This is a genomic window from Nonomuraea sp. CA-141351, assembly GCF_050944675.1.
In the GTDB taxonomy this organism is placed as follows: Bacteria; Actinomycetota; Actinomycetes; order Streptosporangiales; family Streptosporangiaceae; genus Nonomuraea.
Genome location: NZ_CP191982.1, coordinates 4,854,070 through 4,966,135, shown reverse-complemented (window position 1 = coordinate 4,966,135; position 112,066 = coordinate 4,854,070). Strand labels below are relative to the sequence as shown.

Genomic DNA, 112,066 nt, shown 5'->3' with positions numbered 1-112,066 from the left:
TCCTTGAACCGCCGCACAGTTCCGCTGACCATCAGCAGGCGTGTCGTCTCCGACACCGAGCCCTTGCTCGCGTTCAGCGCCTCCTGCAGGTCAACCATCGTCATGGGCGCCTCGCTGAGCATCAGGACGCCCGCGGCGCGCCCGGCCATGGGCGGCCAACCCATCGCGGCGCCGATGTGCAGACCGAAGTCGTCGATCAGCGCGTCCGCATGGTCATCGACGGGGCTGGACACCACCGGGCTCCATTCGTTCAGAAAAAAATGAACTTTCACTATTGACTGAACTTTCTGCTGAGGGCAGTCTACCGGCTAACAGCGGTCCGGGTATTCCGGGAGCCGCGCTCCCTGAGCCATATGCAGGAGGTTCGCCGTGAAAGGCATGGGCTGGGACATCATCGTCGTGGGAGCGGGTTCCGCCGGCGCGCCGCTCGCGGTCCGCTCCGCCGAGCGGGGCAAGCGCGTCCTGCTTCTGGAGGCCGGGCCCGACTACCGCTCGGCGCAGATGCACGAGGCGTGGCGGTCACCGAACCCCGTCCGCGCGCTGCTGGATCCCAGTGCCACCGAGGGCCTGGTCTGGATGGGTGTCAACTCCTCCCGGACCGACAAGCAGGCTCAGGCTCCCTACTGGCGGGGCAGGGGCGTCGGCGGCAGTTCGTCGATCAACGGGCAGATCGCGATCCGCCCGCCGATGGAAGACTTCGACGACTGGGCCGCGGCGGGGTGCGCCGGTTGGTCGTGGCAGGACGTGCTGCCCTACTTCGCGAAGCTGGAGGACGACGAGGAGTTCGGGGACGAGCCGTACCACGGGCGTGGCGGGCCGACCCCGATCTTCCGCATGCCGCGGGACCGATGGGGCGGCGCGGACTCCGCCCTGTGCGCCGCGGCGCTCGCCGCCGGACACCCCTGGGCTCCCGACGTGAACGCGCCGCACGCGAGCGGGGTCTCGCCGTACCCGATCAACTCCCGCGCCGGGCGCAGGGTCACCGTCGAGGAGGGCCTGGAGAGGGCGGCCGGAACGCGTTTCGGCCTTGCGGCCACCGTGTACACCAACGACCCGGCGCACATGGCCGCGGCTCATGGCCTCCCCGCCGGTGTCGTGTGGGTCAATCAGTGGCAGGGCGGCGGCCCCGAGCGGCTGTACGAGCCGGCCGGCGACAGCGGCATGGGGGCGACCGGGTCCCGGGCGGCCTACGACGCGGCCACCCGCCCCGTCTCGATCCACGCCGTCCCGGCCGCCCCGGGCGGGTGACGCCTCCCCGTAAGGGTGTCCCTGAGGTGTCGCGGTCTGTTCGTCATCGTGTTCGTCTGCCGCGCGTGTCACGCTCGCGGCGGACGGTCGGCCGCCTTCCCTTGATCGTGGTTCGCCGGAGCGCGGCGATCACCTCGTCGGCCGCGGCTTGCGGCACCTCCACCAGCGAGAACCGGTCGGCGATCTCGATCGCGCCGATGTCGCGCCCGCTCAGGCTCGACTCTCCGGCTATCGCGCCGACCAGATCCTGCGGCCTGATCCCCGCACTGCGGCCCACGTTGAAGAAGAGGCGTGCCATTCCACCCGCCGGGGCGCGACCGTAGCGCTCGCCGGCCGGGGCGGGCTCCCGCCGCCCACGCCGCTTGTCCTCGGTCCGCAGCGCCACCTCGGGGATCTCCTGCTCGTCCAGCGCGGCCCCACTGGACTCGTGCGCCAGCTTGACGGCGGCGAGCGCCACTTCCATCAGGTCGAACTCATCGGCGAGCGACTCGACCACGACGTGGAAGGGCTCAAGGTCGTCCTGAAGAAGGCTTTCCTCCAGCGCGGCACGGGTCAGCTCCATCCGGCGCGCCCGCAGGTCGGCGACGGTCGGCAGCCTCTCCACCGGGATCCGCTGCTTGGTCACCCGCTCTATCGCCTTGAGCATTCGGTGCTCGCGTGGCTCCACCAAGGTCAGCGCCACCCCTTCGCGGCCGGCGCGACCCACCCTGCCGATGCGGTGCACGTACGCCTCGGGTGCGGACGGGACGTTGTAGTTGACGACGTGGGTGAGTTGTTCGATGTCGAGGCCTCGGGCGGCCACGTCGGTCGCGACGAGCAGGTCGGCGGTCCCGGCCCGCAGCCGCGACATCACCCGATCGCGCTGCTCCTGCTCCATCCCACCGTGCAGCGCCTCGGCGCGGTAGCCGCGCCCGTTCATGGCTTCGGTGAGCTGATCGACTTCCTCACGGGTGCGGCAGAAGATGATCGCAGCCGTCGGCGCCTCGATGTCGAGAAGGCGTCCGAGCGCTGCGGGTTTGTGCGCCCTGCCGACGAGGTACGCGCTCTGCTCCACCAGCGGCGTCGCCTCGCGCCCCTCCGCCGCCGCATGCCCCATTTCTATCCGTACCGGGTCGTGCAGGTGGCGGCGAGCGATCCCATCGATGCGCGGCGGAATCGTCGCGGAGAACAGCACGGTCTGGCGATTTTCGGGAGTGGCCGCGAGAATCGCCTCGATGTCGTCGGCGAACCCCATGTCGAGCATCTCGTCCGCCTCGTCCAGCACGACGGTACGCAGCCCCTCCAGGTTGAGCGTCCCCCTGCCGATGTGGTCGAGGGCCCGTCCCGGCGTCGCGACCACGACGTCCACCCCGCGCTTGAGCGCCTGCAATTGCCGGTAGATGGGCGCTCCGCCATAGATCGGCAAGACGCGCGTACCCATGATCCGGCCGTAGCGATGAAACGCCTCCGAGACCTGAACGGCCAGCTCACGCGTGGGCACCAGCACCAGCGTCACGGGCCCGGCATCACCACCGGGCTGCGGCATACGCTGAAGCACCGGCAACGCGAACGCCGCCGTCTTCCCCGTGCCCGTCGCCGCCTGCCCGAGCAGATCACGCCCCTCCACCAACGGCGGGATCGCCTCGCTCTGGATCGGAGTGGGCTCCTCGTATCCCAGAGCGGACAGCACGTCCAGGAGCTCAGATCGGAGCCCCAGATCGGCGAAGGTGGCCTCGCCGCCGGTTGCATTCATGGTCATCTCCGACTCCTCACAAACTCCACACCCCTGCTGCCGGTCATCTCCTGGGAAGGACCTCGATGCACCCAAGCCCCCGACCCCCCTGTACATGCTGTCCGGCGGCCGGCCGGTGCGGGAGCATCAGGGTGCAGTCCCGTCCCTGCCCGGCACGGCGGTCGTCGCCGTCCCAGCGCGCGTAACACCGCAGCTCTACCCTTGCCAAGGGTCAGGGAACGCCTCAAGCCGGCCGCCATGCGACCGAGCGCCAGGCTCAATCGCCCCGACCGGACTCACACCGACAGGCGACAACGTTCTCACATACAGACGATCAGCCGCTACTTCACGGCGTGGCAGAAGACGGCACCGCACCTTCCGAAAATCACCTCCACGCAGTTCAAGCAGCCCTTGGTGGACTCGTGCCGTCCGGATGAGCAAGGGCCACCTGGACGCGGCCGAGCCGATCGACGTCGAGCTGGACCTGCGCGGCGGGAAAGGAGTAGCCCCCAGGCTGCTGACCAGCCCCCGAGCCTGGTCGTCCGCCGCTCCACAGCGCCTCCGGGTGCCGATTGACAGGGCTGGAGGCCGCCGCGTCCTGACATTCGTTTTGACCCTTTGAGTACCGGTATTGACCTTATTGATCCGTTCGCTTCGGCGATCGATCATCGAGGGCAGTAGCGCTTCCTCACCTCAGGAAGGATCTTCATGATTCGCCGCGCATCGTTAGCCCTCCTGCTCGCCCTCGGCACCCTCACCGTCATCAGCTCGCCCGCGCACGCCCGCGCCTGCATGCTCGACTACCACTGCGAAACGTACTACTACAGCGACTCAGCCCACACCACGCTGGTAGGGATCAAGTACGAGAACTGCGTCGGGGATGTGACGTGGGTGGGCGGGCGCGGGTCGTATCCGGAGTTCTACGAGACCCCCTGCTGAGCGCCTGCACCTGATCACCCTCGGCGCCGAGCCGCGCGAGCGCGGCTCGGCGCCGAGTAGGTTCACCGCCCGATCCGAGGCGGCCGTCGGTGTACCGAGGCGGTGACACACGTTGCCGACCGTGCCGGCGCCGTCCGGCAGCGGTTCGGCGCGGGCTGGCCGCCCATGGTGCGCACGTCCGGGTGGCCGGACGGCGCCGCCATCCACCTCCTGCGCGCGCTGGACGGCGTCACGCCGACTTCGCGCGTGGGACGCCGAGTTGGCGCCGCTGATGCGAGCGTGCGGGATCGCGGTGCCCGAGGTACTGGTGGCAGAGCGCCTTTTCGGCGACGTGGCTGGATAAGAAAGGTTATTTACTACTACCGCTCTCCTTCGTATGGTGGTCTCAATCCCCCAGGAGGCGGCAATGAAGATCCGCAGCGCCCTGACTGTGTTGGTCATCCTCTTAGCCAGCTCCGTATCCGTCCCGCAGAGTGCCACGGCCGCGTCGGTCGTGGCCTTCGATGCCGTGGTCCCCGCACCCGCGGGCGCGAGCCCGTCGGCGGGCGTGACGTACCAGATCACCTCCTCCACCGCCGTCTACAGCGACGCGCCAGAGGTCGGCGACCAGCTCGCCCGGCAACTGCGGCGCTCGACCGGCTATCCGATCCCGATCGTGACCACGCCCCCGGCAAACGGGATCACGTTGCAGCTCGGCAGCGTCAGCGGCGGCGACGAGGCGTACCAGCTCGACGTGACGACCTCGGCGATCACCGTGCTGGCCAACCGCCCGGCCGGGCTGTTCAACGGAGTGCAGACGTTGCGTCAGCTGCTCCCGTACGCGGCCGACAGCACCACCGTGCAGCCGGGGCCGTGGCCGGTGCCCGGCGGGCGGATCGTGGACCAGCCGCGCTACCCGTACCGGGGCGCGATGCTCGACGTGGCCCGGCACTTCTTCCCCGTCGCGGCCGTCGAGCGGTACATCGACCAGATCGCCCTCTACAAGATCAACTACCTGCACCTGCACCTCGCGGACGACCAGGGCTGGCGGATCGTGATCGACTCCTGGCCCCGGCTCGCCACGTACGGCGGCAGCACGGCCGTCGGCGGCGACCCGGGCGGCTACTACACCAAGGCCCAGTACCAGGAGATCGTCTCCTATGCCGCCGCCCGCAATATCACGATAATTCCGGAAATAGACATGCCGGGGCACACCAACGCCGCCCTCGCCTCCTACGCCGAGCTGAACTGCGACGGCGTCGCCCCGCCCCTCTACACCGGCACGGACGTCGGCTTCAGCTCCCTGTGCACGTCCAAGGAGATCACCTACGCGTTCGTCGACCAGGTCCTCGGCGAGCTCGCCGCGATCACCCCCGGCCCCTACCTGCACCTCGGCGGCGACGAGGCCAGCTCGACACAGCCCGCCGACTACAAGACGTTCATGAACAGGGCGCAGGACATCGCCGCCGCCCACGGCAAGACGGTCGTCGGCTGGCACGACATCGTCAACGCCACCCCGCTGCCCACCACGATCGCCCAGTACTGGGGCACCACCCAGCGCGACACGGCGGTCGCCACGGCGGGCAGGAAGGTCATCATGTCCCCGGCAAGCCGCGCCTACCTGGACATGAAGTACAACCGGCGCACCCCGCTCGGCCAGACCTGGGCCGGGACGATCGAGGTCAGGGACGCCTACGGCTGGGACCCCGGCGCCTACCTCACCGGCCTGCCGCCCTCCCAGGTGATGGGCGTGGAGGCGCCGCTGTGGACCGAGACGATCAGGACCTCGGCAGACATCGAGTACATGGCGTTCCCGCGCCTCCCGGCACTGGCCGAGCTGGCGTGGTCGCCATACAGCACGCATGACTGGACCGCATTCAAGCAGCGTCTGGGCGCGCAGGGACCGCGCTGGCGCGTCATGGGGGTCAATTACTACCACTCCACGCAGATCGCCTGGCCTGCCGGTTCTTAGGAGGTCCGCATGTTCCGACGTGTCCTCGCCCTGCTTCTGCTGATCTTCGCGACCGGGATCGTGAGCGCGGGCAGCGCCGGCGCCGCCGTCGGCTCGACCGAGCTGAAGGCGGGCTGGGCGCTGCGCTCGGCCACCGGCCTCGCGGACACCGGCGCCACCATCTCCCAGGTCGGGTACGGCACCGCGGGCTGGCAGCCGGTCACGCTGCCCTCGACCGTGCTGGCCGGGCTGGTGGCGGGTGGCGTCTACCAGAACGTCTACTTCGGCCAGAACCTCAAGAACGTCCCGGACCTGACCGGGCAGGACTGGTGGTTCCGCGGCGAGTTCACCGCCGCGGCGTCCGCGCCCGGGCAGGTGTACTGGCTGCGCTTCAAGGGGCTCAGCTACCGGGCGCAGATCTGGCTGAACGGCGTCCAGCTCGACGCGAACGCGGTCGGCACGTTCGTCAACCGCGACTACAACGTCACCAGCACGATCAACCCGGGCGCGGCCAACGCGCTGGCGATCAAGGTGACGCCGCCCGCGCACGACTGCAAGGACCTGTCCACCTGCACGGTCGACTGGAACCCCGAGGTTCCCGACATGAACGCGGGTGTCTGGAACAGCACGTTCCTGGACACCACCGGTTCCGTCGCGCTGCGCGACCCGTACGTGAAGACGACCCTGAGCGGGACCGCCGCGGACCTGACCGTGTACGTGGACGCGATCAACGCCACGAACGCCCCGGTCACCACCACAGTCAGCGGCACGATCACCAAGACGGGCCAGACCACGCTCAGCTTCTCCCAGAACGTCACGCTGAACGCCGGCGAGCGGAAGGAAGTCGCGTTCGCGCCCATCCACGTGACGAACCCGGTGCTGTGGTGGCCCTACCAGTTCGGCAGCCCCGAGCTCTACCGGCTCACCGTCAGCGCAGGCACCTCCGACACCAAGACGATCGACTTCGGCATCCGCCAGTTCACCGACTACCGCACCACGGTCAACGGCACGTCGTTCGCCGGCTACAAGGTCAACGGTCAGCCCATCCTGCTGCGCGGCGGCGGTTACGTGTGGGACATGATGCAGCGCTGGGACGCCAAGACCAACGCCGCGCACATCGCCTACGTCAAGGGCATGGGCCTGAACACGATCAGGCTGGAGGGCACGCTGGGCAACGAGGAGCTGTACGACCTGGCCGACAGGAACGGCATCATGATCATGCCGGGCTACGTCTGCTGCAGCGCCTGGGAGAACGACAGCGGCTGGACCGCCGAGCAGGAGCAGGTGGCCCAGAAGTCGCTCGAGAGCCAGATGCGCGCCCTGCGGCATCACGCCGCGACGTTCATGTGGAACTACGGCAGCGACCAGCCGCCCACCACCGCGCACCTGGCCGCATACAAGAACATCGCCGCTGCGCTGCACTGGCAGAACCCCACCCTCGACAACGTCGCCACCTGGGCGAACCCGGATGCGGGCATGAAGATGGACGGCCCGTACGTCTGGGAGCCCCCGGTGCTGTGGTGGGACCAGTCGCGCGCGGGCAGCGCGTTCGGCACGACCGGCGAGGAGGGCACCGAGTCGCCGCCGCCGCTGGAGAGCCTCCAGCAGTTCCTGGCCCCCGCCGACCAGTGGCCGATCGGCGCGACCTTCAACTACCACGCGGGCAAGCCGAGCAGCGTCTTCGACAACATCACCCCGTTCACCGACGGGCTCAACAAGAGGTACGGCACCGCAACCTCGGCGGCCGACTACTCACGCAAGTCGGAGCTGCAGAACTACGAGAACACGCGCTCGTTCTTCGAGGCGTGGAGCGCCAAGCAGCACGTGCAGTCGTTCGGGTCGATCTTCTGGATGCTGAACAACGCCTGGCCGTCGGTGCACTGGAACCTCTACGACTACTACTTCAAGCCCGGCGGCGGGTATTTCGGGGCCAAGAAGGCCACCGAGCCCGTGCACATCTCCTACGACTACTTCACCAGGAACGTGCACGTGGTGAACTCCACCCTGACGGCCCGCTCCGGGCTGACCGCCACCGCCGCCGTGTACAACCTTCCTGATCTCACGCAGAAATACAGCACCTCGGTCCCGGTCACGGCCCCGGCCAACGCCGGGACCCAGGTGCTGACAATTCCAGCGCTGACCGGTTTGTCGGGCACGTACCTGATCAGGCTCCAACTCAAGGACGCGGTGGGCGCCAAGGTCAGCGACAACGTGTACTGGTACTCGACCTCGCCCGACACGCTGGGCAACAAGAGCAACTGGTACAGGTCCACGCCGAAGAACTACGCCAACCTCACTGGGCTGAACGGCCTGGCCACCGCGAACGTCACCGCCACGGCCACGCGCACGGTGTCGGGGACTCAGGAGACCGTCACGATCACCCTTGCCAACCCCGCGGGCCTGGCCTTCTTCGTCCGGCCGGAGATCACGGCGGGCAACGGGGGGCGCGAGGTCGTGCCGGTGAACTACACCGACAACTACGTCACGTTCTGGCCGGGAGAGTCCACCACGATCACCGCGGCGTACCAGACCGCCGACCTCGGCGGCCGGCAGCCGTACCTGCGGGTGCGCGGCTACAACGTCCCGACCTTCTCGATCCCGGTGAGCTGACCGGCCCACGGCGGGTTCGCCCCGGAGACCGAGCCTGGTCAGGGCGGACCCGCGGGCCGCGAACGCCTTTCCAGGGCCAGGCCGTCGAGCGCGCGCCCCGCGCGACCAGATGGAGCAGCAGCCGGCGCCGTCCTTGACGGGACGGCGCCGCGGCGATCCGGCACGCAGGTCTAACCGAACGTTATGCAGTCCGGATTCGGAATGGGCATGGATTTCCCGGCGTCCGTCAGCTTCCCGGACCGCGGATCGATGCTGAACAGGTTGACGGTGCTGCTCACCTGATTCGCCACGAGCATCCACCTGTTGCCGCGGTGAATCGAGAAACTCCATGGCGACACGCCGCCGCAGGGAATGCGCTGGACGAGCGTGAGCCGGCCCGTTCTCCAGTCGGCCGCGAAGACGACAATGGTGTTCTCACCTCGATTCGAGGTGTATACGAAGCGGCCGTCGCGGCTCATTCCCAGCTCGGCCGCGCTCTTGGTGCCGGAGTATTCGGGCGAGTCGGTGGACAGGCTCTGGCTGAGCGTGATCTGCGCTTTCCAGGGATTCCAGTCGAGGACATGGAGGTCCGCTGTCAGCTCGTTCAGCAGGTAGAGGTTCCGGCCATTGGGATGGAACAGCAGGCGCCGCGGACCCGAACCCGGGTTCACCGCGTAGGAGCGCGGTCCGGTCGTTTCGCCGGCGGACAGAACGCGTGTCTCGCGGTTGAAGCGGTAGATGAACACGCGGTCCGCGCCGAAATCCGCGACCAGTGCGAATCTGCCGCTCGGATCCACGACCACGTGATGCGGATGCGGGCCCGCCTGACGTGGGTGCGGACCGGAACCGGTGTCCACCACGACGGACGCCGGAGAGTCGAGTCCGCCGTCATTCCGGATCGGCAGGGCCGCGGTCAGGCCCGCCGCGAAATTCGTCGCCAGAACGGTGTCCGAGCGTTTGTCGGTGCCGATATAGGACAAGCCGCCGGGCGTGCCCGCGCTGTCTGTCGTCACCTGACCGATCAGATCAAGAGCGCCGGTCGCCCGGTCGATCCGGAACGCGGAGACGGTGCCGCCGGCGTCCCCGCTGCCGACGTAGAGAACCGGCTTTGACGGGTGCTTCGCCTGCCAGCTCGCATTCACCTGCGCCACGATTCCGAACGGGGTCATGATCCCGCCATCGGGATCGAACCAGGCGCCGTTCACCTGGGTGCCCCGCCACGTACCGATGTAAAGGAGCCCGGGCGCTGTGCCGGCGGACGCGTTCGCGCTCTGCGCGCCGGCGAGCATCGGCACGGCGGCGGACGCCGCCAATGCACGCAGCACCTTTCTACGGGACGGCCCGGATGGTGAAGCCTGCGTTCCGGCGTGTTCGGAGTCCCACATCGTTGCGATGACCTCTCTGTTCGCGAAGAACACCAGTCGAGGACCGACCGCGCAATCCATGAGAACGCCAAACGCCAACCACGTAGTGCCACAGTATGCGCCGGCCGCGGCAGATCGTCTACGGCTACCGGCGACCCTCGAGACCCCCGCGATCTGGCGGCTGCCGCAGGGACAGGCCGGAGCGCAGGTCAGCGCCTGATTGTTGGACAATCAAGAGCCTGTTAGTCGCTAACTCTTGCAGATATGGGTCCACACTGTTACGTTTCGCTCAATCGCTTGTCGGACAATCTTTGAGCCGAGTGACAGGCGAGCGGACCGGCGCGCGAACGCCAGACGCACCACCACGAGCCAGCGCACCAGCGACTGTGCGGGCCGGGATGACGCCACCCGGACGCACGCACAGAACTTCCCTACCCGCCACCCCTGGGCGGTCAAGGAGGCACACGTTGTCGAACGACCATCCCGCCCCCCATCCGGACGCACTCCGCTTCGAGCACGTCACCCTGGAGTTCCCCGGTGCCCACCGGCCCGCCATCGAGGACGTGTCCTTCCAGGTCGGGCGCGGCAAGTTCGTCGCCGTGATCGGACCCAGCGGATGCGGCAAGAGCACCATCCTCAACCTGGCCGCCGGGCTGCTCCCGGCGACGCGGGGGGAGGTTCACTTCGACGGCCGGCCGGTCACCGCGGTCAACTCCGCGGCGGCCTACGTGACGCAGCAGGCCAACCTGCTGCCCTGGCTGAGCGTCAGGGCCAACATCGGCCTGGCGCTGAAGTTCCGCAAGGTCCCGAAGGAGGAACGGAACGCGAGGATCGACCACTGGATCAAGGTGGTCGGGCTCACCGGGTTCGAGAACCACTTCCCCCGCGAACTGTCCGGCGGCATGCAGAAACGCTGCGCGATCGCGCGAGCGCTGATCTACGACCCCTCCATTGTGCTCATGGACGAGCCTTTCGGCCCCCTGGACGCCATCACCCGGCTCAAGCTCCAGCAGGACCTGCTCAACCTCTGGGAGGAGCAGCACGGCACGCTCGTCTTCGTCACGCACGACCTCAACGAGGCGATCTACCTCGCCGACGAGGTCATCGTGATGTCCGACGGGCCCGGCACGATCCGCCGCGTGCTGCCGGTTCCCTTCGAACGCCCGCGCCAGATCGGCTCCCTCGTCGAGTCGCCGGAGTTCTCCGAGCTCTACAACGACCTCTGGAGCCTGTTCAGGTCCGAACTGCAGACCTCGGACGCCACAGCGTGAAGACAGGCCGAGCCGCCGAGCGAGGGCGACAGCATTGATATCGATCACGGAAGAGATAGCCGTTCCGAGTCCCCGGGCCCGCGTCTGGGAGGTCATCTCGAACCCCGCGGACGTCGTGTCCTGCATCAGCGGCGCCGAACTCGGGGCGGCCCACGACGACGGCTCGTTCGACGGGACGCTGGTCGTCAAGTTCGGTGCGGTACGCGTCCGGTTCGCCGCCCGGGTCACGCTGGAACTGGCCGCGGACGAGTTGGAGGGTCGCCTGTCGGCGCGAGGCCGGGACGGCCAGCGGGCCACCCGCTTCACCGCGCACGCCACGTTCCGGGTGGTGCAGGGCGACGGGCCCGGTGATGCACGGGTGGCCGTGAGCGGCGAGATCACCATCAACGGCAAGCTCGCTCCGCTGGTCGAGTCGGGCGCCGGGGCCGTGGCCACGCGGATGACGAGGGAGTTCTCGGACCAACTGGTCCAGCGCTGCGCCGGCCTGGCCTTCGCCGAGCCCGAGGTCACGGTCGCAGCCGCCACCCCCGGCGGGACACAGCGGTTTGCCGGCCTGTTCGGCCGGTTGCGCGCCTGGTGGGCGCGTCTTCTGAAGCGGCGCCGACCGGTGTCGATCCCCATCCGGCAGTCACAGGAGCAGTCGAAGGAGGCGGGCAGTGGCAATGCCCAGGCTGAATAGGGTGATCAGCGGCCTGGCGGCGGGGCGGCACGTCTTCGCGTCCTTCGCCGCGGCGGATCCGGCGGTCGCCGTCGAATTCAGCACCACCGACTACGACGGCCTGGTCTTCGAGACCGAGCACAAGCCGTGGGACGTCATCGCGCTTCGGGACAGCTTGCAGTACCTGCTGAACCGGCGCCAGATCTTCCGTGCCGACAGCCTCGCGGCCACGCTCACCCCCCTCGTACGGATCCCGGCCAACGGCGCCGAGAAGGCGCAGTGGCACGCCAAGCAGGCCCTGGACCTGGGCGCGTACGGCATCGTGTGGCCGCACATCACCTCGGTGGAGGAGGCGTACAACGCGGTCGCGGCCTGCCGCTACCCCCGGCTGCCCGGCACCCCCCGCTACGAACCCGCCGGCCTGCGCGGCGACAGCCCGGCCGCGGCGGCGCGTTACTGGGGCCTTCCGCTCGCCGAGTACTACGAAAGGAGCGACGTCTGGCCGCTCGACCCGGACGGCGAGATCCTCGTGGCCGTCATGATCGAGGACCAGCGCGGCGTGGAGAACCTGCCGGACATCCTCGACCAGGTCCCCGGCATCGGCCTGGTCCTGCCCGGCGAGGGCGACCTGAGCCAGGAGCTCGGGGTACCCCGCCAGTACGACCACCCGCGCGTCATGGAGTCCAAGCGCCGGATCCTCGACGTCTGCGCGGAGCGGGGGGTCGCCGTCGGCCATCCCCACGTCACGGCCGGCAACGTCAAGCAGGTGCTGGACGACGGCTACCGGTTCCTGATGTCGGCCCCGGTGCGCTCGTACCCGGGCCTCGACCTGGGCCGGGCGCTGACCGGCCGAGCCTGACGAGGAGCCTTTCATGATCATCGACTGTCACGGCCACTTCACCACCGCCCCGCCCGCGCTCGGCGAGTGGCGGGAACGGCAGATCCGGGCGTTCGAGGAATCGGGTGCCCGCGTGTCGCCCGGCGACCTGCTCATCACCGACGACGAGATCAGGACCGCCATCGAACAGGGCCAGCTCAAGCTGCAGCGAGAGCGCGGCACGGACGTGACGCTCTTCTCCCCGGGAGCGGGGAAGATGGCCCACCACTACGGCGACGAGCAGACCAGCCTGGACTGGTCCCGGGTCAGCAACGACCTGATCGCCCGCGTGTGCGCGCTCTTCCCCGGCAGGTTCGCCGGGGTGTGCCAGCTCCCGCAGTCGCCAGGCGACGCCCTCGCCTCCTCGGTACGCAACAGCGTCGCCGAACTGGAACGCTGCGTCGAGGAGCTGGGGTTCGTCGGCTGCCTGATCAACCCGGACCCCTCCGACGGCTACTGGCAGGCGCCCCCGCTGACCGACAGGGTGTACTACCCGCTCTACGAGAAGCTGGTCGAGCTCGATGTGCCGGCGATGATCCACGTCGCGATGTCGAGGAACCCGGCCCTGCAGGGCACCTGCGCGCACTACCTCAACGGCGACACCGCGGTGTTCATGCAGCTGTGCACGTCGGACCTGTTCGCCGACTTCCCCACCCTGAAGCTCATCCTGCCGCACGGCGGCGGCGCCGTCCCCTACCACTGGGGCCGGTACCGGGGCTTCATGCTGGACCAGGGCCGGCCGCCGCTGGAGGAGGCGGTGCTGCCCAACGTCTTCTTCGACACCTGCGTCTACCACAAACGCGGCCTTGAACTGCTGGTGGACGTCGTCCCGCCGGCGAACGTCCTGTTCGCCTCGGAGATGATCGGCGCCGTCCGCGCGGTGGACCCCGAGACCGGACGGCGGTTCGACGACACCAAGTACCTCCTGGACTCCATCGCGACGCTGGACGACACCGACCGTCAGGCGGTGTACGGCGGCAACGCACTGCGGGTGTTCGGGCGGCTGGAAGGCGTGCTGAAAGGGACCATGAAGTGAAGGTTTACGAAGTACTCGCCCAGGCGTTCGTCGCGGAGGGCACGAGCGACGTCTTCGGCATGATGGGCGACGCCAACATGCACTGGATGAACGCGCTCGCCCGGCGCGGCGTGCGGCTGTACGAGGTGCGGCACGAGGGCTCCGGCCTCGGCATGGCCGACGGGTGGGCGCGGGCGGCCGGGCGGCCGGGTGTCGTGACGACGACCAGCGGGCCGGGCGTCGCGCAGCTCGCCACCTCGATGGTCGTGGCGAGCCGGGCGCGTACTCCGCTGGTCGCCTTCTGCGGCGAGACGGCCTGGGGTGACCAGGACGCCGTGCAGTACCTGGACCAGCGGCGTTTCGCCGCCGCGATCGAGTGCGGCTTCGTCCACGTGTCCCGGGCCGACCTCGCGGAGGAGGCCGTACAGCGGGCCTTCTACCTGGCCAGGACCGAGTCCCGCCCGATCATGCTGAGCGCCCCGATCGACGTCCAGAAGCAGGAGTGTGAGGACGGCGACCAGTACGTCCCCTCCACCGACCTCATCCGGCAGGTGCGCTCGCTCCCCGACCCGGCCGGCGTCGAGACGGCCTGCGACCTCATCCAGGCGAGCAAACGAGTGGTGATCATCGCCGGCCGCGGGGCGCGCCGCGCGGCCGCCGGCGAGCAGATCCTGCGCCTGCAGGAGCAGACCGGCGCCCTGCTGGCCACCACGCTGCAGGCGAAGAACTGGCTGTGCGGCAGCACCGGCTACCACGTGGGCATCGCCGGCCTGTACGGCAACAAGACGGCGATGGAACTGCTGCAGGAGGCCGACTGCGTGATCGCGGTGGGCGCCAGCCTGAACCGCTACACGATCGAGCACGGATACCTGTTCCCGGACGCCCGGTACATCCAGATCGACACGGCTCCGCACGTCGTCATGGGCAACGGCGCGGTGGCCGACTGCTACATCCAGGCCGACGCGATAGCCGCCGTCACCCAGCTCAGCCGGGCGCTGGAGAGCCGGTCGGTCAGGCTGGAGGGCTTCCACACCGCCGGCGTCCTGGAGCGGCTGACCGCCCCGCCGGTGGCCCCCGCGGAGTTCCGCGGGGAGCCGGGCCGCCTCGACCCGCGCGAGGTGATCCACGTCCTGGACGAGGAGCTTCCAGGCGAGATCGACCTGGTGCTGGGCAGCGGCCACCAGGTCGACTTCGGCACCATGCTCTTCCAGCGCTCCCGCGAGGTGCTGTCGAACTACGGCATGTTCGGCGCCATCGGCCAGGCTCCGCTGCTGACCATCGGGTCGATCGTGGCCAACGGCAACAGGCCCGCCTTCGTGGTCGAGGGCGACGCCAGCTTCCTGATGCACCTTCCGGAGTTCGAGACCGCCTGCCGGTACGACATCCCGATCCTGGTCGTCGTCATGAACGACGAGGGACTGGGCGCCGAGTACCACAAGTCGCGGGCCGGCGGTCTGGACCCGGAGCTCGCGGTGATCCCGACGCCGGAGCTGGGTCCGGTCGCGGTGGCGCTCGGCGGCGGCGGGGCCACGGTCAGGACCGCGGACCAGCTGCGCGCCGCCCTCGCGGAGTACGTGCGAGCCCCCCGCCCCACCGTGATCGACGTCCGGATCACGCGGGACGTGGTCAGCGTCCCCTACCGCCGGCTCCTGTACGGCGAGGACGTGTGATGACATCCCTCACGATCCAGCTGGGCGACTACCCGCACACGCGCCGGCTGACGGCGAATCCCCCCGGAGGATGCCGTTTCACGCACACCTCCCCGCTCCACGGCGCCTTCGCCAGGATGGTCAGGGACCTGGAGTTCGACGTCTGCGAGCTGGCGCTGGCGACATACCTGCAGGCCCGGGAGGCAGGCGTCCCGATCACTCTGCTGCCCGTGGTGATGATCGGCGGCACCCACCACCGGTCGCTCACCCGCCTGCCCGGCGGCCCCGCACTCGCCCCCGGTGAGCTCGCCGGGCGGCGGATCGGGGTGCGCTCCTACAGCCAGACCACGGGCCTGTGGGTCCGCGGCATCCTTCGCGAGGAGTACGGCATCGAGTCCTCCGACGTCACCTGGGTCACCACCGAGGAGCCCCACGTGCGGCAGTACCGGGAGCCGGCGTACGTGACGCGGTCACCGGCCGGACGGGTCGCGGACCTGCTGCGCGACGGCGGCGTCGCAGCCGCCGTGCTCGGCCCGCGGGCGATCGGAGGACAGGGCGAGGGCCTGGTCCCGGTCATCCCGGACGCCGAGGCCGCCGAGCGCGCCTGGGTGGACCGGCACGGTTTCGTCCCGGCCAACCATGTTGTCGTGGTCCGCGACGACGTGCTGCGAGCCGCCCCCGACGCGGTGCGCGTGCTGTACCACGCCCTGGCGGGCGCGATCCGCGCCACCGCCGGGGACCGTGACGACTCGCCGGCCGGGCGCGCGGTCGCGGCCGGCTGGAGTGAGGAGCTGGGCGCCTGCCTGGACCTCGCCGCCCGGTACGCCCTCGAACAGGAACTCGTGCGCTCGCCCATCGACATCGGCGCCATCGAGAAGGAAGCGGCCGTCCTCCAGCGATGACCGCGACCGGAGCAGACGGAGTGCGAGACGACAAGCAAGTCGAAGGGAGGCGGCGATGACGGGACTACGACAGCGGGGCCATGCCCCCACGCGGCGACCGGCCGAGTTCACGCCGGAACTGCTCGCGAAGATCGACTGGCGGCGGCGCGCGGCCGCGGAGCCCTTCCGCGGGGTGGCCACGTCGGACGGCGTACGGCCGGGGCTGTTCCCGCTGCGCGACACCGGCCTCGACGTCAGCGGTGTCCGGCTGGCGGCGGAGGACTACCTGGCCGCGCTGACGGCCCGGGAACTGGCGCAGGGCCGGTTCGCCATGGACGACGTGACCTGGCGGCACTGGGCGAACGGCGCGCGGTACTTCCTGCGGCACGGACTGTGCCTGGAGGACCTCGGCGAGAACCAGCGGGACAAGGCGCTCGCCGTGGTTCGCGCCAGCCTCAGCGCGTACGGATACACGCAGGTCATCGACATGATGCACCTCAACCTGACCATCGGTGAGCTGCGCGGCGAGGAGCACCTGCTCAACGAGTGGCTGTACTGGTTCAGCGTCTACGGATCGCCCGAGCAGGGCCACCCGTGGGGCTGGCAGCTCGACGGCCACCACGTCAGCGTCAACTGCGTCTTCGTCGGCAACCAGATGACGCTCACCCCCACCTTCCTCGGCGCCGAGCCGGTGGTCGCCGAGTCCGGCAAGTACGCCGGGACCACCGCCTTCCGCCGCGAGGAGGCCGTCGGCCAGCGGCTTTTCACCAGCCTGACCAGCGAGCAGCGCGACCGCGCGATGATCGCGGATGAGCTCCCGCCCGACCTGTTCACCGGCGCCTTCCGCGACAACTTCGAGCTGAACTACGCGGGCCTGCCGCTGGGCGAGCTCACCGAGCCGCAGCGCGTGATCGCGTACGACCTGATCGGCCTGTACGTGAACCGGGCCCACGACGACCACGCCCGGGTCCGGATGGACGAGGTCCGCGCCCACGAGCCGGAGACGTACTTCGCCTGGATCGGCGACCCCGGCCCCGACGGGGTCTTCTACTACCGCATCCACAGCCCGGTGATCATCGTCGAGTTCGAGCACCAGGCCGGCGTCATGTTCGACAACGACACGCCGTCGCGCCGGCACATCCACACCGTCGTCCGCACGCCGAACGGCAACGACTACGGCATCGACCTGCTGCGCCGGCACCACGAGCGGTTCCACCGGTGACCGGCCGCGGACCCGGTGCGGCGTAGCGGCCCACGCCCATCAAGGAGGAGCGCAAGTGAAGTTGGTTCTGGGTCGCGACGACCTCGCCGCCGCCGCGGAGTCGGCCGTCCGCGGGATCGGCACGGAGCCGGAGCGGCTCGACGTGCGCCCGGTGCACAAGGCCGCGCGCGGCATGGTCGGCGAGTCGTCGGCGGACATCTGCGAGCTGCCGATCGTGACGCTGCTGCAGGCCGTCGCGCACGACAGGCCGGTGGTCCTGCTCCCCGTCACCACGCTCGGCCGCTTCCAGCACCAGACCCTGGTGACCTGCGGCGACCTGACCGTCGCGGACGTCGAGGGCCGCAGCGTGGGCATCCGCTCGTGGAGCCAGACCACCGGCGTCTGGGTGCGCGGCTTCCTCGCCGAGCAGTACGGGGCCGACCTGCGCAAGGTGGACTGGGTGGTGTACGAGGGCGGTCATGTGGACGAGCAGCACGACCCGTCCTGGGTGCGCCGCGCGCCGGCAGGGGCCCGCCTGCAGGCGGACTTCCTCGACGGCCGCCTCGACTTCGGAATCATGGGCAACGAGCTGCCGGTGGACGACCGCATCCGCACCGCCATCCCCGACGCCGCGCAGGTCGCCGCCGCGTGGGCACGGGACAAGGGATTCGCCCCGGTCAACCATGTCGTGGGCGTCAGTGAGAAGGCCGCGCGCAAGCACTCGGCCGCCGTCTGCGCGGCGTACGACGCGATGCGTGACGTGCTCGCCACCGCGCCGCCGGACGGTCCGGCAGACCTCAACCCGGTGGGCTTCGAGGCGCTGCGCGGCCCGGTGGCGCTGGCGGCGGCGTACGCGCTGGAGCAGGACGCGCTGCCGCGGCCGGTGGACTTCGACGAACTGGTCGCGCGCTCCTGCGAGGCCCTCGGCGTCCCGTCGTCGCGCCTGGGCGGCTGAGTCCCATGACACACGGAAGGCAGGCAATGGAGAGGCTTTCGGTCGCCCTCGGGGAGTACCCGCACGGGCAGGCGCTGCTGGACGGCGACGTCGCGGTGGACGGATACCGGGTCGAGCCGGTGGAGGTGAGGCCGATCATCGCCGCGTACCGGCGGATGATCCGGGACCTCGAGTTCGACATGTGCGAGCTGGCGCCGGTGTCGTATCTGATGGCCCGCCAGGAGGGGATGCCGATCACCGCGATCCCGGTGTTCCTCAATCGGCGCTTCCACCACGAGGACGTCCAGTGCGCCGCGCGCTCGGGCATCCGGGTGCCGCGGGACCTGGAGGGACGGCGGGTCGGGGTCCGCGCGTACTCGGTGAGCACCGGCGTGTGGGTACGCGGCGTCCTGTCCGAGGAGTACGGCGTGGCCAACGAGAAGATCACGTGGGTGGTGGACGACGACGACCATGTCGAGGGCCGCGCCCCCGCGAACGTCGAGCGGGTCACCGACGGACGCTCCCTGGGCGAACTGCTGCACGCCGGCGATCTCGACGCCGCGCTCACCGGCAACGCCGGGACCGGCCGGTCGGGCCCGCCCCGGGCGAACTGGACGGACACTCCTGACCTCGACGGCGAAGGCTCCTATCCGCTCTTCGCCGACACCGGGGTGCTCAGCGCGGACTGGTATCTGCGTACCGGGATATATCCACTGCACTCGCTGATCGTGATCCGCTCCGACCTGGTCGAACGCGACCCCGGCCTGCCGACGGCGCTGTACGCGGCGCTGGTCGAAAGCAAACGCCGGCACCTCGCCGCCGACCCGGACTGGTCCGCGCTCCCCCGGTTCGCCCGCCAGGCGCGGCAGATCGACGGCGACCCCATCCCGTACGGCATCGCGGCCAACGAGCCGAGCCTGCACGCGATCCTGCGCTACTCCCGGGAGCAGGGCCTGCTCGACCAGGACTTCCCCACGGACACACGGACGCTGTTCGCCGACGGCGACTACCCGGACGCCTGAGCGCGCCCCTACGGAAGGAGTGGACACGTGAACGTGGTCGACGCGCACTGTCACGTCATCTCGCAGGACCTGACCAGATACCCGCGATCGCCGATCGGCGGGAAACAGTCGGAGTGGGCCGAGTCCCGGCCGGTCACCGCCGACGGGATGGCGGCCCGGATGGACGAGGCGGGCATCCGGCAGGGCGTGCTGGTGCAGGCCACCACGGCGTACGGGTACGACAACTCCTACGTCCTGGACAGCACCCGACGGCGGCCCGATCGTTTCGTGGCGGTCGGCACCTTCGACCCCCTGCGGCCGGACGCCGCCTCCGCCCTGGAGGCCGCGACCGGCGACGGCGGCCTGGCCGGGGTGCGGCTGTTCACCAGCGGGAGCACCGTGCCCGTCCAGGGCGAATGGTTCGCCGCGCCCGAGACGTTCGAGTTCTGGGAGAAGGCGGGGGAACTGGACGTCACCGTCTGCCTCCAGATGCGCCTCGGACCGGCTACCAAGCAGTTGCAGGAGGTGCTGGAGAGGTTCCCCGGCGTGCGGGTACTCCTCGACCACATCGGCTACCCCGGCATCGCCGCCTCGCCGGCGGCCGCCGGGAGCGAGGTGGCCGAGCTCGCCCGGCACCCCGGCCTGCACCTCAAGCTCACCCACCGCAACCTGGAGCGGCTGCTGGACGCCGGCAAGGAGGCCGCCGGCTTCCTGGAGCCGGTGCTCGAGGCGTTCGGCGCAGGGCGGATCGCCTGGGGGTCGAACTGCCCGGCCGCCGAGCAGTCGCTGCCGGAACTGCTGCGGCTCGCCGAGGAGGTCCTCGCGGACCTGCCGGAGAGCGCCCGTGAGGAGATCTTCGCGGGTACGGCGCGGCGGCTGTATCCGAGCCTGGCACACCCGGCCGAACCCGGCGCGGCCGAATCGAGCGCAAAACGCCAGGCGGCGGGCTGACCTCGGACATACTCCCGGAGCAGTCGTCATCTCTCTTTGGGACACAGGTGATCATGGTGAATGTCAGCGATCACGACCAGGTCGTGGAGCCGGGCAAGGCGTCGCCGACCCGGCAGAGCCAGGCGTACGAGGGGCTCCGCTCGCTGCTGCTGTCGGGCAGCATCGAGCCGGGCACGCGGCTCACCGAAGCTGAGCTGACCAAGATGTTCGACGTCTCGCGCAGCACCATGCGCGCGGTGCTGGTCAGGCTGACCCAGGAGGGTTACGTCACCAGCGAGGTCAACCGCGGGGTGCGGACGAGAAGCTTCTCCGCCGAGGAGGCGGCCGACATCCTCGAGGCGCGGGAAACGCTGGAGTCCGCTCTGGCAGGCAAGGCCGCGGAGCGGGCCACCGAGGAGGAGATCCGCGAGCTGCGCAGCACGCTGGAGGCGATGGAGGACTGCGAGAGGCGCGGGGACCAGGCCGGGTACTCACGGGGCAACCGCAGATTCCACCAGCAGGTGAAGGAGGCCGCCCACCAGCAGACCCTGGCCAGGGCATACGACACCCTGCTGTACCCGCTGGTCATGCGCCAGTACCGCAACCTGTCCGTCCAGCACCCGAGGACCGGGTCGCTGGAGGAGCACCAGGCGATCCTGCTGGCCATCGTCACCCGCAACCCGGACGCGGCCGTGGCCGCGATGCGCCACCACGTCGCCTCCGCCCGGCGGGCGCTGCTGCTGCGGACGGCCGCCGACAGCGCCGAGCCGTCCGCGCGGCCCGACCAGGACGCGGAGGGCGGCGAGCAGCCCGCGTCACCCGTGAACGCCTGACCGCTCGCCTCAAGTTTTGGAAGCGCTTCTTCAGTACCGAAGAGGCATGGTGACAGGAGATGACATGGGACACCACGACACCGACGGCAGCGTCGTCGGCAGCCCCACATCGGTGACCCGCCGGGGCCTGCGAGCCGTGGCGCTCGCGACCGCCCTGGCCCTCGGCGCCACGCTGACGTCCGCGTGCGGCGAGTCCGCGTCCGGCCAGGACGGCGTGGTCGCGGTCACGGTCGGCAGCGGGGACAACATCTTCGACCTGCCGCTGAAGGTGGCGGACGCCAACGGCTACTTCCGCAAGCACGGGCTCCAGGTCAAGTTCGTGTCGGTGACCGCGGCGACCGGCCCGGCGGCCCTCGAGTCGGGCTCGGTGCAGTTCCTCAACTCCAGCCCGACCGGCTTCCTGACCGCCCTGTCCAAGGGCATCCCGCAGATCGCCATCGCCGCGGACGGCCTCGGCAACCCGCTCGGCATCGTCGTCAGCAAGAAGTTCGCCGAGGCCAACAAGCTGTCCGCCACCACCCCGCCGGAGCAGGTGGCCAAGGTGCTGGGCAACTCCATCGGCGGAGCCAGCTCGGCCAACACCAAGGCCCAGGCGAGCATGTTTCTCAAGACCCGCGGCGTCGACCCCGCCAAGGTGAAGTGGGTGTCGCTGCCGAGCCCGTCGGCGAACAAAGCCGCGCTCAACAGCGGCCAGATCGACTGGTTCATCACCTCCGAGCCGACGCCGCTGTCCATCCAGCACGCCGGGGAGGGCGTCGTGGTGGCCGACCCTCTGCGGGCCCCCGAGTGGTCTCCCGAGCGCTCCGGATACGGCGAGCTGGTGGTGGTGCGTAAGGACTACGTCGAGAAGAACGCCGGCACCGCCAAGAAGTTCGTCGCCGCGGTCCAGGATGCCACGGCGTACATGAACACCCATGTACAGGACACCGAGCTGCTGAACCTCACGATGAAGCTGATGCCGGGCATCCCGGCCCCGGTGCTGCAGGCCAGCCTGGGGCAGGCCGGCTGGCCGGCGAGCGCCGCGATGAACGACGAGGAGTGGAAGAAGACCCTGGGGTTCGTCAACGGGCTCGGCGTGCTCCCCAAGGTGATGACCGTCACCGCGAACGACTGGACCAACAAGTACGCGCCGTCCGGCGGCGGCGCGTGATCCGGCCGGCGCGGACTGGAAGGAGCGGAACATGGTGGCTGCCACCGACAGACCGGTGATGGAGAAGACCGAGGTTGCCGTCGCGACCAGGCGAAAGAGCGACCGGTGGCAGGGCCGGGTCACCCTGGTGGCGCTGCGCGTCGGGGTGATCGCGATCGCGCTGGTCCTCTGGCAGGTGCTGAGCGGGCCGGTCCTGCCTGAGTACGCGGTCAGCAGGCCCACCGAGGTGGCACAGGCCCTGGCCAAGCTGCTCGGCTCGTCGTCCGGGTGGATCGACATCAGGACGACGGTGATCGAGGTGGAGGCGGGCTTCGCCATCGGCGTCGCGCTCGGCGCCGTGCTGGGCCTGCTGCTGGGCTCCTTCCCGGTGGCGGGCCGGGTGCTGGAGCCCCTCGTCGCGGCCTTCAACGGCATCCCCAAGATCGCGCTCGCGCCGCTCTTCCTGCTGTTCTTCGGCATCGGCGCCTGGTCGAAGATCACAATCGCGATGATCGGGCCGGCCTTCGTGATGTTCTACAACGTCTACCTCGGCCTGCGCCTGCGGGAACGGGAACTGGTCCAGATCGTCCAGGTGATGGGCGGCCGCCGGCACCACCTGCTCGTCTACGTGACGATCCCCACGCTGGCCGCGCCGTTCTTCGCCGCGCTCAAGACCGGCGGCCCGCTGGCCATCCTCGGCGTCATCGGCGCCGAGTTCATCGCCTCCACCGAGGGCGTCGGCCACGGGCTGTTCACCTCCGCGATGAACCTGGACGCGGCCACCGAATTCGCCGGCCTGATCGTGCTGATCGCGATGACGCTCATTCTGAACGGGCTGCTGACCTGGCTCGACAAGCTTGCCCTCAAACGCCTCGGGCTCATCACCCGCCGCCGCCCGGCGGAGGAGCGCGCCTGACGCGCCGCCGGGCCCTTCCATATCGATCGCCGGCTCATTTCCGTGCGTCGCCTGCCGGCGGTTCGATTTCGTCCGACGAATCTCACGTTTGGTTGCACGTATGCCGACGGCGGGACTCAGCCGTCCAAGCGGAGGGAGCTGGTACAGCGATGGAAACCGGTATGAGGCGTCGAGCGTTTCTGGCGGCCGGCGCGGCCGCCGTCGGCGCCACTTTCCTGCCCACACCCTTTGCCGTGGCGGCCGCCGGCCGCGGCAAGAAGGGCGTGATGCTGATGAACCGGATCGGACCGTCATCGTCGGATCTGTACATCTCCAACATCGACGGTTCGAACGAGCGCAAGCTGCTGGGGACCGCGGGGTTCGACTATCACGCCGGCCTCGCCGCCGACGGCCAGTCCGTGGTCTTCACCTCCGAACGGACGGGCGACGGCAATTCCTGCCTCTACCGGGCTCGTATCGACGGAACGGGCGTCCAGCCTCTGGTGTCAGGCCCGGCGATGAACGACAGCGCCGCCCTGTCGCCGGACGGAACCAAACTGGCCTTCGTATCCACACGCGGGGACCACAAAGCACACATCTGGCTGCTCGACCTGCGCACCAGCAAGCTGAGGAACCTGACCGGCAGCCCGGAGGTCGCCGGCGATCCCAACGGTCCCGACGGCCACTTCCGCCCTTCCTGGTCGCCCGACGGCGCGTGGATCGCCTTCTCCAGCGACCGCAACACGGTCTGGCGGGGGCATAACAACGGCCGCGGCTGGGAGCACACGCAGGAGCTCAGCATCTACGTCATCCGGCCGGACGGCACCGGCTTCCGCCAGGTCGCGACCAAGGAGGGATACTGCCTCGGCTCGCCGAAATGGTCACCGGACGGCCGCAGGATCGTCTTCTACGAGATCACCACAGAAGGAACCTGGGGCGCCCATCGCCCGGAGGCCATCGGGGTGGTCGAATCCCAGATCGTCTCGGTCGATGTCACGACCGGCGAGCGCGTCGAGCACACCTCCGGCCCCCATCTGAAAGTCGCGCCCCAGTTCGTGAACGCCACCGAGATCGGCTATCTCATCAAGGGCGGACCCGACGAAGGCCTGGCCTACACGTCGGGCACACTGCCGTCCGTCAAGCGGTCGCTGCGCTCGCCGGTCTGGTCGCCCGACGGGAAGTCGGTGATCTACGAGAAGGTCGGCTTCACGACGCGTCCGCTCGACACCACGCTCTACAGCTGGGATTCCGACTGGGAGTATCGCTTCTGCGACGTGTTCCCCGTCCTGTCCCGGCAAGGCCGCCTCGCGATCACGGAAAAGCAGCTCGGCAATTCCTCGATCGTCACCATGCGCCCGGACGGCTCAGACCAGCGCGTCGTCTTCGACACCGACGGGAAGGGCCTCGACCCGGCGCTGGTCGCGAAGGGTCTGGCCGGCGCGTTCCGGCCCACGTGGTCGCCGGACGGCGAATGGATCGCGTTCGGCTTGGGCGGCTGGTTCCAGCAACGCGCAGTGAACACGGCCGTGGTGGCGCGGGTGCGCAGCGACGGCTCGACCTGGGAGGCGCTCACGGACGGCACAGCCAACGCCGGCTTCCCGAGTTATTCGGCCGACGGCAACGAACTCGTCTATCGCGTGTGGGGCGAGGAGAACAAGGGCCTGCGCATCCTCAATCTCCAGACCGGGGCGACGCGCGTACTCACCAACGAGTACGACAATCTGCCTGACTGGTCCCCGGACGGCACACGCATCCTCTTCACCCGCAAGACGAGCGCGACCAATTTCGACGTGTGCACCATCCGCCCCGACGGGAGCGACTTACGGATCCTGACCAGCAGCGGCGCGAACGAAGGCCACGCTGTCTGGAACTGCGACGGGCGCATCCTGTACAACAGCGGAATGTACGGCTTCCGGGCAGAAGCGGCGTTGTACGACAACACCTTCCAGCCGTACGGCCAGATCTTCAGCATGAACGCGGACGGCTCCGACAAGAGACTGCTGACCGACAGCCAGTGGGAGGACTCGATGCCGCTCTACCTCCCGCAGGATGTCCTTTCCCTGTGACGTGAGACGGCCGCCTTGTTCTCCTCCGTCATGCGATCCGAGACGAAGGAGAACAAGGCAGCCGCTGTACCGGGGGGCTCGGTGGATACTGGTGCCGGGTGGTGAGAGCCCATTGCCCCGGAGGTTGCGAAGCGGTACGCCTTGATGATCTACGCCGAGCACCCGGCCATGAAGAGGCGCCGTCGGATGCGGAGCGTGAGGCGGCGTACGCGGAGTACTTCGCGTTCGCCGATGCCGCGCGGTGCGTCGATGCCGCGCGGTTGCAGCCAGCCGAGACGCGACCAGCGTGCGCGTGGTCGGCTGCCGGACGCTGATGACCGACGGCCCCTTCGCGGACACCAAGGAAGTGCTCGGCGGCTTCTGCCTGATCGAGGCGGCCGCGCGCATCCCGGCCGCCCGGCTCGGCGGGGCGGTGGAGGTCAGGCCGGTGGTGCGGCGCTGACCATGCTGAGGGAGGTCTTCCGAGACGAGTGGGGCCGGGTGCTGGCCTCGCTGGTCGGGTTCCTCGGTGACTTCGACAAGGCCGAGGACGCCGCACAGGAGGCGTTCGCGATCGCGGCGCAGCGCTGGCCCGCATCAGGCGTGCCGCCCAACCCGGGTGCGTGGCTGGTGACGACGGCCCGCAACCGCGGCGATCGACCGGCTCCGCCGCGAGCGCATCCTGGCCGATAAGATCCACCTGCTACCGGGACCCGAGGCCACCATGGACGACTTCGACGACACCGCGATCGAGGACGAACGGCTCGAGCTGATCTTCACCTGCTGCCACCCGGCGGCTGCCGCTGGAGGGGCAGATGCGCTCACGCTGCGGGCCCTCGACGGCCTGGAGACCGCCGAGATCGCGCGGGCGTCCCTGGTCTCGGAGGAGACCATGAAGCGGCGCCTGACACGCGCCAAGACCAAGATCAAGGCGACCGGATCCCGTTCGCGGTTCCCGGCGCGCACCTGCTGCCCGACCGCCTCGATGCGGTGCTCGCCGTCATCTTCCTGATCTACGACGAGGGCTACCGCAGGCGGGTCGACCTCGGTGCCGAAGCCATCCGCCTGGGGCGAGTGCCCACCGCGCTCATGCCGGACGAGCCGGAGGCGCACGGACTGCTGGCGCTGATGATGATCCACCACGCCCGGCGGCGGGCCCGCTTCTCCGGCGAGATCTCTTGCTGCTCGACGACCAGGACCGGCCGCTGTGGGACATGCGCCAGATCGCGGCCGGACGGGCGGTGCTCGATCGGGCGCTCGCGCTGGGTGGGCGCGGCGCCTATGTCGTTCAGGCCGTGATCGCGTCGCTGCAGACACACGAGCGGATCGACTGGCCGCAGGTCGCCGCGATGTATCGGCGGCTGGTCGAACTCACCGGCTCCCCGGTGGCCGAGCTCAACCGCGCCGCGGCGCTCGCCCAAGCCGGCGACCCGGCCGCGGCGCTGCGCGCCGGCGACCGCCTCGACCTGGACGGCTACCTCTATTTCCACTCCACCCGCGGCGAGCTGCTGCGGCGTCTCGGCCGCGACGCCGAGGCCCGAGCGGCCTACCATCGGGCCCTCGAGCTGGCCCCCTCGACTCCCGAGCGACGCTTTCTGACCCGGCGGCTCGAACAAGTCGCGTCCAAGCTCCAGGGATGGCCGACCCGCCCTGCCGGGACCGTGTTGCCGTCACGGCACGGGAAACCAGGGACATGACCGCAGAGAACGACCGTCCCGTCCCGCCCCTGACCAGTGCCTCCATCATCCTGCTCGCGGCCGGCGCCCGATGGCGTGCCCTCGTCCCGGGCGTCGGCGGGCTCCTCACCCTGCGGCGCCTCCAACTCCACGCCCGCCCACAAGGAGGATGACCTGTTCGACATCTATGCGGACCCGCCGTTCCCCTGGGCCGACCGGACGCAGCTCGATGTCGTTGACGTGTGCTGTTTCATGACGCCTCCTCAAAGGTGGGCTCTGGTCGTGCGATGTCCTGGCGGCGCCTGCCGCACGCCGTATCGGGGGCGGCGTGCGGCAGGCGGTCATCGGTCGTCGCCTCTGGTCACTCGCCGGGGAGCTTGGCGCCGATGACGTCGACGCGCTCGATGGAGGGCGCCTCGGCGCCCAGCTCGGCCCCGGCCGTGCGCAGCGCCTCGCCGTAGGCGTCCAGGTGGGCCTGGCGACCGGCCTCGTCGGCGAAGGCGTCGAAGACGCCGAACGTCGTGGGCCCGAGGCGCAGCGCGGCCCAGACGACGGTCGTCGTCTCCTGCCGCACCTGCTCCAGTGCGGACTTCAGTACGGCCTCGACTTCGGTCACCTTGTCCGGCTTGGCCTCGAAGCGGACCAGCATTCCCACGTTGATCATCTGTGCCTCCCGTACTTCTGTAGCGATCGTTAGAGAAGTACGGTAACGCACTTCTCTAACGATCGCTATAGAATTAGGGTATGAGAACGGGACGGCCCCGGTCCTTCGACCGCGACAAGGCTCTTGAGGGCGCCATCACCGTGTTCTGGGAGCACGGCTACGAGGCGACCTCGATCACCCTGCTCACCACGGCGCTCGGCATCGGCGCGCCCAGCCTCTACGCGGCCTTCGGCGACAAGCGGGCCCTGTTCCTCCAGGCGCTCGACCGCTACATCCACACCTACGGCGCCTTCACCGCACGCGCACTGGCCGAGGAGCCGAACGCCCGCGACGCCGTAGGACGCCTGCTACGCGAGGCGGCGGCCGCCTACACCAGGCCCGACCGCCCGCGCGGCTGCCTGCTGATCACCGCGGCGACCAACTGCTCCCCGCAGTCCGCCGACATCGCCGCGCATCTGCGCGAACTCCGCGCCGCGGGCGCCCGCGCGCTCGAAGACAAGATCGCCGCCGACGTACGGGCAGGAGCGCTCCCTGCCCACACCGACGCTCGCGCCCTCGCGACCTTCTACGCGGCCGTCATCCAAGGCATGTCCGCCCAAGCCCGCGACGGCGCCGCACGGACCGACCTGAAGCAGATCGCCGAGGCCGCCCTTCAAGCCTGGCCGTCAGCCGCCGGTCAGAGGGCCGGCGATGGTTCGGGCGCGGCGCCGAAATAGGGGGCCGCATCGGGACCGGGGGGGCGCTGCGGGTTCGGCGTGCCTACGGCCGCGCTCTGGTGATCATCGACACTTCCGGGTACAGCTTCGACGCCCCGGTCAAAGCGCTGCCGGGCGGCCTGCGAGGTGCCGGTCGAAGAACGCCAGGAGTAGGCGTTGACGATGGCCAGGCCGCCCAGCACCGATCGACGCCGCTCATGCCCATCTGCGACGTGAGCGACGATCACGACGGGGCGTCGCGAGGATCTCCAGGGGGTCTCACCTCCCGTGACGCGACGTCGGCGCGCCGGTCCAGGACGGCGACTGACCCTGGGGAAGAATTCCGGCTCGTCAGAGCAGCGCTTCGTTCAGCCCCCGCCCGGCACGGCCGCGAACAGCCGCTCGACGGCCGCTCTGTCTCCGGTGACCGTCAACCGTTCCTGCGCAAGCGCCTCGGGGACGGTCAGCCGCTTCGTCACGAGCGCGCCGAACGTACGGGGGTCGGTGATCAGAACGGCGTCGGGGTCGGCCGGGTCCTCGCGGGTGATGTGCGGGTTTCCGCCGGTGACCTGGATCGTGAACTGGTCGTACTCGAAACGCAGCGCGTACGTGGCGGTCAGGCCGGGGACGGCGTCGGGGTCGAAACGCTGGCGTAGCGCGAGGACCGCCGCGTCGGCGCCGATGTCGGCGTCCGGGTCGAGCCGAGGCGACCGGCGGCCCCATCGGCCGAGGTGCGTGATGACCGGTCTCAGGTCGGCCCCCCACTCGGTCAGCTCGTACACCGTCGCGCTGACGGGCGGCCCGAGCCGGCGTCGCCGGACCACGCCGGCCTCCTCCAGCTCGCGGAGCCGCTGGGCGAGGATCCGGGCGTTGATCCCGGGCATGCCGCGTTCGAGGTCGGAGAACCTCTTGGGGCCGAGCAGCAGATCGCGCACCACGAGCAGCGCCCACCGCTCGCCGACCAGGTCGAGTGCATGGGCTGTGGCACACGCCTCGCCGTAGCTTCGCACGAGCGGAAGCTTAGCACCTGCTTCTCTTTCATCACCATTCACTTGTATTTCGTAACCAAGCGGGCGTACGGTTCGATCCATGCGATTCGCCATCTCCATCCCGCAGTACGTCTCCGACGGCAGCTTCGACCCCGCCGCGCTGCGGCGGTATCTCGCCCGCGCCGAGGAACTCGGCTTCCACAGCGCCTGGACCGGCGAGCAGCCGCTCGGCACCATGCCGCATCTCGGGCCGGTCGAGACCATGACCTACGCCGCCGCCTGCACCGATCGGATCCGGCTCGGCTGTGCCGCGTTCATCAGCTCGCTGCACAGCCCGGTTCACCTGGCCAAGAGTCTGAGCTCGCTCGACCAGCTCAGCCGCGGCCGGCTCGATATCGCGATCACCACCGGCGGGGGGTTCCGGCCGTTCGCGGCCTTCGGCGTGGAGCCGGACAGTTTCGTCGCGCGTTTCACCGAAGGGCTGCGACTGATGAAGGAGCTCTGGAGTGAAGACCGGGTCGACTTCGACGGGCGGTTCTGGCGGTTGTCCGACGCGGCGATGGAGCCGAAGACCTACCAGAAGCCGCACCCGCCCATCTGGTTCGGCGCCACCGCACCGGCATCGCTGCAGCGAGCCGTCCGTCTCGGCGACGGCTTCTTCGGGGCGGGTTCCACTACCACGGCGCAGTTCGCCGAGTATGTGCGCATCATCCGGCAGGCGCTCCACGACCAGCAGCGCGACCCCGCCGGCTTCCCGATCGCCAAGCGGATCTACATCGCCGTGGACGACGACGCCGCCCGTGCCCGCGAACGGATCGCCGCCTCACTCGATGCTCTCTACGGCTATTTCGGGCTGAGAGACCTGGCCCCGGTGGCCGTGGCGGGCACGCCGGACGACTGCGTGCGGGGCATCCGCGACGTGATCGACGCCGGTGCCGACATGATCCTGCTCAACCCGATGTTCGACGACTTCGAGCAGATGGATCGCCTCGCCGCCGATGTACTGCCCAAACTCCGCTGACGGAACGAACCCGCCTTCCACGTCGAGACCGGCCGCGCCCACGTGGGATCGTGCTCCAGGCCCCGGCGAGAGGTCGCCACGGTCCCCGATATGTCACGTAAGTTACGATCTTCCGGTGATGTCGGTAAGCATCGTGCACGCGTGTTTGCGCGACGGCCACGGCGGCAGCCCCACCGCCGTCCTGCCGGAGGGCGCGTTCACCGACGACGAGCGTCGCGCCGTGCCGGCGGCGTGGGGGACGTCGCATGCCGTGTTCGTGTCGGAACGCCATGGGGACGTGTCGCTGCGGTTCTTCACCGCCGAGGGCGAGTTGCCCGCCTGCGGCCACGGAACGGTCGCCGCGCTGGCGGTGCTCGCGGACCGCTCCGGGCAACCGGAGTACGCGACCACCCTGCACGCGGGCGGCCGCTCGTTCGCCGGGCGGGCCGTGCGGCGGGCCGAAGGGCTCCAGGCGTCGTTCGACCCGGGCCCGGTCACGCTCAGAGAGGCCACCGTCCCCGAGCGCGAGCTGATCCTGCCCCTCTTTCCCACGCTCGCCGGGCCGCCCGTCGTCGCGTCCGTGGGACGGCCCCGGATGCTCATCCCCGTCCCGACCCGCGCGGACCTGGCCGCCCTGGCGCCCGACCAGGACCGCCTACGCGAGGCCTGCGACCGCCTCGGCCTGCTCGGCTGCTACGTCCACACCGTCCCCACCGCGGACGGGCGGGCCGCCGCCCGCATGTTCGCCCCGTCGATCGGCGTGCCCGAGGACATCGCCAACGCCAACAGCACCGCCTGCCTGGCCGGCCACCTGTCCCGCCGGGGCTTCACCACCCTCACCGTCGACATGGGCGACTCCCTGTCCAGCCCCTCCTCCGTCACCGCCACCGCCGAGACCGGCCCCGCAGGCGTGCGCGTCGACGTCGGCGGCTTCGCCACTCTCGCCACGGGATGAGCCGCCGCCGCGTGACAAGGGCCGATGCCCCCCAGGCTGTCACTCGGAGGTGACGCCGAGGACGTCCGCCAGAGGGCTGTCGCGGAGGATGGCGTGCAGGGCCGCCAGGACGGCGGGCACGTCGTGGCCGGCGAGCGCCTCCGCGCCCCAGGCCAGCATCGATTGCTGGGCCTGGATGATCTCAGAGGTCAGGGCCCGCCCCCGCGGGGTCAGTGTGAGCTCGACGCGGCGGCGGTCGTCCGAGGGGATGCGCCGCTGGACGAGACCGGCGTCCACCAGGCGGTCCACCAGCCGGCTGGGGTGACCGGACTCGGCGATGATGCGCGCGCCGCCCGGCCACTTGGCCGTCCCGTCGGGTCCCGGGCCGTGGCCCGGGGTCATCGTGATCCACGAGGCGTACGGGCTGAACGACGACATCCGTGCCCACGCCGAGCGGTTCGCGGGCACCGGCCTGCTCGCCTTCGCCCCCGACCTGCAGACCGGCGCCTCCCGGCTGCGCTGCGTCATGCGCTCCTTCCGGGAGCCTTCCGGGAGCTGTCCGCGCAGCGCGGGCGGAGCTTCGACGAGCTGGAGTCCGCACGGACGTGGCTCGCCGGACGAGCGGACTGCACCGGCCGCATCGGGGTGATCGGCTTCTGCTCCGGGGGCGGCTTCGCGCTCCTCGCCGCGGCGCAGTCGGACTACGCGGCGGCCGCCGTCAACTACGGCATGATCCCCAAGGACGCCGCCCAGGCGTTGACGGGCGTGTGCCCGGTCGTGGCGAGCTACGGCGGACGGGACGCCAGCCTGCGGGGCGCCGCCGCCCGCCTGGAAGAGGCGCTGACCAGTCTGGACGTCCCGCACGACGTGCGCGAATACCCCGATGCCGGACACGGCTTCCTCAACAGGCACAAGCCGCTGCTCATCACGCGGATCCTCGCCAAGGCCGGGTTCCGGCAGGAGGCCGCCGACGACGCGTGGGATCGCATCGACGCATTCTTCGCCGAACACCTGCACCAGACCACCGGGCAGCTCCCCCCGGCCGAGGCCCGGCGCTGAGCGTGGCCGGACGGCTGCCCCCATCGGGGGTCATCTCACGACTGGGGCGCCGGTCAACGATGGAGCGCGTCCGGGGTGTCGTCCTCGACCAGGAAGCCACCGGATTGGTGATGCCAGAGCCGGGCGTAGGAACCTTCGCTCTGGAGCAGCTCGCTGTGGGTGCCCTGCTCCACGATGCGTCCCTGGTCGAGCACGACGAGCTGATCCATGCGGACGACGGTGCTCAGACGGTGGGCGACCACGAGCGCGGTACGGTCCCGCATCAAGTGCCACAAGGCTTCCTGGACGAGGATTTCGCTCTCGGAGTCGAGGGCGCTGGTCGCCTCGTCCAGCAGCAGGATCGGAGCGTCGCGCAGGATGGCGCGGGCGAGGGCGACGCGTTGCCGCTGGCCGCCGGAGAGTTTGACGCCGCGCTCGCCGACCAGGGTGTCGAATCCGTCCGGCAGAGACTCGGCGAACTCCGTGACATGCGCCGCCTGCGCGGCCTGGAGGATCTCGGCATCGGTCGCACCCGGCCGGGCGAACGCGATGTTGTCACGCACCGACCGGTGGAACATGGCGGGCTCCTGAGGGACGTAGGCGATCAGGCTGCGCAGGTCGGATTGGCGTAGCCGGGTGATGTCCTGGCCACCTATGAGGATCCGGCCTCCGTCGATGTCCATGAGGCGCAGCAACAGCCGGGTGAGGGTGGTCTTGCCGCCGCCGGACCGGCCGACCAGCCCGATCTTGGTGCCGCTGGGGATGTCCAGGTCGAGGCCCTCGAACAGGGGCGGGCCCTCGGCGTGGGCGAACCTCACCTGCTCGAACCGGACGCCTGCGTCCGCCGGGCGCAGCGGCTGCGGGTCGGCCGGATCCACCACGGTCGCCGGTACGAGGAGCAGTTCGGTGAACTGGGCCGCTTCGGTGAGCGTGCTCTCCATGCGCCGGTATATCTGGTTGAACTCGAACATGATGCTGATCGTGTTCGAGTAGTAGGTGAACGTCACCACGATGGCCTCCACACCCAGACCGCCTCGGAGCGCCACCGCAAGGAGCAGGCCCACGGCACTGGTGAGGACCGATATGGGGGCGACAACGGTGTCCACCCGGAGGTTGCCGTAATCCCAGGAACGGAGCGTCAGCCTCTGCTGCTCCGCGATCCTGGCCCGGTGTTCGGTGGCTTCGCGGTCCTCGGCGGCGAACGCCCGGACGGTCTCCATGTTGGAGAGCACATCGGCGACGTGGCCCGACACCAGCACCTTGGCGGCCTCGCGCTGGTCGACCAGCCGTTGGCGGCGGCGAACGAGCGGGGCGACGAGAAAGCCGGTGACGATGATGAGGCCCACGAGAACAAGGACCAGCAGCGGGTCATACTGCCACAGCACCACCGAAGCGAAGACCAGCGGCACCACCTTCGCCATGATCGAGAACGTGAGCGTGTCGGCGAATTCCTCGAACCTGCCGGAGAACCCCAGCACCCGTTTGGTCAGCGAACCTGCGAAGTTGTCATGGAAGAACGCGGCATCCTTGGCCAGCAGCTCGTCCATGCCCACCACGCTGAGCCGCTCGATGCCCCGGGCGTCCATACGGTTCAGGAAGTGCAGTCCCACCCGCCACAGCGCCTCGCCCGCCAGCAGCAGCGCGCCGAAGCCGAGCACGTAGGGCAGTAGCGCGTCGACGGAGCCGTCCCCGCCACCGGACAGATGCCCGACAAGCCCGGCCACCGCCAGCGGCGCCAGGTAGAACAGGCAGATGTTCCCCGTCGCCGGCAGCGTCAGCGCGGGCACCGTGACCCGCCACTGGCGCGTCAGCTCACCGCAGTAGTAGCGCAGTGCCAGCAGCACCGCCGACCTTCGTACAGATGGACCATCTCCGGAGTCCCCGACTGATCCGAGCACAGCCATCCGCCCTCCCGAATGCCGACGCCGCCGTGGCCATGGTGCCGCAGCGTGCGCACGGGGAGCGAGCGATTTTCTGGCCACCCAGGGCCGCGGAGGTGGGGATGTACAGGTTGGCGCCGTTTTGAGTCCTGATCAAGGCTGACGCCGATCGGGGCCGTGCCCACGTCCTCGGGCTCGACCGCGCGTACCGGGCCGGCGACGGATTTCCCTCCGGCGGCCGGTCTTGATACCGACCGAACCGATCATCGTCAGCCGTGAATGAGCGGAATCCCCGATCCCGCGCCCTGGAATGCGGGATCGGGGCCTTGCGTCAGAAGTACCTGGGCGTCAGGTCGGTCGTCGGCCAGCTGGTCACGGTGCCGATGGCCTTGCCGAGCAGCGGGTCGATGGAGTCGAACTCGGGGGTGCCCTCCTCGGCCCTGCGGTTGAAGATGGCGCAGTAGCTGACGCCGTTCTGGACCCGTGCGAGGAAGCTGAACGTCCCGGGCATCGAGCCGGTGTGCCAGGTGTTGAGCCCACCGACGTTGTTGTTGCGCACGTGCCAGCCGAAGCCGTACCACGACCCGCCCGAGGTCACTCCGGTCTCCGGCTTGGCGAACACCCGGGACAGCGACGTGGAGTTGAGCACCGGCCCCGCGGCGTCGAACATGAAGCCCCACTTGACCAGGTCGACGGCCGAGGCCAGCCATCCGCCGTTGGCGTCCTGGTTGGCCATGTTGAAGCCGCCGTAGGGGAAAGGCACGATGGTGCCGTCCCCGCCGAGGACTGTCTTGCGGGTGTACTTCGACTCGTACGTCACTTCGCCCGGGAAGGCCTGCGCGGCCAGGCTGCGGCCGAGCCGGGGACGGGTGATCTTCAGTGGCGCGAGCAGCTTCTGCTGGATGTACGACTCGTAGCTCTGCCCCGACACCTTCGCGATGATCCGGCCGAGCAGCATGTATCCGTAGTTGCTGTAGGCGTAACGCGAGCCGGGCGCGAAGTCGAGCTTGCGCCCGGTGGTGAACTCCATGATGTCGTCGTGGCCGATCGGCAGCGGCGCGTCGAGCGCGGCCGAGATCGCGTAGTCGTACCAGAGCGGGTCGAACGACACGGCGCTGTCCCAGCCGCCGGTGTGCTGGAGCAGCCGCCACAGGGTCACGTTCGCCAGCCGGGGGTCCGCCGTGGCGGACAGCCCGAGCAGTTTGGTGACGGGGGTGCCCAGAGTCAGCTTGCCGTCCTGGGCCAGCCTCGCGATGGCCGCCCCGGTGAGGCTCTTGCTCAGGCTGGCGACCCGGAACAGCGAGGTCGGCTGCACCTTGGTCGCGACCCCGTTCCGGGTGTACGTCCCGTAGCCGCGGGCCAGCAGGATCTTCCCCTTCCGGGCCACCGCGAGCTGCGCGCAGGTGATGTTGCGCTCCTGGATGTACTTCTTCACCGCCGCGTCGAACCCGGCGAGCTGCGACGGGACGACACCCGTGGTGACGAGCGCGGCCGATGCGGCCTCCGCTGGCCGAGCGCCCAGGGCGAGAACGGGCACCATGCCGGCGCTCGCCTGGAACAACCTGCGTCGGCTGAGGGACGCCACAATTTCCTCCGATGACTCGGGAACATCAAGAGGCAATTACTACCACAAACACCTTAATATCGGTCGCTAGCAGCAGATTTCCGGACATCCTTATGGCCGGCGGTCGCCGGTGCGACGATCAGGGCTCCTTCCAAGTCATGGCCGACCCGGAAGGCAACGAGTTCTGCTTCGTTGCTGGTCTATGAGCACTGAGGGCCGGCGTTCGCCGGGGAGGGCCGGTCGTCTTCGCGGTAAAGAGTCATCAGCAGCGGCCGGGTCAGGGCGGCCATCTCGGCGGGCGAGCGCGGGCATCCGTGCTGAAGCCAGTCGGTGGCGACGCCGATGAGCGCTCCCGCGGTGAACGCGGCGGGCACGTCGTGCGGAACGTGGACCGTGTAGTCGGTGGGCGATGGGGAGTCCTCGCCGGTGACGGCCCGGCGCGCGCCGAGGTAGGCCGCGACGGTGGCGCGGCGGCGTACGTGGTCGATGACGCGCGCGCTCCCCTGGGGTCCGAGCACGCTGCGGTAAAGGCCGGCGTGCTCGTCGAGGTGGGCGAAGAAGGTCAGCAGGGTGTCGGGGGCCGCGTGCGGGGTGTCCCCGGTGCCGGGGTCGGGTATGGCCTCGATCAGGTCGTCGATCATCGTGGTGCAGGCTGCCTCGGCCAGTTCGTGCACGTCACGGTAGTGGTCGTAGAACGTGGAGCGGCTCACCCCGGCGCGTTCGGCGACATCGGCGACGCTGATCCGGGACAGGTCGCGGTCCTGGACGAGGTCGATCAGCGTGCGTTGCAGGGCCGCCTGTGTGCGGCGCACCCGCGGGTCGGTCAGTTCGCTGTCTCTGTCTCTGGGGAGGGCCACGCCTCAGTGTACTGTGGCCTACATCTGTAGGTTAGCCTACGGATGTAGGGAAGTTGGAATGGCATGCTGATTGGGGACAATCGTGACCGCTGACTCCGCTGAGACGCTCCAGATCACCCGCACCTGCCCGTACGCTCCGCCCGAGCAGCACCTTCGCTTCCTGCGTGAGCAGCCGGTCACCAAGGTCACGCTGCCTGGGGGTTCGGCCGCCTGGGTCGCCGCCCGTTATCAGGACATCCGCACGGTCCTGAGCGACCCGCGCTTCACCGCCGACCGCCGCCATCCCAACGCCCCCAGGCTGAACGGCGAGATGGGGCCGGGCCAGTCTCCCCTGCCCAAGATGATGCTGGAGATGGACCCGCCCGAGCACGGTCACGCGCGTCGCGCCGTGATCGGGGAGTTCACCGTCAGGCGCATGGCGGCTCTGCGGCCGCGCATCCAGCAGATCGTGGACGAGCACCTCGACGCCATGCTGGACGGCCCGCGCCCGGTCGACCTCGTGCGGGCGCTGGCCCTGCCGGTGCCCTCACTGGTGATCTGCGAGTTGCTCGGCGTGCCATACGACGAGCACGACTTCTTCCAGACGCACTCAGCGCAGTTGCTCAACCGCACCATCACGGCGCAGGAACGGCAGCACGCGTCCCTTGAGCTGGCCATTTACCTGGACAAGCTGATCAGGGCCAAGGAGGAGGACCCCACCGACGACCTGCTCGGCCGCCAGGTGCTCAAGCAGCGTGAGAGCGGCGGGGTGGACCATGGCGCACTGCTCAGCCTGGCGTTCCTGCTGCTGATCGCCGGGCACGAGACCACGGCTAACATGATCTCGCTGGGCACGTACATGCTGCTGCAGCACCCCGACTCCCTCGCCGCGCTGCGCGAGGACCCGGGCAAGACGCCGGGCGCGGTCGAGGAGCTCCTGCGGCACTTCACCATCGCCGAGTTCGCCATCATGCGCGTGGCCATCGAGGATGTGGAGCTCGGCGGCACGGTCATCCCCGCGGGAGAAGGCGTGCTCACGCTGGCGAACGCCGGCAACCGCGACCCGGAGGTGTTCGCGGACGCCGACAGGTTCGACATCGAGCGCGACGCTCGCAGCCACCTGGCGTTCGGCTTCGGCCCGCACCAGTGCCTGGGCCAGAGCCTCGCCCGCGTGGAGCTGGAGATCGTCTTCAACACCCTGTTCCGGCGGATCCCCGGCCTGCGGCTGGCCGTCCCCGCCGAGCAGCTCGGGTTCAAGGACGACGCCAGCGTCTACGGCATGCACGAGCTGCCCGTCACCTGGTGACGCCGGCCTGTGCCAGGAGCTTGGCGTAGCCGGGTGCGTCCAGCCTGGTCGAGACGTACCAGGCGGTGCCCGATCCCATCTGATGCCGGGTGACCGCCGGGCGGCCGTCGGCGTACGTCGCGGTCGCCGTGGCGCCCGTCAACCGGACGGCCTCGCTCCAGAAGTCGCCGGTCGTCCCGTCGGACAGCGTCACGGGGCCGGTCAGCGGGTGGAACTCCTCGACGCGGACACCGAGGAGGTCGCGCAGGGCGCCGGGGTAGCCGCCCAGCCGGACGCGGGTGTCGGGGTCCACGACGCCGCTGAAGTACGACACGATCAAGGTGCCGCCGCCTTCGACGTACGCGACGAGGTTGGCGGCGGCCTCGTCGGAGATCAGGTAGAGGGACGGCACCAGGACAGCCCGATAGCGTGAAATGTCGTGGGACGGGTGGACGAAGTCGGCGGTGATGTCGTGCCGCCACAGCACCCGGTGCGCTTGCTCCACCGACACACGGAAGTCCAGCCCGGTGGCGGGGAGGGCGGGGTTCTGGAGCGCCCAGCCTGCCTCGTCGTCCCAGAGGATGGCCACCTCGGCGGCCTCGGCGGGACGCGCCGGAGGCAGAGTGCTGAGTGTCCGGCCAAGTTCCGTGACCTCGCGGAAGACACGACTGTCGGCGCCCGCGTGCGGGACCATGCCCTGGTGCCACTGCTCCGACCCGCCGCGTGAGGCCCGCCACTGGAAGTGCAGCACCCCGGCGGCCCCACGGGACACGTACTCGAGGCTGCGCCGGACGTGCTCTCCCGGCTCCAGCGTGAGTGTCCGCTCGGGGGTGTACATGGCCGCGACGCCCTGCTCCATCAGGATCCACGGCTTCCCGCGCGCCCAGGAGCGGGCGAGGTCGGAGGCGAAGGCGATCTGGGCGAGGCCGCCGTCGCCGGGTTCGTCGGTGTAGTGGTCGATCGCCACGAGATCGACCTCGGCCGACCATTTCCAGTGGTCCAGGGGCGTCCATCCGGCCATCACGTAGTTGGTGGTCACCGGCTGGTCGCCGTGAACGCGCAGGATGTCGCGCTGCTCGCGGTAGTGGGCGAGCAGCGCGTCGGAGCAGAACCGGCGGTAGTCCAGCAGTTGGGCGGGGTTCGCCCGGTACTGGGTGGCCCGCGGCGGCAGGATCTGCTCCCACGACGAGTAGTACTGGCTCCAGAACGCCGTGGTCCACCTGTCGTTGAGCGCGTCGAGGGACTTGTGCCGGTCACGCAGCCAGGCGCGGAAGGCCGCCGCGCAGTGATCGCAGTGGCAGATCGTGCCGTACTCGTTGTGCACGTGCCACATGGCCGTCGCCGGGTGCGCGCCGTACCGCTCGGCGAGCGCCGTCACGATGCGGCGTGAGGCCTCCCGGTACGCGGGAGCGTTGACGCAGTACGTGTCGCGGCTGCCATGGGCGAGCCGGACCCCGTCGGCACGGACCGGCATCGCGTCCGGGTAGGACAGAGTGAACCAGGGCGGCGGAGACGCGGTCGGGGTCGCCAGGTTGACCTGGATGTCGTTGTCGTGCAGCAGGTCGAGCACACGATCGAGCCATCCGAACTCGTAGACCCCCTCCGACGGCTCAAGTCGCGACCACGAGAAGACCCCCACGGTGGCGAGATTGACACGCGCCTGGCACATCAGCTCGACATCCTCCTGCCAGACGTCCTCGGGCCACTGTTCGGGGTTGTAGTCTCCGCCGAAGAACACGCTCTCTCCTTGGTGATGTCTAGTCGCTGCCGGTGACGAAGCTCTGGATGGCGACCACCGCGCCGCCACGGGCCCATTCGCGAAAGTCGTCGTCCGCCTCGATGATCACATCGGCCGAGTTCGCCACGCCGCGCCGGTCCGCGCTGAGGGCCCGGTCGAGGTCGTCCTTCGCGACGCGGGCCAGTTCAACGCCTTCGCCGGCCACGATCACCCTCTTGACCATGGAGAACGTCGCGATGTGCGCGATGAGCCTGCCGAGAGCGGCCGCGGCCTCGCCGACGACGCTGAGGCACACCTTGTCCCCTCCCGCGGCCAGGCGCATCACCTCCTCGTACGTCACCGGCCGCCGCAGCCCTTGCCCGGCGGCGGTCACGACCGACTCGCTGGACAGGTACGCGGCGGCGCATCCGCGGTGGCCTTCCCGGCACATCGGTCCGCCGCCGTTCAGTACCAGGTGGGCGAACATGCCGAGGTCCGCCTCGGTCGCGGTCACCAGGTGATCGTGCACGACGAGGGCGTAGCCGATCCCCGCCCCGATCGACACGAGCGCGAAGTCACGCAACCCGCGGGCCGCGCCGAACCAGTGATGCTGGTGGGCCAGCGCCGCCACGTCGTTCTTGACCGCACACGGGACGCCCAGCGCCTGCTCGAGCAGCGGCTTGAGCGGCACCTGCCGCCAGCCGAGGAAAGCCGAGTCGACCAGCCGTTCGCCGCCGAGCTGAACCGCGGCGCGGGCGTCGCCGGCGAGTGTGACACCGGCGCCGACGGGTGGTCTGCCGCCGCCGGACAGCTCGTCGAGCAGCCGCCTGGCCTGGCGGCACACGGCCTCAGGAGTGTGGTCGGAGATCGGCTCGTCGCGAGCCGCGACGATCTCCGCGCGCAGGTCGGTGACGACGGCGTGGACGTGGTCCGCGGTCAGCTTGACGCCGAAGAAGCGGTGCTCGCCCGCGGCCACGTCCAGGGGGCGGGTCGGGCGGCCGTTGACCGGGTCGTGCACCACCTCGCCTTCGACGAGGAGCCCGGCATCGATCATGGGCTTGGTCAGTCTCGTCAGGCTGCCTGTCGACAGGCGCAACGTCCTGGCCAGCGCGGTCCTGGACGCGGGACCGTGGATGATGAGCTCCTTGACGATGGAGCGTGCCGCGTCGGGCAGGTCGTCCCACATGCCGGACCAGCTCCCGGTCCCAACCCCCATCAGCGCCCCCTGTTGGCTTTGCGGCGAAACTATCATGTCCACCGCGTAACCGCACCTTCACGGTAAAATCTCCGAAAAGTGCGATACGTAGTGACATTACTCTCACCTTGTCTCTAAGTTGGCTTTGTTGCGAAGCCAGCTCGCTTCGTATGAAGGAGGCACGGATGCGTATCACGAGGCTCGGCGGCTCCATCGCCGCGCTCGGCACGGCCGCCGTCCTGGCGGCCTGCTCGTCGGGCACGCCCGGGAGCACCGGCACGCCGGCGGCGGAGGCCGGGCCGGTCACGCTGGAGTTCTGGTGCTGGGGCACGCCCCAGAAGGCCAAGGTCGAGGCGTTCAACAAGACCCACCCGAACATCCAGGTCAAGCACACCGACGTGGGCGGCGGCACGGACACGGCGACCAAACTGCTCACAGCGAACCGGGCAGGCAACGGCCCCGACGCCGCCTGCATGGAATACGACACCCTGCCTTCCATGATCGTAGCGGGAGCGCTGGCCGACATCTCCGCTTACACCGGCGACGTGAAGGCCGCCTTCAGCCCGGAAGTGTGGGACCTGACCAGCTTCGACGGCGCCGTCTACGGGGTGCCGCAGGACGTCGGCCCGATGGTCCTGGTCTACAACAAGAAACGTTTCCAGGAGCTGAAGATCGAGCCGCCCGCCACCTGGCAGGACTTCGCGAAGGTCGCGGCGGACGTGCGCAAGAAGGACCCGGAGGCCTATCTCGCGACCTTCGCGCCGGCGGAGTTCGGCAACTTCGCCGGGCTGGCCCAGCAAGCCGGCGCCTCCTGGTGGAAGGTCCAGGACCAGACGTGGACGGTGGGCATCGCCGACCAGGCCTCCCTTGAGGTGGCCGACTTCTGGCAGGGGCTCATCGACAAGGACCTCGTCAAGGCCCAGCCACTGCTCACCCCCGAGTGGAACAACAAGCTGAACAAGGGCAAGATCCTCACCTGGCCGAGCGCCCTGTGGGCGCCGGGCGTGCTGTACTCGGTCGCGGAGAAGCAGGCGGGCGACTGGGCCATCGCGCCTCTCCCCCAGTGGAAGGCGGGCGACGACCGGGTGGCCTTCCAGGGCGGCTCCGCGCTGACCGTCACCAAGGCCTCCAAGCACCCCGAGGCCGCGGCCACGTTCGCCAAGTGGATGAACACCAACAAGGCGGCGTACGACGTCCAGATCTCGTTGGGCGAGTACCCGGCGTCGCTGGCCGGTCAGCAGGCCGCGAGCAGCAGTCCGCCGCCCAAGCTGACGGCCAACCAGAAGGACTACTGGGACATCGCCACCAAGGCGGCCCAGCGCACGATCCCGCACATCAGCTGGGGGCCGAACGTCAACACCGCCAAGAGCGCGTACCAGGACGCCGTCTCCGCCGCGATCAAGGACCACACCCCGCTGAGGGACGCGCTGACGAAGACGCAGAACCTCGTGGTGGAGGACATGAAGACCACCGGCTTCAAGGTCGCGAGTCCATGACCGCCACGACTAGGGCCGACCGCGCGTCCCGGGCGCCGTACCTGTTCGTCGCGCCCGCCGCGCTCCTCTTCCTGGCATTTCTGGCGATCCCCATCGGCTACGCGATCTACCTCAGCGCGCGCGGCCTGCGGCTGACCGGCAAGGGCATCTTCGGCACGCGCGAGGAGGTCTTCGTCGGGCTCGACAACTACGTCAAGACGTTCACCGACCCCGAGTTCTTCGCCGGCTTCGGCAGGCTCGCCCTCTACGGCCTGATCAGCGTGCCGCTCACGCTCGGGCTGGCGCTGCTGTTCGCGCTGCTCCTCGACCACGCCGGTTCGCGGGCCAGGAGGTTCTCGCGCACGGCGATCTTCATCCCGTACGCCGTCCCGGGCGTGACGGCCTCGCTGCTGTGGGGCTTCATGTACCTGCCCTCGACCAGCCCGTTCAGCTTCCTGACCCGGGAGCTGGGGCTGGGCGAGATCCCGTTCCTGGGGGCGGGCGGCATCTACCCGTCGCTGGCCAACATCGCGGTGTGGGGCGGCGTCGGCTTCAACATGATCATTATCTTCACGTCGCTGCGTGGCCTCCCGGCGGAGCTGTACGACGCGGCGCGCATCGACGGAGCCTCCGAATGGCAGATCGCCTGGCGGATCAAGATCCCGCTGGTGGCGCCCGCGCTCGTGCTCACCGGACTGTTCGCGCTGATCGGGACGCTGCAGGTGTACGGCGAGCCGACCACCGTGAGACCGATGACCACGGAGATCTCCCAGGATTGGGTGCCCTTGATGCACATCTACCGCAACGCCTTCATCAGGGACGACCTGCCGCTGGCCTCGGCCGCCTCCGTCCTGCTGGCCGCGGGCACCCTCGTGGTCTCGGTCGTGCTCCTGAAGGTCACCCAGAAGCGGGCGTTCGGAGGCATGCAGTGACCGTGGTCCCCCACCGGCGCGCCAAGATCCTCCCCACTCTCGTCCTGCTCATCGGTGCGATCTACTGCCTGGTGCCCGTCGCCTGGGTGCTCGTGGCCTCGACCAAGTCGAGCGGCGAGCTGTTCTCGACGTTCACCTTCGCCCCCGGAACGGGCCTGCTGGACAACCTGGGCAAGCTGTTCACGTACGGGAACGGCCTCTACCTGCGGTGGACGGCCAACAGCGTCCTGTACGCGGTCGCCGGCTCCGCGGTCTCGACCCTGATCTCGACGCTGGCCGGGTACGCCCTGGCCAAGTACGAGTTCCGCGGCCGGAACCTGCTGTTCTACGCCATCCTGGCCGGCGTCCTCGTACCCGGCATGACGCTGGCCATCCCGCAGTACCTGATCATGTCCGAGGTCGACCTGGTGGGCGGCTACTGGTCGGTCCTGCTGCCGGGCCTCATCTCGCCGTTCGGCATCTACCTGGCCAGGGTGTACGCGATGGGGTCCGTCCCGGACGCGACGATGGAGGCGGCCAGGATCGACGGGGCGGGCGAGTATCGCATCCTCGGCTCGATCGGGTTGCCCATGATGATCCCCGGCATGGTGACGATCTTCCTGCTGCAGTTCGTCGGGACCTGGAACAACTTCCTGCTGCCGTACATCATGTTGTCGGACGAGACCAAGTTCCCGATCACCGTGGGCCTGTACACCCTGCTCAGCAAGGGCTCGGGCCAGCCCGCCCTGTACGGCATCGCCATCATCGGCGCAGCCGTGTCGGTGATCCCGCTCATCGCCCTGCTGCTGTTCCTGCAGCGCTTCTGGCGACTCGACCTGCTCAGCGGAGGGTTGAAGGGCTGACGACGCGTCACGACCTCCGCTCCGCCTCACAGAAAGCCGTTCATGCAGATCCTGCACTTCAGAACCGCCGGTGTGTCCGTGGTCATCGAGTGCCCGTCCGACGCCCTGCCCGCGCTCCTGCACTGGGGGCCGGACCTGGGCGTCCTCGACGACGAGGCGCTGGCTCACCTGGCGGCCGAGCTCCGCCCCCGGCCGGACACCACTGTCGACGTGCCCGTACGGACTCCGCTGGTGCCAGAGGCCCGTACCGGCTGGATGGGCATGCCCGGGCTGTCCGGCCACCACCAGGGACAGAACTGGTCACCTGCTTTCACCCGTGTCAGTTATCAGCAGGCCGGCCAGACCCTCACCGCCACCGCCCGGGACGAGCATGCCCGTCTCACCCTCACGATCATCCTCGAACTCGACCGCTCGGGCCTCCTCCGGGCACGGGCGGACCTGCGCAACCAGCACGAGCTGCCCTACACCCTGGACGCGCTCAACCTCGCCTTCCCCGTCGCCGGCACGCCCACCGACCTGCTCGACCAGGCCGGACGATGGGCCAAGGAACGCATCCCCCAGCGGCGCCCCCTCACCGTCGGCACCCACCTGCGCGAGAACCGCCGCGGCCGGACCGGCGCCGACGCCGCCACCGTCCTGCTCGCGGGCACCGCCGACCTCGGCTTCCAGCGCGGCGAGGCGTGGGGCCTGCACGTCGGCTTCAGCGGCAACCACCGTCACTACGCCGAACGCACCTCCACCGGCCGCACCATGCTGGGCGGCGGCGAACTGCTCCTGCCCGGCGAGATCATCCTGCCGCCCGGCGAGACCTATCGGACCCCGTGGCTCTACGCCGCCTACGGCCGCGGCCTCGACCAGGCGGCCCGCCGCTTCCACGACCACCTGCGCGCCCGCCCCTCCCACCCCTCCTCAGCCCGGCCCGTCGTGCTCAACACCTGGGAGGCCGTCTACTTCGACCATGACCTGGACCGCCTGCTCGATCTCGCCGACCGTGCCGCCCGGGCCGGGGTCGAGCGGTTCGTGCTCGACGACGGCTGGTTCAAGGGCCGCCGCGACGACACGTCCGGGCTCGGGGACTGGTACGTCGACCCGGACGTCTGGCCCGGCGGACTGCATCCGCTGGTCGAACGGGTCAAGGAGCTCGGCATGCAGTTCGGGCTCTGGCTCGAACCCGAGATGATCAGCCCGGACTCCGACCTGGCCCGCGCCCGGCCCGACTGGGTCCTGCGGACCGGCGACCGCCTGCCGCCACCCGCCAGGCACCAGCAGGTCCTGGACCTGACCAACCCCGAGGCCCACGCCTACATCAAGGAACGGCTGCTCGCCCTGATCGGCGAGTACGACCTCGACTTCATCAAATGGGACCACAACCGCGACCTCGTGGATGCCGGATCTGCGATCCGGGCCGGCCGGGCCGCCGTCCATGCCCAGACCCACGCCGTCTACCGGCTGCTCGACGAGATCCGGGCCGAACATCCGCGCCTGGAGATCGAGTCGTGCTCTGGCGGTGGGGGCCGCGTGGACCTCGGCATCCTGGAACGCACCGACCGCGTCTGGGCCAGCGACTGCATCGACCCGGCCGAACGCCGGCAGATCATGCGCTGGACCGGGCAACTGCTGCCGCCCGAGCTGATCGGCAGCCACGTCGGCGCCGGCCGCTCCCACACCACCGGCCGCCGGCACGATCTGCCCTTCCGCGCCGCGACCGCGTTCTTCGGCCACTACGGGATCGAGTGGGACCTCACCACGCTCGCCGACGGCGAACTCGACGACCTGGCCGCCTGGATCACCCTGCACAAACGGCACCGCCATCTGCTCCACACCGGCGCCGTGGTCCGCGTCGACGACGTCCCCGAGAGTGTGCAGGCCCATGGCGTGGTCGCCCCCGGCGCCACCGAGGCCATCTATGAGATCGCCATGCTGGACCGCCCATCCACCTGGCCGCCGGGCCGCGTCCGGCTGCCCGGCCTCGACCCGGCGGCCGTCTACTCGGTGCGTCCGCTCATGCCCGTGACCGCGCACGGGACGGCCCCGGCCTGGATGAGCGGCGACTTCGTCCTGCCCGGCTCGGCGCTGGCCGCCTCGGGCATCGCCGTACCACCTCTGTTCCCCGACGAATCCGTGCTGGTCCACCTCATCGCCCTGTAAGGCGCAAGTTTCGGAAGCTGCTTGAAAATTTCATTTACACCTCCAAAGCTCAATCGGGGGAATGACCAGGCGTAATGGCTCTCCGATCAACCGCTCCTGACACGAGTCGTTGACAGCGCGACAGAGTCGAGCCGATACTTTCGGCACTGTACCGATACTTTCGCTACAGTGCCCCGGCCATCGACAGCCCCGCCGGGTCGTATCACGCTGCCTGGCCTCCCGCCAGCCTTCACGAGGAGGTAACACGCACATGAACGACGCCCCCGCCCACCCGAAGAGTCGCAGACGCGGCCGCATCAGGCGCATCATCATCCGTGCCTGCGTCGTAGCGCTGGCCGCGGCCACAACGATGACGCCCGGCATCGCCAACGCGGCCATAACCTCCAACCAGACAGGCACCAACAACGGCTACTTCTATTCGTTCTGGACCGACAGTCCTGGGTCGGTCTCCATGAATCTGGGATCCGGCGGCAATTACAGCACCTCATGGAGCAACACCGGGAATTTCGTCGCCGGCAAGGGCTGGAATCCCGGCGGGCGCAGGGCCGTGACCTACTCGGGCAGCTTCAATCCGTCCGGCAATGCCTATCTGGCTCTCTACGGGTGGACGAGAAACCCACTCGTGGAGTATTACATCGTCGACAACTGGGGCACTTACCGGCCCACGGGAACGTACAAGGGCACGGTCACCAGCGATGGCGGCACGTACGACATCTACCAGACGACGCGATACAACGCCCCCTCCATCGAAGGCACCAGGACTTTCAACCAGTACTGGAGTGTCCGGCAGTCGAAGAAGACCGGCGGAACCATAACCACCGGAAACCACTTTGACGCATGGGCCCGTTATGGAATGAGCCTGGGCAGCCACGACTACCAGATTCTCGCGACAGAGGGATATCAGAGCAGCGGGAACTCCAACATAACGGTGGGCGGCTCGTCCCCCGGCGGCGGCAACCCCGGCGGCGGCTGCACCGCGACGCTGTCCGCGGGTCAGCAGTGGAGTGACCGGTACAACCTCAATGTCTCGGTCAGCGGCTCGAGCAACTGGACCGTGACGATGAACGTGCCCTCCCCAGCGAAGATCATCGCTACGTGGAACATCAACGCCAGTTATCCCAGCGCCCAGGTGCTGACCGCCACCCCCAACGGCAACGGCAACAACTGGGGCGTGACGATCCAGCACAACGGCAACACGACCTGGCCGACGGTCTCCTGCAGCGCGAGCTGACCGACCTGCCGGCGCGGCGGCCCATGGCCGCCGCGCCGGCACGTGTGCTCACGCCGGCCGGGGCAGGTAACGCCCTGTCGGAGGGCCCACGATCTTGCCGTTGTTCAGCACATGGCTGCCGCGTACGAACGTGTCCGTCACCCTGGCGGTCATCTCGAAGCCCTCGAACGGCGTGTATTCCTGTCTCGACTCCGAGTTCTGCGCGCGCACCGTCCATGTTCGGGCGGGGTCGACCAGGCAGATGTCGGCGTCGAAACCGGGGGCGATCACGCCCTTGGTGCGCAGGCCGAACCGCTGGGCGGGGTTCCGGGAGGTCAGCGCGGCGATCCGGCCATACGGCAGGCCCCTGCGGCGGCCCTCGGTGACCAAGCCGGGCAGCAGGTATTCGGCGCCGCCGAAGCCGGATTTCGCCAGGAAGACGTTCTCCCGTGGGTTGCCGAATTTGGCCTCCTCGCGGCAGCAGGCGTGGTCGCTGACGACCCAGTCCACGGTGCCGTCCAGCACGTACTCCCACAGGGCCTCGACATCTTCACGCGGCCTGATCGGCGGGTTCACCTTGCCCCCGATGCCGGCGGCCGTGTCCACGTCGGCGAGCAGGTGGCCGATCGTGACCTCGCGCCGGAAATCGATGTGCGGGAAGGTCGCCGCCATGCGTACGGCGGCGTCCATGGCCTTGCGAGAGGACAGGTGCAGCAGGTTGACGTTGGTCAGTCCCGTCTCGTGGGCGAGGTAGGAGGCGATGAAGACCGCCAGCCCTTCGGAGTGCGGAGGACGAGAGGCACTGTAGGCGGCCAGCCCATCCAGCTGACCGGCCTCCTCGACCAGCTTGGTGTAGGCGGTCATGATCTCAGCTGTCTCGCAGTGCAGCGACAGCGAGATCTCGCCGGCCAGCTCGGGCAGGCGTTCCCTGGCAGCCTGCACTCCGCGCATCACGAACTCGAAGTGCGCGTAGTCGTAGCGCTCCCCCTCGGGCAGCATGAGGAAGGAGCGCTGGTCGTCGGAGCGCCCGTGCAGCCCATGCCCGCCGTAGAACATGAAGATCTTGAACGACGGCACCCCGAACCGCTCGACCAGCGCGGGTAACTCGTCGATGTGCTCGCTCGACATCGGCGCCAGATGAAATCCGTAGTCGATGTACGCTCTGCCCTCGGACTGCTTGAGCACCTCCGGGAAGAACTCCTCGTAAGAGCCGCCTCTGTTGAGGTAGTACATCCCGGTCCGCATGTACGTGAGCGCCGTCGTAACGCCTCCTTGGACGGCGGCCCGGCTCTCCGACTCGGTGTCCTCGGGCAGGGGGTTGTAAATCCCCCAATGCTGGTGGGCGTCCACGACCCCCGGGAAGGCGAGCTTGCCACCACCGTCGATCACCTCGCCGTCCGTGGAAAGCCCGGGCTCGACTCGGACGATGCGACCGCCGGCGATGGCGATGTCCGCGCCGACGGGTTCATCCCGATCGTGGGTGACGACCTTCACGTTCTTCAGCAACGTCTCGGTCACAGAGGGGACGCCTCCTAAGCGATGCGGTGCGCGTCGCGGTGCCAGCTGAGCACGCGCCGCTCCACCATGAGGAACAAGGAGTTGAAGGTGAAGCCGAGCACGCCGAGAACCAGGACACAGGCCCAGATGGCCGGCATGTCGGCGTTGTTGCCGGCCAGGTTGAGGAGGTAGCCGATCCCTTCGGTGCTCCCCTTGAGCTCTGAGATGACCATCAGGATCAGCGCGAGCGAAACGCTCAGGCGCAGGCCTGCGAAGATCTTCGGCGAGGCCCCGGGCAGGATGATCCGGGTGAGCCGCAGACGTGCGGACACACCGAAGACAACGGCCGTCTCGATCTGCAGATTGTCGAGGTTGCGCGCGCCGTCGATGGAGTTGAGCAGGATCGGCCACACGATGCCGAAGACAATCGTCGCGACCTGCACCTGTGTACCCATCTGGAACAGCACGAGAAAGACCGGGAGCATGGCAGGCGGCGGCACCGCCCGGCCGAACTCGATCAGCGGCTCGACGTAGTCGGCCAGCCCGGCGCTCCTGCCGAGTGCGACACCGAGCGACACTCCCACGATCACGGCCACGCACCAGGCTCCGGCTACCCTGACCAGGCTGGGGACGAAATTGTCGACCGCCTCTTCGGTGAGGACGTACGGCCCGGAGAACCACATGTCGTACGTGCGGGTCACGATCACGGTCGGCGCCGGGAGGTACGGATTGCCAACGGACCGCGCGAGCAGCTCCCAGCCGATCAGGACGACAGGCACCAGCCACAGCCGCCTGACAATGGTGCGGATCATGTCGTTCGCCACCTGAACAGTCGTCGCTCGGTGCGCACGAGAACGGTGTTGACGACGAGTCCGATCACCCCGGCCCACAGCAGGGCCGCGATCACGTCGATCATCGCATCGGCGCCGATGCCCGTGCTCGCCTCGATGAGAAAGCTGCCTATGCCGCTCGAACCTCCGACGAAGTACTCCACGCTGATCGCCAGGATGAGCGTGATGGAGGCGGCCAGTCGCACGCCCGTCGCGATGAAGGGTGCGGCGCTGGGCAGGGACACCCACCAGATGATCGCGCCTCGTCCGAAGCCGAAGGAGCGCAGCGTCTCCTCGCTGACCGGGTCCACGTCCCGCACGCCGTAGATGGTGTTGATCAGGATGGGCCAGGAAGCAGCGAAGACTATGAGCGCCACCTTGGCGTTGAGCTCGGGCTGGAAGAAGAACAGGGCCGGCGGGATCAGCGCCACCGAAGGGATGGGCCGCAGGAACTCCACGAACACCCGGGTGGCCTCCTCCACTGCCGGGACCGTTCCCAGGAGCAGGCCGATCGGTACGGCGACCAGGACGGCGAGCGGCAGCCCGATGATCGCGGCTGTGAGCGTGCCCCGCAGATCGTCGAGGAAGGCCGGGTCAAAGGCCAGCGTGACAGTCCGCACCAAGGTGGCCGTTGCCGGCGGCAGCCATCTGAACAGGCCCGACATCCCGAGGATCTGCCACACCAGCAGAAAACCCGCCACGCCAACAGTGTGGCGGGTGAACTTCATCAGCTTGGCGTGGGCGAGCCGGACCTGTGCCCCAGGGACCGTGCCGGTCATCCTTGGGAGTAGATCATGGAAGCCGCATTCGCCTTCTGCTTGAGCATGCCCGCCTCGTACATGAGGTCGGCGACCCTCTGGATGCGCTGGGCGCTGAGCGAGGTGGGGTAGGCCCCCAGGTTGATCGTGGCGGCCGTCTCCGGCGGGATCTTGGTGTAGGTCGGGAGAACTTTCGTCACCGCGCTGCGGTCAGTGGCGGCGATGTTCTGCGCCTTGGCCATGGCCCGCTGGAAGGCGGCCAGCGTCTTGGGGTTCTTCTGCACCCACTTCTCCGTGGCGGCCCAACCCGTGATCGGCAGACCCTCGGTCGGACCGGACATCGTGTCGAGGAGCATGGTCGCGCCGAGCTGCTTCTTGGCCTGGCTGACGTACGGGTCCGTCATCCAGACAGCGTCCACGTCCCCCTTGTCGAGCGCCGAAAGCCAGTTGGTCGTCGGCACCTCGACGTATTGGATGTCCGCCTTGGGATCGAGGCCCGCGAGCTTGAAGTGGGGGCTCATGGTGAGCGTCCCGAGACCGGCCAGGGCGTTGACGCCGATCTTCTTGCCCTTCAGGTCGGAGACCTGCTTGACGGGCGAATCCTTTTTCACCATCACACCGAACGCACCCGTGGCTCCCTGATAGGAGTCGGCGATGTACTTGAACTTCTCGGTGCCGGCCTCCTGGATCGTCAGGATGGTCGCGTAGCTGCCGAGGACGATGTCCATGGCACCGTTGGACAGTTTGCCGAGGACCTGCTGAGGAGCCTGAATGGCCTCCTGCTTGACATTGAGGCCCTCCTCCTTGAAGAAGCCACGTTCCATGGCGATGAACAGGGGTGCGGAATCCGCGCCGGGGTACTGGCCGATCAGCAGCTCGGTCTTCATTCCGGAAGAGGCGGTACTTGATGACTGGCCGCCTGAGCCGGAGCACCCCGTAATGACGAGGGTCGCCACAAGACCAACCAGAGCACCATGCCTTAACGCGCCGAACCGCATTGCGGATCTCCTTAGGAGCAGGGGGTGGGTGGAACCCTAGCGCAGGCGGCAGCCTTCATCGTAGCCAGAACATAGGCATTTAACGAGGTATTGACATGTATCTACAAATATGTCCAAAGATACAATAATTGTCGTATTTGTACTGCAATAATGCAGCGCCCTTGACAGACCTAGAGGAACAGGCTCAGTGCCAGAGTGAAGGCAAGGCCGGCGACCGACAGTATGGTCTCCATCAGTGACCAGGTCTTGACGGTCTGCCCGACGGACAGCCCGAAGTACTCCTTGACCAGCCAGAAGCCGGCATCGTTGACGTGCGAGAAGAACAGCGATCCAGCGCCTATGGCGAGCACCAGCAGTGCGGTTTGGCCGGTGCCGAGGGTGGTGACCAGCGGGGCCAGGATGCCGGAGGCGGTGACCGTGGCGACGGTCGCCGAGCCGGTGGCGAGCCGGATCAGGACGGCGATCAGCCAGGCCAGGAGCAGCACCGACAGGCCGCTGTTCTGCACCCAGTCGGCGACGAGCTTGCCGATGCCGGTGTCGACCAGGGTCTGCTTGAAGCCGCCACCGGCGGACACGATGAGCAGAATGCCGGCGATGGGCGGCAGCGATTTCTCCACGGACCTGGCGATGGCCTGACGGTCCATGCCGGCGCCCCGGCCAAGAGTGAACATGGCGACGACGACTGCGATCAACAGGGCGACCAGCGGGGTGCCGAGGAAGTCCAGCACCACCCGTACAAGGTTGGCCTCGGCGGCGAATATGTCGGCCAGGGCCTTGCCCATCATCAGCACGACCGGGAGCAGCACGGTGGCGAGGGTGACGGGGAAGCCGGGGCGACGGGCGTTGCCGTTCGCGTGCGTCTCGTACAACTCGGGGGCGGGAACGTCGACCCAGCGGGCGGCGTATCTGGCGAACAGCGGCCCGGCCAGGACGAGGGTCGGGATGGCGATGAGCACACCCAGGCCGAGGGTCAGCCCGAGGTCGGCCTTGAGTGCATCGACCGCGACCAGGGGGCCGGGGTGCGGCGGCACCAGGCCGTGCGTGACGGACAGGCCGGCCAGGGCGGGGATGCCGACCCGGATGAGGGAGAGCCCGGAGCGGCGCGACACGAGGAAGATCACCGGCACCAACAGGACGAGCCCGATCTCGAAGAACATGGGCAGCCCGATCAACGCGCCCACGACGGCCATGGCCCACGGCAGCGTACGGGGGCTGGAGCGGCCGACGATGGTGTCCACGATCTCGTCGGCTCCGCCTGAGTCCGCCAGGAGCTTGCCGAACATCGCGCCCAGCGCGATGAGGATGCCGACGCCGGCCGCCGTGCTGCCGAAGCCCTTGGTGAAGCTGGAGATGGCGTCGGCTATGGGCAGGCCCGCGATCATCGCGACCGCGAATGAGCCGATGGTCAGGCTGAGGAACGGGTTGACCTTGAAGCGGGTGATCAGCACCACGAGCAGGGCGATGCCGACGAGCGCGGCCGGGATGAGCCGTCCGCTGGAGACGGCGTCCTGACTCACCGCGAGCAGGGGGTGGGTGTGCATGTGTCTTTTCTCCTCCCTCCGCCGGGCCACGAGGCTTTCAACGTTGGCGGACGGCAGTGAGGTAGTCGTCGATGAGCTGGTCCACCGGCTTGGTGAGGTCCAGCACGATGCCGTGCTCATCGGGTTCGAGGGGTTCGAGGGTCTGGAACTGGGAGTCAACGAGGGAGGCGGGCATGAAGTGTCCGGGGCGTGCGGCAACGCGCCCCCGAATGACCTCGGGCCCGCCTGCCAGGTGGACGAACGTGATCGCGGGGGCGGACCGGCGCAGGATGTCGCGATAGGCGCGACGGAGGGCGGAGCACCCGACGACACCGCCCGTGGCGGCATGGGCGGCGAGCCAGGCGCCGATGGCCTGAAGCCAGGGAAGGCGGTCGACGTCGTCGAGCGGGATGCCGGCCGACATCTTGGCGATGTTGGCGGGCGGGTGGAAGTCGTCGGCGTCGGCGAACGGAACCCGCAGACGCTCGCTCAGCGCCGTCCCCATGGTGGTCTTTCCGGATCCGGTGACGCCCATGACGACGATCTGCGGGCTCGTGACGTGTCGGGCGCCGGGACCACTGCCGTCGTGGCGGTCAGGGGATTCGGTCTGGGGCATGGCGATGACCTCTCGCGGGCGTCGGCTCTTGCGACAGGGTCGCATGTTTAATAATCCTTAATCAAGTGGTAACGCGTATAAATCATACCTTTTACTCGGTACGTGTGCCCGGCAGCCGGAACCGTGCGAGGATCAGGTCTCGTGGCAGCGGAAGATGTGACCAATCTGAGCTTGCACGGGAGTGTGCTCGACAAGCTCGGCCTGCTGGTCACCTCGGGGGATGTCGCGCCAGGCCATGTCCTGCGGATCGAGGATCTCGAGGTCCGGTTCCGCGTGTCGCGCACGGTGATCCGCGAGGCCATCCGCGTCTTGGAGTCGATGGGCCTGGTGACCAGCCGCCGGCGCGTCGGCGTCATCGTGGCACCGCCCAGCGCATGGCACGTGTTCGACCCCAGAGTGATCCGCTGGCGGCTCGACGGCGACGACCGTCCCGCCCAGCTACGCTCGCTCAGCCAACTGCGCCGCGGCGTCGAGCCGGCGGCGGCCGCGCTCGCCGCCGCCCACGCGACGCCCGAGCAGTGCGGCCGGCTGGTCGGCGCCGTCATGGAGATGGCCGTGCACGGCCGGTCCGGCGACCTGGAGGCCTACCTCACCGCCGACATCGCCTTCCACCGCACCTTGCTGGAGGCCACGGGTAACGAGATGATGGCCGCGCTCGGTGACGTGGTGGCCGAGGTGCTGCGCGGCCGTACGCATCACCACCTGATGCCGGCGCATCCGAACCCGGAGGCGATCCGCTGGCACGCCGAGGTGGCCCAGGCGGTGCAGGCGAGGCAGGCGGCGGCCGCCGAACAGGCCATGCGCGAGATCGTCGATGAGGCCACTCACGCCATGCTCACCGACCAGCCCTGAATTGCGGCCCAGCATGGCGGCCATGAAAACAAGTTGCAACGTGCGTGTCGTACAGGAAAGATCTCGGCATGATCCGGGTCGAGGGGTTAACCAAGGTCTTCCGCCGGCCACGCACCTTCTCGGGCACTTTGGGAGCGTTACGCACGCTGGTCACTCGCCAGTACGAGGAGAAGACCGCCGTCGACGATGTCAGCTTCGAGATCGACGAGGGCGAGGTCATCGGCTACCTCGGACCGAACGGCGCCGGCAAGTCCACCACCATCAAGATCCTCACCGGCATTCTCACTCCGACGAGCGGCACCGTGGAGGTCAACGGCCTGGTGCCCTGGCGCAACCGCTCGGCCAACGCGCGCAACGTCGGCGTGGTCTTCGGCCAGCGCAGCCAACTGTGGTGGGACCTGCCGCTGATCGAGTCCTTACGATTAGTGGGCTCCCTCTACGACGTCCCCGCTCCGCGCTTCGAGACGTCGCTGAAGAAGCTGCGCGACCTGCTCGGGCTCGACGGGTTCCTCGACACACCGGTACGCCAGCTCAGCCTGGGGCAGCGGATGCGCGGCGACCTCGCCGCGGCCGTGTTGTACGAACCGCCGCTCCTCTACCTCGATGAGCCGACCGTCGGGCTGGACGTACTGGCCAAGGAGGCCGTACGCGACTTCATCGTCGAGACCAACCGCGTCGGGCGCACCACCGTCATCCTGACAACGCACGATCTGGCCGACGTCGAAGCCCTGTGCAAGCGGATCATTCTCATCGACCACGGCAAGGTTCTCTTCGACGGCGCCATCGACGCGCTGGTCGACCAGCCGCGGCGGCTGGTGGTCCTGCTGGAGTCCGCGCCGGAGGAGGTGCGTGGGGTGTCGCGGGACGCCGAGGGCCGCTACGTGTTCGACATCGACGATGATCTGCCGGGCATGATCGCCTCGATCGCGGCCGAACACACCATCCGCGACATGTCGATCGAGGAACCCGGCCTGGAGAGCGTGATCAAAGGGATCTACACCCGATGACGCGCATCGGCTTCCGCCTCGCCCTGGCCTACCGCAGCAACATCATCATGACCTGCGTGACGCTGGTCGCCCAGGTGTTCCTGCTGCGCATGATCTGGAGCTCGGTGTACGGCTCGCGCCCCTCGGCCGCAGGGCTCTCCCTGGAGGCCCTGCTGTCCTACCTCACCTTGGCCAACCTGCAGGCCTTCGCCACCCAAACTCTCGTCTCCCGCATCATCCACCAGCGCATCCGCACCGGAATGGTCTTCTTCGACCTGGCCCGGCCGGTCGGCTACCTGAGGCAGATGGCCGCCTTCCAGGTCGGCAACACCTTGGGCGGGCTGCTGCTGCTCGCCCCGGTGATCCCGGTGGTCCTGCTGGTCGGCTCGATCACCGTGCCGGTCAACGGCGCGGGCTATGTGATCACTCTGGTGCTCGGTTACGTCATCGCCGTACAACTGGCGTTGCTGATCAGCCTGGCCGGCTTCTGGACGATGGAGATCGGGGCCATCTCGCTGCTCTACCGGCTGGTCAGCCAGTTCTTCGCCGGGACGATGGTGCCGCTCGCCTTCTTCCCCGGCTTCCTGGGCGTGCTGGCCGAGATGCTGCCCTTCAAGTACATGGGGTACGTGCCCGCGGCGATCTACGTCGGGCACATCTCCGATATTTCAGGTCCTGTCCTGGTCGAGCTCGCCTGGATCGCGGGGCTGTCGGGCTTACTCGCGTTGACGTGGTCCCGGGCCCATCGAAGGGTGGTGATCCAGGGTGGCTGAGATCCTCCGTTCCCTGCGTCTGTACTTCCTGCTCCAACGCGCCTCCGCCCGCGGCGCCATGCAGTACCGCCTGAACACCGTGATCGGCATCCTCAGCGGCGCGATCTGGCAGGGCACCGGGTTCGCCTTCATCTGGGTGGTGATGGACACGTTCCCCTCGCTGGCGGGCTGGGGACTGGCGGAGATCGCCTTCCTGTACGGCCTGCGCCTGACCGCGCACGCCCTGGCGATGATCCCCATGATGAGCGTGAACGACATCCAATGGGTGGTACGCGACGGGGAGTTCGACCGCTTCCTGCTGCGCCCGCTCAACCCTCTCGTCCAGCTCATGGGCAACAGAATGGGCATCGCCCAGTTCGGCGACCTGCTCGTGGGCGCGGTGCTGCTCGCCGTCGCCGGCCAGAACGCGCAGGTTCAGTGGAGCGCCTGGCTGATCGCCTTCTGCTTCGTGGCGGTCGTCGGAGGCGCACTCATCGAGGCCGCCTTCTTCCTCGCACTCTGCTCACTGTCGCTGCGCATGGTCGACACCTTCGCCCTGCGCGTCTTCGTGGACGACGTCTTCAGCAAGTTCGGCTCGTACCCGATGAAGATCTTCGGCGGTGCGGTCGAGTGGCTGCTCACCTTCGTGCTTCCCGTCGCCTTCGTGGCCTACGTACCCTCGAGCATTCTGCTGGGCAAGCTCGACAACGCCTGGGCACTGGCCGCCCCGCTCCTGGGCGTGGTCCTGATCGCGCTGGCCTACCTCATCTGGCGACGCCAGCTCGACCACTACCAGAGCGTCGGCCACTGAACTCGGCAACCCTCATGGAATGAGGCGCAGCGCCCGCTCCGAACCCGTTGGTCAGGGCGCCGGGAGCCGGCCGGCACGGAGGTGGGCGATGCCCATGTCGAGGGCGGCCTCCAGGTGGGTGGTCCGGCCGGTGGACATCTGGATCAGGACGCCGCCCTGGATGCCGGCGAGCAGGGCCGCCGCCGCGCGGTCGGGGTCCAGGCCGGGGTCGATTTCGCCGGCGTCCTGCATGTGCCGCACACCGGTGGCGATCTCGGCCTGCCAGCGGTGCATCAGCTCGGTGACCACGGCCTGGGCACCGGGTGTCCCGCTGCCCAGCTGCGAGGTGACGGAGTGGAGCGGGCACAGGCGGCCCTGCCGCCGGTAACGGTCGACGACCTTGTCGCGCCACGCCTGCCAAGAGGGCCAGGAGGTGAGCTCGCCGAGCTGGGGCCGCTGGTCCTCCAGCACACGGTCGGCCTCGAAGCGGGCCACCGCCAGCAGCAGCTCCTCCCGTCCGCCCGGGAAGTAGTGGAACAGCTGGCTCTTGCTCGTCGCCGTCTCGGCCAGCACATCGTCGAGGGTCGTTGCGGCCACGCCGTGCTCGCGGATGCGCGCGGCCGCGCCCTCGAGGATGCGCTGCCGCGTCGCGGCTCCCTTGCGGGTCAGCGTGCGCATGGCCACCCCTTCAGGTTGGACTGCCCGGTCCATATTAGCGCGGTCATCCTGGTGTTTTTTTGGACTTGACAGTCCATTTTTTGGTACGCAAGCTGACTGGGCGGCCTCCGAAAAGCCGCTTACGAACGGAGTGATTTCCTCATGTCTCTGGACCACTACTATTTGCTCGGACGTTCCGGGCTGCGCGTCAGCCCGCTGGCACTGGGCACGATGAACTTCGGCACCGGCGGTTTCCACGCCGCATACGGCAAGACCGAGGATGAAGCCCGTCCCATTTTCCGCCGCTACCTCGAAGCAGGCGGAAACTTCATCGACACCGCCGATTTCTACACCGCAGGTGAGAGCGAGACCATCCTTGGAACTCTCATGGCCGAAGCCAAGGTGCGCGACAGGGTGGTGCTCACCACCAAGTTCACCAACAGCGTCGACCCCGGGGATCCGAACGCGGGGGGCAACGGCCGCAAGCACATGATCAGAGCGGTTGAGGCGTCACTGCGCCGCCTGCGCACCGACTACATCGACCTGTTCCTGCTGCACACCTGGGACCGGATCACTCCTGTCGAGGAGGTCATGCGGACCTTCGACGACCTCACCAGAGCCGGGAAGATCCGGTACGCAGGCCTGTCCGACGTGCCCAGTTGGTACGCGGCGCGGGCCCAGACCTTTGCCGAGGCTCACGCCCTCGTACCGGTGGTCAGCCTGCAACTGCCCTACTCCCTCGTCGACCGGACGATCGAGCTGGAGCACATCGCCATGGGGCAGAGCCTGGGGCTCGGTATCACCGCGTGGAGTCCGCTCGGCGGCGGCTTCCTCACCGGGAAGTACCGCCATGCCGACCAGGGCTTGGCCGGGGAAGGCCGGCTCAGTGGCGGAGGCTCACCCGGACGCTCGTGGACGGACCGGGAATGGCAACTGCTGGCGACACTCGAGAGCGTCGCCGACAAGCTCGATATGACGATGGCCCAGGTCGCCCTCAATTGGGTCGCCACCCAGCCTGGGATCGCCTCGGCGATCATCGGCGCGAGCAGTACGGAACAGCTTGACGCCAACCTGGCCGCCCTCGACTTCGAACTGCCGACCGAGCTGCGCGGAAAGCTCGACGAGGCGAGTTCCGTGCCACCCCCGTCGGTCTACAACATGTTCACGCCGAACTATCAGAGCTGGCTGGTCAGTCCTGGCGTCAAGGTCGGAGACAAGCCGACCGGCTACGCCCCGGCCGTGCGGAACTGGGTGTCCGAAAGCAAGGGCTGACCGAGCCCGCCGGCTTCAGCGCGAGCCGGACTTGTCCTGACGGAGGGACAGGTTCAGGTGCCGTTCCGCCCACAGCTCTTCGTCCAGGCGGTGATCTCGCCACTTCCCGGCGGGCCGGCCAGCCAGTCGTGTCGAAGATCGCGTACGGGTAGTCCGCGCGGACGCAGTTCAGCTCGTACTGGCCCAGGTACTCCATCAACGACCGCCACGACCCCTGTCATCTTTCCTGCGCAAGGACACACGTACGTGGAGGCCAGAACGACACGTAATGAGGCCGAGCATCGAGATCGGCGGTACGCATCCCAGGGTTGATTACTCTTTGATTATCTTTCGTCACACCATGAAAGGGACCCATTGCGTAGCCTCAAAGCGTGCCGCATCGGCGCAGCAGCCCTGGCCCTGATCCTCCCGGAAGCTCTGGCCGCAGGCACCGGAAGCGGGGTTGCCCATGCCGCGTCACAATGCAAGACCACGACGGTGACGACTTCCGGCATCGACGTTCAGTGGACCGTCTGCATTGCGGACATCCCAGCTCCCGTTGCCTCGGTGGAACCTCCCACCTGCGTGCGACGGACCCTGATCGGCAACGAGCGTCGACAGTGCGTCATCGAGGGTACCTACGCCCTCCGGAAAGGGACCGAGACCATCAAGTCAGGCCCCTTCCAAGCTGTCAACCAACAGGACGACGGGACGACGGTCAGATCGTGGCCGGTGAGCTTCACCTGCCAAGGGCGGGCTGATTACACCTTCAACGCACGTGTACGTGAGATCACCTACAGCGGCAGCTCCGTTTCCACAGACGTACCATCGCGGGTGACCACAACCCTCTGCTGAGCATGCACCGGCTCGGACAAAGAAGATCACTCCACCGCCGAGGCCACCAACTGGAAAGGATCTCTTTCCAGTTGGTTCGCCGAGTGAAGATAGATCATCGTCGTGTCCAAGCTCTCGTGGTCGAGGGCCTCCTTGACGTCCATCGGGTTCGCGTCCGGGTCCTTCGCGATCGACGCCCACGTATCCCGCAGCACGTGCGGGGTCACCTTCGCCTCGATCCCGGCCTGGCGTCCGATCCGTTCCACCAGCTCCGACGCCGACGACCGGTAGAAGCGGCCGCCCGTGTCCGTGACGAAGATCCGCCCCGACAGATCAGCCAACGCGAAAGCCGCCTGAGGTGCGGCCGCCGCAGGACACCGCCGAGACCGTCCGTCGTGCCCGCTTCGGCCGGCTCCCGGAACAGGTCCGGCTCGAGGACACGATCGAAGAGCGCCCGGCCATCGCGCCGGACCCCGCCCAGGGGGCCTATGACGCGGACGAATGGCTTGTGCGGTACTGCCTGTGAATCTGGAGGGGCATCGTGGTGCGTACCCGTGCTCGCTGGTGATTCGCCGGTGTTGTCGCGCTCAATAGCGTTTGCCGCGGGTCGCCGGCCGCGCGACCACCGTCAAACGGAGGTCGCCATGAGCACGACAGCCACCCCCGCACCATCCAGTCCCGGACGGCGGCTGGATGCGCAGGATCGCCCGGTTTCCCCTTGTCTGGATGCTGGTCGGCCTGCTGGGCGCCGGCGGGGTGTCGGCTCTGACCGCGAGCGGACAGCCGGTGCTCCGTAGTCGTCCCCCGAGCGGTCCTAGCTGAGGTCGCCCGTGAGGTGGGCTTGGGCGATCTTGCGGAAGGCCGCCACGAGACGGCTACGGTCGTCGGCGCGGCTCGCCAGTACGACATGGCTTGGCTCGACGCCCTCCAGCGGCACCGCGGTGAGGTCGGGGCGCAGGCTGCCGGAGCGGAGGCCGGCCACGATGGCCACGGCCTGCCCGGCGGCGATGAGTTCGAGCTTGTCCTCGATGGCGTCGATGAGTGGACCGTCGGGCGCTGGGCGTCCGTCGGGGCGTGGTTCGAGGCGCCAGAAGGCGCTCCAGGCAGGGTCGGATTGCCGCACCCGCGGCAGGGGTTCGTCGGCGATGTCATCGAGGGTGACGGATTCCTTGCCGGCCAGGCGGTGGTCGAGGGGTACCAGCAGCACCCGGGGCTCGTCGTAGAGGACCGTCACGTGCAGCTGGTCGGTGGGGAACGGCAGCCGGGTCACGGCCGCGTCCACGCGGTGATCGAGCAGGGCCGCGCGCGGTTCGTTCCAGGCCAGATGCAGGGTACGTACGTCGGCGTCCGGGTGCCGGTGGCGGAACTCGCGTACCGCCGGAGTGACGATGAGGCCCGTCATGTAGCCGATGGTGATGCGGCTGGGCTGGGCGGCGGCCCGGGTGCGCGCCGCGGCCTGGGCGGCGGAGCGCAGTAGCGCCGTGGCGTGGGGCAGGAAGACCTCGCCGGCCTCGGTGAGCCGGCTGCCCTGCGGCGTACGGTCCAGCAGCCGGGCGCCCAGTTGCTGTTCGAGCCGGCGGATCTGCCGGCTCAGGGACGGCTGCGTGAGATGGAGGACGGCGGCGGCGCGGCCGAAGTGCCGGTGCTCGGCGACGACGGCGAAGCACCGCACCAACCGCAGATCGAGGTCCACCGGGGGCAGTGGCGAGTCGGGCATGCCTCCAGCCTAGCCCTCGCGCGGCCTCGGCCAACGACCCCGATTCACCGCGATGACCTGCAGCGATGCATGGATCGTATCGCGCCTTGCGAAACATTCATTGGACCGGGAGCGCTCTGTGGACGCAAGGTGGAATCACCGGCCGGCACCGTCGTGGTGCCGCATCGGGCCGGTTCCCCCTTGTTGTGTCGAATGGAGTGCATCATGCGCGTGTTTGTCACGGGCGCGACCGGATTCATCGGTCGTGCCATCGTCCGTGAGCTGCTGGGTGCGGGGCATCAGGTTCTCGGCCTCGCCCGCTCGGACGAGGCCGCCGCGTCGCTGACGGCCGCCGGCGCCGAGGTGCATCGCGGCGCCCTCGATGACCTCGACAGCCTGAGCAGCGGAGCGGCCGCTTCGGATGGCGTCATCCACACAGCCTTCATCCATGACTTCTCGGACTTTCCGGCCGCCGCCCAGGCGGATCGGCGCGCCATCGAGGTGCTGGGCGAGGCGCTGGCGGGATCCGACCGGCCCTTCGTCATCACCTCGGGAACCGGCGGGCTCACGCCGGGCCGGCTCGCGACGGAAGAGAGCGTGCCCGATCCCGGGGCGTTCGCGGAGCTCCGGTTCGCCTCGGAAGAGGCGGCGCTGTCGTTCGCCGGACGCGGCGTGCGCGTCTCGGTGGTGCGGCTCCCGCCGTCGGTGCACGGCGAGGGCGATCACGGCTTCGTCCCGCAGCTCATCGGCATCGCCCGGGCCAAGGGCGTTTCCGCCTACCCGGGCGACGGGTCCAACCGCTGGCCCGCCGTGCATCGGCTCGACGCCGCGCATCTGTTCCGGTTGGCCCTGGAATCAGCCCCCGCGGGCGTGCGACTGCATGGGGTCGGTGAGGAGGGTGTGCCGGTTCGGGACATCGCCGAGGTCATCGGCCGGCATTTGTCGCTGCCGGTGACGGCCATTCCCGTTGAGGAGGCAGACGGCCATTTCGGGTTCGTGGGCTTCGTCTTCTCGCTGGACATCCCGGCCTCGGGCACCGTGACCCAGAAGCAGTTGGACTGGCATCCCGCACGGCCCGGCCTCATCGCGGACCTCGACGAAGGCCACTACTTCAGCAACTAGACGAGCAGCCCTCAGATATCGAGAGAGACCAGAACGTGTCCACACCCACAGCCCTGATCACCGGTGGAACCAGCGGAATCGGCAAGGCCACCGCCGAACTGCTCCATCAACGCGGATACCAGGTGATCGTAACCGGACAGAACCCCGACACCATCGCCGCGGCCGGGAAAGAACTCCCAGAGGAAATCGTCGTAGTACGCGCCGACGCCCGATCACTGGCCGACACCGATCGCCTCGCCGAAGAAATCCGGGAGCGCTTCGGCACGCTCGACGCGCTTTTCCTCAACGCCGGAATCGTCCGGCCACAACCGATCGAGGCCTTCGACGAAGCCACCTATGACGACCTGTTCAACGTCAACGTCAAAGGCCAGTTCTTCACCCTCCAAAAGGCTCTGCCCCTGCTCAACGATGGAGGATCCATCGTCTTCAACATCGGCATCGGCGCCACCAGAGGAATCCCCAACGGGTCCGTCGCCGTCGCCACCAAGGGAGCCCTCCTTTCCCTCGTGCCGTCCCTCGCTCTCGAACTGGCGCCCCGGCGGATTCGGGTCAACGCCATCAGCCCCGGCCCGGTCGACACCGGAATCTGGGCCAAACAAGGACTCCCGCCCGAAGCGCTGGAAGAGCTCGCCAACGCCACGGCCTCCCGGGTTCCCCTCGGGAGGTTCGGCACCAGCGAAGAGATCGCCGAAGTCGTAGCGTTCCTCGCCTCGAAAGCGGCCGGTTTCATCACCGGAGAGAACATCGTCGTCGGCGGTGGATCGGGGATCGGCGCCTAGCGAGGAAAGCAGGCGACCAAGCGATCACATGGAGATGGCGATCTTGCCCCGGGCGTGTCCGGTCTCCAAAATGGGTCATGGCTTCGGCCACCTCGCTCAGCGGATACGTCCGGTCCACGACCGGGGTGACCTCTCCGGCCTATACGCCCCATCGGCCCGATCCAGCGCCCCCGGTGCCGCTGTTGGGGACGAACGTCCCGGTGGGGGCGAGCACGCGCCGGCAGTCGGCCGGCGACCGGTTCCCCACGTTGTCCAGCAGCAGGTCGTAGCGGCCCTCGGCGCGGGCGAAGTCCGACATGGTGTGGTCGATGACGTGGTACGCGCCGATCGCCCGGACCATTTCCACGTTGGAGGGCCCACACACGCCGGTCACCTCCGCGCCCAGCGCCTTGGCGATCTGTACGGCGAACGTCCCGACGCCCCCCGCGGCCCCGTTGACCAGCACCTTGTCCCCGGCCCGCACCCGGCCACGCAGCGCCTCCAGTGCGGTGAGCACCGCCGTCGGCACGGCCGCCGCCTGCTCGAACGTCAGCCCGGCCGGCTTCCTCGCCACCGCCCCGTCATGACGGACGCTGACATATTCGGCCAGTGCGCCGTCGGCGCAGCCGAACACCTCGTCCCCCAGCCGCCACGAGGTGACGTTCCTGCCCACCATCTCCACACGACCGGCCAGGTCGGTGCCGAGCCTGGGCGTCTTGGGACGCGTCAGGCCCGCCATCGCCCGGAAGATGTACGGCGCGCCCCGCATGAAGTGCCGGTCTCCGGCGTTGACCGAGGCCGCCCGCACCCGGATCAGCACCTCGTCGTCGCCGACCGCCGGCGTGTCGACGTCCTCCAGCCTGAGGACGGCGGGCGGGCCGTAGGCGTGGTGCCTGATGGCCTTCATCCGGCGGTCCGCAGGATTTGCTCGATCAACGTCGCCCGGGTGTGCAGCTCGGCCAGGTCGATGGCCATGCGCTTCTGGGCGTCCAGCGTTTTCTCTGCGAGCTGCTCGAACCGGTGCACCAGCTGCCGCCGGTCCGGGCGGCCGTGATCTTGGCCTTGCGGTGCTCGAACGTGCCCACGATGAGCAGGGGAGGTCATCAGAAGTACTCCTTGAATCCGGGACCCGGCTCCGGGTCCGGCCAGCTGCGGGCTGAAGTCCGTGACTCCGTAGTACTTCATGGCCTTGCCATCGCCGGGCGGTGCATGTGGAGGAGCGGCCGGCCGGCTCGGCCACTGTCACTCCGCATGACTCCGGCGAATCAGCATGCGAGTGATATCAGGCGGCGAGGATCACGTTCGCTACCGATTGAGAACCCAGAGCCGGCGATCACCTATAGTCCCCTTTTCAGATTTCTTTTGAAGGGAAAGGATCAGGTATGAGGTTCCTCGCAAGCACCCTGCTGTCGACCGATCCGGCGTTGTCGCTGCCAGGCGAGACCGAGCACGAACGACTCCGCGCCGCCGTGGACCTCGCGGTCTGGGCCGAGGGCATCGGCTACGACGGCTTCGGCGTGGGAGAACGGCACAACCCCGCCTTCCTTTCCTCCTCGCCGGCGGTGCTGCTGTCGCACATCGCCGCGAGGACGTCGGCCATCCGGCTGTTCACAACGGTGACCGTACTGTCGCTCAACGATCCGGTACGGGTGGCCGAGGACTACGGGATGCTCGACCATCTCAGCGACGGGCGCCTGGAACTGATCATCGGAAAGGGCAACGACGCGCCGTCGCTGAAGCTCTTCGGGGCGCAGCAGGAGGAGCAGTGGGACCGGCTCGCCGAGGCGTACGAACTCCTGCAGCGGCTGTGGCGAGAGGAGGAGGTCACCTGGTCCGGGCGGTTCCGGCCCGACCTGCACCAGGCGACGACCCGGCCGCGTCCCTTCCAGACGCCCGCGCCCCGCGTGTGGCACGGGTCGGCGTCCAGCGAGCGATCCGCCGAGCTCGCCGCCGCCTTCGGCGATCCGCTGTATTCCGCGAACGGCTTCCAGCCGGTCGAGCACTATCTCGCCCTCGTGCGCCACTACCGGGAGCGGCTGGTGCACCACGGCCACGATCCGGCGACGATCCCGCTCGCCGTCGGCGCCCACTCGCCGGTGATCGCCACTCGCTCGCAGGACGCGTACGCGCTCGCCCGCCCGGCGTTCGAGCGGTTCCGACGGCAACCGGTCGCGGCGAACAACGGCTTCCCCTACGAGAGCCTTGAGGATTTCGTCGCGCGGGGCTCGGCACTGATCGGAAGCCCCGCGCAGATCGCCGACAAGCTGCTGGCCCTGCACGCCGACTTCGGCAACGACATGTTCGGCGTCGGCTTCGAGGGTTTCTTCTTCACCGACGCCGCGACGACCCGCGGCCATCTGGAGCACTTCTTCGCCGAGGTGGTCCCCGTCGTACGCGCTGAGCTGAGCTAGGCGAACACTCCGTACGGGTGCCGAACTCCTGTGCGCAGGCGGCGTAGCGGCTGCGGTTTCGTTCATCGTCCTGAAGGATCACATCGCTGACATAGAGCAACCCACCGAATGCGCGCCAGATCGGCGATGAGCGCCCGCTGGGCGTCGTCGTCGGGGACGCATGTCAGCACCGCGAACAGGACGACATCGAAGTTCGCCGTCTCATGCGCCAGCGTCGGCGGGGAATCCAGTGCGTCGAAGCGCAGGTCGGGCCTCAACTGACGGCCTCGCGAGATCAGCGCGGTAGACGCCTTCGTCGCGCCGACGCCGTCCCAGTACGCGACCTGACTACCAAGATCCTTCATGCGGGAACAGCACAGGACCCCGCGAACCTCCCCTAACCTGAGCCCCGCAAGTAGCCGCCAATCCCTCCTGACGTGCGAGAACGCGTGCTCAAGGACGTCACCACCGTCGGTATCCTGAGAGTTTCGGCCGACCTGGCCCGAGCCATCGCCGCCCACCCCCACGGCTCAGCCGACGCCGGACCGACCCCTAAGATCCACCTCGACCCGCGGCGATGACTTCAAGGGAGCTTCAGCGTGACCGATCCAGAATCGCGGCGGCTGACCGCGCCCGACCCCACCCTTCTGGCCGCGGTGGAGGCCGCTGTGCCGGGGATCGCCCGTACGCGGGCGAGTGACCGGCTCGGGATGGCGCACGATGCCTCGCATTATCTGCTCACGCCGCAGGCTGTGCTGGTGCCCGAGAGTGCTGAGCAGGTGGCGGCGCTGCTGCGCGCCGGGTTGCCGGTGACTTTCCGTTCGGGTGGCACCAGCCTGAGCGGGCAGGCGGTGAGCGAGCATCTGCTGGTCGACACCCGCCGGCACTTCCGCGGCATCGAGGTGCTCGATGAGGGGGCGCGGGTGCGGGTGCAGCCGGGCGCGGTGTTGCGGCAGGTCAACGCCCGCCTCGCCCCCTACGGCCGCAAGCTGGGGCCGGACCCGGCCAGCGAGTCGGCATGCACGATCGGCGGGGTCGTCGCGAACAACTCCAGCGGCATGACCTGCGGCACGCACGCCAACACCTACCGCACCCTGGAGTCGATGACCTTGGTGCTGCCCAGCGGCACCGTGATCGACACCGGCGCCCTCGACGCCGACGAGCGGCTGCGCGCCCTGGAGCCCGACCTCACCAAGGGCCTGGAACGGCTGCGCGACCGCGTCCGGAGCAACCCGGACTCGGTGCGCCGCATCACCGCCCAGTTCTCGCTCAAGAACACCATGGGCTATGGCCTCAACAGCTTCCTCGACCACGACTCGCCCGCGCAGATCCTCGCCCACCTGATCATCGGCAGCGAGGGCACGCTGGGCTTCGTCGCCGAGGCGGTGCTGCGCACGGTCCCGGCCCACCCGCTGGCCGCCACCGGCCTGCTCATCTTCCCCACCCTGCGCCAGGCCATGGCCGCGATGCCCGACCTGGTCGCCATCGCGCCCGCCGCCGTCGAACTGCTGGACGCCGAATCCCTGCGGGTGGCCCAGAGCGACCCCCAAGCCGACGACCTGCTGCGCACCCTGGCCGTCCACGACCACGCCGCGCTGCTGATCGAATGGCAGGAACCGCATGCAGACCTGCTCGCCGAGCGTGAACGCGCCGCCGAGACGCTCCTCCCGCAGCTGGGGCTGGCCGCGCCGGCGCGGCTGAGCAGGCAGGCCGGCGGCCGGGCCGCGTTGTGGCACATCCGCAAGGGCCTGTACGCCTCCGTCGCCGGCGCCCGCCCCACCGGCACCACCGCCCTGCTCGAAGACGTCGCCGTGCCCGTGGCCGCCCTGGCCGATCTGTGCGACGAGCTGACCGGCCTGTTCGCCACACACCACTACGAGCGCAGCGTCATCTTCGGCCACGCCAAAGACGGCAACCTGCATTTCATGCTCAACGAGCGCTTCGACACCGGCCTGCAGCGCTACGCCGACTTCACCCACGACATGGTCGAGGCTGTCCTGGGCCGGGGCGGCACGCTCAAGGCCGAACACGGCACCGGCCGCGTCATGGCCCCCTTCGTCCGCCGCCAATACGGCCAGGAGCTGTATGAGGTGATGCGCGAGGTCAAACACCTGTGCGACCCCGCGGGCATCCTCAACCCCGGCGTCGTCCTCACCGACGACCCCCACACCCACCTGCGCGACCTCAAAACGGTCGTCACCGTCGAGCCCGAGGTCGACCGGTGCGTCGAATGCGGCTACTGCGAACCCGTCTGCCCCAGCCGCGACCTCACCACCACCCCCCGCCAGCGCATCGTCCTACGCCGCGAACTGGCCGCCGCCCAAGCCGCCGGCGACCACACCCTCGCCCGCCAACTCGAAGCCGAGTACGGCTACGACGCCGTCGACACCTGCGCCGTGGACGGCATGTGCGCCACCGCCTGCCCCGTCCTCATCAACACCGGCGACCTGACCAAACGCCTACGCGCCGAACGACACGGAAGCCTGGCACAGAAAAGCTGGCAGAGCGCCGCCCGCCACTGGGACGGAGCCACCCGGGCGATGAACCTGGCCCTGGACACCGCCGCCGCCACCCCACCCCGCCTCGCCGAGAGTGCCAGCCGATCCGCCCGCGCCCTCACCAGCCCCGACACCATCCCCCAATGGACCCGCGACCTGCCCCGCGGCGGCACCCGCCGCCGCCCCGCCCCGGCCGCCGACCCCGACGCCGTCTACCTGCCGTCCTGCCTGAACACCCTGTTCGCCCCCGCCGAGGGCGGCCCCGGCGTCATGACCGCCTTCCAGCGCCTGGCCGAACGCGCCGGCCTGCGCCTGCACACCCCGAAACAGATCGCGAGCCTGTGCTGCGGCACACCCTGGTCCTCCAAGGGCTACACCCACGGCCACCACACCATGGCCCGCCGCGTCCACGACACCCTCCTGCAAGCCACCGACAACGGCCGCATCCCCGTCGTCAGCGACGCCGCCTCCTGCACCGAGGGCTACCGCCACCTCATCCCCGACCTCCACGTGCTCGACGCCGTCGCCTACACCGCCGAACACATCCTGCCCCGCCTACCCACCCCGGCCCGCCGCCTGCCTACCCTGGCCTTGCACCCCACCTGCTCCTCCACCCGCCTCGGCCTGGACGCCGCCATCACCCACATCGCCCAGACCATCGCCGACCACGTCGTGGTCCCCGACGGCTGGCAATGCTGCGCCTTCGCCGGCGACCGCGGCCTGCTCCACCCCGAACTGACCGCCTCGGCCACCCACGCCGAAGCCGCCTCCGTGACAGCCGGCGACTACACCGCCCACGCCTCACTCAACCGCACCTGCGAACTCGGCCTCACCCGCGCCACCGGCAAGCCCTACCACCACCTCCTCGAACTCCTCGACCAAGCCACCGCCTGACAACGCGGCACCTGCCAGGCCGGCCGGACCGCGCGACGTACGGACAGAGATCATGCGCCAGGCGGGGCGGTGCTGCCGCGGACCACGTGCTCGGGAGTCGGAGCCTGCAGTGCACGGGCTCCGGACGCACGCCGGCAACAAGGCCACGACGGTGCTGCGAGGCGACTGATCGCTAGAGCGCCCGGGAGCGCCGCGGCGGCCATGACCGATGACGGTCGCGGCGCCTCCCCACGTTGACCACCGGCTCTCCGGCCGGACGTCAGAGCTTGCCGAGCGCGCGGGCCAGGATGGTGGCGGTCTTCGCGATGGCCTTGTTGTCGGTGGCGAGGCCCGGGGTGCGGTTGGTGTAGATCGCCATGAAGATGGGAGCGGCCCCCTTTTGTGGCCAGATGACCGCGATGTCGTTACCGCCGCCGAATCCGTCGGAGTTGGTGCCGGTCTTGTCGGCGATCGTCCAGGCCTTGGGCAGGCCGGCCCGGATGCGCTCGCCGCCGGTCTTGTTCGCGAGCAGCCAGGCGATGAGCTGCTCGCGGTCCTTGGCGTGCAGCGCCTCCCCAGTCGTGAGCACGCGCAGGTCGCGGCCGATGGCCGCGGGTGTGGTGGTGTCGCGCTTCTCCTTGGGGGTCCAGTCGTTGAGTTCGGGGTGCCAGCGGTCCATACGGGAGATCGGGTCCTTCAGCGTACGGAAGTACTTCGTCAGGCCGGCGGGCCCGCCGATCAGCTTGAGCAGCAGGTTGGCCGCGGTGCCGTCGCTCTGGGTGACGGCCGCCTCGCACAACTGGGCGACGGTCAGGCCGTCATTGACGTGCTTCTCGGTAACCGGCGAGTTGGGCTTCATGTCGGCGGCCGTCCACTGGACGAGCTTGCTCATCAGGCCGGGCCGGGAGGTGCGGGCCTTGTGCAGCACGGCCGCGCAGAGGGGCGCCTTGAACGTGGACAACATCGGGAAGCGCTCACCCGCCCGGTACGTCACCGTCTTGCCGGTGGCGGTGTCGATCGCGTACGCGCCGATGCGGCCCTTGAAGGACACCTCCAGCTCGCGCAGATCTTTCCTGGCCTGAGCCTCACCCGAAGCCGCGACCGCGATCGCTGAGGACGCCGCCACCGTCGCGGCCGAGGCTGTGCCCGCGGTGGGGGCGCCACCGGACAGGAGGGAGATCGCCAGAGCGGTCGCGGGCAACGCTGCGGCTACGCGGCGGGGGCGGAGGTATCGCATGTCAACTCCTTGCTGCGGCCTGTCAGAGATCAGGAGCAAACCAGATGCGATCAAGCGATGTCTAATAGCGATATCGGGAACGAATCGATATTGCTTCCTACATGAGTGCTGGTCAGACGCTCAGGTGGTGAGGACACCACCGCAAGCATCCTGCGGTTTGCCGAAGTGGCAACACGATTATGTGGCGCTCTCCCGCCCACCGGATGATTCATCCGGAAGCGGGTCGATGGTGCGACTCGACGCGTGAGGATGCTTGGGGGAATCGATGTCACAGCCTGTCTCGGTCACGGGGATCACGCATCACCTGGTCCCGTCGCCCGCCGGCCGTATCCACCTGGTGGAGCAGGGCTCCGGGCCGCTGGTGCTGCTGGTGCACGGGTTCCCCGAGTTCTGGTACTCGTGGCGCCACCAGCTTCCGGCGCTGGCCGCCGCCGGTTACCGGGCGGTCGCCGTCGACGTCCGCGGCTACGGCCGGTCCTCCAGGCCCGAGGACGTGGCCGCGTACCGGATGCTCGACCTGATCGAGGACAACGTCGCCGTGGTACACGCCCTGGGCGAGCAGAGGGCGGTGATCGTGGGCCACGACTGGGGCGCGTCCATCGCCGCGAACTCCGCCCTCGTCAGGCCCGACGTCTTCCGCGCGGTCGGGCTGCTGAGCGTGCCGTACGCCCCGCGCGGCGGCCCGCGACCCAGCGAGGTCTTCGCGAGCATGGGCGGAGAGGAGGAGTTCTACGTCAGCTATTTCCAGGAACCCGAGCGGGCGGAAGCCGAGATCGAGCCGGACGTCCGCGGCTGGCTCGCCGGCTTGTACGCGGCCCTGTCCGCCGACACCATGCCGCCTGCCGGCTCCCTGGACCCGCACTTCGTGTCCCGGGGCGGGACCCTGCGCGACCGCTTCCCCGCCGGTCGGCTACCCGCCTGGCTCAGCGAGGACGACCTGGATGTCTACGCCGCGGAGTTCGAGCGGACCGGCATGAGCGGGGCGCTCAACCGCTACCGGAACATGGACAGGGACTGGGAGGACCTGGCGGACTTCGACGGCGCCCCCATCACTCAGCCGTCGCTGTTCATCGGCGGCGCGCTGGATGCCTCCACCACCTGGATGACCGACGCCATCCAGGCATACCCCACCACTCTGCCCGGCCTGACCTCCTCCCACATCCTCGACGGCTGCGGCCACTGGATCCAGCAAGAGCGCCGCGAGGAGGTCAACAAGATCCTGACCGGCTGGCTCGCCTCACTGCCCGCTTGAACGGCCCGCCGCCCGGCGGGAAGCCCTCTTATACGCGGCAGATATACACTCGGAGTATAGTCTGCTCGCATGAGCGTCCCACTTGCGCTGCTCGGCCTCCTTGAGCGGCAGCCGAGCCACGGCTACGACCTGAAACGCGACTACGACACCTACTTCGGCGGGGGCAAGCCGCTGCCCTTCGGCCAGGTGTATTCGACGCTCGCCCGCCTGTCCAGGGACGGCAAGGTCACCGCCGGGCAGAGCGAGCCGGGCGACGGACCGGACCGCAAGCGCTATGCCATCACCCCGATCGGCAGGGGCGAGGTCGAGGCGTGGCTGGCCGAGCCGGTCGCGGCCGAGCCGTACCTGCAGACGGTGCTGTTCACCAAGGTCCTGCTCGCCCTCATGCTGGACCGCGACGCCGCCGGCTATCTGGACGCCCAGCGCGCGACGCATCTGCGGCGCATGCGGGAACTGACCGAGATCAGGCGCGAAGGCGCGCTGATCGACATGCTCCTCGCCGACCATGCCCTGTTCCGGCTGGAGGCCGACCTGCGGTGGATCGACGTCACCCAGGCCCGGCTGGGGGCGCTGGCGGAGACGGTGCGCAAATCGTGATCGTCAACGCTCTCCTACGCGCCGAGGGGATCAGCCGCTCCTACGGCAACACGCCCGCGCTGCTGGAGGCCAGCCTGTCGGTGACCGCGGGCGAGGTCCTGGCCATCATGGGGCCCAGCGGGTCCGGCAAGTCGACGTTGCTGCACTGCCTGGCCGGGATCTTCACGCCGGACAGCGGCGAAGTGTGGTTCGACGGGCGCCGGCTGGACACGCTCGACGACGGTCGCCGTAGCGAGCTTCGGCGCACCGCTTTCGGCTTCGTCTTCCAGTTCGGTCAGCTCGTGCCCGAGCTGACGGTGGCCGACAACGTGGCGCTGCCGCTGCTGCTCGGCCGTACCAAGCGCAAGGAGGCCTACGCGCGGGCCGCCTCCTGGCTGGAGCGGCTGGAGCTGGCCGGCCTCGGCGGCCGGCGTACCGGAGAGCTGTCCGGCGGGCAGGCGCAGCGGGTGGCCATCGCCAGAGCGCTGGTGGCGCGGCCGCGGGTCGTCTTCGCCGACGAACCGACCGGCGCGCTCGACTCGCTCACCGGCGAGCACGTGATGGATCTGCTGGTGGGCCTGGCCCGCGAGGAAGGCGCCACCGTGATCGTCGTGACGCACGACGCCCGGGTCGCCGCCTGCGCCGACCGGGAGGTCGTCGTGCGTGACGGCAAGGTGACCGACCCGTACGCCGGCGGGATCGTCCGATGATCCTGCTGGGACTGCGGTTATCGCTGAGCAGCGGCAGGGAGACGGCGGCCCGGCTGGTGCTGATCGTGGCCGGGGTGGCGGTCGGCGTCGCGGTGCTGCTGGCCACGTTGTCGCTGTTCAACGCCTTCCAGGCCACCGACGACCGCCCCTGCTGGGAGTGCACGCGAGGCACCGCGCCCAGCGGCTGGGCCCTGGACGCCACCAACGACGGCGCCCTGTGGAACTTCCGCGAGGACTACTACGCGGGCCGGACGATCACAAGGCTCGACGCCGCCGCGCTCGGCGACCGGGCGCCGGTCATCCCCGGCCTGTCCCGCATGCCCGGCCCCGGCCAGTACTACGCCTCCCCCGCGCTGGCCAGGCTGCTGGACTCGGCGCCGCGCGAGCAGCTCGCCGACCGCTTCCCGGGGACGCGGGCGGGCCTGATCGGCCAGGCCGCGCTGTCCGGGCCCGACGAGCTGGTCATCGTGGCGGGAGGGACGCCGCAGGAGGTCGCGGCCATGATCGGCACCCGGCAGGTCGACACGGTCGCCACCGAGCCGGCGGCCGACGAGAGCGCGGACATCTACCAGTTCGGGTTCGGCATCGCCGCCATCGGGCTGATCGTCCCGCTGCTGGTGCTGGTGGGCACCGCCACCCGGCTGGCGGCCGCCCGCCGCGAGGCGCGCTTCGCGGCGATCAGGCTGGTCGGCGCCACCTCCCGGCAGATCAACGTCCTCGCCGCGGTGGACGCCGCGCTGGGCGCGCTGCTCGGCGCGCTGGCCGGCGTCGCGCTCTTCCAGCTGGCACGGCCGGCCGTGGCCGGGATCCGGATCACCGGTTCGCGCTTCTTCCCCGAGCTGACCATCCCGAGCCCCGGGCAGTACGCGGCCGTGCTCGCCGGCGTGCCCCTCATCGCGGCGGGCACCGCCCTGTGGTCGCTGCGCCGGGTACGGATCTCACCGCTCGGCGTGGCCAGGAAGGCCGCCCCGCCGCCGCCGAGGGCATGGCGGGTGATCCCGCTCCTCGTCGGGCTGGGGTTGTTCGCGGGCCCGGCGTTCCAGAACGGCAAACCCGACACCCTGCTGGCCGACGCGGGGATCGCGCTCACCATGATCGGGCTCGTGCTGGCCGGGCCGTGGCTGACGATGCTGGCCGCGCGCCTGACCGCCCGGCTGACCCGCGGCGCGGCGACGCTGCTGGCCGCGCAGCGCCTGGCCGCCGATCCGAAGGCCGCGTTCAGGTCGGTGAGCGGGCTGGTGCTGGCGGTGTTCATCGGGACGACGATCGCGGCGCTCGTACCGGCGGTGGTCACGGGCCAGCAGGCCGTGGCCGGCGGCACGCTCAACAACGTGCTGGGCGCCACGCTCTACCGGCCGGGCATAGAGGGGCTGCCACCGCGGGCGGGGGCGGACCTGCTCGCCCGGCTGCGCGCCCACCCCGGCGTGGACGTGCTGCCGATCTACGCCAGGGCGGACCTGGAGAACCTCCGCCCGCCGCCCGACGGCGCGCCACCCGCGACCTCCGTCGTCGAGTGCTCGAGCCTGGCCCGCTTCCCCGTGCTCGGCCACTGCCCCGCGGGCGCGCAGGCCGTGATGGGCCGTTTCGACCGTGTTGTCGGTGCCGACAATCCCCTCACCATCGACAAGCTCATCCCGCTGGCGGGACCCACCAGCCAGTCCGCCTCCGCCACCGGGCTCGACCTGAGAGCCGTCATGATCCGCACGGGCGACGCGGCGACGCTGGAGCGGCTGCGCACCCTGCTGGCCGGCTACACCGCCGAAGCACCGATGACCTTCGCCGAGGTCGCCCAGGTCAGAGCCGACCTGTACGCCCGGGCAGAGAGCGTCGCGCTGGCCATGGTCGCGCTCACCCTGATCGCCGGCGGCTGCAGCCTCGTGGTGGCGGTCGGCGGCGGCCTGGTCGAGCGCAGGCAGCCGTTCACCCTGCTGCGGCTGGCCGGCACGCCCACGCGCACGCTGGCCACGGTCGTGCTGCTGGAATCGGCGCTGCCGCTCGTCCTGGCCGCCGTGCTCGCCGCCGGCGCCGGCTTCGGCGTGGCCGAACCGCTCATCGACCAGCTCGCGATGAAGGGGGCCTCCCTGGCGATGCCCGGGCCGGTCTACTTCGCGTCCGTCGGCGGCGGCCTGGCCGCCTCCCTCCTGGTGATCCTCACGGCCCTGCCGCTGCTCAGGCGTATGACCGCGCCCGGCAACGCGCGCTTCGAATAGGAGTTGCGATGAAGCTCAAGCTGAAACCGGCCGTGCTGATCGCGCTGGCCCTGGTCGCCGCCGTCGTGGTGGCGGTGCGGACCGACGCGCCCGCCCAGGCGGACGACGGCCGCTACTCCGCCGAGATCCGGCGCACCGAGTACGGCCTCCCGCACGTGTCCGCCAAGGACTACGGCGGGCTCGGATTCGGGTACGGCTACGCCTTCGCGCAGGACAACCTCTGCGTGCTGGCCTCATGGGTGGTGACGCTGCGGGGCGAGCGGTCCAGGTACTTCGGCCCCCAGGCGGAGTCCGACGACCCGGTCCGCCCGGTCGCCAACCTGGTCAGCGACGTCTACTACAAGAGCGTCGCCGACTCCGGCGTCGTGCCGCGGCTGCTGGCCCGGCGAACGCCGCTGGGCCCGAGCAACGAGCTGCGCCGGCTCGTCGACGGCTACGTCGCCGGGTACAACCGCTACCTGGAGCAGACCGGGGTGGCGAACCTGCCGGATCCCACCTGCCGGGGCAAGGCCTGGGTCGGCCCCATCACCGCCACCGACATCTGGAACAACGTCCTCGACCTCGACCGTATGGTCGGCATCGCCGGGATGAAGGAGTACGTCGTCGGAGAGGCCGAGGCCGAGGGGCCGGAGCGCAGGCCCGCCGCGGGCAGCAACGCCTGGGCGCTCGGCCGCCGGGCGACCCGCGGCGGCCACGGCATGGTGCTGGCCGACCCGCACTTCCCCTGGAACGGGATCCGCCGCTTCTACCAGGTGCAGCTGACCATCCCCGGCGTGCTCGACGTCTCCGGCGCCAGCCTGTACGGCACCCCGGTCGTCCAGATCGGCCACAACGCGACCGTGGCCTGGACCCACACGGTCTCCCACGCCCAGCGCTTCAACCTCTACCAGCTCGATCTCGTGGACCCCACCAGCTACCGGGTGGACGGCCGGGCCGAGCCGATGGGCCGCCAGGAGGTGCAGGTCACCCTGCAGGACGGCACCGTCATGGACCACACGCTCTACACCTCGCGCTACGGCCCGGTGCTGGCGGCCGGGCACACCGACAAGGTCGCCTACGCGCTGGCCGACTCCAACGCCGCCAACCTGCGCTCGGCCGACGAGTGGCTGGCGATCGCCAGGGCGCGGAACCTCACCCAGCTGCGTGCGGCCCAGAGCACGTATCAGGGCATGCCGTTCGTCCATACGCTCGCCACCGACGTCAGTGGCACCGCCTACTTCGCCGACACCTCGATGGTCCCCCATGTCACCGACGCCCAGGCGGACCGCTGCGGCAAGCCCTCCCCCATTCCGGGCCTGGAGGAGTACGTCCTGGACGGCTCGACCTCCGCGTGCCTGTGGGGCAAGGACCGCGACGCCGTCGTGCCCGGCATCTTCGGGCCCGGCAGCCAGCCGAAGCTGACCCGCGCCGACTACGTCGCCAACTCCAACAACACCTTCTGGATGTCGAACCCGTCGGCGCCGCTGACCGGCTACCCGCGCGTGTGGGGCGAGGCGCGTACCGAGCTGGAGCCGCGCCCCCGTGTCAGCCTGGACATGATCGCCCAGCGGCTGTCCGGAGCCGACGGGCTCGGCGATCCCGGCTTCACCCTGGCGACGCTGCAGGCCACCACGCGGGGCAAGCGCAACTACACCTTCGAGCTCATGCGCCCGGACCTGCTGAAGTTGTGCCGTACCAGCACCGAGCTGACCACGTCCGACGGCAAGCAGGTGAACGTGCGCGAGGCCTGCGGGACGCTGGCGAAATGGGACGGGCGCGCCACCCTGGACGGCCAGGGGGCCATCCTGTGGCGCGAGTTCTTCACCCGGCTCCAGCGTCCGACCAGGCCGGGAGAGCCCGTGTTCAGCCCGTGGCGGATGCCGTTCGATCCCGCGCATCCGCTGACCACTCCTCGAGGGCTCAAGGACGACGACCCGGTGGTGCGGCTGGCCCTGGCTGATGCCGTGCTCTACTTCCAGACCAACCGCATCCCCCTGACTCTCACCCCGGGCCAGGCGCAGCGCTACTCCTCGATCCCGATTCCCGGCTGCACCGAAGGGGAGGGCTGCTTCGACAGGGTTCGCATGCGCGGCCCGCTCGGCGCGGACGGGCGCTACCCGGAGGTGGACACCGGTTCCAGCTTCATGATGGCCGTCGAGCTCACCCCGGGCGGTCCTCGTACGCGCACCATCCTGACCTATTCGCTCTCCGCCAACCCCGACTCGCCCCACCACACCGACCAGACGGTCCTGTTCTCGCGCGGACAGTGGGTCACCGAGCGGTTCACCGAAGCGGAGATCGCCGCTGACCCGCGTCTGACGACGGCCAAGGTGCGCGGGTGAGTGCACGGCGGCCTTCTCAGCTGGGCAGCAGCCACGTGCGGAGGGCCGCCGTCAGGGTGACCGTGTCGGCGGGGCCCGGGCTGGACGCCCACGCGGCCGTCCCGTCCGGCCGGATGAGCACGGACGCCAGGTCGTCGCGATCCCGTACGGTCGCCTCGACCACGTCCAGCGCCCCGCGCCACGGTCCCGCCGCCTCCGCGGCCTCGGGCTGCGACGGCGCGTGGACGAGCAGCGGCCGCCCAGGCCCGCACAGCTCCGAGAGCGTGCGGGTCTCGCCCGAGCTCGTCACCAGCCGCAGGTCCGGGCAGGCGCGACCGGCCAGCGGGTGGGTGGCGGGGTACGGGAGCTCGTACCGGGTGCCGAGCCCGCTCAGCATCCGGCCGAAGTAGCGGTTGACGTCCGGGAAGTCGAGCAGGTCGGACACGATGTCGCGCATGGCCGCCGCGTGCGCCCCCGGCAGCGACAGCAGGGACTGGGCGCGCGTGTTGTGCAGGACGGCGGCGCCGGCGGGGTGGCGTTCAGCGGTGTACGTGTCGAGCAGGCCCTCGGGCGAGCGCCCTGTGACGGTGGCGGCGAGCTTCCAGCCCAGGTTGACGGCGTCCATGAGGCCGAGGTTGAGTCCCTGGCCGCCGTTCGGCGAGTGGACGTGGGCGGCGTCGCCCGCCAGCAGGACCCTGCCCATCCGGTACGTGGACGCCTGGCGCGCGCCGTCGGTGAACCGCAGCGGCCCGCGCACCTCCGGGATCTCGACGTCCACGCCCGTCACCCGGAACAGGCTCTCGCGCATCTCCTCGGCGGTCAGCGGCTGCCCGCGATCCTCAAACCCGTCGAACTCGACCGTCGCCACCATGCCGGGCGCCCGCATCAGCCGTCCTGTGGGGGTCCATCCTGGTTCGGGAAGCTTGTCGAGGCCGGGGGCGTCGGTCAGGACCCGCCGCATGACGCTCGTGGGCTCGGTACCGGGGAAGTCGAACCCGGCCAGCTTGCGCACGGTCGAACGTCCCCCGTCGCAGCCCACCAGGTACGGCGCGGAGAGATGCCGCTCCCCGGCCGGAGTGCTGACGGTGACGGTGACGCGGGAGTCGTCCTGGGTCAGCGCGATCACCTCGTGCTCCCGCAAGAGGACGGCGGATGATTCGCGGGTCAATGAGGTGAGGTGTTCGGCGAGGATCCGTTCCAGGTCCGGTTGCCAGATGAGCGTGCCGCCCCGTTCCGGCTCGTCCTGCAGGGCTGGGTCGATCTTGAATATCTGGGCGAAGTGGCCCTTCTCGCTGCCGTGGTCGCGCGTCTTGTCGGCAAGTCCCCGCTGCCGGTAGGGGGCCAGGGTCTCCCCCAGCCCGCGGCGGTACAGCGCCTCGGTGGCCAGCGGTCCGATCCCGCGCGCCTTGGGCTCGGTGTTCGGCTCGGCGAGCCGTTCCAGCACCAGCGGACTGGCTCCTGCGAGCCGTAACTCGGCGGCGAGCAGCAGCCCCACGGGCCCGGCCCCGATCACGATGACGTCGGCGTTCATCTCGCTCCCTCAAACTAGACTAGACCGTCTCGTCTCGTAGACTAATGCTCATTCGGAGAAAGTGGGTACAGACCATGGCCGACCAAGGCCCGCGACGCTCCCCGGTCAAGCGCCGGGCCATCCTCGACGCCGCGATCAAGGTGTTCACGGACGAGGGGTACGCCCGGACGAGCGTGGACGCGATCGCCGCGGTGGCGGGGGTGGGCAAGCAGACGGTGTACAGCCACTTCGGGGACAAGGAGCAGCTGTTCCTCGCCGCGATCCACGAGGCCAGGGCGGCGGTGAGCGCCACCCCGGCCGATCGTGCGGTCGTCCTCAGCGAGGATCCGCGGGAGGGCCTCGCGGCGCTCGGCGAGCAGATTCTCGACATCGCGCTCTCACCCCGCGTGTCCGCGCTGCACCGGCTGACCATCGCGGAGGTGGCGCACCATCCGGAGCTGCAGCGCACGTGGCGGGAGAGCTCGGCGTCAGCGGACCACGGAGTGGTCGGCTACCTGCGAGAATGCGACGGCGACGGCCGGCTGCGGGTCCCGGACCCGGTCAAGGCCGCGCGCCAGTTCTCGCACCTGGTGATCACCGAGGGCCGGGTCGAGACGGCGTACGGGATGTTGCCCCTGCGGCCCGGACGGCGCCACGCCATCGCCGCCGACGCCGCCGACCTCATCGTCCGCGCCTGCGCCCCATGAAACGCCTGTGGTCACAGGTCGCCGCGGCACTTCGAGCTCGGCTTTGAGCGCGTTCTCGTCCGGCTTCGGCGGCTGATGCCCGGACCTCGTTTCCCGACGCGTTCGTCCGGGTGTGCGGCAGTCGCAGGATGGCGAGGACGCTGTGGGTGGGAGTCGGCCTAGCTGGCCGATCCCGGCCGCGCCGCCCTCACCGGGGAGCCGAGGCGTCGTCAGAAGGCCCGGTGGTCCGCTCAGCGGCCGAGGCCTAAACGCTCTTGGACAGGGCAGTGGCCCGTCATGATGGACGAGGGGCTTGTCCTGCTGATGGCGTGGGGGCAGTACCTGGCCTTACTCGGGGTGCTGGCATATGTGGTGCTGCGGCGGCGCGTATGAGGAAAGCGTGGCCGGTCGTGCTGGCCGGTGTGCTGGTAGCAGGGTGTTCGAGCCCGGCGTGGGACGACCGTGACTATGAGCTGAAGGCCGCCTCGTCGGCGGAGGCGGTCGGCTCGACGGTCCAGGTGGTGCGGCTGGCCGTCGGCGGGGACGGGCGGCTGACCCGGCCGTACCTGAAGGTGCTGCTGACCAGCGCGGCCGAGCAGGTGCAGAGCGTCAACGACCAGTTCGGGGGCGTGCAGCCGCCATCCGAGCGGGCCGAGCAGCTGGGCGAGCAGTTACTGCAGGTCACCGAGCGGGCCGAAAAGGTCGTCTCGGGGCTACTGGTGGAGGTCAGGCGCGATCGCGTGGAAGATCCGCCCAGGGCGGTACGGGAGTTGGCAGAGCTCGGCGAGAGCCTGCGGCGCTTCCAGGATGAGCACGAATGAAGAAGTTCCTGGGCATCACTCTGGGCATCCTTACCGCAATCGGTGGATTCGTGGACATCGGCGACCTGGTCGCCAACGCCCTGGTGGGTTCGCGCTTCGGCATGTCGCTGGCGTGGGTGGTGCTACTGGGCGTGCTGGGCATCTGCGTCTTCGCCGAGATGTCCGGCCGGATCGCGGCCGTCTCCGGACGCGCGGTGTTCGACCTGGTACGCGAGCGGCTCGGCCCGAAGGCGGGGCTGTTGAACCTGGGCGCGTCCTTCTTCATCCTGGGCATGACCGTGGCGGCCGAGGTCGGCGGTGCGGCGTTGGCCCTGGAGCTGGCCACCGGCGTCAACTACCTGCTGTGGGTGCCGGCGGTGGCGTTCGCGGCCTGGCTGGTGATGTGGCGGGTGCGGTTCGAGACGCTGGAGCGTGTCTTCGGGCTGGCCGGGCTGGCGCTGGTGATCTTCGTCGTCGCCCTGTGGCAGCTCGGACCCGACTGGGGACAGCTGTGGCACCAGGCGAGCCATCCCGCCCCGCCGCGGGACGAAGGGCTGCCCACCTACTTCTACTACGCGATCGCGCTGCTGGGCGGGGCGATGACCCCGTACGAGGTGTTCTTCTTCTCCTCCGGCGGGGTGGAGGAGCACTGGTCCCGCCGTGACCTGTCGGTCGCGCGGGCGAACGTGCTGATCGGGTTCCCGCTGGGCGGGCTGCTGTCGCTGGCCATCGCCGCGTGCGCGGCCACGGTGTTCCTGCCGGCCCACGTTCAGGTCGACTCCCTCGACCAGATGGTGCTGCCCGTCGCCCTCGGGGCCGGCCAGGTGGCGCTGGCGCTGGTGATCCTGGGCGTGTTCGCGGCCACGTTCGGCGCGACGCTGGAGGTGGCGCTGTCGTCGGGATACTGCCTGAGTCAGTACTTCGGCTGGCAGTGGGGCAAGTTCGTCCGTCCGCGCGAGGCGGCCCGATTCCACGCCACGATCCTCGTGGTGATGATCGTGGCGACCGCGCTGATCCTGACCACCATCGACCCGATCATGGTGACCGAGTACTCGCTGGTGTTCTCGGCGGCGGCGCTGCCGCTGACGTACCTGCCGGTCCTGATGATCTCCAACGATCCGGACTACATGGGAGACAAGGTCAACGGGGCCTTCTCCAACACCCTGGGCACGATTTTCATGGTTCTTCTCGTTGCGGTGTCGATCGCCGCCATCCCGCTCATGCTGGCCACGAAGGCGGGCCAATGACCAGGGCCCGCGTCCTGCACGCGCAGCTGCACCTGCTCGACCGCCAGGTCGTGCACGACCGCGACGGCCGCCTGGTGTGCAAGGTCGACGACCTGGAGCTGGCCTTCGACGACCAGGGCCGACCGTACGTCACCGCGATCCTGATGGGCCCGCTCGCGCTCGGCCCGCGCGTGGGAGGGGTGCTCGGCAGGCTCATGGAGGGCGCCGCCCGCCTGCTCGGCGCGCAGGCCCCGCCCCGCATCCCCATGGCGCACGTCAGCCGCATCGCCAGCGCCGTGCACGTCGGCGGCGACCTGGAACGCCCCGCGCTCGAACGCTGGATCCGCACCCACCTCATCGAACCCATTCCTGGAGCCCGCCATGAGACTGAGTGACCTCCTCGACCGCCCGGTCCGCGACAGCTCAGGCGAGATCGTCGGGCAGGTCGCCGACATACGGCTGGTGCAGGACGGGCCGCTGCTCCAACAGGTCCACCACGCCTTCCGCGTCGCCGGCCTGATCGTCGTGACCCGCCACACCGGACGCCTGTTCGGCTATGAGCGCGGCCCGGCCATCAAGGGCCCCTGGCTGGTCAGGGCGGTGCTGGGGGTGCTGCACCGCCACACGCACTACGTTCGCTGGGAGCAGGTCGACAGGATCGACGGGGCCGACGTCCTGCTCCGGGTCCCCAAGCACGACCTGGCACACGTCACCGACCTGTACTCGGACACTCCCGCGTGATCGTCAGGAACGTCCTCGGCCGGTGAGGGCGTCACGGATGCGATCCACCAGGCCGGCCCCCGGCGCCAGCAGTTTGTTGGCCGGCGGAGTGTCCGGCGCCGACGGATGCGGCCGGGTGGGAGCCAGCTTCTTGGCCCGCTGCACCTTGTTCCCCAGCTCGACCAGCTGCTCCGGCGGGCAGGCCTCGCGCAGCCGCGGGAACAGGTCGTTCTCCTCCTCCTGGAGGTGGTGGCGGATCTGCTTGATCAGGAGATCCGTGGTCGGCCAGAAGTCGGCGTCGCGTGGTTCCAGCCCTTCCAGCCGTTTCATGGTCTCCTCGGCCTCGGCGTGTTCGGCGATCTCGTGATCGGCGGTCTTGTCTCCGCCGGGCACGTGCTCGCGTACGGCCGGATACAGGTACTCCTCCTCGGCGACCGAGTGCCGCACCAGTTCGATGACCACTTGCTCGGCCAGCGTCTTGGCCTCCTCGCTGATGTCGCCTTTCATGTGCTCGAGCTTGGAGAACATCTGCTCGACCTCACGATGATCGGTGACCAGGACCGCGATCACATCCTGCTGCGTGTCCACCCGAACTCCTTCGTATCGCCCTTGCGGTCATGGCCCGCCGGCGCGGCGCAGGTGGTCGTGTAGGCAGCGCCGGCGGGGCCCGCCGTGTCAAGTTCCCGGTGAGAGCCGCCGAAACATGCGGCGTGGTGCTCCACGCGTACCGCGCTCAAGATCGCCGATCCTTTCGTCCGAGTGCGCCCGACGATCTACGTGACCTACCGAGCTCGGCGAACTGCGCACCCTCCGGGCACCCGCGAGCGGCTGAAAGCCCTTCGAACAGCAGGATCAGACAGCCTTGCCCAACGTCCCCGTATGATGTACGGTACAGCGTACGGCTCAAGGAGGGCACATATGTATCAGCCGAGCAACGAAGAACTGAAGAGCATCGAGGCGTGGTTCGCCGAGTACGACGCGCTGGCCGAGGAGGGCGCGATCGAGAAGCTGGCCGGCCTGGCGGTCTTCCCGATGAACCTGGCCACCGACGTGCCCGAAGGCTATGCGGCCGTACGGCAGTGGACGCGGGCGGAGTACATCGAGGCGATGGGGGACGCCATGAGCGGTGGCACGGCAGGCCTGGGACTCGAGTCGAAGAGAACGCCGCACTTCCTCAGCCGCAATCTCGTGGTCGTGGAGACCGAGGCGACGATGACAATCGAGGGCCGGCAGGAGAGCATGCACTACGCCGACCTGCTGGTTCGCACCGAAGACGGCTGGGCCTTCCAGACCATGGTCCAGGGCGGCTGGGGGTATGGCTGGCCGGCCGCGAAACGCGGCTGATCGATGAGCGGCGGCCGGCCGGCTCGCCCTGTGGAGAAGCCAGGGGCGTGCCTTAGCTCCATCCTCATCGTCTGATGACGACAGATTCATCGCCCGTGAATGGACATGAAGTGTCAATGTTCGAGATTTCATGACGCGTCCACGTCCGATACAGGATTATTTGCCGTTTGTCGGTTTACGCTCCCCGGCATGCGTGTTAAGTCCCGGGCTCTAGCGATCCTCGTTGCGGCCGGCGTCGTCGCCGGCTCGATCGCAGTCCTGTCCTCTCCCTCCGCGGCCGCGACCCCCGGAACCGTGGTCATCAGTCAGGTCTATGGTGGAGGCGGCAATTCCGGCGCCTCCCTTACCAACGACTACGTCGAGCTGTTCAACCGCAGCGGCGCTCCCGTATCGCTGGACGGCTGGTCCCTGCAGTACACCAGCGCCAGCGGCACCGGGAACTTCGCCTCCAACAAGGCCGACATCTCCGGCACTCTCGCCCCCGGCCAGTTCCACCTCGTGCAGCTCGCCGCCGGGAGCACCCCCAGCGGCGCGTTGCCGCAGCCTGACAGTGTCGGCTCCATCAACATGAGCGGCACCGCGGGCAAGGTGGCGCTGGTCCGCTCGGCGGACGGCCTGGCCTGCAACGGCTCCTCCATCCCCTGCTCGGACGCTCAGCTCGGGCTGCTCGCCGACCTGGTCGGGTACGGCAGCGCGAACTTCTTCGAGGGCTCCCCCGCCCCCGCGCTCACCAACACCACCAGCGGGTTCCGCAAGAGCGGCGGCTGCACCGACACGGGCGACAACGGCGCCGACTTCGAGGCCGCGGCCCCCGCGCCGCGCAACAGCGCCACCACCCCGGCTCCCTGCGGCGGCGGTGACCCCTCCCCGTCCCCGACGGGGAGCCCGACGCCCACACCGACCGCGACACCGACCGTGACGCCTACCCCCACCCCGACCGTCACGCCCACCGAGAGCTGCGACACCGCGCCCACCCACCAGATCTCCCAGGTGCAGGGCAGCGGCGAGACCGGCCCGGTCGCCGGCCAGAACGTCCGGGTCGAGGGCGTGGTCACCGGCTCCTTCCAGGGCTCCGGTCAGTTCGGCGGCTTCTACATTCAGGCAGCCACCCCCGACGCCGACCCGGCGACCTCCGAGGGCCTGTTCGTGTTCTCCTCCTCTCCGGTCAAGACCGGTGACCGGGTGCTCGTCTCCGGCAAGGCGATCGAGTACAACGGCCTCACCGAGATCTCGCCGGCCACCGCGGTGACCGTCTGCGGCACCGGCACGATCAAGCCGGCCAAGGTGAAGCTGCCGCTCAAGAAGGGCATCACCCTCGAGCGCTACGAGGGCATGCTCGTCACCTTCGGCGGCGACCTCGCCGCCTCCGAGATCTACAACCTGGGCCGGTACGGCGAGATCACCCTCGCCGGCGGCGCCCGGCTGTGGCAGCCGACCGACCGCAAGAACGTGGACACCGAGAAGGACGCGCGGCGCGCCATCCTGCTCGACGACGGCTCGAACACGCAGAACCCGGACACCCTGCCCTACCACACCGAGGGCTCGAACACCGTCCGGATCGGCGACGAGGTCAAGGACCTGACCGGCGTCCTCACCTACGGCTTCGACGCCTACCGCGTCCAGCCGACCAAGCCGGTGGTCTTCAAGGCCGACAACCCCCGCCCCGCCCAGCCGGCGAAGGTCGGCGGCGACGTCCGGGTGGCCAGCCTCAACACACTCAACTGGTTCACCACGCTCAAGTCCCGCGGCGCCACCACCGCCGCGGAGCGGGACCGCCAGCTCGCCAAGCTGGTCGCCAACATCACGACGCTCGACCCCGCCGTGGCCGGGCTGATGGAGGTCGAGCGCAACAACGACGTGGCGCTCAACACTCTGGTCAACGCGCTCAACGCCAAAGCCGGCGCCGGCACGTACAAGGCGATCACGCACCCCAACCCGGGCACCGACCTCATCCAGACCGCGCTGATCTATCAACCGGGCAAGGTCACCCCGATCGGTCCGGCACGGTCGTCGTCCGACCCGATCTTCAACCGGCCGCCGCTGGTGCAGACCTTCGGCAAGGCCGGAAAAACCGGCGAGACCTTCACGGTGCTGGTGAACCACTTCAAGTCCAAGGGCTGCACCGACGCCGACGGGACGGCCTCCGGTGACGACGCCGACCAGGGCGACGGGCAGAGCTGCTACAACGCCAAGCGCGTCAAGCAGGCCAACGCCGTGCTGGCCTTGATCGACAGCCTCCAGTTGAAGAACGCGCTCGTCCTCGGCGACATCAACGCCTACGGCGAGGAGGACCCGATCCACGCCTTCGAGGAAGGCGGGCTGACCAGCCTGAGCAAGAAGTACGTCAAGAAGGACGACCGCTACAGCTACGTCTTCGACGGCCTGTCCGGTGAGCTCGACCACGTACTGGCCGACAAGGGCGCGCGCAAGCTCGTGACCGGCGCCACCATCTGGCACGTCAACGCCGATGAGGGCCGGTTCATGGACTACAACACCGAGTTCAACCCGCCCTACCTGTACGCGCCCGACCCCTTCCGCTCCTCCGACCACGACCCGCTGCTGGTGGGTCTGAAGCTCTGAAAGCCCTCCTGGTCCGCGGCGGGGAGTTCCTCCGCCGCGGACCAGGAGCGACGCTCCCCGCGCCCGCACCAAGGAGGTGGCCCCCTCGATGAGGCTCGTCCTCGACGCACGTCACGGGATGACGTCGGCCACGATCTTGGCGGTGGCCTTCTGGCACGTGGAGAGCCGGCCGCTGGTGTTCGCCTGGGCGGCCGAGTTGCTGGCGCACCGCCATCCGCCGACGGTCGCGACTCCGGCGCTGCCCTGTTTGGGGGTTTCTGACCGGTAGTAGGTGCGGAAGGTCCGCAGGGCGGCGCCGCAGTCGGCGCGACCCGCGGCGACCGCGACCGCGGCCATGGGCCCGCCGCCGGGCGGCTGGATCTCACCGCACACGGTGCCGGGCCGGGCGAGGGCGGGCCGAGGCGTCGGCGCCTTCGTCTCGGGGATCCGGGTCTCGGGTGCCTTGGGCACCGGCGTCCCGGATGCCGGCGGCGGCGATGTGGCGGGAGAGGACTGCGCCGTCCGAGGCTCGGGCCCGCCCCCACAGGCGGTGAGGGACAGCAGCAGCACCGAAACGCACGCGGTGACGAGTGGACGCAACAGTACGACTCTCCGTGGCTCGACTTCGAGGTTCGCCCAGTCTTTCACTGCACCGAGGAGCCGGCCGACCCGTACGAGTCGCCACGAATCCGGCCCGGTACGCGAGGGAGCCGCCTGACCCCGACAGGTCAGGAGGACTCGAGGCAGAGGAGGCGAGCCACCCGCAGGTCCGTGATGAGGATGTTGATCCAGCCACCTTCGATGGCGGCCTTGATGGCGGAGAGCTTGCGCATGCCGCCCGCCACACCGACCCGGCGTCCGACGGAGCGGAAGGTGGGGGCGTCGATGCCGATGACGCGCTGGTCGAAGCCCGAGTCGACGGGTTTGCCCGCGGCGTCGAAGAAGTGCAGGCACACGTCCCCGACGGCGCCGAGGGCTCGCAGCTCATCCTGGTCGGCCTGGCTGACGGCGTTGCCGCTGCTGAGCAGCAGTGGCGACGGTTCCAGGCTGCCGATGCCGACCAGCACGACGGTCAGATCGTTCCACTGGGCCTGGACGTCGATCACGCCGGGGTCCTGCAGCAGCGCGTCGCGGATCGCCGTGGTCGCGACCACGCCGGGAAGGGGCACGAAGACGGGCCGGGCGTAGGTGAGGTTGGCCAGGCGGGCCACCAGCCGGGTGGCGTGCACCTGGGCCTCGGGGCTGCCCACGCCGCCGACGAGCTGGATGACGCGGTCGGCGACCTGCGAGTTCTTCTGCGGCATGCGTTCGACGGTGGCCAGCAGCGTCTCACTCCAGGAGGAGATGCCGATCACGTCACCACCGGTGAAGGTGACGCTGAGGTAGCCGGCCGCGGCCGCGGCGAGCGGTGGAATGACGTCGTCCTGGAAGTCCTCGACGTCCACGACCACGGCGTCACGCAGGCCGTAGCGCCGCTGCAGCTCCTCCTCCAGTTCGGTGTGCACTCCCTCCGGCAGCGTGACCACCGTACGCACCATCCCCCGCGTCACCGCCTCCTTGAGCAGGCGGGACACCCGGGGCTGGGAGATGTTGAGCGCGGCGGCGATCTCGGGCTGGCGCATCTCCTGCTCGTGGTACATGCGAGCCACCCTGGCCAGGAGCCGAAGGTGATCCTTGGTCGTGTCGCGCCTCCCTTCCGGGTTCGGGGCCACCGCGCACCGCCTTCCTCTCGGCGTCGCCGCCGACTTTCTATTCACACAGGGACGATAAATTCAGCCTATTGTGCGCCTGCCAGGGCTCGGTTCTCCGGGGAGGTTACTTTCTAGCGAACACGCCGAACGCCGCCGGGGCGAACCGCTTCGGGGCGGTCGCGGTCTCGGCCGTCCTGTACTCGGTGCTGACCGCCATGAGGACGACCAGGATGACGACACCGGCGGCGACGATCCAGCGGGCGGGATGCGCCGATGGGGCTCGGCGCCGTTGTGGTCATGTGATGCTCCTTCCATCGAAGGGCCGCGATCTGCGGACGGCCGCGTGCCAGGAGGCCTTCCTGCCCGCGCGCTCGGCGTCGTCCATGACGGGCAGGAACGTCTCGGTGGGCCGGTGCCGCGTCTCCAGCTGCTGAAGCGTCCAGAGCTTGGCGGCGAGGCCGGCGGCGTCGGCGGCGCCCAGGCCTGACAGGTCGTGCTCGCCGGAGCGGGCGACGGTGCGGCCGCTGAGGTCGGCCTGCAGCCGCATCAGGCGGGCGCTTCGGGTCAGCCCGCCGTCGGCCATGAGGACGCGTACGTGGCCGGAGGCCTGGTCGATCGCCGCCACGACGTCCTCGACCTGGAAGGCGACGGCCTCCAGGGCGGCGGCGACGAGCTGGCCGCGCCGGGTGCCGAGCGAAAGGCCGGTGACGACAGGGGTGGCGTCCGGCTCCCACCACGGGGCGCCGAGGCCGCCGAAGGCCGGGACGAAGTGCACGCCGCCCGGGTCGATGTCCTCCGCCTCGGCCAGCAGCTGGTCTGCGCGGACGCCGAACAGCTCGGCCAGCCAGCTGATGGTACGGCCGGTCGCGCGGATGTTGCCCTCGACCGCCGGGGCCGGTCCGTCTCCGAGGTCCCAGGCGATGCTGCGGCAGAGTCCGGGCGCGTCGCGGGCGTGGCCGATGGCCATCACCGACGAGCCGGTGCCGTACGTGGCCTTCACGACGCCGGGCCGCCATCCCGCATGCGCGAACATGGCGGCGTGCGAGTCGCCCATGACGGCCAGCACCGGTACGCCGTCGGGCAGCGGCGCCAGGTCCCGGACCCCGGGGAAGCCGCCGGAGGAGGCGATCACCCGCGGCAGGACCTCACGTGGCACGCCGAAGAGGTCGAGCAGCCGCGGGTCCCAGTCACCGGTGCCGACGTCGAGCAGCTGGGTGCGGGAGGCGTTGCCGACCTCGGTGACGTGCTCGCCGCCGAAGCGGCTGAGGAGCCAGGAGTCGATGGTGCCCAGGCACAGCTCCCCCGCGCGGCTGCGGCGCCGGTCCGGGTCGTAGGTGTCGAGCAGCCAGCGGGCCTTGAGCGCGGAGAACATGGGGTCCAGCGGCATCCCGCTCACCGAGCGGACCAGCTCGGCCGCCCCGGTGGCGGCCAGTTCGTGGCACTGGGCGGCGGTGCGCTGGTCCTGCCAGCTGATCAGCGGCCCGGCGGGCTCGCCGGTGCGGCGCCCCCACAACACCAGCGACTCGCGCTGGGTACTGAAGCCCACGCCGGCGACCCGGGCGGCCTGCCCGGGATCCACGCAGTCGGCGACCGCGCGGCGCACGCTCTGCCACAGTTCCTCGGCGGACTGCTCCACCCAGCCGGGGCGGGGCTGGCTCTCGGTGACCGGGGCGACGGCGCGCGAGACGACCTGCCCCCCGGCGTCGACGAGCAGCGCCTTGGTCGAGCTGGTGCCCTGGTCGACGGCCAGGATGAGCGGGCTAGCCACGGCTCGTCAGGTCCTTCACTGCGGCGGCGATGCCGTCGGCGGACAGTCCGAAGTGGTCGAGCAGGAAGGCCGTGTCCCCGGTGGGGGCGAACACGCGGGGCACACCGAGGATCCGCATCGGGACGGGGTGACGGGTGACGACGGCGGCGGCGACGGCCGCGCCGAGCCCGCCGCTGATCGTGGCCTCCTCGGCGGTGACGATCCCGCCGGTCTCGCGGGCGGCCGCGACGACGGCGTCCTCGTCCAGCGGGTCGAGGAAGGGCATGTTCAGCACACGTACGGAGATACCCTCCTCGCGCAGGCGGGCCGCCGCCTGCAGGGCGCGGGAGGTCAAGGAGCCGATCGCGATCACCGTGACGTCGTCGCCGTCCTGGAGCAGCACCGCCCGGCGCGGCTCGAAAGGCGCGTCGTCCGGCGTGACCACGGGCACCTTGAAGCGCGGGATCCGCATATAGGAAGGTCTGCCGGAGGCCGCCGCCCAGCGCACGGCGGCGCGGGTCTGCACGGGATCGGCCGGGACGATCACGTCGACGTTCGCGACCGCGCGCATCCAGGACAGGTCCTCGATCGAGTGGTGGGTGGGCCCCAGCTCGCCGTAGGCCATGCCGGGGCTCTGGCCGCAGAGCACGACGTGCGCCTCGCTGTAGGCGACATCGGCCTTGATCTGCTCAAGGGCACGGCCGGTCAGGAACGGCGCCGCCGCGCACACGAACGGGATCTTGCCCGCGTTCGCCAGGCCCGCGGCCACCCCGACGAGGTCCTGCTCGGCGATGCCGACGTTGATCAACCGGTCGGGGTGGCGCTCGCGGAAGCCGACGAGGTTGCTGGAGCCGACGGAGTCGTTGCACACGGCCACGATCCGCTCGTCCCGCTCGGCCAGGGCCAGGAGCTCCTCGGCGAAGTCCCGGCGGCAGTCGAACGCGGCCTGCTGCTCGGTGAGGGTCATCGCGCCAGCTCCGCGAGCGCCGCTTCGACCTGCTCGGGGCTGGGCACCTTGTGGTGCCACTCCGCCCGGTCCTCCATGAACGACACGCCCTTCCCCTTGATCGTGTCGGCGATGACGGCGACCGGCCGGCCGGTGGACGAACCGCTCATCGCCTGCAGCAGCGCGAGGTGATCGTGCCCGTCGACCTCGCGGACCTCCCAGCCGAAACTGCGCCACTTGTCGTCCAGGGCGCCCAGGGCGTTGGTCTCCTCAGTCCTGGCGCCCTGCTGCAGCCGGTTGCGATCGACGATCGCGGTCAGCGACGACAGGCCGTAGTGGGCGGCGGCCATGGCGGCCTCCCAGTTGCTGCCTTCCTGCAGCTCGCCGTCCCCAAGGACCACGAACGTACGCCAGCTCGCGTCGTCGAGCTGCGCCGCCAGCGCGCATCCGGTGGCCACGGGCAGGCCGTGCCCGAGGGCGCCGGTGTTGGTCTCGACGCCGGGAACCTTGATGCGGTTGGGGTGACCGTTCAGCGCCGACAGCGGTGCCATGAACGTGTCCAGCTCCGCCGCCGGGAAGAACCCGCAGTGGGCCAATGTGGCGTACAGGGCGGCCGCGCAGTGCCCCTTGCTCAGCACGAACCGGTCGCGCCCTGCCCAGTGCGGGCGTTCGGGATCGATGGACAGCACGCCGTAGAAACAGGCGACCAGGATGTCGGTCACCGACAGGTCGCCACCGATATGCCCCATGCGGGCCCGGCCGATCGTCCGGATGATGCTCCGGCGCACCTCGGTGGCCAGGCGATCCAGCTCTGACGCGGCGGTGGGCCCGCCGGCATCACGGATGCGTCCGGACACCTTGCGGTAGGCGGCCGACTGCGCCGGATCGGCGGGGAGCATGGACATCATCGCTCCCATCCACAAGAGCGCTGAATATCTATTCCATAATGACTAAGCATATTTTGAAGCTAAGGCTCGCGTTCGACTCGTGTCAATGAGGCGCCAGGGTCCGTACACTGCGGCTTCTTGACGTGCACATGTCGCCGACGTTACATTCCGCCTGAATAGACAGCCATATATGAATAGAAATTCAAGGGAAGATCGCATGACGGCAGAACCTCTCTTCGGCGCAGGTCTGTGGCACTTCGGCCAGTTCCGCGACCGCTACGCCACCGACGGGTACGGCCCGCCCGTCTCCACCCTGGAGGCGATCGACCGGGCCGGCCAGGTCGGCAGCCTGTCCGTGGTCGACATCAACTACCCGTTCAACCCCGCCGACCTCGACGTGGACCTGCTGGAGGAGCGGCTGAAGGCCAACGGGCTGCGCGCCATCGCGCTGACGCCCGAGATCTACACCAGGAAGTTCAGCCGCGGCGGCTTCACCAACCCCGACCCCGAGATCAGGCGCGCGGCCATCGAGCTGGTGAGCGAGTCCGCCGACCTGGCCCGCCGCCTCGGCTGCGACTACGTCAAGCTCTGGCCGGGTCAGGACGGCTGGGACTACCCCTTCCAGGCCGACTACAAGGCGCTGTGGCAGATGTCCGTCGACGCCGTGCGCGAGGTGGCCCAGCGCCACCCCGACCTGCGCTTCGCCATCGAGTACAAGCCGCGCGAGCCGCGTAACCGCATGACCTTCTCCTCGGCCGCCCGTACCCTGCTGGCCATCGAGAAGATGGACGTGCCCAACGTCGGCATCCTGCTGGACTTCGGCCACTCCCTGTACGGCCTGGAGTCCCCGGCCGACGCCGCCCAGCTCATCCTCGACCACGACCGCCTGTTCGCCATCGACGTCAACGACAACTTCCGCGGCTGGGACGACGACATGGTCGTCGGCAGCATCCACCTGGTGGAGACCTTCGAGTTCTTCCACACCCTGCGCCAGGCGAACTGGCAGGGCGTCTGGCAGCTCGACCAGTTCCCCTTCCGCGAGGACGCGGTGGAGGCGGCCAAGGCCGGGATCGAGGTGATGCGGACGATCTGGCGGGCGCTGCAGATCCTCGACGTGGACGCCCTCGCCGAGGCGCAGGCCCGCCAGGACGCCCTGGCCGCACAGCGCATCGCCCGCAAGGCCCTGCTCACCGCCCAGGTGGACGGCTGATGGCGGATGTCACGCGCGTCGCCGGAGCCTGGCGCGAGGCGGAGATCACCCTCACCTCCTCGGCCGACGTCCCCGACGCCTACACCGCCGTGGACGTCTGGGCCGAGTTCGTCCACGACAGCGGGCTCACGCTGCGCCGGCCCGCGTTCTACGACGGCGGCCGCACCTGGCGCCTCCGCTTCAGCTCGCCCCTCCCCCACGGCCGCTGGCACTGGAGCGCCGAGGCGTCCCTCGACGACTCCGGCCTTCGCGGGGCGACCGGGATCGTCGAGGTCGACACCGTCGAGCCGGGAGCGCACCAGTTCCAGCGCCACGGCTTCTGGACCATGTCACCGGGCGGGCGCAGCCTCGTCCACGCCGACGGCACCCCCGCGATCCTCGTCGCCGACACCGCCTGGGCCCTGCCGTGGCGTGCCACGGAGGAGCAGGTACGCCTCTACGCGGCCGACCGGCACGCCAAGGGCTTCAACGCGGTCCTGCTCATGTCCGTCCAGCCCGACATGCGCGCCGTCGGCCCGCGCGACCGCTCCGCCGACCAGGGCTTCGACGTCGCCTTCGAGGACCTGCCCACCGGCCACATCAACGACCTCAACCCCGCCTACTTCCAGTACCTGGACCGGCTCCTGGACGTCCTGGCGGAGCACGAGATCGTGCCCGTCCTGCAGCCGGTCTTCCAGGGGTTCGGCTGGAAGGGCCTAGACGTGGCCGGCACCGTCGTACCGCCCGCCGAGTACGCCCGCTACTGCCGCTACCTCGTGGCCCGCTACGGCGCCCGCCCGGCGATCTACCTGGTGGGCGCCGACGGATCCGGCCGCGAGCCGCAGATCCCGGCGGGCGGCGAAGAGGTCCACGCCTGGGACTGCTACGCCCAGCCCACCGGCATCCACTACCGCCCGCACAGCGACAACCGGGCCTGGCAGGACGCCGGCTGGCTGGACTTCCAGTGGTGCCAGACCGGCCACGGCGGCGAGCACGTGCCCGAACGCGTCGCCGGCATGTGGCGCGACACCCCCGTCAAAGCCGTCGCCAACGGCGAGCCCACCTACGAGCAGACCCGCTCCAGCACCAACGCCGCCGGCTGGTGGCAGGGCCACGAGGCGTGGAGCAACCTGTGCGCTGGGGGCACCATGGGCGTGGTCTACGGGGCCGCCAACATCTGGCAGTGGAAGCTGCACGACGGCGAACCCGGTCACGCACCGTACTTCCTGGCCCCCTCCGGCGGCTGGCACGACTCCCTCTCTTTCGAGGGATCCACCTATGTCGGGCTCCTCGGCAAGATCCTCGACGGGCTGCCCACGACGGACATGGAGCCGGACTGGGAGACCTTCATCAGTCCGCGCGCCCTGCGCGTGCCCGGCCGCCTGCACGTGGTCTACCAGGAGAACGGCGGCGCGCTCCGCCCGATGCGCGAGGAAGGATTGCCGGCGCGTTATCGCGTCGTCGACCCGCGTACCGGAGACATCCTGGCGCAGGGACGGCGCGAGCCCGGCCGGCCGATCGCCGACGGGCACCAGGCACCCCGCGTGGTCGTCTTCTCCAACGACTGAACGTTGCAGGGCCGTCGAGTCGCAGGCTCGACGGCCCTGCGTTCACGCGCGTTCAGGAGCGTGCCACCGACCTGGGAGCCCGCCCTGGGTGACGGCGAGGACGGCTCCGACGAGGAGTACGGCCGCTCCCACCGCCTGCACGGTGCCGAACGATTCGCCCAGGAACAGAGCGGAGCAGGCGGTCCCGACGACGGGGACGACGAACATCATGATGGACGCCGACGCCGGGCCCACATCACGAATGCCCCGATAGTAGAGCAGGTTCGCCACCGCGGTCGGGCCGAGCGCCACGAAGGCGACGTTCAGCCAGACGTAGGCGGGCACGTCATGCCAGGCGACCTCGGCGGCCGACGGCGCGCCGTATAGGCCCAGCAGCATCGCGCCGCTCAACGTCGCGTACGTCGTCGCCTTGAGCGGCTCGATGCCGGCCAGAACGCGGCGGCCGGACAGCGTGAACGCCGCCCAGCAGCAGGCGCTGAGCAGGAAGAGCAGATCCCCGGCGAGCCGGGCCTGGCCCGCTCCCGCGTCCCCGCCCGAGCCCACGAAGAAGATCACGGCACCGGCCGCTCCGGTCGCCAGCCCCGCCACACGCGCCGCCGATGCCTTCTCCTGGCGCGTGACCAGCAGGAACGACGTGGTCAGTACGGGACTCATGACCGGGACGATGGTGCTTCCGTCGATCGCCGGGGCAAGCGACAGCCCCCAGAAGAAGAACAGGTTGTAGACGAAGACGCCGAGCACACCCGCCCCTGTCGCCCGCGCCCAGTCACGCGGCGACGTCCGCTGACGGCCGCCGCCCTGCCGGGAGAGCCGCAGGGCGATCAGCAGCGCGAGCGCACCGCCGCCGAAGCGCAACGTCGCGACCACGGAGTGGGGCAGGTGATCGACGATCACCTTGGAACTGCTGAAGCCACTCCCCCACAGCAGCATCGTCGTCACCAGCAGGAGGTACGGCCGGGTCCTGACCGTGCCACTCGTTACAGTGCTTGCCATGGGGTCACCTCCGCGACACGACGTTCCGCGCCCGGAGGCTGAGCAGGCGGACGCGGCGGCAGCGATCATCCTGCGCTCGAGGCGTTGCCACGGTCTTGTACGCTCGTGCGCCGCAGGAAGACGCTGCCGGGTGATGACATGACAGGCAGGTCCGGCCGGGAGTGGGCCAGCTACTGGCGCTCGGCCGAGATGCCACTGGAGGCCATGTACGCGCGCTTCCTACGCCACCGCTACCACCGGCACAGCCACGAGACGTACTCCTTCGGCGTCACCGAGCACGGCGCGCAGACCTTCACCTGCCGTGGCGCCGGGCACACGAGCGCGGCCGGGATGGTGATGGCGTTCAACCCTGACGAGGTGCACGACGGACACGCGGCCCATGAGCTGGGTTTCGAGTATCGGATCGTCCACATCGGTCAGGAGCTGATCGCCGATGTGCTCGCGGACGTGGCCGAGCGCCCGGTCGGGCTGCCCCTGTTCGCCACCCCGGTCCTCAGCTCGCCCGTCCTCGCGGCGCGGCTGCGCAGGCTGCACACCGCACTGCTGCGCGGCGCCGGCCCGCTCGAGCGGGACGAGCTGGTGTCCTCCGCCGTCGCCGCCCTCGTGCGCCTCGCCGCGCGTACGCCTCCCGGACCGCCCGCCCTCCGCCCATCCGCCGTCACGCACCTCGCCGCTAAGGCCCGCGAACTGATCCACGACCGCTACGCCGACCCGATCAGCGCCGACGACCTCGCCGTCTGGACCGGTTCCAGCCGGTACGCCGTCTACCGGGCATTCCGTACGGCCTACGGGTTGGCGCCCAGCGACTACCAGCGCCAGCTGCGGCTGCGTGCCGCTCGCCGCCTGCTCGCCCAGGGGCATCCGGCGGCGCGGGTCGCGAGCGAGGCCGGGTTCACCGACCAGGCCCACCTCACCCGCTGGTTCACCCGCTCGTACGGCGTCACGCCCGCCCAGTACCGGCTGGCGAGAACGTAGAAAGGCCTGCTCGGGTGAGCCCGAGCAGGCCGTCATCCCTACTTGAGGCTGTCCGGAACGCCGGACTTGTCGCCGAGGCCGACGAGGTAGTCCGCGTACTCCTTCACGTTGTCCTTCTTGACCAGCTTGCCCTGCAGCGTCTCGTCGGCCTGCACCTGCTTGCCTCCCAGGACGTCGGCGGCCAGAGAGACCACCTTCTGCCCGAGCGCGAACGGCGACTCGGCGTTCGTGGCGTACATCTCGCCCGCGGAGACGGCGGCCAGCGCGTCGGCGATGCCGTCGTTGCCGACGACCTTGACCTTGCCCACCAGGTTGCGGGCCTTGAGCGCGGACAGCACGCCCATGGCCATCTCGTCGTTGGCCGCGTACACGCCGTCGATGTCGGGGTTGGCCTGCAGCACGTTCGTCATCACGTTCAGGGCCTTGGCCCGGTCGAAGTCGGCCGCCTGCGTGGCGACGACCTTGATGTCCTTGTGGGTGGCGATCTGCTGCTGGAAGCCCTTGCTGCGGTCCTGGGCCACGTTGGTGCCGAGGATGCCCTGGATCTCGACGACCTTGCCCTTGCCGCCGACGGCCTCGGCCAGCGCGTCGGCCGCGTTCTTGCCTGCCTGGACGGCGTCGTAGCCGACGAACGTGGCGAGCTTGCCGCCGGACGGCTTGCGGTCGAACGCCATCACGGGGATGCTCGCCGAGTTCGCCTGGGTGACGGAGCTGCTGGCGGACTGGCTGCCCACCGGGTCGAGGATGAGGATCCCGGTCTGCTTGGAGATGGCGGTCGTCGCCTGGTTGAGGAAGGTGGCGTCGGAGTTGTCGGCGTTCTGCACGTTCAGGGTGATGCCGCTCTTGGCGGCCTGTGCCTCGGCGCCGTCCTTCACGCTGATGAAGAACGGGTTGCCGAGCGTGCTCATGATGATCGTGGCGTCCTTCTTGCCGGACGCCTGCGTGGCGCCCGTGGACGTCTCCTCGCCGCCCCGGCTGCAGGCGGTCAGGGAGACGGCGGCCAGGATCGCGACGGCGACGAGTTTGCGGGGAGTGCGCATGGATCTTTCCTTTAGATGTGCTGGGCGAGTTCTGGGGTGCGTACGGGGGAATCGGCCCTGCGTGGCACGAGCCGGCGCAGGACGTCCACGTTGCGGTCGAGGAAGACGGCCAGGAGGATGACCAGGCCCTTCACCACGTCCTGGAGGAAGGGGGAGACGTCGAGCAGGTTCATCCCGTTGTCGATGACGCCGAGGACGAGCGCTCCGACGAGAGTGCCGAGCAGGGTGCCGCGGCCGCCGGCCAGGCTGGTGCCGCCGATGATGACGGCCGCGATCGCGTCCAGTTCCAGGCCGGCGCCCGCGGTGGGCTGTGCCGTGGACAGCCGGGCGGTGATGATGAACCCCGCCAGGGACGCCAGCACCCCGCTGATGACGAAGGCGAGGATCTTGACGCGGTGGACCCTGATGCCGGACAGCCGCGCGGCCTCGACGTTGTCACCGGTGGCGTAGACGTACCGGCCGAAGCGGGTGCGCGCCAGGACGAACCCGAAGACACCGAACGCCACCAGCATGATCCACACCGGCACGGGCACGCCCGCGAACCTGGCCTGCCCGATCCCCTGGAAGTCGTAGTCCGTCACCGCGATGGGGTTGCCCGAGGTGAGGTGCAGGGTGAGCCCGGCGAACACCGACATCGTGGCCAGCGTCGCGATGAACGACGGCATCCGCGTCCTGGTCACGAGCAGGCCGTTGACCAGCCCGATGGCCGCGCCGGTCGCCAGTCCCGCGGCCAGCGCGGGGATCAGGCCGTACGTGCCGAGGGTCAGGGCGGTGACGACGGCGGAGAAGCCGAGCGCCGACCCCACGGACAGGTCGATCTCGGCCAGGATGATCACGTACGTCTGCCCGGCCGCGAGCAGCGCGGCCACGGAGGTCGCGAGCGCGACGTTGAGCAGGTTCGTCGGGGTGAGGAAGACCGGCGAGGCCACCGAGAGGACGATCCCTACCAGGAGGAGCATCCACACCGCGCGCAGCCGGGCCGCGACGATCTTGAGCTTCGAGGTCATGCGGCACCTACCAGTGCGTGCTTGAGGATGGACTGCTCGTCGAGGTCGTCGCCGGTCAGCTCGGCGACGAGCCGTCCCTCGCGCATCACGACCACGCGGTCGGACATGGCGACGAGTTCCGGCAGGTCGGAGCTCACGAGCAGGACGGCGACGCCGTCCGCGGTGAGCTGGTTGATGATCCGGTAGATCTCGGTCTTGGCCCCGACGTCCACGCCCCGGGTCGGCTCGTCCATGAGCAGCACCCGCGGTTTGGTCATCACCCACTTGGCGAACAGGGCCTTCTGCTGGTTGCCGCCGGACAGCGAGCTGACCGCGATGGACGGGGAGGCGGCGCGCACCCGCAGCTCCGAGATGACCGCGCCGGTGGCCGCGCGTTCCTTGCCGCGCCGTACGACACCGCTCCCGGAGCTGAACTCGCGCAGCGAGGCCAGCGACACGTTCGACTCGACCGACTGGCCCATGCACAGGCCCTCCGCCTGCCGGTCGGGCGAGAGGTAGGCGATCCGGCTGCCGATCGCGTCCTGGACGCTCGCGACGCGTACGCCGGAGCCGTCCACGAGCACGGAGCCGCCGGTCAGCGGCTGCAGGCCGAACAGCGCGCGCAGCAGGTCGCTGCGCCCGCAGCCGACCACGCCACCGATGCCGACCACCTCGCCGGCCCTGACCTGGAGATCGATGTCGTGGAAGCGGGCGCCGGACCCGGCGCGCACCTCCAGCACGACCTCGTCTCCGGCGTTGCGCTCCTTGGGGTAGAAGTCGTCCACGGCGTCGCCGACCATCGCGGTGACGACCTTGGCCGGGGTGAGCCGCTCAGTGGGGGCGTCGAGCGTGACCCGGCCGTCGCGCAGCACGACGATGCGGTCCGACAGGGCGAAGACCTCGTCCAGCCGGTGGCTGATGTAGATCACCGAGACGCCGGCCTCGCGCAGCCGGCTCACCTGGGCGAAGAGCTGCTCGGACTCCTGCTCGTCGAGGGCCGCGGTCGGCTCGTCGAGGATGATCAGCCGCAACTCGTGCGTCATGGCCTTGGCGATCTCGAGCATCTGCCGCTCGGCCACGCTCAGCTCGCTGACCTGGCGGTGCACGTCGATCTCCATGCCCAGGCGGCGCAGCGCCTGCCTGGCCTCGGCGGCCATGCGCTGCTTGGAGACGAACAGGCGGCCGAAGACGCGCTCGCGGTCCAGCACGTACATGTTCTCGGCCACGCTGAGGTGCGGGAACAGGTTCTGCTGGAACTCCTGGTAGATGACCTCGATACCCTGCGCCATCGCGGCCTGCGGGTCCTTGAACACCGTCGCGGTCCCGTCGATCAGCAGCCGTCCCGAGTCGGGCTGGTGCGCGCCGGAGATCACCCGGGTGAGCGTGGACTTGCCCGCCCCGTTCTCCCCGACGAGCGCCACGATCTCACCGGGACCCACATCGAAGCTGACGCCCCGCAGGACGCTGTTGTCGCCGAAGGACTTGCGCACATCGGCAAGCTGGAGATGCATGCCAGGCTCCCGATCAGTACACGACGCCCGCGGTGAGCAGGACGTTGGCGTAGGGGGTGAACTCGCCGGAGCGCACGGCCGCCCTGGCCCCGGCGGTGGCCTGCTTGAACTCGGTGTGCGGCACGAACTCCAGGGTCAGGCCCAGCCGGTCGAACCGCTCCTTGATCGCCCCCAGCATGCCGGGGCTGTGCTGCTTGATCTCCTCGGCCAGCAGCACGCCCTCCACGGCCACCTCGTCGAGCACCGCGTCCAGCAGGTCGAGGAATCGGGGCAGGTTCTCCCTGACGGCCAGGTCCACCCGTTCCACGTCCCGCGGGATGGGGAGGCCCGCGTCGGTGACGACGATCGTGTCCGTGTGGCCGAGCTCGGAGATCACGCGGGCGAGCTGGGCGTTGAGCGTTCCCTGGTTGCGCCTCATCGGGTGGCTCCTTCCATAGAGGTGTTGATCAATGGCTCGACCTCTTCCCTGCTGGGCAGTGAGGGGCTGGCTCCCGCCTTGGTGGTGGCCAGGGCACCGGCCGCCATGCCGTACTGGATGGCGGTGTCCACGTCGAGCCCGGCGGCGAGAGCACCGCCGAAGAAACCGGTGAACGCGTCGCCGGCGGCCGTGGTGTCCACGGGCGTCACGGCGTACGCGGGGAAGTGGCGGGTGCGCTCCTTCGTGACCGACAGGGCACCACCCGAGCCGAGAGTGATGATCGCGTGGCCCACGCCGCGCTCCAGGAACCAGGCCGCCGCCCGCTCCGCCGACTCCAGGTCCGTGACCTGCACGCCGGTCAGCACGGTGGCCTCGCTCTCGTTCGGGGTCACGATGTCGAGGTACGGCCACACCTCGTCCGGCAGTTCCTGGGCGGGCGCCGGGTCCAGGACCACCGTCAGCCCGGCCGCCGCGCCCGCCCGCGCCGCGTGGCAGGCGACGTCCGTCCGGATCTCGAGCTGGAGCAGCAGGACGCCGACCCGGTCGCGGACGCGCTCGATGCTCTCGGTGACCATCGCCTCGTCGAGGGAGGTGTTGGCGAGCGGCGTGATGACGATGTCGTTCTCGCCCGACGCGTCCACGCGGATATGGGCCACGCCCGTGCGGCCCTCGACCGTGCGGACCTCGGTGAGCGTGACGCCGTGCGTCTCCAGGCCGGACAGCACGATGTCGCGGAACGGGTCCTGGCCCACGCAGGCGGCCATCCAGGTCGGCGCGCCCGAGTGGGCCGCGGACACGGCCTGGTTCGCGCCCTTGCCGCCGAGTACGAGGGTGAAGTCGTCGCCGAGCACGGTCTCACCGCGCCGCGGCAGCCGCTGGCTGAACGCCGTGACGTCCGCGGTGATGCTCCCGACGACGAGAACACCGGTGGGTTCCATGGGGGTTCCTCCAGATTTGGGGATGGGGGACCCGAGGGCACGGCCCATGTGCCGTGTCCTTGCGGGTGCGGGGTCGATCAGATCCCGGCGGGGTGCCAGACCGTCTTGGTCTCCATGAACGCGGTCATGCGTCTCGTTCCTTGGTCCTTCTCTGCTGTGAGCACGCGCTTGAAGTTCTCGGCCGCCGCCTGCTCGCAGGCCAGCGCCAGCTCGGGGGCTCCCACGCCGGTGAGGTCGAGCCCGTTGACGTCCATGTGCGCCGCCAGCCACGGGGCCAGCTCGGCCTGGTGCCCGGTGAGGATGTTCACGACGCCGCCCGGCAGGTCGGAGGTGGCCAGCCCTTCGGCGAACGTGATCGCGGGCAGCGGCGCCCGCTCGGAGGCGAGCACCACACAGGTGTTGCCGGTGACGATCACGGGTGCGACGGCGGAGACGAGGCCGAGGAGGGGGTCGGCGGGCGCGACGACCGCGACCACTCCGGCCGGTTCCGGGGAGGACAGGTTGAAGTACGGGCCCGCGACCGGGTTGGCCGATCCACGCACTGCGGCGATCTTGTCTGCCCAGCCCGCGTACCAGACCAGCCGGTCCACCGTGGCGTCCACCTGCTCGAGCGCCGCCTTCTTGCCGCCGCCCAACTCCTCGGCGAACTGCCCGCGCCGCCCCTCCAGCATCTCGGCGACGCGGTAGAGGATCTGGCCCCGGTTGTAGGCGGTGGCGCCCGACCAGCCGGGGAACGCCTTGCGCGCGGCCACCACCGCGTCGCGGGCGTCCTTACGTGAAGCCCTGGCGGCGTGCTCCGTTCTCGTCACGGGGTAGGACCTCCCGCTCTCCGAGCGCGGGAACGCTCCACCGATGAACAGCTTGTACGTCTTGCGCACGGTCACACGTCGATCAGACATCGAGGTAAGCCTCCAACCCGTGCAACCCGCCCTCGCGGCCGTAGCCGGATTCCTTGTAACCGCCGAAGGGCGAGGTGGGGTCGAACTTGTTGAATGTGTTGGCCCACACGACCCCCGCCCGCAGCTTGTCGGCCATCCACAAGATGCGCGAGCCCTTCTCCGTCCAGATCCCGGCCGACAACCCGTACGGGGTGTTGTTGGCCTTCTCCACCGCCTCAGCCGGCGTACGGAACGTCAGCACCGACAACACCGGCCCGAAAATCTCATCCCGGGCGATGGTGTGCGACTGCGCCACCCCCGTGAAGATCGTCGGCGGGAACCAGAACCCCCGCTCCGGCAACTCACACACCGGCGACCACCGCTCGGCCCCCTCCGACTCCCCGATCTGCGACAACTGCCGGATCTTCGCCAGCTGCTCAGCCGAGTTGATCGCCCCCACATCGGTGTTCTTGTCCAGCGGATCACCCACCCGCAACCTCGCCAGCCGGCGCTTCAACGCGACCAGCAACTCCTCCTGCACCGACTCCTGCACCAGCAGCCGCGACCCCGCACAGCACACATGCCCCTGATTGAAGAAGATCCCATTGACGATCCCCTCCACCGCCTGATCGATCGCGGCATCGGCGAACACGATGTTGGCCGCCTTGCCACCCAGCTCCAACGTCAGCTTCTTACCGGTACCGGCCACCGCCCGGGCGATGACCCGCCCCACCTCGGTCGAACCGGTGAAAGCCACCTTGTCCACATCCGGGTGGCCCACCACCGCCGCGCCGCTCTCCCCCGCCCCGGTCACGATATTCACCACCCCCGCCGGCAGATCAGCCTGCCGGCAGATGTCGGCGAACAACAACGCCGTCAACGGCGTCGTCTCGGCCGGCTTGAGCACCACCGTGTTCCCGCACGCCAACGCCGGCGCGATCTTCCAGGCCAGCATCAGCAGCGGGAAGTTCCACGGAATGACCTGCCCCGCCACCCCCAACGCCCTGGTACCGAACCCCGCGTACTCCAGCTTGTCCGCCCAGCCGGCGTAGTAGAAGAAATGCGCCGCCACCAACGGCACATCCACATCCCGCGACTCACGGATCGGCTTGCCGTTGTCCAGCGACTCCAGCACCGCCAACTCCCGCGCCCGCTCCTGAATGATCCGCGCGATCCGGAACAGGTACTTGGCCCGCTCCGCCCCCGGCAGCGCGCTCCACACCCCGAACGCCTTACGCGCCGCCCGCACCGCCCGATCCACGTCATCAGCCGAGGCGGTGGCCACCTCAGCCAGCGTCTCCTCAGTCGCCGGGTTGATCGTCTTGAACGGCGTGCCCGTCCCATCGGTGAACTCGCCGTCGATGAACAGCCCGTACGACGGCTTGACATCGACAATGTCGCGCGACTCGGGCGCGGGCGCGTACTCGAAGATCGCCATCACCTAGTCCAGAGTGAAGTAGTCGGGACCGGCATACCGGCCGGTGGCCAGCTTCTGCCGCTGCATCAGCAGATCGTTCAGCAACGAGGAGGCACCCAGCCGGAACCAGTCCGCAGACAGCCAGTCATCGCCGGCCGTCTCATGCACCAGCACCAGGTTCTTGATGGCGTCCTTGGTCGTACGGATCCCGCCCGCCGGCTTGACCCCCACCTGCCGGCCCGTCACCGCGCGGAAGTCCCGCACCGCCTCCAGCATGATCAACGTCACCGGCGGGGTCGCCGCCGGCGACACCTTACCCGTCGAGGTCTTGATGAAGTCCGCGCCCGCCAGCATCGCCAGCCAGGACGCCCGCCGCACGTTGTCGTAGGTGGCCAGCTCACCCGTCTCCAAGATCACCTTCAGGTGCGCGTCCCCGCAGGCGGCCTTGACCGCGACGATCTCCTCCACCACCTTCAGATAGCGGCCGGACAAGAACGCGCCCCGATCGATCACCATGTCGATCTCATCAGCGCCCGCCGCCACCGCCAGCGCGGTCTCGCTCACCTTCACCTCCAGCGAGGAACGCCCGCTGGGGAACGCGGTGGCCACCGAGGCCACCTTGACCCCCGACCCGCCCAACGCCTCGACCGCCACCGACACCAGATCGGGATACACGCACACGGCCGCCACGTGAGGGGCGCCGCCACCGGGATGGACGGCCTTGGCGCACATCGCCCGCACCTTGCCGGCCGTGTCGGCTCCTTCCAGAGTGGTCAGATCGACCATCGAGATGGCCAGGTCAATCGCCTGCGCCTTGGCCGTCGTCTTGATCGAACGGGTGCCCAGCATCGCCGCCCGCTGGTCCGCGCCGACCCGGTCAACCCCGGGCAGGCCATGCAGGAAAGCTCGCAACGCCGTCTCCGAAGAGGTCACGTCCGCGAGCGAGGTAGTCACAACGCTCATCGCGATCGGGTCTTTCTCGTGCGTGAGGGGGCCGGCCGCCCGCCCGGCGGGGCGGTGGAGGCACGCTCGATCAGCTTGGTGTCCAGGACGATGCGGCTGGCGCCGCCGCCGCTCTCGTCGGGGTCCAGCCGGCGCAGCAGCAGCCGCATGGCGAGCACGCCCTGCTCGAACATCGGCCGGTCGATGACGGTCAGCGGCGGCCGGAGCAGTGGACCGGTGTCCAGATCGTCGAAGCCGATCAGGCTGATCTGGCCGGGGATGTCGATCCGCATGTCGTGCAGCGCCTTGAGCACGCCCAACGTCATGAGGTTGTTGGCGGCGAAGATGGCGGTGGGCGGCTCGGGAAGCGACAGCAGGGACATCGTGAGCTGGTAGCCGCTGTGCTCCTTGAAGTCGCCGACCAGGTCGTACTCGGGCGGCACCTCGATGCCCGCCTTGGCGAGCGTCCCGACGAACCCCTCGCGCCGCAGCCGCCCCGGGGTGGTGTCCAGGGTGCCGCTGATCGCGGCCACCCGGGTGTGCCCGAGGGCGAGCAGGTGCTCGGCCGCCTGCCTGCCACCGCCGTCGTTGTCGACCAGCACGGCGTCGAACCGTTCGCCGCCGGCCAGATCGCGGTCCACGAACACCAGGGGCACGTCGGCGTCGTGGACGTGCAGCGGGGTCTCGTCCTGCTCGGTGGCGGGGGCGAGGATGACGCCGTCGACCCTGCGCACCATGTCCGCCAGCACGTCGTCCTCCTGCTCGCTGCTCTCGTCGCTGTTGGCGAGCAGGATGCGGTAGGGCTCCGTACGCGTGACGGACTCCATGCCCTTGACCACCGCGGCGAAGTAGGGGTTCGTGATGTCCGGGACGACGACGCCGATCGTGTTGGTGCGTCCGGACTTCAGCGACTGCGCCGCGGCACTCGGCCAGTAGCCCAGCTCGTCGATGGCGGCCTGAACCGCCTCGTGCGAGCGCACCCGCTGGCCCCGCAGGAAGCGCGAGACCGTGGCGGGAGAAACCCCCGCCCGAGCTGCCACGTCATGGATGGTGACCACGTGAGCTCCAAACTGAAATCGATGTCAGCGATGATGGCAGTAAGCGACCGCGGAGTGTCAATGGCATGTTTCCAACTCGTTACACGTTCAGCATTTCCCCAACTCAAGGTCATGCTGACCTCATGCCCGAGCATGGCCTACTGAAACCGTTATCAGTAGCTCCAGGCCCGCGTAAGACGCTGAAGCCGGCGATCTACCAGCGGTTGCGGGCCTCCTCCGCCCAGCCGGCGGTTTCCCGTTCGACGGGCGTGGGGCACACGTCGTCCATGTGTGTCCTCTCGAGGGAAACATGAGAGCGTGTCACGTTAGAACGTTATGTTAAGACTGATCCGTGAACAATCCAGGCCTCCGGCGGCGGCCGGTCCAGAAGCGCAGCATCGACAGGGTCGAACGCATCCTCGACGCCTGCGCCCGCCTTCTGGACGAGGTGGGCCTCGACGCACTCACCACGGCCGACGTGGCCAGGAGCGCCCGGGTGCCCGGCGGCACCATCTACCAGTTCTTCGACGGCAAGTCCGGCATGCTGCGCGAGCTGGCGCTGCGCAATCTCGAACTGCTGCTGGTACGGCTGCGCCGCCGCATGGCCGAGGAGGACGACCTCACCTGGCCGCGTGCGGCGGAGCTCGTCTTGACGGAGACGGTCGAGATGCGCAGGACCGTCCCCGGCTTCACCGTGGTCGACTTCGCCGACACCCGGCCCGGCGGATCGTCGTTCCTGCCGCCCGGCACCGTGAAGGAGAGCGGGGACGTGCTGGCCGAACGGCTCTACCACTTCGCGCTGAAGGAAGCCGGGCTGCCGCCGCTGCCCGACCCCTATCGCGTCATGCGGCTGGCCATCCAGGCCACGGCGGCCGCCCTCCAGCTCGCCTTCGCCGCCTCCCGGGAGGGCGACCCCGCCATGATCGAGCAGGGCCACAGGCTGCTCCGGGCCTACTTCGCCGACGTGGCGTCAGCCAAGTGCACGGAGCAGTGACCGCTCACGTCGCGTGCGGGCCGGCGCCGCCCTCACGTGCCTCCCGCAGCTTCCCCGTGGCGATGAAGTCCACCGCGATCCGGTAGAAGGAGGCGATCGATTCGCCTCCTTCCACCCCGTCGCGGAACTGCTTGCGCACCTTCGCGAACGGGAAGGCCCTGCTGCCGTCGGGAAGGAGCACGCCCCACCCGTCATCGTCCGACCTGTGCCAGCCGCCGCCCGTGGCGTCGGCGATGCATGCGCCCAGGAACGAGCCGAGCACGCCGACCAGACCGCCGACCTGCTCCAGGTCGAAGTCCGGCCGGGAACGCCAGCGCTCGATGAAGCCCTCGACCCACTCGACGGACTCCTGGTTGAGACCGAAGTTCACGTCACTCAGGGGCCCGAGCTGATCGATGGCGAGGCTGACGTTCGCCTCTATCCGCTGCAGTTCCTGTTCTTCCATCTGAGGATGGTCACATCCGCCGCATGTCCCGATCAATCCGATTTCCTGTTCTGCCAGCGCGACCGGTACTCGCGGGGCGACATGCCCTTCAGCTCCCGGAAGCGGCGGTTGAAGTTGGACAGGTTGGAATAACCGCAGTCGGCGGCGATGCCGGAGATGGAGCGGTCGGTCTCCCTCAACAGCCGGCACGCGGCGTCGACCCGCAGCATGTTGAGGTAGCCGGTGATCGTGGTGCCGGTGGTGCGGCGGAAGAACCGGCTGGCCGAGGCCGGGGCCAGGTGGGCGGCGCGGGCGACGGCTTCCAGGGTGACCGGCCCGGCGTACTCCTCGTTGAGCAGCCGTACGATCGCGTCGATGCGGTCCCGCGTGGATCCGTTCAGCACTGGGATGTGCTGGTCACCCGCCAGCGGGCGCGCCTCCGCGCAGCGTGACAGCCGGACGAGCGCGTCGATCAGCGCGAGGGTCCGCTCGGGCGGTGGCATCGCGCCGAACGCGCCGAGGTCCACGGCGTGTGGAGGAAAGCTCAGCCCCCGCGCCGAGCGTTCGAGCAGCGACGCCACGCCCGCGAACTCGGGGCGGTCGAAGAAGTCCCGCCCCAGGAAGTCCCGGCGGAACTGGGCGACGATCGCCTCGTGCCGGCCGTGGCCGGGCATCGACTGGTACGTGTGCGGCATCTGAGGGCCGATCAGGGTCAGGTCGCCGGGACCGTACTCCTCGACGCAGTCGCCCACGAATCTGGTGCCGGTGCCACGGGTGATCAGGGTCAGTTCGAATTCGCGGTGGAAGTGCCAGGCGAAGCGAAAGTGCGACGCCTGCCGCACGTACAGCTTCCAGGAGAGCTGGGAGGTGGCCTCGATGTGCTCGTAGATCGCGCGCACGGTGCTCCGTCGTCATGAAAGTATCGGAATCGGTCATCCGCTGTGTGGCCCGAAAGCGAGGATGCGGCGAGGCTGATCGCATGACGGTCACTCACCACGATCTCGAGTCCCGCTACGACCTCGACGCCGCCGCACTGCGTCACTTCAACGACAACGGCTTCGTGAAGCTGCCCGGCGTGCTGGACGCCGGGACTATCGCGGCGTACGAACCCGAGATCACCTCGAAGGTCATCGAGCTGAACACCCAGCACCTGTCCCTCGCCGAACGCGACACGTACGGCAAGGCGTTCCTCCAGGTCACCAACCTGTGGCGGCACAGCGACCTGGTCCGCGAGCTCGTCCTCTCCCCGCGCCTGGCCCGCATCGCGGCCGAACTGCTCGGCGTCGACGGCGTCCGGCTCTATCACGACCAGGCGCTGTACAAGGAGCCGGGCGGCGGGTTCACCCCCTGGCACGCCGATCAGTACTACTGGCCCCTGGCCACCGACCGCACCGTGACGGTCTGGATCCCCCTGCAGGAGACGCCTGCCGAGATGGGGCCGCTGGCCTTCGCCGCCGGCAGCCATCGTTTCGAGTACGGCCGTGACCTGCCCATCAGCGACGAGTCCGAGCGAGAGCTGCAGCAGGCGCTCGCCGCGCGGGACTTCCCGCACGTCGAGACGCCGTACCGGCTCGGCGAGGTCAGCTATCACCTCGGGTGGACGTTCCACCACGCCGCGCCGAACCGGTCGGACATCCCGCGCAGGGTCATGACCGTGATCTACATGGACGCCGACATCACGGTCTCCCGGCCGGTCAACGGCAACCAGCGGGCCGACCTGAGCGCGTGGCTGCCCGGGGCCGAGGTGGGAGCCGTTCCGGACACCCCGCTCAATCCCGTTCTGTATCGGGCGGGGTGACCGGCTCTCCGCCGGCGAACGACTCTGTCACTGCTTGACGGCGCCGGCGAGCCCGTTCACGAAGAACCTCTGCAGCACCAGGAAGATGGCGATGATGGGGGCGAGCGTGATGACGGAGCCGGCGCACAGCAGCGTCCAGTCGGTGGAGTTCTCGCCGATGAAGGCGTACATCCCGACGCCCAGGGTGCGTAGTTCGGGACGGGCGAGGGTGAACACGAGCGGGATGAAGAAGCTGTTCCACGCCGAGATGGCGGTGAACAGGCCGACCGTCGCCAGCATCGGCCCGGACAGCGGCAGCATGATCCGCCAGAAGACCTGGTGGAAGTTGGCCCCGTCCACCCGGGCGGCGTCCTCGAGCGAACGGTCGATCGCCCGGAAGTAGCCCATGAACAGGAAGGTGCCGAAGACGATCCCGCCGGCGGACTGCACGATGATGATCGACCAGAGGCTGTTGAGCAGGCCGAGCGCGTCCATGATGTCGAAGATCGGGATGATGGTGTACCCGTGGGGCAGGAACACCGTCCCCGCCACCGCGACCAGGACCAGCCCCTTGCCGGGGAACTCGGTGCGGGCCAGCGTGTAGCCGGCCATGGCGGTGACGAGCAATGTGATGATCACCGTGCAGACCGTGATGGTGAGCGTGTTGAGGAAGTACTGCCCGAAGGACGCCCCCTGCCAGGCCTGCCCGTAGTTCGACCACAGCGGCGTGCCGGGCAACGGGTTCAGGCCGCGGCCGAAGAACTCGTCGGTGCTCTTCAGCGAGCTGCCCAAGGTCCAGAGGAACGGGTAGAGCCAGGCGATCCCGCCGGCGAGGAGGAGCACGTGCGTCATCCACGGCGCGCGCCGGGTCATGCGCGGCCTCCCCTGCGCTTGACCAGCACCCGCAGGAAGAGGGCCTGGGCCACGGCGAAGACGATGAGCAGCACCCCGTAGAAGAACGAGGCCGCCGAGGCGAGGCCGACGTCCCGCTCGACGGTGGAGCCGCCGAACCCGCCGAACGCCAGGTGGTAGATGTAGGTGTTCACGACCTCGGTGGCGTAGTACGGCCCGCCGTTGGTGAGCACCTGCACGAGGTCGAAGACCTGGAACGAGCCGATGACCGACAGCAGCACGATGACGACCCCCACCGACCTGAGCATGGGCACGGTGATGTAGCGGAAGCTCGCGAAGGCGCCCGCGCCGTCGAGCCGCGCCGCCTCGTACAGCTCGTCGGGGATCGTCTGCAGACCGGCCAGGAAATACACCAGGTTGTAGCCCAGCGTGTGCCAGATCCCGACCCCGATGATGATGATCATCGCGAAATTCGGGTCGCCGAGCCAGTCGACATATTCATTTGTCAGGCCGAGCGACATCAGCACGTCGTTGACGACGTCGCCGAAATTGGAGAAAAGCAGCTGGACGACCACGCCGACGACCGCGGCCGACGTCACCACCGGAAGAAAGAAGAGCGTCCGGTAAAAGGTCCTGGCGCACAGCCGGCGATTGTTCAGCACCAGAGCGAGCGCGAGCGCCAGAACGAGCTGGACGGGCACCACGGCCAGCACGTAGAAGAACGTGTTGCGCAGGGCTCCCCAGAAGATGGAGTCCGTCAGCACCCGGGAGAAGTTGGCGAGCCCGACGAAGTCGCCGGGCTCGCCGATCCCGTCCCACCGGTAGAAGGTGTAGCCGAGCGACGCGACGATGGGATAGATCACGAAGGCCAGCAACAGCACCAGCATCGGCAGGACGTACAGGTACGACCAGCGCGCCGCGGCGATCCGCTGCCGCAGGCGGGACGCCTTTCCCGCGATCAGCGCACGGGGCCGGCCGACCAGTTGGATGTCCGTCATCACGTCATCCGCGCTTGGTCGTGTACGACTTGGCGATGTCCCAGTCAGCGAACACATAGTCGTCCATGCTGACCTTGAGCCCCTGCCCGCGGGCCTTCGACACGGCGTCGCTCAGGGCGCCGTTGAGACGGTCCTCGAGTTCCTTGAGCGCCTTGGGCGCGTCCTTGAGCTGGCCGGTGTAGATGCCCGCCGCGACGTCCGGGAGGTCCGGCTGGACCGGCGCCACCTCCACCTTGGCGATCTCCGGATTGCGGATCGCGGGCACCGGGCCGACGAGTGCCGTGCTCGCCATGGCCACGTACTGCTTGAACGTCGGCGAGCTCACGCCGGCCGGATCGTTGTTCTCCGGGTAGACCGACAGGCCGTAGCCGCCCTGCACCCAGCGCTTGCCGGCCTCGCGGCTGTAGAACCAGTCGAGCCAGGCCCACGCCTGGTCCGGGTTCTTGGCCTTGGCCGAGATGCCCATCAGGTAGCTGCCTGGGGCTCCGTAGAAGAAGCCCTGCGGGGTGCCGCTCGGCGACGGGAGCGTCATGAGGCTGTAGTCCTTGAAGCCGGCCTCCTCCCAGGGCGCCTGGTTCCACACGCCGCCGACGATCATGCCGAACCGGCCCTTCGAGAAGAACGCCCTGGCCTGCTCGTCCGAGATGCTCATCGAGTTGGGGTAGATGAAGCCTCGGTTCTTCCAGTCGAGGAGGAGGGCGAGGAAGTCGGCGTAGTTGCGGTCGGTGCCGTACGTCCATCTGCCCGTACGGTAGTCGACCGACTGCGTGCCCCCGGGCGAACCGGCGCCCCGGCAGAACAGCTCGATCAGCCACGGCAGGGCCCCCTTCTGCGCGTTGCCGAAGCCGAGCCCGAAGACCTTGCCGCCGCTCTTGCTGGTGATCGCCTCGGCGGCGCGGGTGATGTCGTCCCACGTCTTCGGGATGAGGACCGTCCCGTCGGGGTTGGTCAGGCCGGCCTCCTTGAAGACCCCGTTGTGGATGTAGAGCTGTAACGCCGGCGCCAGGCCGCTGAAGGGCGCGGAGTAGACCTTGCCGCCGAAGATGTTGACGCCCTCGACGAAGCTGTTGCCGGGGAACCTCGACCGCCACTCGGGGGTGGCCCACTTGTCCAGGGGCATCAGCCAGCCCTCGCCGACGTGCACCTCCAGTTTCGGCTTCGTGGGCAGCAGGAAGACGTCGGGGGCGGTGTCGCTGCGGAACGCCAGCGCCACGAGGTCGAGGTACTTGTCGGTGACCTGGGTGGTCTTCTTGATGGTGGCCTTGCCGTTGGCCTGCTGGAAGAGCTTGATCTCGTTGTCCACCCACGGCGCCTGGCTGACGTACCAGTCCCAGTACGCCAGCGTGGTGCCCGACGCCGGGCCGGCGTCCTGCGGGGAGTCGCCGCAGCCGGCGAGGAACGCGGCCCCGCCGGCGGCGACGGCGGCCTGCAGGAGTTGCCGGCGGCTGAGCTGAATGGCTGACATGGTCTTTCCTTTCGATGTGCCGGGGCCGGCCGGCTGGATGTGCCGAGGTCAGCCGGCCCCATGTGCTGGTGTCAGCCGACGACCACCGTGATCGCCTTGCCGGCGATGGTCGGCATCGAGACGGCGACCTCCTTGGTGACGCCGCCGGCCGTGACCTTCACGGTGTAGTCGCCGAGGAAGCCGCGCACCGTGGTCGATCCGGTCGACCCGGTCGTGGCCGACGCCTTCGTCCACCACTTGCCGTAGATGAGGTCGCGCCAGGCCAGGGCGTTCGGCTTGGGCGTGTAGTCGGTCCGGAACAGGGCTCTCTTGGGATCCCAGGTGTCGCCCTCCCAGAACCCGAAGGTGCTGACCCCGGTGACTTGCGGCATGCTGAACATCGTGGTGAGGAAGTCACGCGTGTAG

Annotated in this window: 110 protein-coding genes (2 of these 110 running past the window's edge); 63 read left to right on the top strand and 47 right to left on the bottom strand. The window is 69.4% G+C overall.

The window, feature by feature from the left end; translation table 11 throughout:
* Nucleotides 1-233, bottom strand: partial view of a GbsR/MarR family transcriptional regulator gene (locus ACQPWU_RS23435; protein WP_433443521.1) — the 5' end (the start) only. Its footprint begins 238 nt before the window's first position; only the first 233 of its 471 coding nucleotides appear in the window; its start codon is at nucleotides 231-233; its stop codon lies off the left edge, out of view.
* A gap of 145 nt (nucleotides 234-378) precedes the next feature.
* On the opposite strand from ACQPWU_RS23435, the gene ACQPWU_RS23430 reads away from it, so the two are divergent.
* On the top strand, nucleotides 379-1,248 hold the full coding sequence (locus ACQPWU_RS23430; RefSeq protein WP_433445274.1) for an aldehyde dehydrogenase family protein: 870 nt from the start codon (nucleotides 379-381) through the stop codon (nucleotides 1,246-1,248).
* A 43-nt stretch (nucleotides 1,249-1,291) separates the two neighbouring features.
* Here the strand turns inward: ACQPWU_RS23430 and ACQPWU_RS23425 are convergent, their stop codons facing one another.
* Nucleotides 1,292-2,986, bottom strand: coding sequence for a DEAD/DEAH box helicase (locus ACQPWU_RS23425; protein WP_433443518.1), 1,695 nt, complete (start codon nucleotides 2,984-2,986; stop codon nucleotides 1,292-1,294).
* 681 nt (nucleotides 2,987-3,667) lie between these two features.
* Between ACQPWU_RS23425 and ACQPWU_RS23420 the strand changes: the two genes are divergently transcribed.
* From ACQPWU_RS23420 to ACQPWU_RS23410, 3 genes are all read left to right on the top strand, one after another.
* A complete protein-coding gene (locus ACQPWU_RS23420; protein ID WP_433443515.1) occupies nucleotides 3,668-3,898 on the top strand; it encodes a DUF6289 family protein in 231 nt (76 codons plus the stop codon).
* A 406-nt stretch (nucleotides 3,899-4,304) separates the two neighbouring features.
* The gene (locus ACQPWU_RS23415; RefSeq protein WP_433443512.1) at nucleotides 4,305-5,849 is read left to right on the top strand and encodes a beta-N-acetylhexosaminidase; all 1,545 of its coding nucleotides are present in this window, start codon (nucleotides 4,305-4,307) and stop codon (nucleotides 5,847-5,849) included.
* A 9-nt stretch (nucleotides 5,850-5,858) separates the two neighbouring features.
* Nucleotides 5,859-8,438, top strand: a complete 2,580-nt coding sequence (locus ACQPWU_RS23410; protein WP_433443509.1) for a glycosyl hydrolase 2 galactose-binding domain-containing protein — start codon at nucleotides 5,859-5,861, stop codon at nucleotides 8,436-8,438.
* A 170-nt stretch (nucleotides 8,439-8,608) separates the two neighbouring features.
* Here the strand turns inward: ACQPWU_RS23410 and ACQPWU_RS23405 are convergent, their stop codons facing one another.
* Nucleotides 8,609-9,835, bottom strand: coding sequence for a lactonase family protein (locus ACQPWU_RS23405; RefSeq protein WP_433443507.1), 1,227 nt, complete (start codon nucleotides 9,833-9,835; stop codon nucleotides 8,609-8,611).
* Between the two features lie 413 nt (nucleotides 9,836-10,248).
* Between ACQPWU_RS23405 and ACQPWU_RS23400 the strand changes: the two genes are divergently transcribed.
* The 20 genes from ACQPWU_RS23400 (at nucleotide 10,249) to ACQPWU_RS23305 (ending at nucleotide 26,949) form a co-directional block, all read left to right on the top strand.
* The gene (locus ACQPWU_RS23400; RefSeq protein ID WP_433443505.1) at nucleotides 10,249-11,052 is read left to right on the top strand and encodes an ABC transporter ATP-binding protein; all 804 of its coding nucleotides are present in this window, start codon (nucleotides 10,249-10,251) and stop codon (nucleotides 11,050-11,052) included.
* Between the two features lie 34 nt (nucleotides 11,053-11,086).
* Nucleotides 11,087-11,731 carry an SRPBCC domain-containing protein gene (locus ACQPWU_RS23395; protein WP_433443503.1) on the top strand — a complete coding sequence of 215 codons (645 nt, stop codon included), beginning with the start codon at nucleotides 11,087-11,089 and terminating at the stop codon, nucleotides 11,729-11,731.
* Nucleotides 11,715-12,569, top strand: coding sequence for an HpcH/HpaI aldolase family protein (locus ACQPWU_RS23390; protein ID WP_433443501.1), 855 nt, complete (start codon nucleotides 11,715-11,717; stop codon nucleotides 12,567-12,569). The genes ACQPWU_RS23395 and ACQPWU_RS23390 overlap by 17 nt, the downstream gene beginning before the upstream one ends.
* A 13-nt stretch (nucleotides 12,570-12,582) precedes the next feature.
* The gene (locus tag ACQPWU_RS23385) at nucleotides 12,583-13,623 is read left to right on the top strand and encodes an amidohydrolase family protein (protein ID WP_433443499.1); all 1,041 of its coding nucleotides are present in this window, start codon (nucleotides 12,583-12,585) and stop codon (nucleotides 13,621-13,623) included.
* The gene (locus ACQPWU_RS23380) at nucleotides 13,620-15,272 is read left to right on the top strand and encodes a thiamine pyrophosphate-binding protein (RefSeq protein ID WP_433443497.1); all 1,653 of its coding nucleotides are present in this window, start codon (nucleotides 13,620-13,622) and stop codon (nucleotides 15,270-15,272) included. Before ACQPWU_RS23385 ends, ACQPWU_RS23380 begins: the two co-directional genes overlap by 4 nt.
* Entirely contained in the window at nucleotides 15,272-16,153 is an 882-nt protein-coding gene (locus ACQPWU_RS23375) for a hypothetical protein (RefSeq protein ID WP_433443494.1), read from the top strand. The genes ACQPWU_RS23380 and ACQPWU_RS23375 overlap by 1 nt, the downstream gene beginning before the upstream one ends.
* A 55-nt stretch (nucleotides 16,154-16,208) precedes the next feature.
* The gene (locus ACQPWU_RS23370; RefSeq protein ID WP_433443491.1) at nucleotides 16,209-17,354 is read left to right on the top strand and encodes a DUF3500 domain-containing protein; all 1,146 of its coding nucleotides are present in this window, start codon (nucleotides 16,209-16,211) and stop codon (nucleotides 17,352-17,354) included.
* 55 nt (nucleotides 17,355-17,409) lie between these two features.
* Nucleotides 17,410-18,288, top strand: a complete 879-nt coding sequence (locus ACQPWU_RS23365; protein ID WP_433443488.1) for a hypothetical protein — start codon at nucleotides 17,410-17,412, stop codon at nucleotides 18,286-18,288.
* Nucleotides 18,289-18,314: 26 nt separating this feature from the next.
* Nucleotides 18,315-19,289, top strand: coding sequence for an ABC transporter substrate-binding protein (locus tag ACQPWU_RS23360; RefSeq protein ID WP_433443485.1), 975 nt, complete (start codon nucleotides 18,315-18,317; stop codon nucleotides 19,287-19,289).
* A 27-nt stretch (nucleotides 19,290-19,316) separates the two neighbouring features.
* Nucleotides 19,317-20,219 (top strand): amidohydrolase family protein, encoded by a 903-nt coding sequence (locus ACQPWU_RS23355; protein WP_433443482.1) that lies wholly within the window; start codon nucleotides 19,317-19,319, stop codon nucleotides 20,217-20,219.
* A gap of 53 nt (nucleotides 20,220-20,272) precedes the next feature.
* Complete coding sequence (locus ACQPWU_RS23350) at nucleotides 20,273-21,031, top strand: GntR family transcriptional regulator (protein ID WP_433443479.1); 759 nt, start codon at nucleotides 20,273-20,275, stop codon at nucleotides 21,029-21,031.
* Between the two features lie 64 nt (nucleotides 21,032-21,095).
* Nucleotides 21,096-22,181 (top strand): ABC transporter substrate-binding protein, encoded by a 1,086-nt coding sequence (locus tag ACQPWU_RS23345; protein ID WP_433443476.1) that lies wholly within the window; start codon nucleotides 21,096-21,098, stop codon nucleotides 22,179-22,181.
* A 31-nt stretch (nucleotides 22,182-22,212) separates the two neighbouring features.
* The gene (locus tag ACQPWU_RS23340) at nucleotides 22,213-23,076 is read left to right on the top strand and encodes an ABC transporter permease (RefSeq protein ID WP_433443475.1); all 864 of its coding nucleotides are present in this window, start codon (nucleotides 22,213-22,215) and stop codon (nucleotides 23,074-23,076) included.
* A gap of 161 nt (nucleotides 23,077-23,237) precedes the next feature.
* On the top strand, nucleotides 23,238-25,121 hold the full coding sequence (locus tag ACQPWU_RS23335) for a TolB family protein (RefSeq protein WP_433443473.1): 1,884 nt from the start codon (nucleotides 23,238-23,240) through the stop codon (nucleotides 25,119-25,121).
* 241 nt (nucleotides 25,122-25,362) lie between these two features.
* Nucleotides 25,363-25,563, top strand: coding sequence for a YciI family protein (locus ACQPWU_RS23330; RefSeq protein WP_433443471.1), 201 nt, complete (start codon nucleotides 25,363-25,365; stop codon nucleotides 25,561-25,563).
* Nucleotides 25,564-25,565: 2 nt separating this feature from the next.
* Complete coding sequence (locus tag ACQPWU_RS23325; protein ID WP_433443469.1) at nucleotides 25,566-25,793, top strand: sigma factor; 228 nt, start codon at nucleotides 25,566-25,568, stop codon at nucleotides 25,791-25,793.
* A gap of 31 nt (nucleotides 25,794-25,824) precedes the next feature.
* Nucleotides 25,825-26,112, top strand: a complete 288-nt coding sequence (locus ACQPWU_RS23320; RefSeq protein ID WP_433443467.1) for a sigma factor-like helix-turn-helix DNA-binding protein — start codon at nucleotides 25,825-25,827, stop codon at nucleotides 26,110-26,112.
* The gene (locus ACQPWU_RS23315; RefSeq protein WP_433443465.1) at nucleotides 26,091-26,399 is read left to right on the top strand and encodes a DUF6596 domain-containing protein; all 309 of its coding nucleotides are present in this window, start codon (nucleotides 26,091-26,093) and stop codon (nucleotides 26,397-26,399) included. Before ACQPWU_RS23320 ends, ACQPWU_RS23315 begins: the two co-directional genes overlap by 22 nt.
* Entirely contained in the window at nucleotides 26,396-26,797 is a 402-nt protein-coding gene (locus tag ACQPWU_RS23310) for a tetratricopeptide repeat protein (RefSeq protein ID WP_433443464.1), read from the top strand. Before ACQPWU_RS23315 ends, ACQPWU_RS23310 begins: the two co-directional genes overlap by 4 nt.
* Nucleotides 26,794-26,949, top strand: coding sequence for a hypothetical protein (locus ACQPWU_RS23305; protein WP_433443462.1), 156 nt, complete (start codon nucleotides 26,794-26,796; stop codon nucleotides 26,947-26,949). The genes ACQPWU_RS23310 and ACQPWU_RS23305 overlap by 4 nt, the downstream gene beginning before the upstream one ends.
* 188 nt (nucleotides 26,950-27,137) lie before the next feature.
* On the opposite strand, the gene ACQPWU_RS23300 is transcribed toward ACQPWU_RS23305, so the two are convergent.
* Entirely contained in the window at nucleotides 27,138-27,440 is a 303-nt protein-coding gene (locus ACQPWU_RS23300; protein ID WP_433443460.1) for a putative quinol monooxygenase, read from the bottom strand.
* Between the two features lie 80 nt (nucleotides 27,441-27,520).
* On the opposite strand from ACQPWU_RS23300, the gene ACQPWU_RS23295 reads away from it, so the two are divergent.
* Nucleotides 27,521-28,156, top strand: coding sequence for a TetR/AcrR family transcriptional regulator (locus tag ACQPWU_RS23295; RefSeq protein ID WP_433443458.1), 636 nt, complete (start codon nucleotides 27,521-27,523; stop codon nucleotides 28,154-28,156).
* 347 nt (nucleotides 28,157-28,503) lie between these two features.
* Here ACQPWU_RS23295 and ACQPWU_RS23290 read toward each other — a convergent pair whose 3' ends face one another.
* Nucleotides 28,504-29,145, bottom strand: a complete 642-nt coding sequence (locus tag ACQPWU_RS23290) for a winged helix-turn-helix transcriptional regulator (RefSeq protein ID WP_433443455.1) — start codon at nucleotides 29,143-29,145, stop codon at nucleotides 28,504-28,506.
* Nucleotides 29,146-29,224: 79 nt separating this feature from the next.
* Between ACQPWU_RS23290 and ACQPWU_RS23285 the strand changes: the two genes are divergently transcribed.
* A complete protein-coding gene (locus ACQPWU_RS23285; RefSeq protein ID WP_433443453.1) occupies nucleotides 29,225-30,145 on the top strand; it encodes an LLM class flavin-dependent oxidoreductase in 921 nt (306 codons plus the stop codon).
* 118 nt (nucleotides 30,146-30,263) lie between these two features.
* Nucleotides 30,264-31,079, top strand: coding sequence for a PhzF family phenazine biosynthesis protein (locus tag ACQPWU_RS23280; RefSeq protein WP_433443450.1), 816 nt, complete (start codon nucleotides 30,264-30,266; stop codon nucleotides 31,077-31,079).
* 39 nt (nucleotides 31,080-31,118) lie between these two features.
* Here the strand turns inward: ACQPWU_RS23280 and ACQPWU_RS23275 are convergent, their stop codons facing one another.
* Nucleotides 31,119-31,355 carry a hypothetical protein gene (locus ACQPWU_RS23275; protein WP_433443447.1) on the bottom strand — a complete coding sequence of 79 codons (237 nt, stop codon included), beginning with the start codon at nucleotides 31,353-31,355 and terminating at the stop codon, nucleotides 31,119-31,121.
* Nucleotides 31,356-31,395: 40 nt separating this feature from the next.
* On the opposite strand from ACQPWU_RS23275, the gene ACQPWU_RS23270 reads away from it, so the two are divergent.
* A complete protein-coding gene (locus ACQPWU_RS23270; protein ID WP_433443444.1) occupies nucleotides 31,396-31,707 on the top strand; it encodes a dienelactone hydrolase family protein in 312 nt (103 codons plus the stop codon).
* Nucleotides 31,614-32,117, top strand: coding sequence for a dienelactone hydrolase family protein (locus ACQPWU_RS23265; protein ID WP_433445273.1), 504 nt, complete (start codon nucleotides 31,614-31,616; stop codon nucleotides 32,115-32,117). Before ACQPWU_RS23270 ends, ACQPWU_RS23265 begins: the two co-directional genes overlap by 94 nt.
* A 53-nt stretch (nucleotides 32,118-32,170) precedes the next feature.
* On the opposite strand, the gene ACQPWU_RS23260 is transcribed toward ACQPWU_RS23265, so the two are convergent.
* Together ACQPWU_RS23260 and ACQPWU_RS23255 are read right to left on the bottom strand one after the other, a co-directional pair.
* On the bottom strand, nucleotides 32,171-33,940 hold the full coding sequence (locus ACQPWU_RS23260) for an ABC transporter ATP-binding protein (protein WP_433443442.1): 1,770 nt from the start codon (nucleotides 33,938-33,940) through the stop codon (nucleotides 32,171-32,173).
* A gap of 367 nt (nucleotides 33,941-34,307) precedes the next feature.
* On the bottom strand, nucleotides 34,308-35,561 hold the full coding sequence (locus ACQPWU_RS23255; protein WP_433443440.1) for a serine hydrolase domain-containing protein: 1,254 nt from the start codon (nucleotides 35,559-35,561) through the stop codon (nucleotides 34,308-34,310).
* A gap of 11 nt (nucleotides 35,562-35,572) precedes the next feature.
* Between ACQPWU_RS23255 and ACQPWU_RS23250 the strand changes: the two genes are divergently transcribed.
* Nucleotides 35,573-35,746 (top strand): VOC family protein, encoded by a 174-nt coding sequence (locus ACQPWU_RS23250; RefSeq protein WP_433443437.1) that lies wholly within the window; start codon nucleotides 35,573-35,575, stop codon nucleotides 35,744-35,746.
* Here the strand turns inward: ACQPWU_RS23250 and ACQPWU_RS23245 are convergent.
* Entirely contained in the window at nucleotides 35,741-36,397 is a 657-nt protein-coding gene (locus ACQPWU_RS23245; protein WP_433443435.1) for a TetR/AcrR family transcriptional regulator, read from the bottom strand. The two genes, ACQPWU_RS23250 and ACQPWU_RS23245, sit on opposite strands and share 6 nt — an antisense overlap.
* A gap of 82 nt (nucleotides 36,398-36,479) precedes the next feature.
* On the opposite strand from ACQPWU_RS23245, the gene ACQPWU_RS23240 reads away from it, so the two are divergent.
* Nucleotides 36,480-37,682, top strand: a complete 1,203-nt coding sequence (locus ACQPWU_RS23240) for a cytochrome P450 (protein WP_433443433.1) — start codon at nucleotides 36,480-36,482, stop codon at nucleotides 37,680-37,682.
* On the opposite strand, the gene ACQPWU_RS23235 is transcribed toward ACQPWU_RS23240, so the two are convergent.
* A complete protein-coding gene (locus tag ACQPWU_RS23235) occupies nucleotides 37,672-39,399 on the bottom strand; it encodes a beta-galactosidase (protein ID WP_433443431.1) in 1,728 nt (575 codons plus the stop codon). The two genes, ACQPWU_RS23240 and ACQPWU_RS23235, sit on opposite strands and share 11 nt — an antisense overlap.
* A 19-nt stretch (nucleotides 39,400-39,418) precedes the next feature.
* A complete protein-coding gene (locus ACQPWU_RS23230; protein ID WP_433443429.1) occupies nucleotides 39,419-40,594 on the bottom strand; it encodes an ROK family protein in 1,176 nt (391 codons plus the stop codon).
* 164 nt (nucleotides 40,595-40,758) lie between these two features.
* On the opposite strand from ACQPWU_RS23230, the gene ACQPWU_RS23225 reads away from it, so the two are divergent.
* From ACQPWU_RS23225 to ACQPWU_RS23205, 5 genes are all read left to right on the top strand, one after another.
* A complete protein-coding gene (locus ACQPWU_RS23225) occupies nucleotides 40,759-42,069 on the top strand; it encodes an ABC transporter substrate-binding protein (RefSeq protein ID WP_433443427.1) in 1,311 nt (436 codons plus the stop codon).
* Nucleotides 42,066-42,980 (top strand): carbohydrate ABC transporter permease, encoded by a 915-nt coding sequence (locus tag ACQPWU_RS23220; protein ID WP_433443425.1) that lies wholly within the window; start codon nucleotides 42,066-42,068, stop codon nucleotides 42,978-42,980. Before ACQPWU_RS23225 ends, ACQPWU_RS23220 begins: the two co-directional genes overlap by 4 nt.
* The gene (locus ACQPWU_RS23215) at nucleotides 42,977-43,822 is read left to right on the top strand and encodes a carbohydrate ABC transporter permease (protein WP_433443423.1); all 846 of its coding nucleotides are present in this window, start codon (nucleotides 42,977-42,979) and stop codon (nucleotides 43,820-43,822) included. The genes ACQPWU_RS23220 and ACQPWU_RS23215 overlap by 4 nt, the downstream gene beginning before the upstream one ends.
* 42 nt (nucleotides 43,823-43,864) lie before the next feature.
* Complete coding sequence (locus ACQPWU_RS23210; RefSeq protein WP_433443421.1) at nucleotides 43,865-45,970, top strand: alpha-galactosidase; 2,106 nt, start codon at nucleotides 43,865-43,867, stop codon at nucleotides 45,968-45,970.
* Nucleotides 45,971-46,220: 250 nt separating this feature from the next.
* Entirely contained in the window at nucleotides 46,221-47,201 is a 981-nt protein-coding gene (locus tag ACQPWU_RS23205; protein WP_433443419.1) for a glycoside hydrolase family 11 protein, read from the top strand.
* 48 nt (nucleotides 47,202-47,249) lie between these two features.
* On the opposite strand, the gene ACQPWU_RS23200 is transcribed toward ACQPWU_RS23205, so the two are convergent.
* From ACQPWU_RS23200 to ACQPWU_RS23175, 6 genes are all read right to left on the bottom strand, one after another.
* The gene (locus tag ACQPWU_RS23200) at nucleotides 47,250-48,698 is read right to left on the bottom strand and encodes a dihydroorotase (protein ID WP_433443416.1); all 1,449 of its coding nucleotides are present in this window, start codon (nucleotides 48,696-48,698) and stop codon (nucleotides 47,250-47,252) included.
* Nucleotides 48,699-48,712: 14 nt separating this feature from the next.
* Nucleotides 48,713-49,489, bottom strand: coding sequence for an ABC transporter permease (locus tag ACQPWU_RS23195; protein ID WP_433443413.1), 777 nt, complete (start codon nucleotides 49,487-49,489; stop codon nucleotides 48,713-48,715).
* Nucleotides 49,486-50,286 carry an ABC transporter permease gene (locus ACQPWU_RS23190; RefSeq protein WP_433443410.1) on the bottom strand — a complete coding sequence of 267 codons (801 nt, stop codon included), beginning with the start codon at nucleotides 50,284-50,286 and terminating at the stop codon, nucleotides 49,486-49,488. The genes ACQPWU_RS23195 and ACQPWU_RS23190 overlap by 4 nt, the downstream gene beginning before the upstream one ends.
* Entirely contained in the window at nucleotides 50,283-51,152 is an 870-nt protein-coding gene (locus tag ACQPWU_RS23185) for an ABC transporter substrate-binding protein (RefSeq protein ID WP_433443408.1), read from the bottom strand. The genes ACQPWU_RS23190 and ACQPWU_RS23185 overlap by 4 nt, the downstream gene beginning before the upstream one ends.
* Nucleotides 51,153-51,433: 281 nt before the next feature.
* Nucleotides 51,434-52,804 (bottom strand): gluconate:H+ symporter, encoded by a 1,371-nt coding sequence (locus ACQPWU_RS23180; RefSeq protein ID WP_433443406.1) that lies wholly within the window; start codon nucleotides 52,802-52,804, stop codon nucleotides 51,434-51,436.
* A 37-nt stretch (nucleotides 52,805-52,841) separates the two neighbouring features.
* Nucleotides 52,842-53,399 (bottom strand): gluconokinase, encoded by a 558-nt coding sequence (locus tag ACQPWU_RS23175; protein ID WP_433443404.1) that lies wholly within the window; start codon nucleotides 53,397-53,399, stop codon nucleotides 52,842-52,844.
* A 141-nt stretch (nucleotides 53,400-53,540) separates the two neighbouring features.
* Here ACQPWU_RS23175 and ACQPWU_RS23170 point away from each other — a divergent pair, with 141 nt between their 5' ends.
* The 4 genes from ACQPWU_RS23170 (at nucleotide 53,541) to ACQPWU_RS23155 (ending at nucleotide 56,800) form a co-directional block, all read left to right on the top strand.
* Nucleotides 53,541-54,251, top strand: coding sequence for a FadR/GntR family transcriptional regulator (locus ACQPWU_RS23170; protein WP_433443401.1), 711 nt, complete (start codon nucleotides 53,541-53,543; stop codon nucleotides 54,249-54,251).
* Between the two features lie 68 nt (nucleotides 54,252-54,319).
* Nucleotides 54,320-55,258, top strand: coding sequence for an ABC transporter ATP-binding protein (locus ACQPWU_RS23165; protein ID WP_433443399.1), 939 nt, complete (start codon nucleotides 54,320-54,322; stop codon nucleotides 55,256-55,258).
* Nucleotides 55,255-56,010 (top strand): ABC transporter permease, encoded by a 756-nt coding sequence (locus ACQPWU_RS23160; RefSeq protein WP_433443396.1) that lies wholly within the window; start codon nucleotides 55,255-55,257, stop codon nucleotides 56,008-56,010. The genes ACQPWU_RS23165 and ACQPWU_RS23160 overlap by 4 nt, the downstream gene beginning before the upstream one ends.
* Nucleotides 56,003-56,800, top strand: coding sequence for an ABC transporter permease (locus ACQPWU_RS23155; RefSeq protein ID WP_433443394.1), 798 nt, complete (start codon nucleotides 56,003-56,005; stop codon nucleotides 56,798-56,800). The genes ACQPWU_RS23160 and ACQPWU_RS23155 overlap by 8 nt, the downstream gene beginning before the upstream one ends.
* 51 nt (nucleotides 56,801-56,851) lie before the next feature.
* On the opposite strand, the gene ACQPWU_RS23150 is transcribed toward ACQPWU_RS23155, so the two are convergent.
* Nucleotides 56,852-57,457 (bottom strand): TetR/AcrR family transcriptional regulator, encoded by a 606-nt coding sequence (locus tag ACQPWU_RS23150; RefSeq protein ID WP_433443391.1) that lies wholly within the window; start codon nucleotides 57,455-57,457, stop codon nucleotides 56,852-56,854.
* Nucleotides 57,458-57,598: 141 nt separating this feature from the next.
* Here ACQPWU_RS23150 and ACQPWU_RS23145 point away from each other — a divergent pair, with 141 nt between their 5' ends.
* Nucleotides 57,599-58,708 (top strand): aldo/keto reductase, encoded by a 1,110-nt coding sequence (locus ACQPWU_RS23145; RefSeq protein WP_433443389.1) that lies wholly within the window; start codon nucleotides 57,599-57,601, stop codon nucleotides 58,706-58,708.
* Nucleotides 58,709-59,568: 860 nt separating this feature from the next.
* Here ACQPWU_RS23145 and ACQPWU_RS23140 read toward each other — a convergent pair.
* Nucleotides 59,569-59,862, bottom strand: coding sequence for a tyrosine-type recombinase/integrase (locus ACQPWU_RS23140; protein WP_433443387.1), 294 nt, complete (start codon nucleotides 59,860-59,862; stop codon nucleotides 59,569-59,571).
* A gap of 17 nt (nucleotides 59,863-59,879) precedes the next feature.
* On the opposite strand from ACQPWU_RS23140, the gene ACQPWU_RS23135 reads away from it, so the two are divergent.
* Nucleotides 59,880-60,047 carry a hypothetical protein gene (locus ACQPWU_RS23135; protein ID WP_433443385.1) on the top strand — a complete coding sequence of 56 codons (168 nt, stop codon included), beginning with the start codon at nucleotides 59,880-59,882 and terminating at the stop codon, nucleotides 60,045-60,047.
* A gap of 288 nt (nucleotides 60,048-60,335) precedes the next feature.
* Here ACQPWU_RS23135 and ACQPWU_RS23130 read toward each other — a convergent pair whose 3' ends face one another.
* The gene (locus tag ACQPWU_RS23130) at nucleotides 60,336-61,238 is read right to left on the bottom strand and encodes a LysR family transcriptional regulator (protein ID WP_433443382.1); all 903 of its coding nucleotides are present in this window, start codon (nucleotides 61,236-61,238) and stop codon (nucleotides 60,336-60,338) included.
* 204 nt (nucleotides 61,239-61,442) lie between these two features.
* Here ACQPWU_RS23130 and ACQPWU_RS23125 point away from each other — a divergent pair, with 204 nt between their 5' ends.
* Both ACQPWU_RS23125 and ACQPWU_RS23120 read left to right on the top strand, forming a co-directional pair.
* The gene (locus tag ACQPWU_RS23125; RefSeq protein WP_433443379.1) at nucleotides 61,443-62,339 is read left to right on the top strand and encodes an SDR family oxidoreductase; all 897 of its coding nucleotides are present in this window, start codon (nucleotides 61,443-61,445) and stop codon (nucleotides 62,337-62,339) included.
* Nucleotides 62,340-62,374: 35 nt separating this feature from the next.
* Nucleotides 62,375-63,118, top strand: coding sequence for an SDR family oxidoreductase (locus tag ACQPWU_RS23120; protein WP_433443377.1), 744 nt, complete (start codon nucleotides 62,375-62,377; stop codon nucleotides 63,116-63,118).
* A 139-nt stretch (nucleotides 63,119-63,257) separates the two neighbouring features.
* On the opposite strand, the gene ACQPWU_RS23115 is transcribed toward ACQPWU_RS23120, so the two are convergent.
* Both ACQPWU_RS23115 and ACQPWU_RS23110 read right to left on the bottom strand, forming a co-directional pair.
* Nucleotides 63,258-64,004, bottom strand: coding sequence for an NAD(P)-dependent alcohol dehydrogenase (locus tag ACQPWU_RS23115; protein WP_433443375.1), 747 nt, complete (start codon nucleotides 64,002-64,004; stop codon nucleotides 63,258-63,260).
* On the bottom strand, nucleotides 64,001-64,201 hold the full coding sequence (locus tag ACQPWU_RS23110; RefSeq protein ID WP_433443373.1) for a hypothetical protein: 201 nt from the start codon (nucleotides 64,199-64,201) through the stop codon (nucleotides 64,001-64,003). Before ACQPWU_RS23110 ends, ACQPWU_RS23115 begins: the two co-directional genes overlap by 4 nt.
* A gap of 278 nt (nucleotides 64,202-64,479) precedes the next feature.
* Here ACQPWU_RS23110 and ACQPWU_RS23105 point away from each other — a divergent pair, with 278 nt between their 5' ends.
* Complete coding sequence (locus tag ACQPWU_RS23105; protein ID WP_433443371.1) at nucleotides 64,480-65,508, top strand: LLM class flavin-dependent oxidoreductase; 1,029 nt, start codon at nucleotides 64,480-64,482, stop codon at nucleotides 65,506-65,508.
* Between the two features lie 62 nt (nucleotides 65,509-65,570).
* On the opposite strand, the gene ACQPWU_RS23100 is transcribed toward ACQPWU_RS23105, so the two are convergent.
* Complete coding sequence (locus ACQPWU_RS23100; protein WP_433443368.1) at nucleotides 65,571-65,852, bottom strand: hypothetical protein; 282 nt, start codon at nucleotides 65,850-65,852, stop codon at nucleotides 65,571-65,573.
* Nucleotides 65,853-66,086: 234 nt separating this feature from the next.
* Between ACQPWU_RS23100 and ACQPWU_RS23095 the strand changes: the two genes are divergently transcribed.
* On the top strand, nucleotides 66,087-68,879 hold the full coding sequence (locus tag ACQPWU_RS23095) for an FAD-binding and (Fe-S)-binding domain-containing protein (RefSeq protein ID WP_433443365.1): 2,793 nt from the start codon (nucleotides 66,087-66,089) through the stop codon (nucleotides 68,877-68,879).
* A 259-nt stretch (nucleotides 68,880-69,138) separates the two neighbouring features.
* Here ACQPWU_RS23095 and bla read toward each other — a convergent pair whose 3' ends face one another.
* The gene (gene bla / locus ACQPWU_RS23090; protein ID WP_433443363.1) at nucleotides 69,139-70,095 is read right to left on the bottom strand and encodes a class A beta-lactamase; all 957 of its coding nucleotides are present in this window, start codon (nucleotides 70,093-70,095) and stop codon (nucleotides 69,139-69,141) included.
* Nucleotides 70,096-70,360: 265 nt separating this feature from the next.
* On the opposite strand from bla, the gene ACQPWU_RS23085 reads away from it, so the two are divergent.
* The 5 genes from ACQPWU_RS23085 (at nucleotide 70,361) to ACQPWU_RS23065 (ending at nucleotide 77,164) form a co-directional block, all read left to right on the top strand.
* Nucleotides 70,361-71,347, top strand: coding sequence for an alpha/beta fold hydrolase (locus ACQPWU_RS23085; RefSeq protein WP_433443360.1), 987 nt, complete (start codon nucleotides 70,361-70,363; stop codon nucleotides 71,345-71,347).
* A 69-nt stretch (nucleotides 71,348-71,416) separates the two neighbouring features.
* On the top strand, nucleotides 71,417-71,944 hold the full coding sequence (locus tag ACQPWU_RS23080) for a PadR family transcriptional regulator (RefSeq protein WP_433443357.1): 528 nt from the start codon (nucleotides 71,417-71,419) through the stop codon (nucleotides 71,942-71,944).
* Nucleotides 71,941-72,633, top strand: a complete 693-nt coding sequence (locus ACQPWU_RS23075) for an ABC transporter ATP-binding protein (protein ID WP_433443354.1) — start codon at nucleotides 71,941-71,943, stop codon at nucleotides 72,631-72,633. Before ACQPWU_RS23080 ends, ACQPWU_RS23075 begins: the two co-directional genes overlap by 4 nt.
* On the top strand, nucleotides 72,630-74,843 hold the full coding sequence (locus ACQPWU_RS23070; protein ID WP_433443351.1) for an FtsX-like permease family protein: 2,214 nt from the start codon (nucleotides 72,630-72,632) through the stop codon (nucleotides 74,841-74,843). The genes ACQPWU_RS23075 and ACQPWU_RS23070 overlap by 4 nt, the downstream gene beginning before the upstream one ends.
* 8 nt (nucleotides 74,844-74,851) lie before the next feature.
* Nucleotides 74,852-77,164 carry a penicillin acylase family protein gene (locus ACQPWU_RS23065; RefSeq protein ID WP_433443348.1) on the top strand — a complete coding sequence of 771 codons (2,313 nt, stop codon included), beginning with the start codon at nucleotides 74,852-74,854 and terminating at the stop codon, nucleotides 77,162-77,164.
* Nucleotides 77,165-77,180: 16 nt separating this feature from the next.
* Here ACQPWU_RS23065 and ACQPWU_RS23060 read toward each other — a convergent pair whose 3' ends face one another.
* Nucleotides 77,181-78,674, bottom strand: a complete 1,494-nt coding sequence (locus ACQPWU_RS23060; protein WP_433443346.1) for an FAD-dependent monooxygenase — start codon at nucleotides 78,672-78,674, stop codon at nucleotides 77,181-77,183.
* 74 nt (nucleotides 78,675-78,748) lie between these two features.
* On the opposite strand from ACQPWU_RS23060, the gene ACQPWU_RS23055 reads away from it, so the two are divergent.
* From ACQPWU_RS23055 to ACQPWU_RS23035, 5 genes are all read left to right on the top strand, one after another.
* Complete coding sequence (locus ACQPWU_RS23055) at nucleotides 78,749-79,360, top strand: TetR/AcrR family transcriptional regulator (RefSeq protein ID WP_433443344.1); 612 nt, start codon at nucleotides 78,749-78,751, stop codon at nucleotides 79,358-79,360.
* A 368-nt stretch (nucleotides 79,361-79,728) separates the two neighbouring features.
* On the top strand, nucleotides 79,729-80,160 hold the full coding sequence (locus tag ACQPWU_RS23050; RefSeq protein WP_433443341.1) for a hypothetical protein: 432 nt from the start codon (nucleotides 79,729-79,731) through the stop codon (nucleotides 80,158-80,160).
* The gene (locus ACQPWU_RS23045; RefSeq protein ID WP_433443338.1) at nucleotides 80,157-81,386 is read left to right on the top strand and encodes an NRAMP family divalent metal transporter; all 1,230 of its coding nucleotides are present in this window, start codon (nucleotides 80,157-80,159) and stop codon (nucleotides 81,384-81,386) included. Before ACQPWU_RS23050 ends, ACQPWU_RS23045 begins: the two co-directional genes overlap by 4 nt.
* On the top strand, nucleotides 81,383-81,760 hold the full coding sequence (locus tag ACQPWU_RS23040; RefSeq protein WP_433443335.1) for a hypothetical protein: 378 nt from the start codon (nucleotides 81,383-81,385) through the stop codon (nucleotides 81,758-81,760). The genes ACQPWU_RS23045 and ACQPWU_RS23040 overlap by 4 nt, the downstream gene beginning before the upstream one ends.
* Complete coding sequence (locus tag ACQPWU_RS23035; RefSeq protein ID WP_433443333.1) at nucleotides 81,747-82,106, top strand: hypothetical protein; 360 nt, start codon at nucleotides 81,747-81,749, stop codon at nucleotides 82,104-82,106. Before ACQPWU_RS23040 ends, ACQPWU_RS23035 begins: the two co-directional genes overlap by 14 nt.
* Before the next feature lie 3 nt (nucleotides 82,107-82,109).
* Here the strand turns inward: ACQPWU_RS23035 and ACQPWU_RS23030 are convergent, their stop codons facing one another.
* Nucleotides 82,110-82,673, bottom strand: a complete 564-nt coding sequence (locus tag ACQPWU_RS23030; RefSeq protein ID WP_433443331.1) for a hemerythrin domain-containing protein — start codon at nucleotides 82,671-82,673, stop codon at nucleotides 82,110-82,112.
* A 330-nt stretch (nucleotides 82,674-83,003) separates the two neighbouring features.
* On the opposite strand from ACQPWU_RS23030, the gene ACQPWU_RS23025 reads away from it, so the two are divergent.
* Together ACQPWU_RS23025 and ACQPWU_RS23020 are read left to right on the top strand one after the other, a co-directional pair.
* Nucleotides 83,004-83,429 carry a nuclear transport factor 2 family protein gene (locus ACQPWU_RS23025; protein ID WP_433443329.1) on the top strand — a complete coding sequence of 142 codons (426 nt, stop codon included), beginning with the start codon at nucleotides 83,004-83,006 and terminating at the stop codon, nucleotides 83,427-83,429.
* 189 nt (nucleotides 83,430-83,618) lie between these two features.
* Entirely contained in the window at nucleotides 83,619-86,009 is a 2,391-nt protein-coding gene (locus ACQPWU_RS23020; RefSeq protein WP_433443327.1) for an ExeM/NucH family extracellular endonuclease, read from the top strand.
* 111 nt (nucleotides 86,010-86,120) lie between these two features.
* On the opposite strand, the gene ACQPWU_RS23015 is transcribed toward ACQPWU_RS23020, so the two are convergent.
* The 5 genes from ACQPWU_RS23015 to ACQPWU_RS22995 form a co-directional block, all read right to left on the bottom strand.
* Entirely contained in the window at nucleotides 86,121-86,588 is a 468-nt protein-coding gene (locus ACQPWU_RS23015; protein ID WP_433443325.1) for a hypothetical protein, read from the bottom strand.
* 128 nt (nucleotides 86,589-86,716) lie between these two features.
* The gene (locus ACQPWU_RS23010; RefSeq protein ID WP_433445272.1) at nucleotides 86,717-87,700 is read right to left on the bottom strand and encodes a sugar-binding transcriptional regulator; all 984 of its coding nucleotides are present in this window, start codon (nucleotides 87,698-87,700) and stop codon (nucleotides 86,717-86,719) included.
* A 274-nt stretch (nucleotides 87,701-87,974) separates the two neighbouring features.
* Nucleotides 87,975-89,447: an FGGY family carbohydrate kinase gene (locus tag ACQPWU_RS23005; RefSeq protein WP_433443322.1), complete on the bottom strand. Its 1,473-nt coding sequence runs from the start codon at nucleotides 89,445-89,447 to the stop codon at nucleotides 87,975-87,977.
* The gene (locus tag ACQPWU_RS23000) at nucleotides 89,440-90,393 is read right to left on the bottom strand and encodes a transketolase family protein (protein WP_433443320.1); all 954 of its coding nucleotides are present in this window, start codon (nucleotides 90,391-90,393) and stop codon (nucleotides 89,440-89,442) included. The genes ACQPWU_RS23005 and ACQPWU_RS23000 overlap by 8 nt, the downstream gene beginning before the upstream one ends.
* Complete coding sequence (locus ACQPWU_RS22995) at nucleotides 90,390-91,280, bottom strand: transketolase (RefSeq protein WP_433443317.1); 891 nt, start codon at nucleotides 91,278-91,280, stop codon at nucleotides 90,390-90,392. The genes ACQPWU_RS23000 and ACQPWU_RS22995 overlap by 4 nt, the downstream gene beginning before the upstream one ends.
* Before the next feature lie 196 nt (nucleotides 91,281-91,476).
* On the opposite strand from ACQPWU_RS22995, the gene ACQPWU_RS22990 reads away from it, so the two are divergent.
* Both ACQPWU_RS22990 and ACQPWU_RS22985 read left to right on the top strand, forming a co-directional pair.
* A complete protein-coding gene (locus ACQPWU_RS22990) occupies nucleotides 91,477-92,469 on the top strand; it encodes a sugar phosphate isomerase/epimerase family protein (protein ID WP_433443315.1) in 993 nt (330 codons plus the stop codon).
* Complete coding sequence (locus tag ACQPWU_RS22985) at nucleotides 92,469-94,016, top strand: DUF4038 domain-containing protein (RefSeq protein ID WP_433443313.1); 1,548 nt, start codon at nucleotides 92,469-92,471, stop codon at nucleotides 94,014-94,016. The genes ACQPWU_RS22990 and ACQPWU_RS22985 overlap by 1 nt, the downstream gene beginning before the upstream one ends.
* 42 nt (nucleotides 94,017-94,058) lie before the next feature.
* Here the strand turns inward: ACQPWU_RS22985 and ACQPWU_RS22980 are convergent, their stop codons facing one another.
* Nucleotides 94,059-95,009: a DMT family transporter gene (locus ACQPWU_RS22980; protein WP_433443310.1), complete on the bottom strand. Its 951-nt coding sequence runs from the start codon at nucleotides 95,007-95,009 to the stop codon at nucleotides 94,059-94,061.
* A 138-nt stretch (nucleotides 95,010-95,147) separates the two neighbouring features.
* Between ACQPWU_RS22980 and ACQPWU_RS22975 the strand changes: the two genes are divergently transcribed.
* Nucleotides 95,148-95,984: an AraC family ligand binding domain-containing protein gene (locus ACQPWU_RS22975; RefSeq protein ID WP_433443307.1), complete on the top strand. Its 837-nt coding sequence runs from the start codon at nucleotides 95,148-95,150 to the stop codon at nucleotides 95,982-95,984.
* 38 nt (nucleotides 95,985-96,022) lie between these two features.
* On the opposite strand, the gene ACQPWU_RS22970 is transcribed toward ACQPWU_RS22975, so the two are convergent.
* The 9 genes from ACQPWU_RS22970 to ACQPWU_RS22930 form a co-directional block, all read right to left on the bottom strand.
* Nucleotides 96,023-97,024, bottom strand: coding sequence for a substrate-binding domain-containing protein (locus tag ACQPWU_RS22970; RefSeq protein ID WP_433443304.1), 1,002 nt, complete (start codon nucleotides 97,022-97,024; stop codon nucleotides 96,023-96,025).
* An 11-nt stretch (nucleotides 97,025-97,035) separates the two neighbouring features.
* Nucleotides 97,036-98,031: an ABC transporter permease gene (locus tag ACQPWU_RS22965; protein WP_433443301.1), complete on the bottom strand. Its 996-nt coding sequence runs from the start codon at nucleotides 98,029-98,031 to the stop codon at nucleotides 97,036-97,038.
* Nucleotides 98,028-99,521, bottom strand: a complete 1,494-nt coding sequence (locus ACQPWU_RS22960; protein ID WP_433443298.1) for a sugar ABC transporter ATP-binding protein — start codon at nucleotides 99,519-99,521, stop codon at nucleotides 98,028-98,030. Before ACQPWU_RS22960 ends, ACQPWU_RS22965 begins: the two co-directional genes overlap by 4 nt.
* A 13-nt stretch (nucleotides 99,522-99,534) precedes the next feature.
* Nucleotides 99,535-99,939 carry a D-ribose pyranase gene (gene rbsD, locus ACQPWU_RS22955; protein WP_433443296.1) on the bottom strand — a complete coding sequence of 135 codons (405 nt, stop codon included), beginning with the start codon at nucleotides 99,937-99,939 and terminating at the stop codon, nucleotides 99,535-99,537.
* Nucleotides 99,936-100,877: a ribokinase gene (locus ACQPWU_RS22950; RefSeq protein ID WP_433443294.1), complete on the bottom strand. Its 942-nt coding sequence runs from the start codon at nucleotides 100,875-100,877 to the stop codon at nucleotides 99,936-99,938. The genes rbsD and ACQPWU_RS22950 overlap by 4 nt, the downstream gene beginning before the upstream one ends.
* Nucleotides 100,878-100,954: 77 nt before the next feature.
* The gene (locus tag ACQPWU_RS22945; RefSeq protein ID WP_433443291.1) at nucleotides 100,955-101,776 is read right to left on the bottom strand and encodes an aldehyde dehydrogenase family protein; all 822 of its coding nucleotides are present in this window, start codon (nucleotides 101,774-101,776) and stop codon (nucleotides 100,955-100,957) included.
* Nucleotides 101,769-103,193 carry an aldehyde dehydrogenase family protein gene (locus ACQPWU_RS22940; RefSeq protein ID WP_433445271.1) on the bottom strand — a complete coding sequence of 475 codons (1,425 nt, stop codon included), beginning with the start codon at nucleotides 103,191-103,193 and terminating at the stop codon, nucleotides 101,769-101,771. The genes ACQPWU_RS22945 and ACQPWU_RS22940 overlap by 8 nt, the downstream gene beginning before the upstream one ends.
* Before the next feature lie 3 nt (nucleotides 103,194-103,196).
* On the bottom strand, nucleotides 103,197-104,135 hold the full coding sequence (gene deoC, locus ACQPWU_RS22935; RefSeq protein ID WP_433443288.1) for a deoxyribose-phosphate aldolase: 939 nt from the start codon (nucleotides 104,133-104,135) through the stop codon (nucleotides 103,197-103,199).
* Nucleotides 104,132-105,172: a LacI family DNA-binding transcriptional regulator gene (locus ACQPWU_RS22930; protein ID WP_433443285.1), complete on the bottom strand. Its 1,041-nt coding sequence runs from the start codon at nucleotides 105,170-105,172 to the stop codon at nucleotides 104,132-104,134. The genes deoC and ACQPWU_RS22930 overlap by 4 nt, the downstream gene beginning before the upstream one ends.
* A 331-nt stretch (nucleotides 105,173-105,503) precedes the next feature.
* On the opposite strand from ACQPWU_RS22930, the gene ACQPWU_RS22925 reads away from it, so the two are divergent.
* Nucleotides 105,504-106,145, top strand: coding sequence for a helix-turn-helix domain-containing protein (locus ACQPWU_RS22925; protein ID WP_433443283.1), 642 nt, complete (start codon nucleotides 105,504-105,506; stop codon nucleotides 106,143-106,145).
* 4 nt (nucleotides 106,146-106,149) lie between these two features.
* Here ACQPWU_RS22925 and ACQPWU_RS22920 read toward each other — a convergent pair whose 3' ends face one another.
* Nucleotides 106,150-106,590, bottom strand: a complete 441-nt coding sequence (locus ACQPWU_RS22920) for a hypothetical protein (protein ID WP_433443281.1) — start codon at nucleotides 106,588-106,590, stop codon at nucleotides 106,150-106,152.
* Between the two features lie 32 nt (nucleotides 106,591-106,622).
* On the bottom strand, nucleotides 106,623-107,468 hold the full coding sequence (locus ACQPWU_RS22915) for an AraC family transcriptional regulator (protein ID WP_433443278.1): 846 nt from the start codon (nucleotides 107,466-107,468) through the stop codon (nucleotides 106,623-106,625).
* A gap of 80 nt (nucleotides 107,469-107,548) precedes the next feature.
* On the opposite strand from ACQPWU_RS22915, the gene ACQPWU_RS22910 reads away from it, so the two are divergent.
* A complete protein-coding gene (locus ACQPWU_RS22910; protein WP_433443275.1) occupies nucleotides 107,549-108,367 on the top strand; it encodes a phytanoyl-CoA dioxygenase family protein in 819 nt (272 codons plus the stop codon).
* 27 nt (nucleotides 108,368-108,394) lie between these two features.
* Here the strand turns inward: ACQPWU_RS22910 and ACQPWU_RS22905 are convergent, their stop codons facing one another.
* The 4 genes from ACQPWU_RS22905 to ACQPWU_RS22890 all read right to left on the bottom strand — a co-directional run.
* Entirely contained in the window at nucleotides 108,395-109,219 is an 825-nt protein-coding gene (locus ACQPWU_RS22905; RefSeq protein WP_433443272.1) for a carbohydrate ABC transporter permease, read from the bottom strand.
* The gene (locus tag ACQPWU_RS22900) at nucleotides 109,216-110,196 is read right to left on the bottom strand and encodes a carbohydrate ABC transporter permease (RefSeq protein ID WP_433443270.1); all 981 of its coding nucleotides are present in this window, start codon (nucleotides 110,194-110,196) and stop codon (nucleotides 109,216-109,218) included. Before ACQPWU_RS22900 ends, ACQPWU_RS22905 begins: the two co-directional genes overlap by 4 nt.
* A gap of 4 nt (nucleotides 110,197-110,200) precedes the next feature.
* Complete coding sequence (locus ACQPWU_RS22895; protein ID WP_433443268.1) at nucleotides 110,201-111,661, bottom strand: extracellular solute-binding protein; 1,461 nt, start codon at nucleotides 111,659-111,661, stop codon at nucleotides 110,201-110,203.
* A 71-nt stretch (nucleotides 111,662-111,732) separates the two neighbouring features.
* Nucleotides 111,733-112,066: the end of an endo-1,4-beta-xylanase gene (locus tag ACQPWU_RS22890; protein WP_433443265.1), read on the bottom strand. The gene runs 1,487 nt beyond the window's last position; only the last 334 of its 1,821 coding nucleotides appear in the window; its start codon lies beyond the right edge, outside the window; its stop codon occupies nucleotides 111,733-111,735.

Bases quoted from the DNA above. Each gene is read 5' to 3' on its own strand.
- ACQPWU_RS23065 (WP_433443348.1), top strand. From the start codon at position 74,852: ATGAAGCTCAAGCTGAAACCGGCCGTGCTGATCGCGCTGGCCCTGGTC.
- ACQPWU_RS23415 (WP_433443512.1), top strand. From the start codon at position 4,305: ATGAAGATCCGCAGCGCCCTGACTGTGTTGGTCATCCTCTTAGCCAGC.
- ACQPWU_RS23180 (WP_433443406.1), bottom strand. From the start codon at position 52,804: ATGCACACCCACCCCCTGCTCGCGGTGAGTCAGGACGCCGTCTCCAGC.
- ACQPWU_RS23045 (WP_433443338.1), top strand. From the start codon at position 80,157: ATGAAGAAGTTCCTGGGCATCACTCTGGGCATCCTTACCGCAATCGGT.
- ACQPWU_RS22920 (WP_433443281.1), bottom strand. From the start codon at position 106,590: ATGGAAGAACAGGAACTGCAGCGGATAGAGGCGAACGTCAGCCTCGCC.
- ACQPWU_RS23205 (WP_433443419.1), top strand. From the start codon at position 46,221: ATGAACGACGCCCCCGCCCACCCGAAGAGTCGCAGACGCGGCCGCATC.
- ACQPWU_RS23370 (WP_433443491.1), top strand. From the start codon at position 16,209: ATGACGGGACTACGACAGCGGGGCCATGCCCCCACGCGGCGACCGGCC.
- ACQPWU_RS23285 (WP_433443453.1), top strand. From the start codon at position 29,225: ATGCGATTCGCCATCTCCATCCCGCAGTACGTCTCCGACGGCAGCTTC.
- deoC (WP_433443288.1), bottom strand. From the start codon at position 104,135: ATGAGCGTTGTGACTACCTCGCTCGCGGACGTGACCTCTTCGGAGACG.
- ACQPWU_RS23305 (WP_433443462.1), top strand. From the start codon at position 26,794: ATGACCGCAGAGAACGACCGTCCCGTCCCGCCCCTGACCAGTGCCTCC.
- ACQPWU_RS22905 (WP_433443272.1), bottom strand. From the start codon at position 109,219: ATGACCCGGCGCGCGCCGTGGATGACGCACGTGCTCCTCCTCGCCGGC.
- ACQPWU_RS23270 (WP_433443444.1), top strand. From the start codon at position 31,396: ATGATGCGCGCGCCGCCCGGCCACTTGGCCGTCCCGTCGGGTCCCGGG.
- ACQPWU_RS23335 (WP_433443473.1), top strand. From the start codon at position 23,238: ATGAGGCGTCGAGCGTTTCTGGCGGCCGGCGCGGCCGCCGTCGGCGCC.
- ACQPWU_RS22940 (WP_433445271.1), bottom strand. From the start codon at position 103,193: ATGGCGATCTTCGAGTACGCGCCCGCGCCCGAGTCGCGCGACATTGTC.
- ACQPWU_RS23050 (WP_433443341.1), top strand. From the start codon at position 79,729: ATGAGGAAAGCGTGGCCGGTCGTGCTGGCCGGTGTGCTGGTAGCAGGG.
- ACQPWU_RS23280 (WP_433443450.1), top strand. From the start codon at position 30,264: ATGTCGGTAAGCATCGTGCACGCGTGTTTGCGCGACGGCCACGGCGGC.
- ACQPWU_RS23295 (WP_433443458.1), top strand. From the start codon at position 27,521: ATGAGAACGGGACGGCCCCGGTCCTTCGACCGCGACAAGGCTCTTGAG.
- ACQPWU_RS23385 (WP_433443499.1), top strand. From the start codon at position 12,583: ATGATCATCGACTGTCACGGCCACTTCACCACCGCCCCGCCCGCGCTC.
- ACQPWU_RS23350 (WP_433443479.1), top strand. From the start codon at position 20,273: ATGGTGAATGTCAGCGATCACGACCAGGTCGTGGAGCCGGGCAAGGCG.
- ACQPWU_RS23105 (WP_433443371.1), top strand. From the start codon at position 64,480: ATGAGGTTCCTCGCAAGCACCCTGCTGTCGACCGATCCGGCGTTGTCG.
- ACQPWU_RS23345 (WP_433443476.1), top strand. From the start codon at position 21,096: ATGGGACACCACGACACCGACGGCAGCGTCGTCGGCAGCCCCACATCG.
- ACQPWU_RS22970 (WP_433443304.1), bottom strand. From the start codon at position 97,024: ATGCGCACTCCCCGCAAACTCGTCGCCGTCGCGATCCTGGCCGCCGTC.
- ACQPWU_RS22900 (WP_433443270.1), bottom strand. From the start codon at position 110,196: ATGACGGACATCCAACTGGTCGGCCGGCCCCGTGCGCTGATCGCGGGA.
- ACQPWU_RS23390 (WP_433443501.1), top strand. From the start codon at position 11,715: ATGCCCAGGCTGAATAGGGTGATCAGCGGCCTGGCGGCGGGGCGGCAC.
- bla (WP_433443363.1), bottom strand. From the start codon at position 70,095: ATGCGATACCTCCGCCCCCGCCGCGTAGCCGCAGCGTTGCCCGCGACC.
- ACQPWU_RS22995 (WP_433443317.1), bottom strand. From the start codon at position 91,280: ATGATGTCCATGCTCCCCGCCGATCCGGCGCAGTCGGCCGCCTACCGC.
- ACQPWU_RS23220 (WP_433443425.1), top strand. From the start codon at position 42,066: ATGACCGCCACGACTAGGGCCGACCGCGCGTCCCGGGCGCCGTACCTG.
- ACQPWU_RS22945 (WP_433443291.1), bottom strand. From the start codon at position 101,776: ATGTCTGATCGACGTGTGACCGTGCGCAAGACGTACAAGCTGTTCATC.
- ACQPWU_RS23080 (WP_433443357.1), top strand. From the start codon at position 71,417: ATGAGCGTCCCACTTGCGCTGCTCGGCCTCCTTGAGCGGCAGCCGAGC.
- ACQPWU_RS23115 (WP_433443375.1), bottom strand. From the start codon at position 64,004: ATGAAGGCCATCAGGCACCACGCCTACGGCCCGCCCGCCGTCCTCAGG.
- ACQPWU_RS23070 (WP_433443351.1), top strand. From the start codon at position 72,630: ATGATCCTGCTGGGACTGCGGTTATCGCTGAGCAGCGGCAGGGAGACG.
- ACQPWU_RS23060 (WP_433443346.1), bottom strand. From the start codon at position 78,674: ATGAACGCCGACGTCATCGTGATCGGGGCCGGGCCCGTGGGGCTGCTG.
- ACQPWU_RS23175 (WP_433443404.1), bottom strand. From the start codon at position 53,399: ATGCCCCAGACCGAATCCCCTGACCGCCACGACGGCAGTGGTCCCGGC.
- ACQPWU_RS23160 (WP_433443396.1), top strand. From the start codon at position 55,255: ATGACGCGCATCGGCTTCCGCCTCGCCCTGGCCTACCGCAGCAACATC.
- ACQPWU_RS22910 (WP_433443275.1), top strand. From the start codon at position 107,549: ATGACGGTCACTCACCACGATCTCGAGTCCCGCTACGACCTCGACGCC.
- ACQPWU_RS23185 (WP_433443408.1), bottom strand. From the start codon at position 51,152: ATGAAGACCGAGCTGCTGATCGGCCAGTACCCCGGCGCGGATTCCGCA.
- ACQPWU_RS23230 (WP_433443429.1), bottom strand. From the start codon at position 40,594: ATGGGGGTTGGGACCGGGAGCTGGTCCGGCATGTGGGACGACCTGCCC.
- ACQPWU_RS23340 (WP_433443475.1), top strand. From the start codon at position 22,213: ATGGTGGCTGCCACCGACAGACCGGTGATGGAGAAGACCGAGGTTGCC.
- ACQPWU_RS22980 (WP_433443310.1), bottom strand. From the start codon at position 95,009: ATGGCAAGCACTGTAACGAGTGGCACGGTCAGGACCCGGCCGTACCTC.
- ACQPWU_RS23430 (WP_433445274.1), top strand. From the start codon at position 379: ATGGGCTGGGACATCATCGTCGTGGGAGCGGGTTCCGCCGGCGCGCCG.
- ACQPWU_RS22975 (WP_433443307.1), top strand. From the start codon at position 95,148: ATGACAGGCAGGTCCGGCCGGGAGTGGGCCAGCTACTGGCGCTCGGCC.
- ACQPWU_RS23000 (WP_433443320.1), bottom strand. From the start codon at position 90,393: ATGACCCTCACCGAGCAGCAGGCCGCGTTCGACTGCCGCCGGGACTTC.
- ACQPWU_RS23425 (WP_433443518.1), bottom strand. From the start codon at position 2,986: ATGACCATGAATGCAACCGGCGGCGAGGCCACCTTCGCCGATCTGGGG.
- ACQPWU_RS23190 (WP_433443410.1), bottom strand. From the start codon at position 50,286: ATGACCGGCACGGTCCCTGGGGCACAGGTCCGGCTCGCCCACGCCAAG.
- ACQPWU_RS23165 (WP_433443399.1), top strand. From the start codon at position 54,320: ATGATCCGGGTCGAGGGGTTAACCAAGGTCTTCCGCCGGCCACGCACC.
- ACQPWU_RS23125 (WP_433443379.1), top strand. From the start codon at position 61,443: ATGCGCGTGTTTGTCACGGGCGCGACCGGATTCATCGGTCGTGCCATC.
- ACQPWU_RS23150 (WP_433443391.1), bottom strand. From the start codon at position 57,457: ATGCGCACGCTGACCCGCAAGGGAGCCGCGACGCGGCAGCGCATCCTC.
- ACQPWU_RS22990 (WP_433443315.1), top strand. From the start codon at position 91,477: ATGACGGCAGAACCTCTCTTCGGCGCAGGTCTGTGGCACTTCGGCCAG.
- ACQPWU_RS22950 (WP_433443294.1), bottom strand. From the start codon at position 100,877: ATGGAACCCACCGGTGTTCTCGTCGTCGGGAGCATCACCGCGGACGTC.
- ACQPWU_RS23210 (WP_433443421.1), top strand. From the start codon at position 43,865: ATGCAGATCCTGCACTTCAGAACCGCCGGTGTGTCCGTGGTCATCGAG.
- rbsD (WP_433443296.1), bottom strand. From the start codon at position 99,939: ATGAGGCGCAACCAGGGAACGCTCAACGCCCAGCTCGCCCGCGTGATC.
- ACQPWU_RS22965 (WP_433443301.1), bottom strand. From the start codon at position 98,031: ATGACCTCGAAGCTCAAGATCGTCGCGGCCCGGCTGCGCGCGGTGTGG.
- ACQPWU_RS23325 (WP_433443469.1), top strand. From the start codon at position 25,566: ATGCTGAGGGAGGTCTTCCGAGACGAGTGGGGCCGGGTGCTGGCCTCG.
- ACQPWU_RS23225 (WP_433443427.1), top strand. From the start codon at position 40,759: ATGCGTATCACGAGGCTCGGCGGCTCCATCGCCGCGCTCGGCACGGCC.
- ACQPWU_RS22895 (WP_433443268.1), bottom strand. From the start codon at position 111,661: ATGTCAGCCATTCAGCTCAGCCGCCGGCAACTCCTGCAGGCCGCCGTC.
- ACQPWU_RS23130 (WP_433443382.1), bottom strand. From the start codon at position 61,238: ATGCCCGACTCGCCACTGCCCCCGGTGGACCTCGATCTGCGGTTGGTG.
- ACQPWU_RS23100 (WP_433443368.1), bottom strand. From the start codon at position 65,852: ATGAAGGATCTTGGTAGTCAGGTCGCGTACTGGGACGGCGTCGGCGCG.
- ACQPWU_RS23110 (WP_433443373.1), bottom strand. From the start codon at position 64,201: ATGACCTCCCCTGCTCATCGTGGGCACGTTCGAGCACCGCAAGGCCAA.
- ACQPWU_RS23025 (WP_433443329.1), top strand. From the start codon at position 83,004: ATGTATCAGCCGAGCAACGAAGAACTGAAGAGCATCGAGGCGTGGTTC.
- ACQPWU_RS23300 (WP_433443460.1), bottom strand. From the start codon at position 27,440: ATGATCAACGTGGGAATGCTGGTCCGCTTCGAGGCCAAGCCGGACAAG.
- ACQPWU_RS23375 (WP_433443494.1), top strand. From the start codon at position 15,272: ATGACATCCCTCACGATCCAGCTGGGCGACTACCCGCACACGCGCCGG.
- ACQPWU_RS23410 (WP_433443509.1), top strand. From the start codon at position 5,859: ATGTTCCGACGTGTCCTCGCCCTGCTTCTGCTGATCTTCGCGACCGGG.
- ACQPWU_RS23040 (WP_433443335.1), top strand. From the start codon at position 81,383: ATGACCAGGGCCCGCGTCCTGCACGCGCAGCTGCACCTGCTCGACCGC.
- ACQPWU_RS23145 (WP_433443389.1), top strand. From the start codon at position 57,599: ATGTCTCTGGACCACTACTATTTGCTCGGACGTTCCGGGCTGCGCGTC.
- ACQPWU_RS23250 (WP_433443437.1), top strand. From the start codon at position 35,573: ATGACTCGGGAACATCAAGAGGCAATTACTACCACAAACACCTTAATA.
- ACQPWU_RS23360 (WP_433443485.1), top strand. From the start codon at position 18,315: ATGGAGAGGCTTTCGGTCGCCCTCGGGGAGTACCCGCACGGGCAGGCG.
- ACQPWU_RS23020 (WP_433443327.1), top strand. From the start codon at position 83,619: ATGCGTGTTAAGTCCCGGGCTCTAGCGATCCTCGTTGCGGCCGGCGTC.
- ACQPWU_RS23085 (WP_433443360.1), top strand. From the start codon at position 70,361: ATGTCACAGCCTGTCTCGGTCACGGGGATCACGCATCACCTGGTCCCG.
- ACQPWU_RS22960 (WP_433443298.1), bottom strand. From the start codon at position 99,521: ATGCATCTCCAGCTTGCCGATGTGCGCAAGTCCTTCGGCGACAACAGC.
- ACQPWU_RS23320 (WP_433443467.1), top strand. From the start codon at position 25,825: ATGGACGACTTCGACGACACCGCGATCGAGGACGAACGGCTCGAGCTG.
- ACQPWU_RS22985 (WP_433443313.1), top strand. From the start codon at position 92,469: ATGGCGGATGTCACGCGCGTCGCCGGAGCCTGGCGCGAGGCGGAGATC.
- ACQPWU_RS23195 (WP_433443413.1), bottom strand. From the start codon at position 49,489: ATGATCCGCACCATTGTCAGGCGGCTGTGGCTGGTGCCTGTCGTCCTG.
- ACQPWU_RS23035 (WP_433443333.1), top strand. From the start codon at position 81,747: ATGAGACTGAGTGACCTCCTCGACCGCCCGGTCCGCGACAGCTCAGGC.
- ACQPWU_RS23420 (WP_433443515.1), top strand. From the start codon at position 3,668: ATGATTCGCCGCGCATCGTTAGCCCTCCTGCTCGCCCTCGGCACCCTC.
- ACQPWU_RS23055 (WP_433443344.1), top strand. From the start codon at position 78,749: ATGGCCGACCAAGGCCCGCGACGCTCCCCGGTCAAGCGCCGGGCCATC.